The following is a 115,343-nucleotide window of genomic DNA, read 5'->3' as shown; positions in this document are numbered from 1 at the left end:
CCCATATAGAAAGCAATCGTGTCGATTCCGCTGGCCAACCCCTGCCAATCTAAACTTGGTTTTCCTTCTTTTGATTTATCGTGTGCTGTTACGACGGCAAAAGTTTCGCCGAATTCCCGATGAGTTACCGGAATACCTGCATAAAGTGGAGCAGCCATTCCAGAAGAAATACCCGGAATAATTTCAAAAATAATACCGTTCTTGGAAAGTGCATCTGCTTCCTCACCAACCCGACCAAATACGCCCGGGTCACCGCCCTTTAATCGCACAACTGTCTTTCCTTCCAAAGCTTTTGAAACAAGTAATTCATTTATTTTTTCCTGACGAAGAGTGTGTCGGTCTGGTAATTTCCCGCAGTAAATGAACTCACAATGAGCTGGAGTAAACTCAAGTAGTTTTGGATTTGCAAGTCGATCGTATAAAATAACCTCGGCATGCTTAATCGCTTCCAGCCCTTTTAGGGTCATTAATCCAATATCACCAGGGCCAGCCCCTACTAAAAACACTTTTCCAATCCTCATTGTGTGTACACCCTTCCCATTCAACAATATGTATAAAAGAAGGGGAACAGCAATTGATGTCCCCCATACTTCAAAATTATATCTATATTATCACACCTAATTGTTTTTCGCTTCATTTAGATTGATGACAACAAAATCCCCTTCAACCTCAACAAGATAGGTTTTTACATGACCTTTATCTGGAAGTTGAACCTGTCCATTTATTAAGGAAATTTTCCAATCATAAACAGGGCAATACACATATTCACCACTAACAAGCCCATCAGAAAGGGTTCCACCCTTAGGATGAGGACTGCGATTCTCTACTGCTTTAACTGCACCGCTTGTTAACCGGAATAAGACAATTTCTTCACCATTAATGTTTACGATTTGCCCAGCTCTTTCAGGAAGCTCCGAGTATACTGCTACATTTATTTTTTCCATTTTCATCAACCTCCCTTAGTTTATCACTGGAACATTTCGCATTTGATAATATTTGGCTTGAATTTCTTTGCTTTCAATTACCTCTTGCCACGGTTCAATATATTTTGTTAACGTTTTATCCATTCGCTCATTCAATGCTTTTCTAGTTTCTTCATTCGCCAATACTTCTTTTACATGATCCAGACCAACTCGTTCTAGCCAAGGTGCCGTCCGCTCTAAGTAGTTGGCAGTTTCACGGTAATACTGAAGATACGCTCCCGTCATTGCCATCACGTCTGTTTGGGTTTTCACTTTGCCTAATAGGTCCGCTGCACGAAGATCTGTTCCACCGTTTCCGCCAATATAAATTTCCCAGCCGCCATCTACACCTACAAAACCAATGTCTTTAATACCAGCTTCGGCACAATTTCTTGGGCAAGCAGACACGCCCATTTTAACTTTATGCGGTGTATCAAGTCGCTCAAATTTCTTTTCTAGCTCAATTCCTAGGCTCATTGAATCCTGAGTACCATAGCGGCAGAACTGCGCACCCACGCAGGTTTTTACAGTACGAAGTGTTTTTCCATAGGCGTATCCAGACGGCATCCCTAGTTCTTCCCACATTGCAGGAAGATCTTCTTTTTTAACACCGAATAGCCCAATTCGCTGTCCACCTGTTAATTTCACTAGTGGTACTTCATATTTTTCAACAACTTCACCAATTTTTTTCAAATCCTGTGCAGATGTTACTCCACCATACATTCTTGGCACAACGGTATAAGTACCATCTTTTTGAATATTGGCATGCATTTTTTCATTCACTAGTCGAGAATCACGATCATCTTTATATTGATCTTGATAAATCATCCCGAGGTAATAGTTTAATGCTGGACGGCATTTTGAACAGCCCTCTTCTTGTTTCCAGCCAAGAACGTACATGACTTCCTTAATATTCGTTAAGCCTTTTTCTTTTATTTCTGCTACTACTTCATCTCGGCTTAAGCTTGTACATGAACAGATACCAGTTTTCTTAGCAGTTGCATCATACTCATCACCAAGTGTATGAACTAATAGATCAGAAATGAGTGATTTACAGCGACCGCAGGAACGGCCTGCATTGGTACAGCTTCCAACTTCCTCAACCGTGGTTAAGCCCAATGATGTAATCGCATCGACAATCGTCCCTTTTGTAACACCATTACAGCCGCAAACCAAGTCATCAGCGGTCATCGAAGCAGCATCGCTCACTTCGGGTCCGCCACCACAACCTGTGTGCAACAACGAAATACTTGTCATCCCACTAATATCTTCTTGAGTACTCAGCATTTTATACAAGCGGGTACTGTCCTTTGTATCTCCATACAAAACGATACCGACAATTTGATTGTCTTTAATCAGAACCTTTTTATACACTCCATCATATTCATTATGAATTTTAATCGCTTTTGTGTGTGGGGAGTCTAATATTTCACCAGCAGAATAAAGATCGACATTAGACACTTTCAATTGGGTTCCAGTAACCGATCCCTCATACGGTTTTGTTTCAATGCCACGAATATGAGCTGCTAAAACTTTACCTTGTTCGTATAAAGGCGCCACTAAACCGTATACCGTTCCACGGTGCTCCGCACATTCTCCAACTGCATATATAGAAGGATCACTGGTCACCATATAGTCGTCCACGACAATTCCTCGGTTTACTGAAATTCCACTTACCTTTGCAACAACAGTATTCGGTTTTATTCCTACTGCCATTACAACAAGATCTGCTTGTATTTCAGTGCCATCACTAAAACGAAGCCCTTCCACTCGTTCTTCTCCAAAAATTTCTGTCGTTTGTTTTTCAAGTAAAAAATTCATTCCTTGCGATTCAAGTTCTCTTTTCAGCATGGAAGATGCAGTTGGATCAAGCTGTCTTTCCATCAAATCTGGCATTAAATGGACCACATCTACTTTCATGCCAAGATTTAATAAGCCACGAGCTGCCTCTAACCCCAGTAGGCCTCCCCCAATAACAACCGCTTTTTTATATTGTTTAGATACTTTGATCATTGTTTCACAATCTTGAATATCACGAAAACCCGTAACGCCTTCTTTATCAGCACCTGGGACTGGCAAAATAAATGAACTTGATCCTGTGGCAATAATTAATTCATCGTATTCTGTTACTCTACCTTTATCTGAAATAACCTGTTTTTTCCCGGTATCAATGCTGGTAATTGCTTCTCCCGTAAACAATTGTATATGATTATTTTCATACCATTCCCAAGAATTTAGAATGATTTCTGGAAAGCTTGTATCACCTTGTAGGACAGTTGATAACTGAATTCGATTATAGTTAGGGTGCGGTTCATTTCCAAAAACCGTCATTTCAAAATAGTCTGGAGCCAGCTTTAGGATCTCTTCAATTGTCCGTACACCCGCCATTCCATTGCCAATCATTACTAGTTTTTTCTTATTCATGATGTGTTCCCCCGATGCTTAATTTATAAAACCGTTATATACATTTCTACATATCAAGGATTCTTTTTCGGTGCGTTTACCTTATGACCACATTGTAATCTCGAATAGAAAAAATAATTGTGAAGTTCGTCACTTTTGAATATATGATTGTGTATTAGTTCACAAAGGTGACAAAAATCAGGACAACCTCATTTTCAAATAAACAGGGGCTGTTAAACATTTTTTATCATCTACTTCAAGCTATATTTAAAAATTTGACAGTGATCAAATTCAGGCTTACATTTTTTATGTTACAGTGATGATATTCATAAAAACAGGAGCTTAAAAATGAAAAAAATGATGATCCAACATGAATCAAAATACATCCAGTTCAGTTTTACATTATTGATCGCATTAATTGGGGGAACTATTTTTTCTGTTATCCATATGCCTGTCCCATGGCTGCTGGGACCAATGACCGCCGTTTTTATGATCCCAAAACTGGTAAAAATCCCACTTTACTGGCCAGTTTATATTCGAGATACAGGTCTTCTCATCTTTGGGTATTCCATCGGTCTATCTTTTACAAAAAATGCCCTAGTGCAAATTGTTTATCAGTTGCCCATGATGTTTATATTCACTTTTTTGATGTTATTGGTTTGTGCTTTAATGGCCTATTTCGTTTCCCGCTTGTCAGGGATAGACTACCCCACCATTTTGACTGGTAGTGTTCCTGGGGGATTATCACAGATGGTTATTTTTGCTGAGGAAACGGATGGCATTGATGTAACAACCGTAACTTTTCTACAAGTGATCCGATTATTAGTAATTATTTTCTTTATTCCTTTATTAGTATATAGTCCTTTATTTGGAGGGGACACCTTTGGTTCTTCTGCCGCCATTGTACAGCACGGGACAGTGAACTTGGATCATTTCTTTCCAGAAATTTATATATATAGCTTGGTTTCAATCCTGTTTGCGTTGATTGGAAAAAAAATAAAGTCACCAACTCCATTTTTACTCGGTCCAATTATAGCTACGATCGGACTAAATCTAACCGGATTTCATGGGCAGGCACTGCCCGCTTCACTCATTGATATATCACAGATAATGATTAGTGTTTATATTGGATTAATGATGAAGCCTGAAAAATTAAAACAAAAAGGACGTTTGCTTTGGCTTGCGTTAATGAGTGGGTTAGTTCTGGTCAGCAGTGGTCTTGTTTTAAGCAATGTCCTTCTGCATATATATGATATTTCTATGACTACTGGCTTTTTAAGTTTAGCACCAGGGGGAATGGATCAAATGGGGATCATTGCTCATGAAGTAAAGGCGAACCTCTCATTTGTTTCTGGATTTCAAATGTTCCGGCTCTTATTTATCTATTTTGCCATTCCACCCATGTTAAGATGGGTATTTCACAAACGGCTTAAGAGCAGGATTTAGAATCGCCTCGGCATTCTTTACATTAAGACTCTGTTAAAAGAGAATGTTGATTTCCGTTCCAGGCGCTTCGCTTTCCGCGGGGCGGGCCACATTGGGGCACCAAAAGGTGTTTCTATGTGTTTTTTTCACAAGGAAATGACAAAGAACCTTTATTTATTCATGGTCAAAAAATATAAGAACCAGACCGCGTGATTTTGTTCATCTGCTGCTGCATTTCGGAACACTTCTTTTATGTTGTGCTCCTTTGTTCCTCTGGCAATGTCCATATAAAAATCCACCGTTTCTTGCTCGTCGTTAAGGGCAAACTCCAAGGCCTCCCGATAGGTTGAAGGACATCCTTCTGTATGGTGAACATCTGGTTTCTGCCCCGTTAGTCTCGTATAGATACCAATAAATTCATGATAATGACGAATTTCATCTTTGCGAATTTCTAAAATTTGATTTCTGGTTTTTTCATTACGAGCCATGTGGGCAATTCTTTCATAGCATAATATCGCCGAGTATTCTCCATTGATTGCTTTCGCAACATCATTAACCAACTTTTGCGTTTGCCGATAATCTATTGCATTCATATATGAATAACCATCCATACTCAATCGTTTCCCCTCCCCTTCTTACATCACCATTATTTTATGAGGTAAATCCCAGTTCTGTGTCTTTTAGCTTCCTGAAACCATTTTGCGTTCCTACACGACATCTTTTTTATGGCAAGTGTTATTTTATTAGAAGTTCTGCTGAATCCCGTCTTGTTTTGATAGCTTTTGTCATGAGGCAGGAAAAACAGGTAGGGTATGATGAATAGTAACAATAAAGAGAATCCGATCTCGAAAAATCTAGTTGATAAACTATTAATCAAATAGAAAGGGTTGGTATAAATATGAAAAGTCCATATTTGAAAACATATACGATTCAAGAAGCTTCAAAGCTTATTAACGTTCCTACGGGGACGATCAAACGATGGGAAAAGGATTTAAGTGAATTTATAAACATTCCACGAACGAAACAGGGTGCTAGGTTTTTTTCTGAAAATGAGATTACCTTACTAAAAGAAATAAAGTTGCTCCGCGACACCAATACAAGTCTTGGAAAAATTGCTGAGATTTTCAAAATACAGTCTGGAACTGATTTAACTGTTCCAGTCGAAGAAAAAATAAAAATTGAAGAAGTCGAAACGTCTATCATTACCGTATCTTCCCCACCACAAGTTGCAGAAACAAAGGAATCACCTAATTTAGAAGACTTTTTCCGAATAATGGATGTCTATAAGGAAAATTTACTTGACGAGGTCAAAACAGAAATTCGCACTGGAATTCGTAAGGAAGTATTGGAGGAAGTGAAAAAGGAAATATCAAAAGGTTCTGTGCAAACAGTAAAAAGTCTCTCTCGATCCATCTATAAACTAGGCGAAAATTCAAAATCAGAAATCCAAGAGCTATCAAACATCATGACAGAATCCTCCGAGAATACATCTGAAACATTAGAATCTCTTTCTAAGAACCTTCTCCACGCCTCTGACCACACTTCTAAAACGGTCGAATCTCTTACAACACGTATTGCGAAAGTTTCTGAAAATACCTCGAAAACGTTAGAAACAATTTCTAATGGCTTTATGCAAGCTTCGGAACATGCATCAAAAACATTAGAAACGATATCTATTAGCTTTGTGCAAGCTACTGATGATACTAAATATGAAATTAGTCATTTAGTTGATTCACTAAACAAAGACCGCGAGCTATATATTGAAACACTTCAAGAAGAACGTAAACATTTTACCAAAGAAATCCGAAGTCGCGAGGCAACTTTCCAAAACCTAGTCACTACCTTTAGAAACACCGCCGTAGGAAAAGAACACCAGGAAAACAGAAAATGGTGGAAATTTTGGTAAGAGCACACCAAATTGAAATAAAGGAGGACCAAAATTGAATACAAGTGAAGTTGCGAAATTGTTGGGGGTTTCACCAAGTACCATTAAACGGTGGGTGAAACAGTTGGATTTGCCAATGGACCGAAATGAACGTGGCCACTATCAATTTAGCAATGAGGTTATCGAATATTTAAAAATTAATCAAGAAAACATCAACAATAGTCTTCAACCTAATGAGGTTGCGGCAGCTTCTGAAAAAAACATCAGATCAGGTATAATTTTACAACCTGGAAAGGATCCAAACCTTGAAAAACTCAGGACTAAAATAGTGGATCTAGAAAGAATTCTTGATGAGAAAGCAGACTCCGTTATCTCTTACCAACTTTTGCATCATCGTCGTGAAATTGAGGATCTTCAAAATTTAGTCACCACCCTAACCACTCAAGTACAAGAATTAACAATAGAACTTCAGAATCTTAAACAGACTCTTCCTAATGACCTCCCACTTGTTTTAGATCATCCACGAAAAATGACAAAAAGGAAAAATCTTATCAGCAGTATATTTGGTTTCTAAGAATCAGCACAACCTCTTGTTGCGCTGATTTTTTTATGTATTTTTTAAAAAATTTACCAATTTAATAGAAATTAATGTAAAATAAAGCCAATAGAATGGTAACCTTCAGGAAATCACTCAATCTTATTGTGACAGTTTCAAAATTTTCACCAAAGAGGGATGACGCATGGAATGTGAAAAAAATAAGCAACTATCTGTTCTATTTTTGATCAGTATTGTGTATTTTGTGTTGATTTATTTAACGAATGATTCCTTGACCACTAATGGGGAATTACAAAAACCTACAGATAATAAAAACCCCTACAACGTACATAGAGTCCCTAACAAGAAAATGGCTATTACCTTATTAAACAAGGAACATATTCAGACATTCTCAGAAAATAGGAAAATTCTTGACCCAAGCTTAATCGACATAAAAAATACGAACGCGGTAATTCCTCCGCTTAATAATATAACATTCGAAACAAATCCAGTCATTACCCAACAAAATAAGGTGGTTTACTTAACCTTCGATGACGGTCCAAAGAATTCGTCCAATGACCTTCTTTCAATTTTGAATCAATATCAAGTTAAAGCGACCTTCTTTATGCTGGATGGGAACATTAAAAGATATCCAGATGCTGTAATCCGGATGATTCAATCCGGTCATAGTGTTGGTTTGCATGGAGTAACCCACAACAGAAGCCAATTTTATCAATCCTCCCAAACGGTTATTTCTGAAATGGACCAAACTAGGAACTCGCTTTTAGCGATAACAGGTATCGACACTCATTTTATTAGGACCCCGTTTGGTAGTGCTCCCGATATGACTGATGAGTATAAAAAGGCGGTAATTGACCACGGTTATTTAATGTGGGATTGGAATGTTGACAGTAAGGACTGGTATTACCGTGATCACCGTTTTGTAGATGCTGTGAAGGAACAAGTCGAAAAACAACGAAATCAGATGGCACCAATCGTTATTTTATTACATGACCAGGAAGAAACGGTAGCACAGATACCTGCTTTGCTGGACTATTTAATTAGTCAACATTATATTTTCAAAGCAATAGATGCCTCTATGCAGCCGATTCAATTTTAGATTAATTTCAAATTTATTATAGTTACCAAAACCAAAAGGGCATGGTTCCGGTATGACCCGTTCCCCTGCCCTTATGATTAAGGATGAGATTGCTAGCTTAGTTGCGATGAAATGATCCCAATACCTCTGTCGTTTCCGTAATATTGACAAAAGCATGTGGATCGATTTCATTAATGAATGACTTCACTTCTGACAACTGATAACGTGTAATCACCGTCATTAAGATTTTCCGTTTCTCGCCTGTATAAGCTCCCTCGCCCTCCATCATTGTAATTCCGCGGTATAAATTGGTCAGGAGCTTTTCCTTCATTTCTTCACCTTTATTGGTCACAATCATCAAGGTTAGCTTAATATGTTTTGTATGAATCGCATCAATTACTTTACCTGACGCGTAAATGCCGAGCATAGTATTCAATGCAGCATCCCAATTAAAAACAAAACCTGAGATAATCACCACTACACCATTTATGGCAGATAAAAAGCCACCAATCGGAAAATCTGCCTTTTTGGCTAGTAACATAGCAATAATATCAAACCCGCCTGTACATGCCGATGCCCGAAACACAAGGCCAATCCCGATTCCTGCTATAACTCCTCCAAATAAAGAGGAAAGAATCGGTTCTGATGTGAGCGCGGTTACTGGAATAAAATATAAACTAGCTGATAGGAAGACCACTGATAAAATCGTATAGCCAATAAACTTCTTGCCTAATTTGTACATTCCAATAATTAATAATGGTAGATTTAATAAAAAATTCAGGATCCCCGTATTCATTGGAGTAACAATCCCTAATAAAATCGCTATCCCACTAATACCAGCACTTAAAATATGATGTGGGACTAAAAAAAGGTTGTACGCTGCTCCAATAATGATTGATCCAATAATAATGATGAGAATCCTATACATAACTTCACTCCTAATGAATCACTTTCCTCATTATAGTGGAGATAGAAACAAATAGAAAAATAAAAGTTATTTCTGAAATTTTCTATTATTATCCTTTTCTCGGAAGGCTGTTTTCGTCAACTTTGTTGCTATTTTCCAAAAGAGAGGTGAGGTTGATTTCCGCTCCAGGATGCTCGCTTTCCGCGGGGCGGGCGGTGAGCCTCCTCGGCGCTTAAGCGCCTGTGGGGTCTCACCTGTCCCGCTGCTCCCGCAGGAGTCTCGCAGCTCCAATCAACTTCTTTATCCATGGTTTTATTTCCAAAAACCTAAAAAAAAACAACAATCTTTTAGAAAAGAGCCTTTCGGAAGGCTTAATTATATATGATTTTTATTTTTGAAACGGCTTCTTCAGCACGTTTACGAGCTTCTTCTACAGATTCAGCAGCGTTCAAAGCAACAGCCATCCGACGGCCTACTTTTGTTTCTGGTTTTCCAAATACCCTAACTTGTGTATTTGGGACAGTAAAGCTTTCCTCGATACCTGTGATTTGGTACGATTTGCTTTCTTCATTCGCTTTTACGGTACGGCTAGCACCAGGTGTGATAAGCTGTATTTGTGGAATGGGAAATCCTAAAATCGCCCGAACATGAAGGGCAAATTCTGAAAGATCTTGTGTTACTAAGGTAACCATGCCTGTATCATGTGGGCGCGGCGAAACTTCACTGAAATAGACGCCATCAGGTGTTAGGAATAATTCCACACCAAAAAGACCGTATCCTCCAAGGGCGTCGGTAATCTTTTTCGCCACTTCTTGTGCATCAGTGATTTGTTTTTCAGTCATTTGATGTGGTTGCCAAGATTCGACATAATCGCCATCCTTTTGAATATGTCCAATTGGCGCACAATAGCTAGTTCCGGAAACAGATCTGACGGTTAATAAAGTTATTTCAGAGTCAAAATGGATAAACTCCTCAACAATCACTCGTGTTTTCTTTCCTCTTCCGCCTTCCATTGCTTCTTTCCAGGAATTTTCGACATCAGCAAATGTTCTGCAAACCGTTTGTCCTTTTCCAGACGAACTCATAACGGGCTTTATGACACATGGGGTACCAATTGTTTGAACAGCCGCTTTTAATTCATCAAGAGAGTTAGCAAATTCATATTTTGCAGTTGGCAAACCAAGTTTTTCACTTGCTAAGCGTCTGATTCCTTCCCGATCCATTGTTAAATTAGCAGCCGTCGCAGTGGGGACAACCCGATATCCTTCTTTTTCTAATTCAATCAAGGTTTCTGTTGCAATCGCTTCAATTTCTGGTACAACTAAATCCGGTTTCTCTTGTTCGATTACACGGCGAAGCTCACTTCCATCCAACATGTCGATGCAATAGGAACGATGTGCTACCTGCATTGCCGGAGCCTTTTCATAACGGTCCACTGCAATTGTCTCAACCCCCAAGCGTTGAGCCTCGATGATGACCTCTTTTCCTAATTCACCTGAACCAAGTAGCATGATTTTTTTTGAATAATTACCATAGGGTGCTCCAACCATAAATAGCCCTCCTAAATGTCTGTTATTTGAACATAATAACTTACATTTTGGAATGTTTCAAGAATGAAAATCCACTTAAACACGAATATTAAAAAGTTTTCCCACTATAATAATTCGTATTTCTAATAGACTAAATTAAACGGTTTGATTTTCCATTTTTAGGGCTGTGTTAAATTAGAATGTTTATTTCCACTCCATGTGCTCGCTTTCCGCGGGGCGGGCGGTGAGCCTCCTCGGCGCTAACGCCTGCGGGGTCTCACCTGTCCCGCTGCTCCCGCAGGAGTCGAGCACCTTCCGCTCCAATCACATTGTGCCAAAAATCAACAATGAGCTTTAACACAGCCATTTTTATAAAAAAAAACTGTTCCCACTTAAATTTGGAAACAGCACTTTTTCATTATGATTCGCTTTTTGGAGAAAGTTCAGGTTGCGCATGCAATTTGACCTTTGGCCTCGATCTTTTAATAAAGAAGGCTAAAACCAACGCGACTACGGCAATCACTGTTGAAAAAATAAAGGAATCATTTATTCCTTCAATAGTCGACTGCTTTATGACTTGACCATAAATCAAAGTAGTTCCAAGTCTACTTCCCACAGCTTGAGGAAGGTGGGCTAAATAGGCAATCCCTTGACCTAGTACGTTAAAACGAGCCAACACCAAAATACCAAAGATGACATAACCCGTTATATATAAGGACATATGATCACCTACTTATGAATCCAAACTGTAACGTTCATGCCAGGTACTAGTTCCAATCCTTTATAACTTTCGATCGAAATTCTTATTGGAATTACTTGTGTTACCTTTAAATAATTACCTGTGCTATTATTGCTTGGCAACAAAGAAAAAGTTCCGGCAGTAGTTAAACCAATATTTTCCACCTTTCCTTTTAAAGTATTGTTAGGATAAGCATCGACATAAATACATAAATATCTACATTTTGACCAATTTCGATACCATTTAAATCTGTTTCTTCTATATTTGCTGTCACCCATAAATTGCTTAGATCGAACATTTGTGCTAACGGTGTACCAGCTGCGACAAAAGAGTCTTTTACCGAACCTGATTGAACAACTGTGCCATTGTTTGGAACAGTTACACTAATTTCCTGTGAACCACCTGCACCAGAACCAGCAGACATAATTGCGCCAATTTGATCATCTTTCCCGAAAGAGCTCCCCACGGTTCCAGTCCAATCAGATAACTTTCCACTGGCAGGAGCTACAATCGAAACTTGCTGTCCCATATTTGAGCATTATCAGTTGATAAGTAATTGATCGTGCGGTTGTAGTAAGAATAACCGGCAAAACCCCCACCCACCAATATAATAAGCAAGACAATGTTTAATAAAATTAATCTTTTGAATTCATCCTTGATTTTCCCCTTTTAAAGTTAGCTTTGATAATACAAGTTGGTGCAAACGAAAAAGTTCATCTATTTCTTCCTTAGATAGTTGCAATGTTTGGTGCTTCTAATAAAGGAGGTGACTTTTTATAGCTAACAAATCGTATAACAACATTAATTTTTGTTAACACTTTATCTTATTTCTTTTCTTATTCACTAAAAGTATTGGATGTTTCTGCCCTGTATTAGTCATGAAGAAATTTGGAATGCTAATGCTTGCATCAACTAATAAACTTATGGGGTGAAAAGGATGAAAAAAGGATGGACTGTTTTAGCTTTAACTGTTGTAATTTCAGGGTTGTCGGCATGCGGTGCAAATAATGCAGCCGATAATCGTAACGATACAGGTTTACAAACGAGGAAGGTTCGGGTCAATAATGTAAATAACGTCAATAATGTAAATCGTATAAATACAGGATTGAACGTTTCTACTCGGGCATCCAGAAATGTTGAAAGATTGAATGAGGTCGATCGTGCACATGTTATTATTTCCAATAATAACGCTTATGTTGCGGTGAGACTCGCTAATAATGGTATTAACAACAACACTAATGTCCCTGGGACTGGCGCTGGTATAACTGGCACTGGGAATCGTACTGGAATAAATGGAACAACTGGGACTGGCATTTCAGGTTCGGGGACTCGACCCGGGACTGGGATTGGGAATGGTTGGGGCACAACAGGTACTGGTACCACTGGTGTCGGACCTAATAGAACCAACATATCAGGTACAAATACTAATACTAGCATTGTCCCCCCTACCGGAACAAGTACTGGAACAAATAATTTAGGATACAATAATACAGGTGGAACAACCACGATGAACCGAGATGATGTTAATCGTGCTGGTGTTTTAGACACCAATCGTAACAATACCACTATTAACGGAACAAATGGAACCACCTATAGCAAAGTTGATACAGCCCTTGAAAAAAGAATCGCTAATCAAGTTAGAGCAACCGATAAAAATATTAATAAAGTATATGTTTCTGTCAACAATGACTTCTACAATAGAATGAATACTTATTCGAATGACATTCGTAGTGGAAATAACCGCAATGGAGTATTAAGAGATTTTAACAACACCGTTCGTGGAATGTTCAATAGATAAGAATTTATTCTTGACCGGACCAATTTGGTCCGGTCTTAAAAAACCTTCTTCCATATTAGACATCACAAATTTCCACAGAATTTAATCAAAATTTTTACTTTGACTTTCAACTTCATTTTTAATTTTCCTAATTTCTTGAATATCCTTTAACAGAACCAGTCCTATCGAAGAATCGGAATCCAATATCGCCTACTGCCCTAACTTCACGGAGATGATTTAAATCCTCTTCTTGCAAATAGCCAATTTTTTTAAGCGTAGATGCTTGATGGGGATTTCCAATCCCAATAAAAGCTGTATCCACACTTTTACTTTCTTCTAAGACAGCTTTAATATCTTCCATAGACATTAAGCGCTCTTTTAATTCCTCGATTTCCACGATTGCTGGAGCATAGAGATAAGAGCAAGTACAGTGCATTTTTTTCGCTAATTCATAGGCCAATTGATTAGTATGGATTTCAACATGATGCCTCCCTATCCCTCCTTCTAAAGGAATTACTTTCATGTCTATTCTCCGTTCAAACGGGTATTCCCGAACTAACTCAGTTAGTGTAGTTCCCCAAGAAATGCCCAATCGCCTACATTTTTTGTATTTTTTGAAACTTAATATGCACTACTGTCCGACAGCACGTTTAATCATTTCGGGTGTTATACCAAATATTATATTTGAGAATCACGAATTCAAGTTTATAATATTGGATACAGTGAAATTTACTTTATTGTTTATTTTTTATATATCTAAATTCATTGAGCTAATAACTTATACATTTAACTGGTTTTGGATAGAATTTTTAGCAGAATGGAGGTTTATTATTGAAGCGTTTTTTTCTTTTATTAATATTTTCGTTTTTTGCCTATATATCATGGCCATTATTAAATGACCATTTAGCTCATTCCGATTACGCACTAGTAATAAATAATATCAAGGCAGAAATAGATGGTCTAAAAGGCAATGCTGAGTATTCAGCTGCCATCGATTCCTTTTACGAGGAGATTCATCAATTATTAGTTGGACTGGATCAAACAATTGAAAAACAACCAAAAGAAATAAAAGCTGCCCCGAAGCAGATCAAGAAACCTAATCTAACAACTCCGACTCAGCAACAGTTCTCTGTCAATAATATTGAACTGGGTGACTTAAAAGAAAAGGTTGAAAGCACTGTTGGAACTGAAAAGCGGTCGTCCTACAATGAATATGGGATAAAATGGTACGCTTATCATGAAAACTACCAACATTTTTTCATGGTGGCATATGACCAGAACAATAAAGTGGTTGGATTGTATACGAACCAAGATTTAATTGCTTCCACTAAAGGAATAAAACGAGGAAGTGCGAAGGAATTTGTTAGGCAACAACTTGGTAATCCTCTTACAAAAATTGAAAAAGGAAATATTTATTACCAATTTAAGGGCGATCAGGACAACGATCTCTTTTTAATTGATGGAAGTTATGTCACAATTTTTTATGATAAACATGAAAATAATACAGTAACCTCAATCCAAATGATCAGTGAAAAGCTTGAGAAAAATAAGCAAGATTTTTACGCAGAGGAAACTCCACAGTTAATTAAGGGCTTTGAGTACCAATTATTTGATTTAACCAATGCAGCACGGGTCAACCACGGACTGCAAATTCTTACCTGGAACGATCATGTGAAGGAAACAGCCAAGAAACATAGTATTGACATGGCAGAACACCATTATTTTGATCATAATAATCTTCAGGGACAATCACCGTTTGACCGAATGCACCAAGATCATGTCGTATTTTCAGTAGCGGGAGAAAATCTCGCTTATGGTCAATTTAGCAGTGTTTTTGCCCATGAAGGGCTAATGAACTCTCAGGGACATAGGGATAATATTTTAAGATCTGAATTTGAATTTTTAGGAGTTGGCGTGGCATTTAATACTGAATCGCAGCCCTATTATACGGAGAATTTCTATACAAACTAAAATGGCGTTTCACTCCACCATTTACCGGTAAAATACATTCAAAGCACCACGCCAACCTAATAAAGGCGGTGTGAGCAGAGATAGACTTCACCTATTCCATGCGAAAAGCGTATATTTTTCACTCAAATAGGAGATACTGATTCGCTTTTGCGGCGCTCCGCCCCTTTTCCATACAAAATGAAAAAAAGTACGCTGGTGAAAAAAAGGAAAAGCTGAGAGATTCATTCGTGAATCAACACAGCTTTTCCTTTTTTTATAACAGTTTTAATATATTTTTGATGGCATGTGAGACGCCATCTTCATCATTACTTTTTGTCACAATCGTGGCTTGATCCTTTATTTCTTGTGGGGCATTAGCCATAGCCACGGATTTTGTTGCAACCTCAAATTGCGACAAATCATTACCACCATCGCCAAATGCGTATATTTCCTCAAAATTAAGCCCGTTTATTGTCCCATATCTTAACAGTGCTCTACCTTTATGAGCTTCCTTTGAAGTAATTTCAACGTTATTTGGAAATGATGAGGCCATGGAGATATCTTCAAAATGAGCCAACGCTTGTTTTACTCCCTCTACTTTTTCCAACTCACTATGATCTACCAAAGCGATAAGCTTATAGATTTTAAGATTATCTATTTTGAAAAGCGCTTCATAATCATAGTTATTGAATAGTTTTTCGAGTTCTTCCTTACCTTTATGGTGCAAAGGAGGTAAAGTTGACGGATATCCCCCTTGGTTCGTATAAATAAGAATGCCTACTTCTAATTCTTTCAATATCGAGAAAATCGGGGTGTAGATCGAACGTTCAAGCGTCGCTTCAAATAAAAATTCACCCGTTTTGGAGACCAAAATCGACCCATTGACACAAACAATTGGACAATTCAATTCTTTAATTTGAGGAACTTTAATGACATCACTAAATGCTCGTCCTGTATTGATGATGACTTCTATTCCTTTTTCCTGGAGTTTGATGATTGTTTCTTTACTTTCGGAGGTAATTTCACTATTTGAATTTAGTAACGTCCCATCTAAATCAAGCGACACACATTTCACTTTTCCACACACCTTAAATGTTTATTGTAAAAATATAATTCTTATTCTATTTTATCAAGTCCCTATCCGTCAAAAGAAAATAGCACTACCCTAATAAATAGAAATAGTACTTAGTAGAATATTGTCCTTGTTATTGAATTCGGAAATATTCACCCTTCATATCATCCCACATTAATTCGGAAACCGGAACAATTTTGATATTTTTGTTGTTAAAATTATCCATCGATTTAAAAACGCCATTTGAACAAATCTTCCCAGTAATACCGACATGGCCGATAGCAATTCCTCTTCCACTCTTCTCAGAAATTTTTGCTAGTCTGTTCATTTGTTTTGCTACATAGGAAGAGGAAGAAATATCATCTAGGAATACATCACTTTTTAAAACAGGTACACCTAATTCCTTTGCAATTTCCGGAAACTTTGTTTTCGGACTCGTACCACTGTCTACTATGTACAGTCTGTGTTCTTTCGCTACTTCAACAATGGCTCTCACAATTTCTTCATCCTCAATTGCTAAAGAACCCATATGATTGTTCAAACCTCTTGCATAAGGTACACTTTCAATCGCCTCATTCACCCTTTGTTTCACCTGAGCTTTTGTTAGATCTATTGTAATAGGTTTAGGCCCAAGCCACGATCTTTTTCCCTTTTTGGGTTGCATCGGCAAATGAACCATTACTTCTATTCCATTTTTGTGTGCCCATTTAGCATGCTCTTTTGATTTTTCCGTAAATGGCATTACAGCAGCCGTAATCTGGATACCGCCCTCTAAAAAATCCTTAACACCGCCAACACCACCACCAAAATCATCGATAATAATCGAGGCTTTTCGATCCTGTGCTTTTCCAAAATTCATAGGAATTACTAAACAAAAAACAATAATTGAAATCAAAAAAAGAGATACTCTCCTCATAATAATCCCCCCGAATGGCTGTTTTAGTTAATTTAACCTAACAGGCTTTAGAGAATGCATTCCTAATTTTTATTCAATGAAATGATTAACAAAAGTTGATAGGATAAAACCAATTTCACAGAGCACTCTATATTTTGTACACACACCACAAGGAGGAAATACCATGGGAAATCAAATCGATGTTAATAAATTAAAACAAGCAGAAGCTGCTTCCTCTCTCGCAAAGGATTCGATCACTCAAGCAATTGAACAATCTGCAGCTAATACAACTCTTGCCTCAGAGGCATTAAAGCAGGCAGCAACCGAAATTGCCCAAGCCCAAACTTGTATTAGCCAAGTACAATCCGAGCTTCAAACACAACAATCTTCAAGCGAAATTTAGAAAAGCGGGTACGACTGTTTTAAAATTAAAAAATAAAAGCCACCTCGTATTTGTCCTAAATAAGAGGTGGCTCAATGTTTATTGGTAAAAAAGATTATTTATGAATATACGCTAATACTTCTGATCGTTTGGTTGCGTCATCAACGAATATTCCACGAACTGCAGAAGTGACTGTTTTGGCACCTGGTTTGTTCACGCCACGCATAGTCATACACATATGTTCTGCTTCTACCACAACCATTACACCGTGTGGCTCAAGTGTTTCCATTAACGTATCGGCAACTGTGGATGTAATTCTTTCCTGCAATTGTGGGCGACGTGACACCGCTTCAACAGCACGGGCCAGCTTACTTAGTCCAGCAACCCTCCCATTTCTTGGGATATAGGCAACATGAGCTACTCCATAAAAAGGAACCAAATGATGTTCGCACATGGAGTAGAATGGAATATCTTTTACTAATACCAGTTCTTCGTGGTTTTCACTAAAAATAGTATCAAAGTATTCCTTTGGGTCAATGGTTAATCCAGCAAAAACTTCTTCATACATTTTAGCTACTCGTTTTGGTGTATCTAGGAGGCCTTCCCTGTTCGGGTCCTCTCCAACTGCTTCAAGTATTAAACGTATCCCTTCTTCAATTTGGGCACGATTGATGTTTGACATAATGCTTCCCCCTACGAATAAAAAATTGTTAATATTTATTTTTAAGATTGAGTTGATCTGCTCAACCCATCACCGTGTTTTTTAAACACCGCGTTTGTTCCCCCAAATAAACGTATGCAATTGTGGGAGGACCTTTACACTTCTTAGTTCATCATCCAACATTACTTTGTTTATCAGCCATTCATACTTTTCTAAAAGCTGATTGACAAGCTGATGATTGTCATCCGTTGTGATATCGTTATTTCCAACCTGAAAGAAAAAGGGAACTTTCGGATAGCGAAGATGGATCTTCTTAGCATACTCGTAGTCTCGATCATCAAAAATAACAACTTTCAAGCTAAAATGATGAGAAGAATCCGCAGTTTTAAGTTTTTTAATTATTGAATCAAGGACATCTAAATCGGTGACCATGCTTGAACTTGGTGGTTTTGGGGAAATCGTTAGTTCATCGATCTCATAAAACCAGTCCTGCCATTTACTTCCCTGAGTTTCTAACCCAATGGCTATATTTTTTTCTCTTAAAAGAGAAATCAATTCGCTTAAATTTTTTAACAACGCAGGGTTCCCACCGGAAATCGTTACAAAAGAAAAACCATCGCCCCCGAGAGACTTTAGTTCAGTCCAAATTTCTTCTGCTTCCATTTGTTTAATCATTTCTTTTCCAGTTCCATCCCATGTAAAAGAGGAATCACACCACGAACAAGAATAATCACATCCGGCGGTTCGGACAAACATCGTTTTTTGCCCAATAACCATCCCTTCACCCTGAATGGTTGGTCCGAATATTTCCATTATTGGTAGCTTACTCAACTTCCATCCACTCCCGTCTTGCTTCAGCATAGCTTGTAGGAGTTTCAAAGAGACGAACAAACTCAACTCTTGCCCCAATATACAGCTTCTGTCTATCTTCCTTACTAAGAGCTTCTTTCATCTTTTCATAAATCCAAACCACCATATTTTCTGCAGTAGTATTCATTAGCGGTAAGGTTTCATTTAAATAGCGGTGGTCGAGATAAATTTCAATGTCACTTTTCCAAATATCCTTTAAATCCCCAAAGTCCATCATTAAGCCACGAACATCTGGGTAACCGCTAATCCCGAAGACAACTCTATAAGTGTGGCCGTGAAGATTCATACATTTCCCGTCATAGGCATGCAAATGATGAGCAGCATCAAACGTAAATTCTTTGCTGATCATAACACGTTTAGAGTGGTATTTTAATTGATCGTGACGGATATCTTCATCTATTTTTTGGAGCTTATCGACTATCCGAAAACCGTACATGTATTATCGCTCCTTCCGATCCTTCAAGTAATCCTCAAGGCCTCTTTGGCGTAGTTTACAGGCAGGACATTCCCCGCATCCATCCGCTATAATTCCGTTATAGCAGGTTAATGTTTTTTCCCGAACAAAGTCAAAAGCGCCAAGTTCATCGGCCATTTGCCACGTTTCGGCTTTATTTAACCACATTAAAGGAGTATGAATAACAAATTGATAATCCATAGATAAATTCAATGTCACATTTAGCGATTTAATAAATACATCTCGACAATCAGGATAACCACTAAAGTCTGTTTCACATACACCCGTTATGATGTGCTTAGCACCAATCTGTCTTGCTAGTACGCCAGCAAACGACATGAATAATAAATTGCGGCCTGGAACGAAGGTTGATGGCAACTCGCCATCTTCCCCTTCCTTCACCTCAATGTCATCCCTTGTCAAAGCATTTGGTGCTAGTTGATTTAAAAGTGCCATATCTAATATATGATGTTTAATACCTAACTCATTTGTAATATTTTTAGCACAGTCAATTTCACTTTTGTGTCTTTGATTATAATCGAATGTAACGGCTTCTATTTCTTTAAATTGTTTCATTGCCCAAAATAAACACGTCGTACTATCTTGGCCTCCACTAAAAACAACAACAGCCTTATCATTTTTCATTTTCATTGCTCCTTCATACAGACAAACTTTTGCGCCGCCCCGTACCTTTTCAAAAACAAAAAAAACAGAACCACTAAGAAAGCAGTCCTGTTTTCCTTAGTTTTTTTGAGAGGGTAGCTAGAACCTCTTTATATATTTATGACATTAATATCGTAACATAATTTGAAACCAATTCATTATATCATAATACATGTCAATTCAGCACTTAGTAAAGAAGATTTTTTTGTATTTGGCTTTCACTCGAAATTTCAATCCTAACATGAAGTAAAAAAGCCAAATATCCCCCAAAAACAAAATTTCGTCAATATACTTCCGCTTCAACGGCTAAATCTCGCCGATTTTTCGGCAAATAGCTTAATAAATTACGGGATAACCCCTTAATGTAAACGCTTTATATCTTGGCATGGTTTTTGCATTATTAATCAGTGAATAAAAAAAAGGGGTTGTTAGCATGATTAATCGTGAAAATCTAGGTAGTTCTGTTGTGGTAAGTCAGGAAACAAGATTGATGAAGGCGGCAGTAATAAATGAATTTCACCAACAGTTGGAAATTAAGGATGTCCCCGTACCTGAGTTAGCATATGGGGAAATTCTTGTAAAAATCAAAGCATGCGGAGTCTGCCATACTGACCTCCACGCTGCACATGGGGATTGGCCAGTGAAACCAAAGCTTCCTCTCATCCCTGGTCATGAGGGAGTTGGGATCGTTGAAGCAATAGCTGAAGGTGTAAGCTCTATTAAAGTTGGAGACCGTGTCGGTGTTCCATGGCTTTATTCAGCCTGTGGTGAGTGTGAATATTGTCTAACTGGCCGTGAAACGTTGTGCCCAGATCAAATAAATGCTGGATATTCCGTCGATGGAGGCTATGCAGAATATTGTAAAGCACCAGCTAACTATGTAGTGAAAATTCCAGATGGTCTTGATTTTCATGAAGTTTCACCAATTTTCTGTGCGGGTGTCACTACCTACAAGGCATTAAAGGTATCGGAGGCCAAGCCTGGGGATTGGGTGGCTATATATGGAATCGGCGGCTTAGGACATGTGGCTCTTCAATATGCAAAAGCAATGGGTTTCAACGTTATCGCTGTTGATATTCAAGATGATAAGCTAGAATTAGCCAAACAACTAGGGGCCGATATATCGGTCAACGGGTTAAGAGTGAACCCAATTGAGGAAATCAAAGCACAAGTAGGCGGAGTTCAAGCAGCAGTTAGTGTTGCTGTTACGAAAAAGGCATTTGAACAAGCATACGGCTCAGTAAAAAGAGGCGGTACACTAGTTGTAGTTGGCCTTCCAAATGCTGATTTGCCAATTCCAATTTTTGATACAGTTCTAAATGGTATCACAGTGAAAGGTTCTATTGTTGGTACTAGAAAAGATTTACAGGAAGCGATTGAGTTTGCCGCTCAAGGAAAAGTTCGTACAAATATCGAAGTCCAGCCACTAAATAATATTAATGAAGTCTTTGATCGTATGGAAAAAGGATACATTAACGGACGGGTTGTATTAACTTTGGAATAAAGATTTTTTCACTTTGATTTTTTTAGGAACATAAAACATCAACAAGGGTACGGAATCACCTACAATTCCGTACCCTTGTTTTATGGAAAAGTTCAGCATATGGATCTCAATTAACAACCTTTATAATTGTGTCCCGGGAAAAGGGTATTTATTATTCTAAGGTTTTTTGCTGAGGCTGGCCGATTTTGGACTGTACTCCGTCTAAAATTCTTAAAAACTGCATTCTTTCTTTTCGTTTAAGAGGTAACGGAGCTTTCTCATCGTGATCTGCAGTCTTTTTGCTGCTTCCTTTCGATTACCAAATGTTTCTTTTAATGTTTTTTGAATAAAAGCTTTGCCGACTTGAAGTTCAAGCTCCTTAATTTGCAAGAGAACTTCATCTAAATTAATTTCCTTTTTTTCTTCGAAAGCTGACAAAGTATGGTCTACCCAATGCTGTAAATATCCTTCAAAATCACGCTCTTGCATTTTTATTGTTGTAATTTGTTTCGGACTTTTCACCACTGAATTCGCTAACGAGCCAATATTCAGTAATGGAAGGTCTGCTGTTGTGATGATTCCATCAACTGAATCGGAAAGTGTTACGACTCTTGTCACGAAATTAGAAAGCTCGCGAATGTTTCCAGGCCAATTGTAATTTTGAAGCGCTCTTATCACATCATCCGAAAACTTAATCGTTGTGGTGGTATGCCGGTTTAATAGATGGTGTATCAATAACGGGAGATCCCCTTTTCGTTCTCTTAAAGATGGAATTTTCAAATGGACCACATTTAGCCGATAAAATAAATCTTCTCTGAATTTCTTATTCTGGACAGCCTCAAAAAGGTTTTCATTGGATGCGGCTACTAAACGCGTGTTAGTATGGAAAATACTTTCGCTCCCAACTCTCATAAACTCCCTTGTTTCAAGGACGCGTAGTAATTTTACTTGAATCGATGAAGATGCCTCGGCAATTTCATCAAGAAATAATGTCCCTTTACTGGCTATTTCAAATAATCCTTTCCGCATTTGTGTTGCCCCCGTAAAAGCTCCTTTTTCATGACCGAAAAGCTCACTTTCTAGCAGTGATTCCGAAATGGCCCCGCAATTCACACCGATAAAGGACTCATTGCTGCGCTGACTGGCCTCATGAATAAATCGTGCCAGTACTTCCTTTCCAGTGCCAGTCTCTCCCTCAATTAACACATTTACATTTTTTCGGGCGACTTTATAGGCTGTTTGAATTAACAGATCCATATCCTCATTTTGTCCGATGATTAGGCCAGTTTCATTCGCCAATTCATGAATGTGCTGCTGTGCTGAATTGGCTGTCGTAATAAGAAGGTTATCAATTTGTTTTTCCAACAAATCAATATCGTCAAACGGCTTCTCAATATAATCAATCGCTCCTAATTTCATGGCCTCTACAGCAGTAGAAATTGTACTATATCCAGTCATGATGACCGCTTTACATCCCGGTTGCTGTTTTTTTAAAACTTGAAGCAAGGATAACCCTTCCGCGTCAGGAAGCTTTAAATCGATCATCGCTGCTTGAAAAATCTGTTTCGTAAAATCGATGCTGAAAAATTCTTTGCCGCTGTTGACCACTTTAATATGATAGCCTTTTGAAGAAAAAAGATGGGACAGGAAGTTTCCCACTTCTTTTTCATCTTCAATAATCAATAGATTTGTCATGATTAAACCTCCAAATTCTTAAAAGATTATAGAGGAATTTTAAGCGTGAAGGTGCTGCCGTTATTCGGCTTGCTACATACCTCGATCGTACCTCCATGAACCTTTGCTATTCCAAAGCTTACAGATAACCCCAAACCTGTTCCCTTATCCTTTTCTTTTGTCGTATGAAATGGATGAAAGATTTCTGATAATCTACTTTCTTCAATTCCAATTCCATTATCCTGAACGGTTAGATAAACTTTATTTTCATGAAAGTACGTACGAATTTCGATTTTTTTGTTTGACTGGTCTGAAATTTCTAGGGCATCCCTGGCATTTAGGATTAAATTCACAATAATTTGTTCAATTTGCTGCTGACTTCCCTCAATTAAAGGCAAGTCCTCCTGAAATTCCAGATTTATAATAATCTCGTTCTTTTCAAGTTGATATTTTAATAAGTTCAAAACCTGGTTGATTGCCTCGTTTATTGAAAATGGTTCAAAGAGGTATTCATCCTGCCGAGAAAAGGTAAGCAAACTTTTTATAATCCCTTTGCAGCGATCCCCACAGTTTTTAATATCATTAAGGAGTAAATAGGAAGGATCCCTAACAGATCTACTCCTTAATAAAAGCTGGGAATTTCCAAGAATTGCTGTTAATGGGCTGTTTAGTTCATGGGCGATACCAGCCGCCATCTCTCCTATTGCAGCCAGTTTTCCGGAATGAAGTAGTTGCGCTTCCATTTTGCGTTTTTCCGTTACATCCTTAATATAAAGAATCACACCATATACTTGGTTTTGATTATTCTGAACAGGGTATGTGGACGTTTCGCAAATTGTCTGCTCATGAAAAATCATATCTCTGAAACCTGGTCTTTGGCTTTGGAACGTTTCTTTAATTAATAATCGGCACGGTTCCCCCAAAACGGGATAGACCTGAGCTTGTTCATTCATATTGAAAAATGTTTTAACCGTATCGTTATACTGAAGTACTTGTAAATTTTTATCAAAAACAATGATCATATCATCGACGGCCTTAAACGTATCTTCCCACTGTTGTTTCCCTTGTACTACCTCATGGTATAATTGTGTATTTTCGATGATTACTGCTAGATGATCACTCAGTTGTTCAAGGAATGATCGATCATCCCGACTCCACTCTGAAGAATCCTGTCTCCCGATGCTTAGCACTCCAATCCCTTTATTTTTTAAAAAAATAGGCAAGACTAAAACACTTTGAATGCCAACTGCACACAAATACTCTTTTTCATAAAAGACTTCATGTGGATCATTTATTTTCTTGAAAATCGTTTGTTTATTTTTTAACGCCGACCAATAAAGTGAATACTCGGTCGGAATAACGGAATCAATTTTAATTCGCGCACTGTTTTCTGGATAAACATTCGTGATAATCAAATCTTCATTCCGCAATAATAATAGGCTTAGTCGGTCACAGTGCGTTAGCTCTCTTAATTTATCGATTAGATTTTTTAATATCTCATTAAGAGACATATCCACTTTCATACTTTTCATAACATCATTAATAATTTCAAGCTGCATGTTTTTCTTTCTCAGTTGCTCTACTGTTGTTTTTAGCTCAGTATAATAACTTTTTTTCGATGACTTCACACCGGTTAGCAGCGCGATCATTTCATGTTTACTCTCTAACATTATCAACGCCCCTACAATGCATTTATTAAAAGTTTTTTTACATCCTCAAGGGTCACATCGCGGGGATTGGTAATCATACAGGCATCATCAAGTGCGAGCTGACTGGCCCAATCAATCATATCTACGGTCATTCCCACTTCACTTAACCGTTGTGGTGCACCTATATCTGCCGATAGCTCTCTAACAAATTCAATCGCTTCTTTCCCCGCATCCCGCTGAGTTAAGCCCCTTGTATCAATCCCTAAAAATTCGGCAATTTCTGCAAAACGATCTGGGGCAGCAATAAAATTAAAATCCATAACATGTGGGAGCAAAACGGAATTGATTTCCCCATGTGACATTGGAAGGATTCCACCGATGGCATGGGAAATGGCATGCACTGCTCCAAGAATTGCATTGGAAAAAGCAAGGCCGGCTTGCAAGCTTGCCATCGCCATAGCTTCTTTCGCTTCTTCATTTGTCTTGGATGCAACGGACGGACGTAAATATTTTGAGACAAGTGTAAGAGCATTTCTTGCCTGAACATCTGTAAGGGGAGTAGCAGCTGAGCTTACATAGGCTTCAACCGCATGGGTTAACACATCCATCCCTGTCGCTGCTGTTAAACTGCTACCTTTTGTAACAAGTGTATAAGGATCAACAATGGCGATATCCGGAACCAATGTTTTTGAAACGATGATCATTTTCTTCTGTCGCTCCGAATCAACGATGACCGAAAATTGAGATACTTCCGATCCCGATCCAGCTGTCGTCATTATCATAATCATCGGTGGAAGTGGCTTTTCAATTTTATCTACGCCTTCGTAATCACTTATTTTCCCGCCATTCACCGCAAGGATGGCGATCGCCTTGGCCGCATCCAAGGCACTGCCGCCACCTAAACCGATAATGGCATCACATTCATTTGCAAGGTAAGTACGACAACCTGCGTTAACATCCTTATCTTTTGGGTTTTCCGTAACTTCTATAAAAGTTGCAAATGACAATTTTGATTCTTTACAAATGGCGATCACTATTTCCAGCCACCCTGCATTCGCAACTCCGTAATCGCTTACAATTAAAACCTTTTTTGCCCCTAGTCGGAGACAAGCATCGCCAGCCTGTTTGATGGAATTTTTACCAAAAATAATCTCTGGTGTAACAAATTTGCTAATATGCATATTCTTCCCCTATTAAAGTTTTTGTTATATTTGTTAATTAACCGCAAGAACGTAAAATTCCTGTTTATTTTTCTAAACATTTAGTATTTTCTTAAAAATAAAGTACAAGCACCCGATTAGCGACTTTTACTTTCTAACTTGTTAAAAAAGATCGGCCTTTGTAAAATTTGGACATTCTGATTCATACTGTATATAATGAGTATATACAGTATGGACAATAAGGGGTAGTAAATGGATATCATCATTTTGAACACATCCGAAAAGCCGATCTATCAGCAAATTAAAGAACAAATCATCAAACATGTATTAATTGGGCAACTATCTGAAGGTGAGCAGCTGCCTTCCATTCGGAACCTTGCCAAAGAATTAAAAATTAGTGTCATTACAACAAAAAGGGCATATGAGGAATTGGAAAATGAAGGGTATATTGATACTGTCCTCGGAAAAGGTTCATTTGTTTCTATAGGAAAAAAGCAGATTTTAAGACAAAAACAATTGGATTCCATTCGAAATCAATTAAAACAAATTGTGCATGAGAGCAAAAAGTACGATATTACCACTCACCAATTGATCCAATTAATCGAGCAATTTTACGAGGAGGACTGAAAATGGATACGATTTTAGAAGTGAAAGATTTAAATAAAGTATTTAAGGATTTTGCCTTAAAGGATGTAAGTTTTTCGCTAAAAAGAGGTTTCATCATGGGTTTCATTGGCCCGAATGGATCGGGTAAAAGTACGATTATCCGGTGTATTATGGACCTTGTTCATATCAACAGTGGTGAGATTAAATTGTTTGGGACTAATTATCACAGCGATATGAAAGCGTTAAAGCAACGGATAGGTTTCGTGTACGATCAAGATGTTTTTTTTGAGGATTTAACGGTCGAGAAAAACAAGCGGGTTATCTCTTCATTCTACGACCAGTGGGATAACGATTTATTCTACAAATATATCCATGATTTCGAAGTGCCGCTTACGAAGCCTGTTAAATCTTTATCAAAAGGAACAAAAATGAAATTCGCCTTAGCTGTAGCCCTTTCCCATCATGCAGAACTGATTATAATGGATGAACCAACTAGCGGACTTGATCCGATTTTCAGAAAAGAGCTGTTGGATATTTTACGGGACGTTATTCAGGATGAAAATAAAGCCATTTTCTTCTCTACGCATATTACAACCGATCTCGAGCAAGTAGCTGATTATATTACATTTATCCTTAATGGGAAAATTCTGTTGAGCGAAGAAATGGAAAATCTGTTGGATGAATATGTACTGATTAAAGGACCTAAGGACCAAAAGGAGGCAGTCACTGTGTTTCAGCCACTATTGATAAAAGAAACATCACTTGGCTTTGAGGCATTTATGAAAAAGAACGAACTGGGGAATTTAGATTCTAATCTTGAATTATGTTATGTAAGACCGACATTGGAAGATATCATGTATTCCTTAGTAAAATCACGCAAAAACGAGGTATAGAATTAAATTTTTGTACCCAAATCTAAAAGAAAAGGAGAATTCAAACCATGCTCCATTTAATGATTAAAGATATTTTTACGCAAAAAAAAGTTGCTTACTTTGCCCCAATTTTTTTATTGCCGTATTTCCTGACGATTGGAAAAAACATTTCTGGCTACAGTCTTATTACGATTTTAATATATAGTTTGAGTATCGCTTTTATTGCCTATTTTATGGTGATGTATTCCAATTTCAATACAAATGAAAGTGAAAAATCGCAAAACCGGCTTTTGCTCAGTTTACCGTTAACGAGACGGGCTGTTATAAATGCTAAATATGTCATGATCAGTGCATGGTGGCTCATTTCATTTCTTTCATATGTTGTTTTATTTTTTGTGTTAAAAGTAATGTTTCATTTATATAGTAGCCAGACATTTGATTGGCGAATCATCGTCTTATCATTATGTTTTACTTATCTTTTGGCGACAACATTTTATCCTATTCATTTTAAATTTGGATATCGAGTTGCCAGTATAATAGGGATTGGAACGTTTTTTCTGGTGACAAATGGAATGGGAAAGCTTTTTTCACAAAACTCTCATATTACTCCAGCTATCTATGAACATCCGATGGTTTCAATTTCAAGCATTACTTCTGTTTTCGTACTTATCTCTTACTTCTTTTCGGTCCGAATTTTTGAAAAAATAGATCTTTAATTATATGGGAAATCTAAATTCCCATGATTTCCTTACCCGCTTTTTTTTTGGAAGTCATGTGTTGGGAGAAAAAGTAATGAAAATAAATTGGAAGAAAATATATTTATATATTATAGGGATTATTCTTGCTGTGTGTGGTGCAGCACAAGCTCTGGATAGGAACTATTTAGCGCTTTTCCCATTGTCCTGTTCAATAATTTTTTTCGTAAAAGGTTGGGGTATGAAAAATCTATGAAATAAGCCTAAAAGAGCGGGACAGCCTTTGCATCCCGCTCTTTCTCTATTAAACTAGTTGTGATTCCGCTTCTAGATTCATCGCTGGTCCGAAGAATTCATAATGAATTTGGCTGTCAGCAACCCCTATTTTTTTCAAGGTTAAGACGACAGCACGTAAGAATGGTACCGGCCCGCATACGTAATAGTCTGCACTTGCTGTTTCAGCATTCTCTTTTAACCATTCAGCATCAATATAGCCCTCTTTACTGAAGTGAAGTTCCTTTTTATCAACCTCTGAAGGGTTTTCAAACACATAAGATAATTGAAAGTTTGATAATCTTTCCATTAAAGCTTCTAATTCCTCTTTAAATGCTTGATGGTTTCCATTTCTTGAAGCATTGATAAATGTAATTTGGCGGTTTGGCTGATTCTCTGCCAAGCTGTTCACCATGCTCATAAATGGTGTAATCCCTACTCCGCCACTTAAAAATACGACTGGTGATTCTTCTCGATTTAATGTGAAATCCCCCGCTGGTGCTGTTACCTCGACAATGTCCCCTTGATTAATCTGATCGTGAAGATAGTTTGAGACCTTCCCCTTAGGAGTGTTCTCTTCTGCCTCTCTTTTCACCGAAATACGGAAATATTCTTTGCCAGGAGCAGCAGATAAACTATATTGGCGATTTACTAAATATTTTTCTCCAGGAATATTAAGTCTGATTGTGATATATTGGCCTGGCTCAAAATCAGGAACGCCAGAATTGTCTGCAGGAATTAAATAGAAAGAAGTGATGACATCACTTTCCTTCACTTTTTCAATTACTTTGAATTCTTTAAATTCACTCCATCCGCAAGCTTTTGAAGCAGCCTCTTCGTACATTTCTTTTTCAATATCAATAAAAACCTGAGCGATCACACCATAAGCTTCTGCCCATGCATTGATAATTTCGTCTGTAGCGGCATCTCCAAGAACCTCCCTGATCGCTCCAAGTAAATTCTCACCCACGATTGGATAATGCTCAGGTTTAATCACCAAGCTCCGGTGTTTGTGAGCAATTTGCTTCACAACCGGGATAATGGTCTCAAGTTTATCGATGTATGTAGCTGCTGCCAAAACCGTATTTGCCAGTGCAGTTTGCTGGCGGCCCCTTTTTTGATTTGCATGGTTAAAAATATTTAATAGCTCTGGGTGTTTTTCAAACATATTTTTATAAAACACTGTTGTAATTTCAGTTCCCTTCACTTCTAAAACAGGAACAGTTGATTTAATTGTTTCAATCGTTTTTTGAGAAAGCATTTTTAAAAATCCCCTTTGTTTGATAAGTAGTATTTTAAATACTTCTTTATGATAGAATGGTTTTTAAGAAAAAGCAATATTTAGAATACTTCTTTTTTTGAAATCCTCTATTTTATGCTAAACTTAAGTCAGTTAAAGATTGTGAGGGAAACGAAATGCATTTAACAACTTATACTGATTACTCGCTCCGAGTTTTAATTTATTTAGCGGCTAAGAAAAACAATGAACTTTCCAATATTAAGGAAATAGCCGAAATTTACGATATTTCGAAAAATCATCTTATGAAAATAATTTATAATATGGGGAAAATGGGCTATATTGAAACGATTAGAGGGAGAAATGGCGGCGTTCGCCTTGCAAAATTACCTTCAGAAATTAACATTGGTGAAATTATAAGAAAAACTGAAGAAGATTTTTATATAGTAGAATGTTTTGAACATCATAATAATAAATGTATCATGACACCGGTCTGCTCTTTAAAGCATATCCTTAATACAGCGCTTGAACAATTTCTTCAAGTCCTAGATCAATATACCCTCGATGACATTGTGAATCATAATCCAGTGATGAAGGGATTTTTCAGTTCAGATGGTCAAAGCCCTTTACCCAAAGAATAAATCCTCCAACCAATGATTAAAAATTTTAATAATAGTAAGATCCTCGTAGTCCTAGAAAATTGCTGGGACTATTTTTTTATATAATCCATTACCAAATCTCCCCCATAAAAGTGATTCTTGTTCTCAATATCCATATTTCATAAAAAACATACAAACGATGCTTGTAGAAGTGGAAAAAGCTTTATGATAAGAAAAGCACATGCAACCGTTTAGCGACGTATGGACTGGATCTCTCTGACTGAGATAAAGAAAACACGGAAAGCGAAGCGACCCGATGTTGACTTATCGTAGGGAGGAGAGTGAAGTACACTAGGCGCTGGGTGCATGTGCTAGACAGTTATCTAAGTTCAAAATTATATACTCTCTTTTTTTAAAAACTGAGTACCCACCATTGGCAAAGCTTTAAATATATCAACAATTTCATTTAACAAAGCCTTTTTTATAAGTAAGCAGAAGGGAATAACAAAAACTTCTCCTCTACTTTTCATTTAAAGTGCACATTCCTCGATCTCAAATCCAAGATCTTCAATCATGCTCCAATCAGAGGTTGGTTCTTGACCAGCGGTAGTCAAATAATCTCCAACGAAAATTGAATTTGCTGCATAAAGGCCCAACACTTGTAATGAACGAAGATTAACCTCACGCCCACCAGCCATTCGAATTTCTTTGGATGGATTTACAAATCTCATCATCGCTAATAACTTTAAACATTTGCGTGGATTTAATTCGGATTTTTCTTCTAAAGGCGTACCATCTATCGAATTTAGAAAATTACATGGGATTGAATCTGCTCCCAATTGGTGCAATGACATCGCGATTTGAACAGCTTCTTGATCGGATTCGCCCATCCCGAAAATCGCACCTGAACAAGGTGACATCCCGGAATCCTTGGCATTTTCTACTGTGTCAACCCGGTCTTCATATGAATGAGTTGAACAAATATTTTCGTAATTTTCTTTGCTTGTATTTAAGTTATGGTTATAGCGATTGACTCCCGCCTCCGCTAACTTCCCTGCATGTTCCTCGTTTAAAAAGCCTAAACAGCAACAAATTTTAAGATCTGTCGTCGCCTTAATTTCTTTTACTGCTTCAATGACGTGATCAATTTCTTTATCTGAAGGTCTTCGTCCAGAAGCAACAATACAATATGTACCTGCTTTACGACGCATAGATTCCTGGGCCCCTTCGATGATTTTTTCTTTAGTCAACCATGCGTATTTATCGATTGGTGCCTCCGATACAATCGATTGAGAGCAATAACCGCAGTCTTCAGGACATAAGCCTGACTTTGTATTAATAATCATATTTAGCTTCACTTTTTTTCCATAATAATGGTGGCGGATAAGGAAGGCTGCATTTATAATTTCCAACACCTCTTCATCAGGAGCCTGCACAATCGCAAGAGCTTCTTCTTTGGTAATTTGATATCCCCCAAGGATATTTTCAGCTAGTTTTTTCCAATCTTTTTTTGTAGTTACTTCCATAAATTTACCCCTCTTTTTGTAAACTTGATTTTGTTTTTGGTTTACATATAAAGAAAAAGTACCATAAACTTACAAGATTTACAATTATAAATTTTCAAAAAAACAAACTTTACCTTTTTATTGATTTTTTTACTCAAGTGATATTACGTATCGTCCCATTACAATTCGGTTAAATTAACTTAGAGCATATATTATTGCTCAATAAATCGTCGGGAGTGATGTATCATGGGTAGAAACAAACTTTTGGTACCAGGCGCAGGTAATGCTCTTGATCAAATGAAAGAAGAGATTTCCAATGAGTTTGGAGTTCAACTTGGTGCTGATACGACCGCACGAGCAAACGGTTCCGTCGGGGGCGAGATGACAAAACGTCTCATCGCCTACGGAGAGCAATCATTAAGAAATCAACAAGGTCAATGATGTTGATTTCGGAATATGGGACCCCAGTTATTTTGGGGTCTCTTTCTACTTCAGAATAATGAATTCAAACAGAAAAGGAGGATTTTAACCATGACCAATAAAAATGATAACCGCGAAAGTAAAAATAAATACCCTAACAACAAAAATCAAGATACGGAATTTAACAAAGACATTCATATTAGAAGTGAAATAACGAAGAAGGATTTGCAAAATAAATCTAAATAAAATATTTAAAAAAACAATCAAACGGTCCTAGAGCTAATCTTGGACCGTTTTTGTTTGACCACATTTTTAATGAAAATCTTCTCCCCTTCCCTTTTCTTCTGTTTTCGAAAATATTGATCATTTTTTAAGGCTGTGTTAATGCTCATTGTTGATTTTTTGCACAATGTTGATTGGAGCGGAAGGCGCGAGACTCCTGCGGGAGAAGCGTGTCGCGGGAGACCCCGGAGGCGCATAGCGCCGAGGAGGCTCCCGGACAGCCCGCGGAAAGCGAGCGCCTGGAGCGGAAATCAACATTCTATTTTTACACAGCCTTTAATAAAAATTTATATAGGTACAATCTCATATAACCATTACAATATAGAATATAGAGAGAATAAAGGAGACAATTTATGAGTTCAAAAACGGCAATCATCACCGGTACTTCCAGTGGATTTGGTTTATTATGTGCCATCGAACTAGCAAAGCACGGCTTCCAAGTGATTGCAACCATGAGAAACACTAGTAATGCTGGCCCGCTTTTAAGTTCAGCAAAAAAGCAAAATGTACTCGAAAACATCCATACCTACCCACTAGACGTCACTTCTACAGAATCAATAAATCATCTAACTACATACCTTTCACATTTTCATACAATCGATGTTCTCGTAAACAATGCGGGATTTGCGTTAGGAGGCTTCAGTGAGGAGTTGACCGTTGAGGACTATCGTAAGCAATTCGAAACCAATTTTTTCGGAGTCATTGCCATTACAAATGCAATCCTGCCGTTCATGAGAGCTCAAGGACAAGGAAGAATAATCAATATGAGTAGTATTAGCGGTAAAATAGGTTTTCCAGGATTATCTCCTTATGTCTCCTCCAAGCATGCACTTGAGGGTTACAGCGAGAGTTTAAGACTCGAACTAAAACCATTCGGTATAGATGTTGTCCTAATCGAGCCTGGTTCATATAAAACCAACATTTGGTCAAGTATTGATTCAACCAATCTGAACTCTGATTCCCCCTACTATTCCTATATGGGAGCCATCTTAAAAGAAATTGGAACTGGAATGACTGAACATGGTGATCCGCAAGATGTAGCTAACTTGGTTGCAGAAATCGCTACACTTCAGAAAACTCCTGACCTAAGGTATCCCATTGGGAAAGATGTTAAAAAGAATCTATTTCTGAAAAAAGTGTTAAAGTGGAAGTTGATTGAAGAGGCTATTCTGAAGAAACTGTTGAGATAGATTTTTCTACCTTTTTTAAAAAGAATATTCTAATGAAGGTCGCCAATAATAAACATAAAATATCCAAAGAAACTATTATTAAAGCAGCCCTGCTTAGGAGGTTTTTTCATGGATCGCAATCAATTGGAACAATTAGGTGATGAACTAAGAGAAATTGGACATCGAAGACGGGAACTTGCTGAGCAAATATTCCTAGAAGTCCAAGAAGGAGATAATCAATCTTCCAAAAATTTGTATCAAGAATTAAGCAATATTTCAGATCAAGCAATAAATATTATCACTCGTCAAAAGCAAATGTTTGATCATGAATTACAATAATTTTTTCTTAAGGTAATGTGCCTGATCATTATAGGATTAGGCACAATTTATTTTTCCTAGTCAAATTTAGCTTCGATTACAAACTAGTTATGATCAATAAAAACTACCTTTTTTGTTTGATCTTCTTAGCAATTTTAAAAGAATCCAATACAAATCCAGTTGGTTATGCTAAAATCAGTTAAATGTCATCACAGAAATCCAAAGATGTAATTTTTGACTGTGTTAAAGCTCAATGTTGATTTTCTGAACAATGTTGATTGGAGTGGAAGGCACGAAGACTCCTGCGGGAGCAGCGGGACAGGTGAGACCCCGCAGGCGCTTTAGCGCCGAGGAGGCTCACCGCCCGCCCCGCGGAAAGCGAAGCGCCTGGAACGGAAATCAACATTCTAGTTTTACAGAGCCTTTGATAAAAGATTTATGTTTTGGAATTTTCCACTCTTATTACGATTAAAATCCTCCAGGAAATGGATAAATAATTAAATAATGGGGAAAATAAATGATAAAGCAATTAACGTGTAATAAAAATCAGGGGGATTGTATTGAATGAATTTATATAACAACATGGAATTTGAAATAAAAAGCAGTTTTATTCCTAACCTTAGCAACTCCGACACCTTAAAAATTGTTGAAGTAACACCAGGAAGTGTCGTAGTACAAATGCACAATTCCAACTGCAGAGGAGTCTTTCCATTAGATAGCTTTCAATACTGGATTAAAAAGAGCTCTCTGATATACATTAATGATCAAGAAGAAAGAACTTCATAATGGTCGAAAGCACTGGTAGATTACCGGTGTTTTTTTGTTTAGATGTATCTTCACTACTTTTTTTCTCTCAATTCAGGATGTAAAATAAAAATGAAAGGAAGTGGCGCCATGGCGATCCTATTGCCTCATATTGAAGATTCTAATCTTACAAATTACATACCTCCTAAAGATGAATACCAACACTTTCTGGATGACGCTCATTATGCTGAAAAAGTAAGAGAATGGGGCCTAAGCGGTACTAAAGACGTAAAGAAAGAGTTCTGGTACAAAAACAGAACTCACCAACGCCTTGTCACTATAAAGGGCTATGAATCTTTTGGTGTAACCGCAGAATATAATACACTGGTCATCGAATTTCAGGATGGGAATTTATCCTGTATTCACCCTGCTCTTCTAAAGGAAATGCAATCTTCTAACTTTGGAAAGGAAATTAGAGTCCAGGATGATTCTAGTTCGCCCAAAAACAATATTACTGAAACCATTCAGGAAGATTTGAATTCCGGATCAGATTCAGACTTAAAGACTGAGACTACAGTGGTTGAACAAGTGTCCCCTCCTAAGTTGAAAGTAGTAAAACCAATTAAAGAGAAAAAAGAGAAAGCTGCCAAACTCGTGTTGCCTGAAGAAAAGGTCCATTTTACAGGCAGCGTTAAACAATTTGCCTTAAGCTGGAACCATTTTAATGAAGACAACGACGAAGTGGTTGTCCTGGAAAACGTACGGATCGAGACCGATGAGCCCGTTGAGGTAGGTCTTGCTTGGTGTGCCCATAGCAAAACCTTAAAGAAATTTGAACTCTCACAAGGTGATATTCTTGAATTTGATGGAAAAATCGTCAAGAAAAACCTACCAAAAGGAAAAGATGTCGAAGACGAAGCTTTCCTTTTAGAAGTTTCCGTTCCCTATAAAATAAACAACCCTTCAAAAATTGTGAAAAAGCAATAATAGCCCTTCAGAAAACCCCTTCAGTCATCCCTGCAGGGGTTTCTCTTTTAGGCAAATATTATTTTAATTCCCTATTGATTCTAATTGATCAGATAAATAGATTGTAATTCCCTTATTTCCTTGTTGGGCAATCCGATACATCGCTAGAGCCACAGTTTCGCCTCTTATTGCTTTACTTTTTCTAAGAGGACCAACAAATAGAAACGAAATCCCACTTAGGATGATTCCTGCTATCTTCTCACCAAACCTGAATTCCTGTCTAACTCCCATCAAAAGCGACGGTCGTAGCAATGAAACGGTTTCAAACGGTAGCTTAGCAACTTCTTGTTCTAGTTCCCCTTTTATTTTTGGGTAAAAGAGAGACGAATTAGGATTCGCATTCATCGAACTGACAAGTAAAAATTGTTTTGCACCCTTCTTGTAGGCCAGTTCAGCAATATCCAAAGGATATTCAACATCCACTCTATACATTGCTTCTTTGGTTTTTGCCTTCTTAATAGTCGTGCCTAAACAACTAAATACGTCGTCAACAGCAAAATAATCTTGATAATTTTCGAGTTGGTCAAAATCGATTACCACTTCTGTTAATTTAGGGTGATTCAGGAAAAGTGGTTTTCGGACAACTGCATAAACCTTGTCATATTCTTTTCCTTCTAATAGTAAATGAAGCAGTTCATTTCCGACTAAACCACTTGAACCTGCTATGAGTGCTGTTTTTTCATTCAAAAAAAACAATCCTTTCCATTGGCAATCTAAAATAATTTTATCGACTTACTGTTGAAACAATCCATTATTTTCGTTTATATTCATTTTTATAATAATAATCCCCCATGTCTTTTACAACATTTACCTTTTATAACAATTCGTTCAAACAATGTTTGTAAGTTTACTGGGAAAAGTACCCACTTAAATGTTAGAATGGTAAAAAATAGAGATTTCATTATTTTTAAATAATTATTCGGAATGGTGAACCATGGTATTTAAAGGTAGAATAATTGGGATATTACTCGTGATAGCAAATTCATTCATTTGGATTCTTCATCAATTTTATCAACATCATGAGCGTGGATGCTTCGTTTTCGAAATCAGCTTTTCCATACTCTCCCTTCCATTGTTTTGGTGGTTAGGTCGATGCTTTGATTACTACAAAATGACAACAAAGGAACTAAAAACAAGTAATGAACGATTCCAAACCATTTTTGAAAAAGCCGGAATAGGCATTTCTCTAATTGACGGGACAGGCAAACCGATTGTTGTCAATCCAAAGTTACAGGAATTTCTTGGCTATAGCGAAGAAGAACTTAAACATATGACCTTTAGTGAGTTTAGTAATCCAGAGGATTCAAAAGTGAATTTTGAACTTTTAACCCAATTAATTAACAGGGAGATTGATTCCTACCAATTAGAAAAACGTTATATTCGCAAGGATGGGATAACGGTCTGGGGCCACGTGACCTCATCTTTATTTCCAAACCAAGATGGGGATTTATCGTATGTGATTGGAATGGTTATCGATATAACAGACCGGAAAATTGCAGAAAAAAAATTATTAGAAGTAAATCAAAAGCTTGAATATCTTTCTAATATAGATGGACTAACAGGAATCGCCAACCGTCGCTATTTTGATAAACATCTTCTTCAAGAGTGGGAAAAAGCAAAGAGTTATGCTACACCGCTATCGTTAATTATGTTCGATATTGATTATTTCAAGAAATTTAATGATACATATGGGCATCTTGTTGGTGACGCTTGTCTGAAAAGCATCGCTGAAATATTGAATCAGATGATGGAAATGACCAAATGTTTTCCGGCAAGATATGGAGGAGAAGAGTTTGCTATTATTCTTCCTGGAACTACCATAAAAAAAGCAAATCAAATTGCAGAACAAGTAAGAACCACTGTAGAAGGATTGCTACTTCCTCATGCACTATCTGATGTTTTTCCCTACGTGACGATCAGTGTAGGCTTAGCATCACTCATTCCAAACTCTCAAACAAGTCCTGAATACTTGATCGCAAATGCTGATTCAGCCTTATATGATGCAAAAATGGCAGGGCGCAATCGGATTTGTTATAGACCTGTAAACAAAGAATTTCTAAATTTGAGTTCGCATTAATTACAAATAACTCCAAATATAATCCCAGATACCAATTAAATGGTCTGGGGTTTGTTTTATAGATTTTTTTGATAACCGCCAGCTATTTCCTCATCTCAACTATTACAAAAAGTCCCTTATAAAATTTTTGTACTTTTACAAAATGAAATCCCTGCCTGTTTATTAGTTCGACCGTATCACGATTTAAACAACAGCCATCACAAACTTTTTTCCAAACAGGAGTTAGCCAATTCTGTAACCTAGCTAAAAAGCTGTTGTCCATTTTGACATGCTCAAAAAGAAGGAAATCTCCCCCTTGTTTGCACACCCTTTTCATTTCTTTCAACGCTTTTTCGACATCTGGAATCGTACAAAACACAAGTGTAGCGACAACTGAATCAAAGGTCCCATCTTCAAATGGGAGGTTTTCAGCATCCGCCTTAATAATCTCCACTGGTACAACAGCCAACTCCTTTTTAGGAATAGATTGATTGATCATATGTTGATTAGGTTCTATGGCTGTCACACTATCAACCGAATCATATAAAGGAAAATTCAACCCTGTTCCAGATCCGATTTCCAGTACCCGTCCTCTTGCCTTTTTCAATAACTCCTGACGTATCCCCTTAAATTTTTTCCGTTCAAGCGGACCCATAAAAAAATCGTACCATTTTGCAAACGAACGACTCATTTCGTTCAACTCCAATCTCTTTCCATTTAACCATTTTCATTTTCTATTTGGGTATTAAATCACAAAATTATCATAAACTACTAACTTCTGTGATGTTTATTATTTTTTCGGAGGGATTATGTTTTGCCAACTCTAAAAATCAATGGAGTGGATCTTTATTATCAAGTTCAAGGTAATGGGATTCCCATTATATTTATTCATCCACCCCTACTTACAAGTGTTAACTTCAAATACCAGATCGAAGGTCTTTCAAAAAATTTTAAGACGATTGTTTTTGATATCCGAGGTCATGGGAATAGTGCTTTTTCAGAAAAACCATTTACCTATCCTTTAATTTCACATGATATTAAACAAATTTTGGACCATCTTAACATCGACAAAGCCCTACTTTGCGGCTATTCGACTGGAGGTTCCATTGTCCTTGATTTTCTGTTAACCTATCCAGGACGTGCTAGTGGGGGCGTCCTATTAGGAGCCATGTCTGAAGTGAATGATTGGTCATTAAAAAATAGGATTTCATTAGCAGCTATGTTAGCTAAAACGAAAGCACTGGATACTCTTGCAATTTCTATTTGCTTAGGTAATTCAAATAACAGGAAAATGTTTAAAGATTTATATCTCGATGCAAAAAAAGGCAACATAAAAAACATTGAACAATATTACAGATACAGCTTGATCTATAATTGTACAGCTCAATTAAAAAGAATTAAACATCCAGTTTTATCGATTTATGGAGAAAAAGATACAGGATTCCATCACTATGCCCACTTGATCAATGAAAACCTGCCGAATAATGAGTTGATTTTTATAAAAAAAGGGAAACACCAGCTACCTACAAAATCGGCAGTGGAAGTAAACAAACTCATTTATCAGTTTGCAGAAGATCACTAAAGGGATTAGGTATGATAATTGAACCTTTAGTTAATCAAAAAGACCATCAAATTAGTGTGCAATTTGATGGTCTTTTTGTATTACTTTGTTTGGAGTAGGACGGAAACCGTTTTAAATTTGTTTCAGGTCTCTTTACCCTTTACTCGATATAACCTTTTTCCTTCAGGTGCGAATAAGCTGCCTCTTTATTTTCTTCTTGAACTTGATACTCTAGTTTATCTTCGACGAATTTGGCACATCGTCCACCAAATGGCTTAAGTTCTGCTTTTATTTCTTTTATATCAACAGAACCTTTTATTGGATAATTCACCTTCATTTTCTAACACCTCCTATCGCAATTTTATGAAAGTAAACGCCTATATGCAGTGATAAAGAATACTTTCACGAAAAAAATAGGTGAAACTTTTCCAAAAGAAAACCGTAAATAGACTATCTAAATTCTAAAAGGAGCGATTTCATGGGCAACATCTTTCTATTTTCACTGATAGTAGGTTTAGCATTAGCATTTTTACTTATCCCTTTAAAAATTAATAAAAATGCTGGAAAGGCAAAACAGGGATTCTCAATTTTTACCGCCATTCTTTTAATCATTGCTGTCTTTAGCTTCTATTATACAAGCAATCTTGACAGGAACTTAACCTCGTTATGGCCTGCTCTCATCATCATTACTGCCCTGGGAGCAGCCGCTTCCACTGGCATAGAACGGAAAATCAAGGCTCTTTTATTCGCAGGAAGTCTATTGATGGGAATTTATTTTCTCACTGCGTTTCTCTTTAATGCAGATGATAAATACGATGTTGCAAAAATGAATGAAAAGGTGGAAATCCAAACTTTTGATGAAAAAGAAACACCTGCTAGTGTACCACCTCAATTTGCACGTAACAAAATGAGAAAAGCATTCGGCCAAGTCCCAAACACTAGCTATTATGAACTCGGAAATCTGCAAATTCAAAAGATTGATGGCAAATATGTGTATATAGCCCCGGTGGAATTTTCGGGATTTTTTAAATGGTGGAATGGAGAAAAGACTCCAGGTTACTTTACGATTAGTGCAACCGATTCCTCAGCTAATCCCAAATTTCTGAAAGAAGAAATGGTCTACACCCCTTCTTCCTTTTTTAACAAAAATATTGAACGTTTTATGCGCTTAAAATATCCAAACCATATCTTTTATGGAGATGTTCAACTAGAGATTGATGAAGCTGGAAAACCATTTTACATCCGCTCATTCGGAAAGTTTGTTTCTGCCCGCAACGGATTCAGTGTGAAAGGCATTGTTATGGTGGATCCAAAGAATGGTAAAGCAAAGTCTTATAACCTAGCCGATATTCCAAAATTTATTGACGGTGCCGTTTCACCTGAAGTGGTAAGTTTGCAAAATAGCTACTTCGGTAATTATGTTCATGGATTTTGGAATAGCAAATTTGGAAAATCCGATGTAAAACTCCCTTCCGACCAAGGAACAGAGGCCAATGTTAGCCCGATTTTTGATGAAAACGGAGAAATGTTTTATTTTACCGATTTCACGAGTCCAAAAGAAGGCGTCGATTCTATGTTGGGATACTCTCTAACGGATTCAAGAACCGGAAAAGCGACGTACTATACCGGCAACCAGCAGGAATCCTATATGGATTCACAGGGAGCATTGCAAATTATCGAAAAGAAATTTATCGAAAAAAAATGGTATGGAAAAATGCCGGTTCTCTATAATTTTTATGGGGAAGCTAGTTGGCTGTCACCTGTCCTTGATTCAAATGGCTTTTTGCAAAATTACTTCATTGTATCGGCAGCCAATCCGGAAATTTCCGTGTATGCCAATACACCAAATGAGGCTTTAAAACAATATAAAACTGCACTCCAAAGAGGAGGAAGTTCTGTAAAAGGAAGCTCCAAAGCTGATGAGAAAAAAACAACTGGTACGGTGGTGCGTGTTTATAAAGAAAAATCTGGCGAGTATACTAACGTCAACTTCTTACTAGATAACCACCAAAGCTATACGATTTCCTCTGAAAATAGTCCGAACGCCATCTACTTACAAGAAGGCGACAAAGTGAAGATAAATTACTTGGAAACAGGAGAAGATTTCTTACCAGCAAAGAAAATCGTCATAGAGGGTTTGGAATAAACACGGAAAGCGGCGGCGGCTTGGTCAACCCCGACAAGCGCTGAAGGTCCATCTATGAAGTCGCTCTTTGACTTTAACAAATGGAGCGAAGCGTCTCGAGGGGTTAGCCGCTGCAGCTAGACAAAACGAAAAGCGAAAGCGCGCCGGGTAAGCTTCAATTGATAATCGCTAAATATTGGTAGGGAAAATAATGCTAACAGGCTCACTAAAATAATATGCCGTTCTCTTTTAAGGTACCCGAATAGGAAAAAGTGGTTAAAAAAACAACCATAAATGCAGTTTTAGGAAGATTATGTTTATATGATTAGTATTGGTTTTCTTCATCTACCGGGTCCGGCTTGTTTAACCAGAAGTACCGAGGCAATTTATTATATATTCCGACATCCGTTCCGTTATTTTTACAAAAAGTGTTGTTTTGTTAGGCTAACCGGACAGGATTCCTTATTTGTTGATAAGTGAGCATTATTCATTTGTTTTCATGTAAATAAGATATACCATGTCCGCTAAAGTAGAAAAAAGGCGAATAAATCAAAAATAAAGTCACTTAAGTCCGCTAAATGCACTAACTTATTTAGGGAACTTCAAAAGAAGTTCCCAATTTTTATTAATTTTGATAAGGATGTATTGGTGTATCAAATCACATACCACATACCACATAGCAATAATCCCCAAAACTGGATTACCCTCTCCTTATTTCCATGATTGAATATCCAATTATTGATTTCTAGTAAATGAACTCGGATAGATGAGAACGCCTAGGATAATGTCAGTTAGCAAGGCTGCAGATAAGATCATAAATTCAATTAACAGGTGAAACCGGACTGCTTGGACTGGATCAGCCTCGGTGATGTTTTGTGCCAGTCATCATGCTTGGTAGTCGGACAAGGCCGATGGTTCTTTGACCTTCAATCGCTGGAATGAGGCTTGACGAATCGATTGTTTTAAGATGGGGGCAATAGACTGTTTCATGACAATACTAGCAATACTTCCTCTTTTCTCATTTCTAACTCCCCTTTTAAACAATTTAAGAAGAGGTTTGCAATCACCATCGTGTTTCCGATGATCATCCCGCTAATCGAGATGATGTATGGTGGGGTTGCCGGTACAATCTGTAATTCTAATAAAAATCATTGGGTAATGAAATCATTAAACGTAATGGTTAAGAAAATTTTCTAAAAAACATGTTGGCAAACCTTTGCCTTGTTTCGATGCACTTTTAGCTTCAACAATAACCATAATCATTAGCATTAACATCACTATAACTCGGTTATCCAAACCAAAAACCATCTTCAAAATATACCCAACAATAAATAGTTGTATGGTCGCACAAATACTGGTCATGATCAAATCGCGCCCGTGTCCTAGCTAGAATCCCTGTGATAACAAAAATGGAAGAATGACAAACGCAAAACTTAATAGAATCGCAAATAAGCTCATTTGTAGCCTCGTGTGAATCTAGTGAATCTAGGGAAGTTGTGACCCCATCTAGTAACAAAACAGATGGCTCATTAACTAGTGTTCTTGCCAGTGAAAATCTCTGTTTCTGCCCCCCAAATGCTCTTTAGCCTCAAGAGATAAAAGTTTCACTGAAAGACCAACATATTCCATGTATTATTGGGGTTTTCCAATGTCTTACCTTGCAATTCTGCATCTCCCTTAAACAGGTAGCGTTATTTTCTTTGTCAGAAAATCTAACAGGTTTGTTGAAATGATTTTTTATCCTCTTTATACTTAACCTAACAACAGCATAAAGGGTTCTTTTATTAAAAATAGAGAACGATAAATGCTTTCTAGGGTTCCGTTTAAAGTATTATACACTTTAAAGACTGGTCCAAGAGAGAGCGTACAGCAACTGCTGTATACACGGAGGGAAAAAAGCCCGGGAGAATTTTTTGATAAAATTCTTCCGGGCTTTTTTCTATCTGATCATAATATTTGAAAAGGGTGAAAATTATGGACAAACAACCCACCTTAGTCAAATCACTAAAACTACATCAGGTGGTCTTTATGGGGCTTGCATGGATGACACCGATGATCTTTTTTACGGTTTATGGTGTAGCACATCAAGCAGCAAGCGGAATGATGGCAGCCGCTTATGCCATTGCTTTTATCGCCATCTTCTTTACAGCCTATAGTTACAGCCACATGGTAAAGGCTTATCCGATTTCAGGGTCTGCTTATACATATACGAAAAAAGCAATCCACCCGAAAGCAGGCTTTCTGGTTGGATGGGCGCTTCTTTTGGATTATCTCTTCTCCCCTATTATTGCCATTCTAACATTTGGGATTTTCATGAATACGGAATTTCCTGCAGTTCCAATATTTGTATGGATAATTATTATGAATATCGTTCTCGCAATCGTCAATATCGTTGGCATAAAGTCAGTTGCCCAAGTAAGCGGTGTGTCTGTATTGTTTCAAATAGGTTTTATCCTTGTTTTTTGTATACTGATTGCAATAGATATTTTGACTGGTGACACGAGTGCAAATTCATTATTTTCTTTGACTCCTTTCTTCGGAGATAACGTTTCACTTGGCGCGGTATTTTCTGGAGCAGCACTAATATGTTTTTGTTTTCTCGGCTTTGATGCAGTGACAACGATGTCGGAAGAGACAATTGATGCTAAAAGGACGATTCCTAAAGCAATTTTTCTGATTGTTTTGATAGCTGCTACTATGTATATTGCGATTTCATATTTAACACAAATTGCCTATCCTAATTTCACTTTTACGAATCCAGATAATGCAGCTTACAGCCTCGTGCAACTCGTTGGTGACAACTTACTTAGCTCGATCTTTATCACGGTACTGATGTTCGCAACCTTTACACAAGGCGTTTCTTCCGTGACAAGTGTCAGCCGCTTCCTATATGCACTTGGGCGAGAAGGAATTATTTCGAAAAAACTGTTTACATCGCTTCATCCGAAATACAAAACACCTGTTGCCAACATTTTATTCATTGCTGTCATTTCAATGTCAGCCGTGTTTATTAATTTGGATACAGCCGTTATGTTTGTCAGCTTCGGCGCACTAACTGCTTTTACGTTTGTTAATCTTTCGGTAATTGCACATTACTATGTCAAATTAAAAAAACGCTCACCGATAGAAACGTTCTTATATTTGATCTTCCCTCTCATCGGTGCTGGATTTATCGGCTGGTTGCTTACCTTGCTTGACAAGCATACGCTGACAATCGGGATCATCTGGGTCGCAGCCGGCTTTATATACATTATTGCCAAAACTAAATGGTCTAAAGGAAGAACAAAAAAACTTGCGCTATCAGCCATTAAAACAATCCAATAAAAAACGTGTAAGATAATCTTACAAACTAGTTGTTTTCAATCTATTTTGACATTTATACTTAGAACAATACACCCACCAAGTAAATAAAGGTTTCCACATCTCGTTGGAAACAAAAAGCTGTCTAGGGTTCCGATTAAAGAGTAATCTTTAATGACTGGTCCGAGAGGGAGCGTACAGCAACAACTGTATACACGGAAGGATAAAAGCCTGGGAGATTTCCATCTCTCGTGCTTTTATCCTTTTTTCAATTAAAAGGAGGAAAATCTTATGAACACAATTTCAGCTTCTACTACTCTATCCAAAACTATACCTGCTGGTGGAAAATGGTCAAGCCGCATCAAAAGAGGTAAAAAATTAACCTTTACCGCATTGGAAGATGGTGCTAATGTTTCCCTACTTTTATATAACGCAAACGATACGGCAGAGCGCTATAACATGCCAGATACACTGAAAGCCCAGTATACTGCCCATCTAACAACAGGAAATGTTCTCATGAGTGATAACGGCAGAGTACTTGTCAGCTTGATTGAAGACACACTTGGCTGGCACGATACGATCTCAGGCTACGCAACACGTAGGCTTATTGATGAAAGGTACGGCAAGAGTACCTACCAAGAGCAGCGCAATGATTGGTACCGTAGCGGTGAAGAAAATTTCGCTGTTGAACTTTTCCGAAACGGATTAACCTCTCGCGACCTTGGGCCTGTCGTTAATTTATTTTCGAAAGTGTATTGCGATTCTGAGGGTGACATGCATTTTGTCTTCGGGAACGCCAAAAAGGGCGATACGATCACACTAAGAACCGAGATGGATGTCCTAATCCTTATATCCAATACACCAAACCCGCTGGATCCAAGCAGTACTTATCCATCAGTGCCTATTAAACTATCGATTACCGATGCAGAACCTATCCAGGAAGATGATATTTGTTTGAATCATCGTTCGGAAAATCGCCGTGCTTTTGAAAATACATGGGAAAACGAAATGCTCACTAAAGGAGGAACTCGATAATGGCTGTTCTAAATCATGTTGTTAGCGAACGAAAAATTGAAAATGCAATTTATAATCAAACCGTACTCGCCGGTGACGGCTGGACATACACACTTGAACCTGGTCAGGTGCTCCGAATTGTTGATTTAGGAGGAAATCAGGCAGCCGATACTCTGTTTTATGACGCCAATCAGCCTTCCAACCATTACAGTGCCGTAAACACAATTCAACGCCAAGGAAACGTTTATTTGTCAACCGGCTCCGTCCTGGTATCTGAATCTGGAAAAGAACTAGTCAAAATTGTCGCTGATACTTGCGGACGCCACGATACAATTGGCGGTGCTTGCTCCGCGCAAAGTAACACAGTGCGATATTCACACGATACGCTACCAATGCATAACTGTCGCGATACATTTATGCTGCAATTATCCAAGTACGACAGCCGCTTCACAAAACGAGATCTCGCTCCAAATGTCAATTTTTTCATGAACGTCCCGGTAACTCCAGACGGCGGTCTGACATTTGAAGACGGCGTGTCAGCACCTGGCTATTATGTAGAAATGCAGGCTGTAAATTGGACCATCGTGTTAATCAGTAATTGTCCACAACTAAACAACCCTTGTAATGCGTATAACCCTACGCCAATACAGCTATTAATCTGGAATAACTAACAAACAAAGGAGTGGTCATCATGTTTAGAAAAATATTAATCGCCAACCGCGGTGCCATCGCCGTGCGAATTGAAAGAACATTACAGCGGATCGGCATCAAATCAGTCGCTGTTTATACAAAAGCCGACCAAGACAGCCTCCACGTTGACCTTGCCGACGAAGCGATTTTGATTGGTGAAGGTGCAGCAAAAGATAGCTATTTAAATGCAGACCTTATTTTAAGGACTGCTCTTGATACCGGAGCAGATGCCATCCATCCTGGTTATGGATTTCTAAGCGAAAATGCGGCCTTTGCCCGTGCCTGCAGTGACCACGGCATCACCTTTATTGGTCCAACACCGGAACAGATGGAATTATTCGGATTAAAACACTCTGCGCGTGAGATTGCCGTAAAAGCAGGTGTCCCGCTGTTACCTGGCTCTCCTCTCATTACTGATTTAAGCATTGCCTTATCGGAAGCGGAACGGATTGGGTATCCAGTCATGCTAAAAAGTACAGCTGGAGGTGGTGGGATCGGTATGCGCGTCTGTGCGGATGAATTATCTCTTCGTGAGGCATTCGACTCCGTCTGCCGGCTTGCAGAAACCAACTTTAACAACGGTGGCGTCTTTTTAGAAAAATACATTAAAAAAGCACGGCACGTGGAAGTTCAGATTTTTGGGAACGAATATGGTGAAGTGGCGGCGCTTGGTGAGCGCGATTGTTCGATTCAACGTCGTAATCAAAAAGTGGTCGAAGAAAGTCCGGCTCCTTGCTTATCCCCTTCAGTCCGTGAAGAGATGCAGACTGCTGCGAAACGATTGGCGCTGGAGGTTGGGTATCGCAGTGCTGGTACAGTTGAATTTTTATATGATCCGGTGGCTGAACGTTTTTACTTTTTAGAAGTTAACACTCGTCTTCAAGTGGAGCATGGTGTGACGGAAGAAGTATTAAACATCGATCTAGTCGAGTGGATGGTTCGGGAAGCAGCCGGAAAACTTCGCTCCCTTGATAGCCTTTTTTCCACTCCAAAAGGTCACAGCATTCAAGCACGAATTTATGCGGAAGACTGCCTTAATGATTTCCGCCCAAGCGGTGGACAGCTGGATCAGGTTTATTTTTCCGAAAAAGCAAGAATTGAAACTTGGGTTCGCGATGGACTTACAGTTACCTCTCATTATGATCCGATGCTAGCCAAAATTATTGTTCATGCAGACAGCCGTGAGGCCGCGCTTGATCAATTAACAGCAGCACTCGAAAATACTCGTTTGTATGGTATTACAACGAATCTACAATATTTACAAGCTCTTTTGCATGAGGATGACTGTCGGTCCGGAAATGTGCACACGCAGATGCTAAAAGGATTTTCGCCAAATGAACGGGCGATTGAAGTGCTTGATGGCGGCATCCAGACAACCGTCCAAGACTATCCAGGACGCGTCGGACATTGGGATGTGGGCGTGCCTCCTTGTGGTCCGATGGATCCCTTCTCCTTCCGCATTGGTAACAAACTTCTTGGCAATAAGACTAGCGCTGCTGGTCTTGAATTAACCCTTCGCGGTGGCTCATATCTTTTTCGTGGAGATACAGTATTTTGCCTGACGGGTGCCGATATGAATGCCCAACTTGACAAAACGGATGTACCACTGTACAAAGTGATCACCGCAAAACGTGGTCAAATGTTAACATTCGGAGAAGCTGCCCAAGGGATGCGCACTTATTTCCTTGTAGCTGGAGGATTGGATATGCCGCTTCATCTCGGCAGTGCTTCTACCTTTACATTAGGCGGATTTGGTGGCCACGGCGGCCGAGCACTTCGAACAGGAGATGTTTTACAAGTAAATCCAAGCAATTCAACAACTTTAACAAAACGTGATGCGAAGAAACTTTCTTCACTGGTACTCCCGGTCAATAAGCGTCCTATATTAATGAAGGAATGGACAATCGGTGTAATACTTGGACCGCATTGTACAGCAGAATTTTTATTGCCAGACTATTTAATGCAACTGGTCGAAACAAGCTGGGAAGTGCATTTTAACAGCTCGCGAACTGGTGTCCGCTTAATTGGTCCTGCCCCACTTTGGACTCGTGAAGATGGCGGTGAAGCTGGATTGCATCCATCCAATATTCATGATAATGCTTATGCAATCGGTACACTTGATTTAACTGGTGATATGCCGATTTTACTTGGTCCGGATGGCCCGAGTCTTGGCGGTTTCGTTTGCCCGGTCACGACTGCTTCAGCTGAATTCTGGAAGATCGGCCAGCTCCATGCCGGTGACCGAATTCGTTTCCAGCTTCTAACCCTTGAAGAAGCAAATAAAATGCGTCAGGTACAGGAGCAATTTTTGGAGGCAATCGGAACTAATGGTCAAGAAATACCTGCCCTCCCTTCCTTACCAGCAGAATCAGTACAACTAGCACCCAACTATCCAATCCTTGTTCAACGTTCAGACAGTCGCTTCCCAATAACGATTCGAGCTGCGGGTGACGAACATGTGTTGATTGAATATGGTGAAATGGAGCTCGATCTCTTGCTTCGTTTTCAAGTGCATGCATTAATGGAAGCCATTAAAGACCATTCTGATATTCCGATTCTTGATTTAACACCAGGCATTCGGTCCTTACAAGTTCATATAGATTCAGCAAAAATGTCGATTTCATCCCTATGCACGATCATTGAAGCAATCGATCGGAGCCTCCCAGCGCTAGAAGAAATTGAAGTTCCATCGAGAATCGTTCGTCTCCCGCTATCTTGGGATGACCCGGCAACTCAACTTGCCATTGACCGTTATCAACAAAATGTGCGACCTGACGCACCTTGGTGCCCAAGCAATCTTGAATTTATCCGTCGTGTTAATGGTCTAAAAGATCTTGATGATGTAAAAAGAATTGTTTTTGACGCAAACTACCTTGTCCTTGGTCTCGGCGATGTATATCTCGGTGCACCTGTGGCGACCCCAATTGATCCGCGCCACCGTTTAGTGACAACAAAATATAATCCAGCCCGAACTTGGACACCAGAAAATGCTGTCGGTATTGGGGGTGCCTATATGTGCGTGTATGGCATGGAAGGTCCTGGAGGTTATCAATTTGTTGGTCGAACCGTTCAAGTTTGGAACCGTCTCCGAGAAACCGAAAGCTTTCAAGATGGTAAACCTTGGCTACTCCGTTTCTTTGACCAAATACAATTTTATCCGGTCTCTGCGGATGAATTGCTCAAGATGCGAGAAGATTTTCTGCGCGGCCGATTTGAAATTGATATTACCGAAACGACCTTTAAACTTGGTGACTATTTAGCCTTTTTGGATTCCATTAAGGATAGCGCAGATGACTTTCGAAAAACGCAGCAAGCTGCCTTTCATGCTGAACGTGAAAGCTGGCGCGAACTGGGCCTCGCAGAATATGTTTCGGAGCATGAAGTGACAGAAACAATAGAAGAAGTGTTACCAGAAGGGGTCGAAGCAGTTCGTTGTACAATGCCGGGGAGTGTTTGGAAAGTACTCGTTTCAGCTGGTGACGAAGTGAAGAAGGGCGAAACATTAATTATTGAAGAAAGCATGAAAATGGAGTTTCCGCAGGCCGCTCCATGCGATGGATTTATTGAGATGGTCTATGTATCCCCGGGTGATGAAGTCCATGCCGGGCAGTTGATTGTTTCGATTAAAAAAGAAAAAGCGAGGTGCATCGCATGAAAACAACGAACTTACCACTAAAGTTATCTATTAATGAGATTCAGGTAAAATATAAAGAAAAGGTACTGACACCAGAAGCACTTATACAAGAAATCGTTGCTCGTGCTGAAGAGGACAAAGATTTTAATATTTGGATTACCCCCCCCTCAATCGAGCACATTCAACCTTATTTGAATCAGTTGAAAAAGATGGATCCAGAGGAGAAACCGCTCTGGGGCATCCCCTTTGCCATTAAAGATAATATTGATCTAGCCGGGGTACCAACCACAGCGGGATGTGCTGAATTTGCCTACAATCCGGACGAACACGCTACCGTCGTTCATCGTCTTATTGAGGCAGGTGCGATACCCGTTGGTAAAACAAATCTCGATCAGTTCGCAACAGGACTTGTTGGAATGCGAAGCCCGTATGGCGAAACGAAGAACGCCCTTAATCCCGATTTGATTAGCGGTGGCTCAAGTTCTGGCTCTGCCGTTTCCGTTGCACGAGGATTAACAGCGTTTGCGCTCGGCACTGATACAGCAGGTTCCGGACGTGTTCCAGCTGCGCTAAATCGTCTCGTCGGTTATAAGCCAAGTCTCGGTGCATGGCCGGTTAAAGGTGTTGTTCCTGCCTGTGCTAGTTTAGATTGTGTGACTGTTTTTGCAAATGAGCTCACGGATGCGCTCCTAGTGGACCAAGTTGCACGCGGGTTTGAAGAAACAGATCCATGGTCAAGGTCGATACCACGTCGAACAAATACTCTTCCGGAAAAAATCTGTTTATTACAAGATCCACCTGAATTTTTCGGTCCATTCTCTTCTCAATATAAACTTGCCTGGGAAGCAGCAGTAGAACGCATTAAAGAACTCAATATCCCAATTGAGTATATAGATGGACGCTATTTATCTGAAGCGGCGGCCGTCCTCTATGATGGACCATGGGTTGCGGAACGCTGGGCCGATTTAGGCTCGTTCATTGAGGCAAACGAACAAACTGCTTTTCCTGTGACAGAAGCGGTATTACGATCAGGAGCAAAACCTGAATATGATGCAGTTTCAATCTTTAAAGCAATGCATACGTTACAAGCTTTTAAACAAAAAGCTCATCAACAGCTGAAAAATGCGGTTCTTGTTATGCCAACATCTGGTGGTACATGGACCCGTACAAAAGTCCGGGAAAACCCGATTCAAACAAACAGTGATATGGGATTATATACGAACCATTGTAACCTTCTTGATCTCAGTGCAGTAGCTATCCCAGCAGAGGATGCAGCCGAAAATCTCCCATTCGGGATTAGCTTGTTCTCAGGAAATGAGAATGAGCATTTAATTTCGGGTCTAGCAGAATCATTTTTACATGGTTGCCCTCCTCCTGTTAACATGGCAACCACTCTGGTCGCAGTATGCGGACTTCATATGCGTGGATATCCACTTGAAAAGCAAATGATCGAGTACGGTGCGGTGTTTATTCGAGAAGCCAAAACCGCTCCTATATACAATCTAGTGAAATTACCTTCCCAACCAGCTAAGCCTGGGTTAATACGGACGAATGCCACTGGCTCTTCGATTGAACTGGAACTATGGGAAATGCCACTTTCTGAGTTCGGACCCTTTGCAACACTCATTCCTTCCCCTCTAGGAATTGGAAAAATCGAATTGGAGGATGGCACAAAAGTTCCCGGGTTTGTCTGTGAGGCAGCAGCTGCAGAATCGGCTGAAGATATTTCTAGTTTAGGTGGCTGGCGATACCTATAAAGAAATAAAAGAGATAGATAATCTATGAAAATAGAGTGCACCCAATTATTAAGCTGGGGCACCCTATTTTTGTGTACGATTGAATAGGGTTAGCTTTTTTTGAGAGTAAGATGATATTTGTCAGTGTATCGATAAAATGAATTTTTTAATTGAATTTTCAAAAAAAATAAAAAATTCCACAATGATTGTGGAATTCTATCTGCTGCAGTCCGGTTTTTTGGACTAATGCCGTTTCAAAGTATATAGTTTTCCTGGTCAGCAGCTTTCTAGTTATTTTTGTTTAAAAGATTTTTTATGGAATTCCTCATGATATTTAAATAATGCTTCACCAGATGCTGGAATACTTTCATCCTTCCATAGGTCCATAACAATCGCCTGATACTCCATTTGTGATGCTCCTTCACACAATATTGTTTTACTAACCATCAATGCTTTAATAATGAAATAATATGCTTTTTAACTTTCATAAATTGGTTTACATCTACAAGTTCTCCATTCTTAAACAAATGAAGGTCCGCATTAATTTCCTCTTTTATTTTTCCAGGCCTTGCCTCCATGACATAGATCCGTTGCGATAGGAAAATTGATTCATCAATATCATGAGTGATAAATACAATCGTTGTTTTTTCTTTTTTCCAAATATCTAGAAGTAGCTGCTGCATCGATTGCTTGGTTTGCGCATCGAGGGCTCCAAACGGTTCATCCATTAACAATACTTCAGGACTATTCGCAAGTGACCGAGCGATTGCGACCCGTTGCTTCATACCACCTGATAACTCTTTTCCATATGAATTGGCAAACCGTTCCAGACCAACTAATACTAAATATTTATCGGATATTTCCTTGCACTCCTTGGCCTTTAATTTCTTAAGTTTAAGCCCGAATTCAATGTTTTCGCGGACTGTCAGCCACGGAAATAGGGTATAGGATTGGAAGACCATTCCCCGTTTGACACTGGGGCCAAGCACCGCTTCCCCTGCTACTTTTACACTTCCAGATGTAGCATCTTCTAAACCAGCCAAGATCCGTAAGATCGTAGATTTTCCGCATCCGGAGGGTCCAAGAATGGAGACAAATTCTTCATTTTTCACATAAAGTGATACGTCGTCTAAGGCTTGAAAGATCCCATTTTTGGATTTATACACCTTCGATAACCCATTTATCTCTATTTCAATTTGGGATTGTTCGATTTCAAATTGAGATTTTAGAACGTTCAACATTTAGTTTCCTCCTTCCACCCAAGGAAATATTTTTTTGTTGGCAACAGCAAAGCCTCTATCAATAATTAACCCAAGCAGTCCAATCACAATAATCCCAACAAATATCGACTCAGTATCTAAAAAGCGTTGGGCCTTCATAATTGTGTACCCAAGACCACTATTAGCAGCAACTAATTCTGAAACGACTAAATATGTCCAAGCCCATCCCATAATCATGCGCATTGTAGTCATCAATTTGGGTAGCATGGCCGGTATGATCACGCGATTGATGACCTGGCGACGATTAGCTCCAAGAGTGTAAGAGGCAGATAGGAGGTCCTTACTGATTCGATAAGTGTCATCGGTTACCATCAGAACAAGTTGGAAAAAGCAACCAATGAAAATGACTAAAATCTTGGCCGTTTCTCCGATCCCAGCCCAAACCATAATCAAGGGAATAAAGGCTGCTGCCGGCATGTATCTAATAAATTCAGAGATCGGTAATATAAATGATTCAGCGAATTTAAAGGTCCCAGCCAATATTCCAAGTGGAATTCCGATGGCACATGCCAGTAAAAAGCCCATAAACACTCGGTAGACACTGATACCAATTTGATTCCAAAAATCCAAACTTGCAAGTGATTGGAATAAAGAAAACAACACATCAATTGGAGTTGGAAGAAATACTTCGTCTACTAGCTTTAAAAAACTAAGGACATTCCAGGTAATCAGGAGTAACAAAAAGGCAATGGTTACACCAATAAAATACCATTTTTTAGGTATTTCTTCACGAATAGATATTAATACTCGCATCGTTTTATTTCTTTTTATCTGCACCATTCATTTCACCCTTTTCTATTTATTTTGTTTAATTTCATTTTCAATATAGGATGTGTCGACAAAATCCTTAAAGTCAGGAACGTCTTTGATATATTCGAGTCTCTTTAAAAATTCCGCATTTTTCTCGGCAGTGTAGTAAAAAGAGTCGTAGCTATTTCCCGTTTTAAAAGCAGCTAGATTTTCATCAGGTGTAAACACCCTAAATCCTTGCAGTCCTACCTCTAATTCTTCCTCTGAAATCCCTGCTTTTTTGGCTATAATTTTGACCGCTTCATCATGGTTATTTGCTAAATAATCAACGGCATCGAACCAAGCCGCAACTACTTTTTGGAGCTCATCCTTTTTCTCCTTTGAGGCTCCTTCACTAACCGCAAAAACGTCAGATATTAAGCCAGGGTATTCCGCAGATGTGACCAATTTATGGGTATTGCCCTTCTGAACGGATTTGCTTAAAAAAGGTTCCCATAATCCCGCTGCATCTAATTTTCCAGCAATTAAAGCATTTCCAGCATCGGGGACAGCCATATTTGTAAACTCAACGTCAGATTCCTGTAGACCTGCGTCTTCAAGGGCAGTTAGCATAAAGAAATGTTCAATCGTACCTATTTCCGTTCCGATTCTCTTCCCTTTTAAATCCTTTATGGACTTAATTTGATCCTCGGCAACTAATCCATCTCCACCTTCAGAATTATCGGTGATAAAAACAGTTTTCAAATTGATTCCTTTATCTAAAGGAGAGATTGTATCAAGAAGTGCTTGGCTGTTTCCATCGATTTGCCCCGCATTTAATGCCGACAGAGAATCCGCATAAACTGGAAACCAAACTAATTCCACATCTACATCATGTTTTTTAAAAAATCCCTTTTCCTCAACAAGATGCCATAAATACCAACTAGGTAAAGCACTAAACCCAATTTTGATTGTTTCTGTTTTTTTGTCCTCACTATTTGATACCTTGTCAGTTGATTTACCACATGCTGTCAGGAGTAATACTCCGACTAAAAGAATAGCCAATAACGTATGTTTCTTCTTCATCAAATCCACCTCAATCATATAATTTTTAGTAATTGTTGCTTTAACAAAAAAAGGATAAAAGACTAGGAGAGTAGTATCTCCCAGGCTTTTATCCTTCCGTGTATATAGAAAAGGTTTCTTGATCCATTTCTATACGCTCTCTCTCGGACCAGACTTATTAACTGGGTAAAATACCACTCCTTTTTCGGACCAGTCAATAACGGAACCCTAGACAGCTAGTTGCTCCCACCTAAACATATTGGGGAGCCTTTATTTTTATTGAATTAACCCTAATTTATTCATAGTGTAATATGAAAAAGAATCCTAAACAACTAGTTTGTAAGATAATCTGACATCATTTTTTCAGATAAAATAAAATATTTGTTTATACAAGAAATTGATTTAATCCAAATTCTTACTGACTACTGCAAGGCTAATATTGTTCCCAGCAACAAACGGAGAGCCTGAAAAAACATCACATTGCTTTCACTAATATTAAGCCGCGTGTGCATGACTTAATCTTTCGCTTCCTCAGGAAGTTGATATCTGGGTTTGGTGGAGTTTCTCCAAAGGTCATTATTTGTGGTTTTTCTGTCCCAAATACCGCTAAACAGTGAAAAAACACGATGAAAAAACTTTTCATCGTGTTTTGTTAAAGCTTTTATTTTAGTCCTCAGAATATTTCTGAAGTTCATTCACCGTAACAAATGTGTATCCATCCTCTGTTAAGGATTTTAAAATTCCTTCAATGGCTTTTAGCTCATCACCAGTTTGATCGTACATGGGATGTAGTAAAATAATCGAACCTGGTTTCACATTTTTTCTTACATAATTCACTTTTTTAGATACAGAAGAATAGAAGGTATCTGGCTCAAGATTCCAGGTAATCGTATCTAAATGATGACTCTTTAAATATAAAGGTAGAGCAACTAGTTTCTTACCATTAGGTGGACGAAAATCTATTTCTCCCTGATAACCTGTTTTAAGAATTTCTTTATTTGTTTTTTCAATTTCCCGCTTAATATATATGGGACTTTTAAATATCATTCGCTCATGATTATAAGTATGATTTCCAATTTGATGTCCTGATTCTACAATTTTTCGACCTAGCTTGGGATTTTGTTTTAACTCATTACCTATAAGAAAAAAGGTTGCCTTCGCGTTATATTTATCTAACACAGGCAATATCTTATCTACGTTTTTTGTTGGACCATCATCGAAGGTTAATGCAACAACCTTTTCATTAGTGTTAACGTGATTAGTAATTCCTCCAAATATTTGGTGTGTTCGTGAATTCATTAATTTATAGATTCCAAATAATAATAGGAGAAATAATGCGAGTATCAACAGTAAAATATGTATTCTTTTTTTCATCGATAATTCCTCATTTTTTTGTTATTTCACGCCTTGTTTCAAAATGTTTGTATTTAAACATAGCAATAATCCCAAGAATCGGGCCAATACTCAATAAGGTAAATACCCATTCCCAACCTATACTTTTTTGGACAATTGGTATTATGTTAATCGAAATGATCGTAATCAAAAAACCGACACACATTTGAAAAGTGAGAGCTGTTCCAAGGTATTCCTTTTCAGAGAACTCCGAAACGGCTACTGAAAATTGGGCCGAGTCCGAAATGACAGACATCCCCCAGAACACAGCGAATACAAGGGTTAACCAGAATGAATGACCATATGTGAACCCAATCAAAACAGCGCATAAACCACTGATAAACATTGAAATTAGCGTTAAATTAGACCTTCCCAATTTGTCCGCAACCAATCCACCTAATACGCAACCAATTCCCCCAGCTATACCAATTGAAATAAACGAAATAAGGGCAATCAACGATTGTTCCGCATCTGGTAAAGAAATTTTGAGACTGGCAGTTAAAAAAGCCGGTAGCCATGTCCACATTGCATAAAGCTCCCACATATGTCCAAAATATCCATAGTTGGCTAGCATTACAGGTTTATTGACCATCACTTTTTTTAATAGTTTAAAAGAAAAGGACGATACTGATACATCAGGAGCATCCTCTAAAATCCGATCCACAATCCATGCAGAAATAAGGGCCAAAATAGAAGTAATCAAAATGACCATCTTCCAATTAACAGCAGAAAAAAATAGGATGACAAAATGAGGCAATGAAGAACCTAAAGTTAGTGCTGCTATTAATATACCAACAGGTAAGCCCCTTTTTTGGGGAAACCATTGTGTTAAAATTTTAACAGCTGTTGGATACACCCCTGCAAGTGTTATCCCAGTTAGAATCCGCAGAAAAATACCTAAAATAGCATTGTCAGCCATGATGAGGACTCCATTTACTACCGCACCTATAGTAGCAGAAATGGCAAAAATCTTGCGTGGATTATGTTGGTCAGCTATTCCAAAATAGGAACTAACTAGTGCGCCCACAACAAAACCAATTGGAACTGCAGCAGATACCCACGCTTCGGTAAAAGCAGTTAGACTCCATATACCCTTTAACTCAGGTAAAATAACGGAAGCGCTAAACCACAAACTTAAAGCAAATAATTCAGAAACAGCAATCCAAAATAATGCTGTCCATTTTCCTGTTTTCAAAAAAACATCTTCCTTCTATGTGTAAGAGTCATAGTAATTCATTTATGTAATCAAGGGTCGGTAAGCTAATTTGTTATTTTTAAATAATATAAGATGCTCCTCCAAAAGAAAAGGTTTATCCTCTTAGCTTATTTCCATGACTGAATATCTAGTTGGTGATGCTTATTAAATAATCCAGGATAAATAAGGAAGCCCAGGATAATAGCTGTTAGCGAAGCAGCTGACAGAATCATAAATACAATCAGGAGTTGAAATCGAACTGCCTGTACAGGATCTGCTCCAGCGATGATTTGCCCGGTCATCATGCCGGGAAGTTGGACCAGACCGATAGTTTTTTGGCCTTCAATTGTCGGGATTAGGCTTGATCGAATGGATTGCTTTAAGATGGGATAAATGGATTGTTTGATACTCCCACCCAATGATAATACGAGTAGTACTTCCTCTTTTCTCATCTCTAACTCCCCTTTTATTCGATTTAAGAAGAGGTTAGCGATCACCATTGAGTTTCCGATTATCATACCGCTAATGGAGATGATGTAAGGTGGAGTTGCAGGTACAATTCGCAATCCTAATAAAAATCCTTGGGTAATAATCTCAACAATTGAAATGGTGAAGAAAATAATCCAAAAAATATGTGGCAAGCCTTTTCCGCGTTTTGCTGCACTTTTGGCTGCAACAACAATCATAACCAACAGCATTAATATCACAACGAGTGGATGGTCGAAACCAAAAACCATTTTTAAAATATATCCGACGATGAATAATTGTAAAGTAGCTCGGATACTCGTTATGATTAAATCACGGCCGAGTCCTAGTTTGAAGCTTAGTGTTAGAAATAGGGAAATCACAACAAAACCAAAACTTAATAAAATGGCAAATAAACTCATTTATATTCCCTCTTCATTTCTAAAAATTGTTTCGTTTGTTCATTTTTGGGGTTAGTGAAAAATTGCTTCGTTGCGGCGGCTTCTATTATTTTCCCATCGACAACGAGCCATGTTTGATCCCCAACTCGTTCTGCTTGTAATAAATCATGGGTCACCCAGAGGATGGTCGTATGGCGTTCCCTGTTGATTCGCATGATGAGTTCTTCCACCTCATATGATGCTGAGGAATCAAGTGAAGAGGTGATTTCATCTAAAAGCAAAATAGATGGCTCATTAACAAGGGTTCTGGCAAGTGATAATCTTTGCCTCTGTCCCCCAGAAAGGTCTTTAGCTTCACGAGTTAAAAGGTCCACCGAGAGACCCACATACTCCATGTATTGGTTAGGATTCTCTAAAACTCTTCCTTGCAATTGGGCTGGTAGGCTCAAATTATCTAACGCGGTCCCTTTTAACATTGGGGCATCCTGAAAGGCTATCCCAACTTGACACCTTAGATCTTGAATATTCCACCTGCGAACTTCCTTACCCTGAATACATATATCTCCTTCATCGGCAGTTTGCAATAAATTACACAAAGATAAAATGGTGCTTTTCCCTGATCCAGATGGACCAACAATCGTGACAATCTCCCCTTTTTTTACATCGGCACTTATTCCTTTTAAAACAGAGAACGTTTCATTGTCATTAATGAATGTTTTACTGACGTTTTTCAGTTCGATTTCTAAATACATAATCCGTGTTACTCACTCCTCATTATTATAAAAATGAAATTTTATGAAAACCTCAATATATGTAAATAATCCCTAATTCCTCACCTGAAGCAGGGGAGTTCAAATATATTCTACCAGTTTATACTAGTTGAGTTGTGGATTTTTCACCCATTTGAGGCCCGACTTCATCCCAAAAGGAATGGTATAAAAAACAAAAAGGTATGCTGTACCCAAATGTGATACAGTATACCTTCTTATTTTCATTTTTATTTATTTTGCATAAATAGAGAACAAATACTGCCTTATCTGCGGCTTGAACGACGGCTCGAACGACGGCCTGAACGGCGGCTTGAACGACGGCCTGAACGACGGCTCGAACGACGGCCTGAACGACGGCTTGAACGACGACTTGAACGACGGCTCGAACGGCGGCTTGAACGACGGCTCGAACGGCGGTTTGAACGACGGCTCGAACAGCGGCTTGAACGACGACCTGAGCGACGGCTCGAACGACGACTTGAACGACGGCTCGAACGGCGGCTTGAACGGCGGCTTGAACGACGGCTCGAACGACGGCCTGAACGGCGGCTCGAACGACGGCCTGAACGGCGGCTTGAACGGCGGCTTGAACGACGGCCTGAACGACGGCCTGAACGGCGGCTTGAACGGCGGCTTGAACGACGGCCTGAACGACGGCCTGAACGGCGGCTTGAACGGCGGCTTGAACGATGGCTTGAACGGCGGCTTGAACGATGGCTTGAACGGCGGCTTGAGCGGCGGCTTGAACGGCGGCTTGAACGGCGGCTTGAACGTCTAGAACTTAGAGGTCCAGCACTCATTGATTTTGGCTCCTGGATTAAAAACTCTCCCATTCCAGCCTTTTGTATTTCATCTACTGCATTTTGAATATCCTTATCAGTAACTATTTGCATAACCAATCTCCTTATTAATTAATTTTTTCATAAAAACTCTTTCTGTTTACCTTCTAGCCTATGTTTTTGATAATTGAATAGCGCATGTTCTTATTACAAATGGGCATTATGGTCACTACCTAAGGAGAGCAACTTCCAATAACCTTTGATTATGCCCTTCTATGACATAAATTCCTGTGATAAAAACAAGATCAATCAAAACGCCAGTCAATTTGAGTCAAAACGATGATTATTTGAAGAATCACCACAATTAACAGTATTTCAACTCACTTTATCCCCCCTAATGGTTACATTTTCAATATATGACGGTTACAAAACTTTGCTTGTACGATTGTCTTATTTTCCATTCACTCCCTAAATGAAAAAATAACTTATGACATAAGAAAGAGTCCAAAAAAAAATAACCTCAAGATCATTAAGATCTAGAGGTTATTTTTCCTATGGATAAAAGGAGCACAACGGAATTTCTGAAATATGTTTTCAATTATTTAATTGCGACCCAAATTTGATTGAGTGAATTAGGACTATCGAGATCAGGATCGAAATATGCTTCAATTGGTGCTATTTTTGCAGCAGGTTCAAATCCATTTACCTTGAACCAGCCTGAATATATTTGTTGCCATGCATTTATCATAGCAGATGGTATGGGGCCACGAACTTCAAATACGACCCATTTGGATGCTGGGAATACAATGCTTGCCAACCCAGATGGCACATCCCCATTGTGTTCTACTGCAATCCAATAGTCGACTACATTTTTAACAGGATTAAAATTGTCCGTAACACCCAATAAACCTGGGATTTCACCATTATGTAAAGGAAACAATTGATCAAATGTTCCATTTTTACTGGATTCAAGCCAATATTCTGGAACACCTGGAATTCCTGCATCACCTGCCCCGCATAAAAATTCTCGTTTTATCCCCACAACTTGAAAAGATTCTCTTTCAATAATGTTAAAATCCATCTGATTTCCACCTCTTCAAAAAAGATTAATATCCCCATTTTCCTCTCTGTTTATTATATATGAAGGCCAGCAATATATGGAAAGAACCCATGTCTATTTTCGAAGTTCTAACTTCACGTAGCCATCATTTTCCGATCTTTTTTCCTTATTAGATAAGTCATAGCAATAATAATACCAACTAATATCAATTGAACAATGCTCGTTTCCCATGTCGGGTATATTCCAAGGAAATCAAGAAACGGGAAAACATCCATTGTAGTCGTTGGTAGGACCTTCGATATTTGCAGAGCATGGATGCTAATCCCGAGTATTTTAAATGCCAAACAGTAAACCAAAATCGTCGCTACTTTAAAAAATAAACCAATGGGTATTTTTGCACTGAAATAAATAATGGCGAAGCCTACTAAAATGAGAATAAATATTGCCAGTACCACTCCCAAAACGAGGTCCTGCAAACTAATATATGGAGTTATTCCTGTATAAAAGATGATTGTTTCTGCACCTTCACGAAACACTGACAAAAAACTAACCATTGAAAAAGAGAAAAGACTGCCCTTTGCAAGTGCCATTTTCATTTGTTTGTCGATATATTTATTCCAATTTCCAATATTGGATTTATTATGAAGCCACGCCCCTACTGTTAACATCATCATTACAGCGATAACACCTGTAAATCCCTCAATATATTCACGACTTGATGCAGCAGTTATTTGTGAAAACAAGAAGTTAATGACAATAGCAAGCAAACCACTTGCTAAAATACCCGCGACGACACCTATCCAAATCCACTTTTGTTTATTAGACTGGCCCATTTTCTTTAAAAAGGCAATTAATGTCGCAACAACTAATAGTCCTTCTAATCCTTCCCTTAGAAGGATGAGTGATGCATCCCATAATGTATAATCTGTTTTGCTCATTAATGGTGCAAACCTAAAATTCATTTTCTGTACAATACCCTGGGCTTTTTCAGCATTTACAACTTTAGAGTTTAAGATACTAATTGCAGTTGGGATCTCCGTTTCAAAATCACTATACAGTTTACTGTCTCTTGTCTTAACATCTCCTTCCACGGTTGGCCAAATGGTCAGAGCTAGTTCTAAATGGGTACTAGCTTTTTTGTATTGATCCTTCGAAATCGCTTTTTCCGCTTTACTTAAAATTGTCGCCATGTCTGCTAAAGAGTAGTCGCCCACTACTTCTTTAGAGACCTTTCCACTCATAAAATTTTCCAACTCGCGACTTAAATCATCTAAACTGCTTAGAGCTTTTTGGGGGTTAGGAGGATCTTGTGTAATAGCAATCCGAATCAAAGCCATATCCTTTTCAATATTTCCGTATGTTACAATGCTTTCATCATGAACAGCTTTTTCAGACATGTTCCATTGAGTCAATATATCTTGATATTGAGCCATTACAACGGTTTGATCCTTTTCGTTTATCGCTTCTTTCATGTGATATATTAGTGGAACCAGCTGTGTTACTTTTTCTTTGCCTTTTCCCTTATCCGAAGGATTTTGTTCCTTTTCATATTGAACAACTGCACTTGATAATGAAGAAAGTGCCTCAGATAATGCTTGATTATCGACCTTTTGTTCAGTTAATAGGTCTTGAACTGCTTTTAATTTCTGGTCGACCTTTTTTGCGAGTTTACTATCTCTATTCTTAATAGATTGCCATTCTTTTGTAAACAAATCGATATTTTTTGAAACATGGACTGAATCACCATCTTTTGCTTTCATTAAGCTATCTCCAATTAATACAAAAAGCTCATCATGGTTTTCTTCACCTACCACGGGATTCGCAGATACAAAAAAGATAATAAAGCCTGTAAATACCATAAGTAGCTTCCATTTATTAGTAAAGTACAACATTGATTTCTCCCCTTTATAAAATGGAGAAACACTATTTAAATAGTGTTTCTCCTATATATCCACCCTGTTCCGTACCTGGTAAACATGCGAAGATAGCGCTCCCCCGATGTGTTGTATATTCATTTAATTTATCCATTTTGGCTAAACGATGTTGGATTGGAATAAATTGCTTACTAGGTGAACGCTGGAAACTGAGAAATAACAAGCCAGCGTCAAAGCTTCCAGTTTTCTTATCCATTCCATCAGAGTATGAATAGGCCCTTCGAAGGATTTTTTGTGAACCGTCTCCATGCGATAGACGTGTGTGTGAATTTTCTGGAATGTGATACTGACCCAACTCGTTCTTTTTATCTAAATCTAGTTGTTCAAATTCATTTTTTTGTCCAAGCGGAGCCCCATTACTTCGATAGCGACCGAATGTATTTTCTTGTTCTTTTAATGTAGATCGATCCCATACTTCAATAAACATTTGAATTCTACGAACCACTAAATATGTTCCATTAACCAGCCAATCCGGACCATCACCTGGCTGAACCCACACATGTTGATTCATTTCCTTCTTATTGGTCACAACGGGATTTACCGTTCCGTCTTTAAAACCAAATAAATTCCTTGGCGTTGTATTTTTAAAATCAGCCTGTTTGCTGCGTTGGAACCCTGTTTGAGCCCACCTCAGCTTCGCCGTCCCTCTTGCAATCCTGAGCAAGTTTCTAACGGCATGAAAGACTACTTGTAAATCATCTGCACAAGCTTGAATACAAAGGTCTCCCCCCGACCATTCATCTTCTAATGCATCAAGTGGAAATTTTGGGAGATCTACTAACTCTTTCGGTTGTTTATGCTTCAGTCCAAAGCGATCTTGATTTCCATTTGAAAATAGATTTGGTCCTACTCCAAATGTAATTGTAAGATTTGATGGTGATAAACCAGCAGCCTCCCCTGTATCCTTTGGTGGGAGAAACTCATTGCTTGAAAGTGGATCAACAGCTTTTCCATTTGACATTCTTTTAGCCGCCGTCGTCCAATCCTTAAAAAGGTTAACTAAATCCTCTTTTTTAGAAGTGGTTACATCTAATGCAATAAAGTACACATGATTTTGTGTCTTGGTCGTAATTCCAGATTGATTTTTTCCATAAAAAGTAACTATTTGTTGAATCTCATGGTTTTTCGTATTATTTTCTGAAATGGCAAGCAATCCTTCAAGACCAGATGCCCCAAGAAGAGCCCCCACACCACCGACTCCAGCAGTTTTTAGCATATCTCTCCGTGAAAACTTTTTCTCAATAACAACAGGTTGATCTGGGGTTTTTGGATTCAATTATAACTCCTCCGTTAAAATTCCTATTTGAGATAATGGTTCTGCAAGAGCATCAATTGCCTGGCTTAATTCTTTTACTTGAGACCCTGTTAATTCTGTATAAAGTTTATATCCGTCCCCATTTTTATGTAGATTTAATAGGAGATAAACATTGTCAAATCGTGTCTGAATCTCCTTAGAAAGCTCCGCATCTTTTTTGGTTAAAGCAGGTTTTAATAGTTGATAAATTTTTTCAGCACCTTGAACATTTGCAACAAAATCGTATAGATCCGTATGAGAATACCGATCCTCTTCACCCGTTACTTTTGATGTCGAAACTTCATTTAATAAGTCAACTGCTCCTGAGATTAATAGCTCTGGAGTTACTTCAACCGTATCAACCTTCGCTCGTAACAGATTTACATCTTTCATTAATTGAGTCGCATACTGTTCATACCCTATTGTTGTGTTATCAATCCATAGTCCTTTTTCTATCCTGTGGTATCCCCCCCATTCTTGCTCAGGAACATCCCCTTCACGAGCATCAATTTTTGGATCAAGATCTCCAAACACTTCTGCTATCGGTTCTGCCCTCTCATAATGCATCCTGGCGAGTGCATAAAGAGATTTTGCTTTTTCATTTTCCCCATTAATAACGGCTGTTGTGAATTCGTCTGTTGCCTTAACAAATTCTTCGATTTCTCCAATCGCGTACACTTTATACTCATCCGTTACACCTTTAAAAGATTCGGTTGAGTGGCTTTTTACTACTTTCACTTTTTCATTTGATGAGCTTTTGTCAGTATTGGCACAGCCCAATAGCAAACTACTAGATAATAAAATAATTCCCGATACTTTATACCATTCCATTTTTATTAATCCCCCTGAAAATTATTAGTGATAACTATTATCATTTATATAATAACAGCAAATGAGAATTATTTTCAATTAAATTTTCAAAAAAATCTAAATAAGCTCTCTCTTCTCCAATTTTCTTGTTTTTAGGTGATATAATTTCTTTTCTGTCACCTGAATACAAATCAATTAATAAGTGTCTGATGTTATGAATACAATGACTATCATACTTATTTTGGGATTTTCATTTTTATTAATGAAAGTAGGTATTATTTGATGAAGTCCAAAATACATCGATGTAATTGCCGGGAGACCTGGGCTGTTCAAAACAGAAAAACGTATATTACCGCTAAGACTGTTCTTCTTAATGGAAAATGGGATACTGAATTAAAACCAGAAAGGAAAGGTAATCCAAAGGGATTTGTTATATCAAATAACAGCGAAGAAATCATGATTAATCCTTCACTCGAATTATTGGAAAAATTTTCAAAAGTTACAAAACTAATTTATGACAAAAAACACGTCTATTTTAATGTTAGCCATGGGGAATTTTTATATTTTGCAGAGGACGGAACCTGTTATATTCTTAAACAGAGGGAACCTTGTTTGGATAATAATTTGTTTTAGCAACACAAAAAGGATATAGAACTTGAGATCCAAGTTCTATATCCTTATCACTGTTAGGGTTCTGAGAATTACATTGCCACTTCCCCATTATCATAGCTGAATTGCCAGTTGATTCCAAACTTATCTGTTAATTGGCCGTAACATTTGCTCCAAAATGTTTCTTGCAATTCCATGCCAACATTGCTATCAACTTTCATTTTATTAAATGAAGATTTAATCTCATCCATATTTTTACTAACTACTGTAAGACTTATGTTATTCCCAGCAACAAAAGGCATACCTGGAAAAACATCTGAAAACATAACATTGCTTCCGCTAATAGTAAGACGTGTGTGCATAACTAAATTTTTTGCTTCCTCCGGAAGTGGATATTCTGGATTAGGCGGTGCTTCTCCAAAAGTCATAATTTGCGGTTTTTCTGTTCCAAAAACCTCTGCGTAATATTCAGCTGCTTCACGACAATTCCCATTAAAATTCAGATAAACATCAACAGACATTAGTGTCACTCCTTTTTAGATAAAAATTATTGATACTTATCATTGTAACCTAATCATCTCAATAAATTTCAATACAATAATTTTTATGGTACTGGCACCATATCTTTTTGAAAGGCTGTGTTAAAGCTCAATGTTGATTTTATGCACAATGTTGATTGGAGCGGAAGGTGCGAGACTCCTGCGGGAGCAGCGGGACAGGTGAGACCCCACAGGTGCTTTAGCGCCGAGGAGGCTCACCGCCCGCCCCGCGGAAAGCGAGCATCCTGGAGCGGAAATCAACATTCTACTTTAACAGAGCATTTTGAAAAGAAAATTCCTTTGGGAAATCTGTCTTAATTAATGAATTATAGATTAAAATATAATGAAATGAAATCCAACAAACATGCTATCTTTGTCGTAATTAAGAAAAGGAAATAAAAAACTGCTTTATTTTTGTGCACCAAGGTGGAGATTTTGAACTTTTTCCACTACTATAAGATATACATACATACATGAATTTACACAAACTGAAAGAGGTTGTTGCTAGTGGAAATAAAAATTAAAAAAGCAAGTGATACTGTTTCCGATTATATTGAGTCTCTAATAAATCAAAATGAATACCTGCCCGGAGATAGGCTTCCAACTATTAAAGAGTGGGCAGAAAGACTAAATGTCAGTGTTGGAACAATTAGAGAAGCTACCCATATTCTAAAAACCAAAGGATTAATCGAGGTTCGGCAAGGTGAAGGAATATTTGTTAGAAAAGTCGACTTAAAAGAAATTGCACCAATGATGAATATTGCCTTAGTACAAATGGATGATCTCAAAGAATTAATGGACTTTCGAAACATTATTGAAATAGGAGCAGTACAATTAGCCGCGCAAAATCGTACATTAGAAGATCTTCAAGAAATGAAGCAAGTACTTGAAGAAATGAACACTGAAGATAAGGAAAAACGTGAAGAAACAGATTTTCTCTTTCATTGTGCGATAGCAAAAGCATCTCATAATTCTCTCTTACTCTTTCTTTTCCAAAGTTATAGTCCTGCGATAAAAAGTTTAATGCATCGATACTCTATTGATTTATTGGATCATAATTGGAATGATCATTATTTAATTTATCAGGGTATCGAACAACAGGATACACTTCTAGCGATCCATAACATGGAGAAACATTTAACTGAAGCAAAACAAAGAGCCTTCCCTTCTTAAATTATAGTCCGTTTTGCGGTCTCTTTTTGAAGGGCTATGCTCACCATTTCACATGACATTTTTATTGTAGATTTTTTGTCAAATTGCCTGTTATTAAAAGAAACCAAATAAATGATAAAATTGAAAGAGAGATTAAAGAGAGAATGGTTGACAACAAGTAATAAAAAACGCAGATTTTTAGAAGTACGCAGAAATTAAACATCATTAAACCACTGCTATTTAATTTTAACGAGGATGGGTGATTTAAATGACAAATGGTGATTTAAGGGTAAAATTGTACTCCTTCTTTTCCAATCATGAAGAGCAAATTTCATTGTTCTTGGCTGTGGAAAAAATGATTAATTCAATTGGACCTGCTTCCATCGAGATTAGGAAATCACAAATATCATTTGGAACCAAAACAAAATTCGCGTGGGTATGGTTGCCTCAGCCATCGTCAAAAAAGCGGCCAGAGAACAGCATTGTCCTTACTTTCGGTGTTGGGCGCTTTATTGAAAATAAACGCATTGTTGATTCAGTTGAGCCCTATCCAGGTCGCTGGACACATCACGTAATCATTCAAAACGAAGCAGATTTGAATAAAGAGGTATTTACGTGGTTATGTGAAGCTTATACTTTTTCCTTGATTAGAGGTAGAAATAGAAAATCAGCGTTTCAAATCCCTTTCCGAGCTTCATGATGGGATAAATAATCTCTACCTATAGCCTAATCCATTATACCTACCCCAATAAGCAGCCGTTTCGGCTGCTTATTTTATGTGCCTCAATATATTCAAATTTGAAAAAATCGGAATAATCAAGGAAATATATGCAATTGATCCTAGCACTTTTTCTATCCTAATAAACACCCTATATAGTTCATCCTATCAATATTCCCGGTTTATTCATTTATCACAAATGTTTTCATCAATTAAACTTGCTTGTTAAGGGGACAATAACAAAAAAGCTAATGAGGTGGCTTGTGATGAATAGTTTCGATCAGCGAGATTATATTACTGTTGAGGATGAAGATGGCATCGAAAAACAATTTGCCGTTGAAGCTTTATTTAATATGGAAAATAAGAACTATGCATTTTTAAGATCAGTTAATAATAAAAATGATCTATTTGTTATGGCAGTAGAAGATGACGAGGATGGACAAGTCCTAACAAAGATAAAAGATCAACAAAAAAGAGAAATGGTTCTTGATGCATACCAAATTGCAGTCCAGTGCAACCCTGCTGAGTAAATTTTTGGGAGTAGACACAGTGAAGGAAAACAACTTATTTGATGTAATCAGTGAGGGTCTTAAAAAACAAATTGAACATGAAATCAATGGGATTAAATTTACTAAAAATTTCCGGTCACCTACTGCTGAAGAATGGTATGTATTTTTGCCGAGTTTCAAAGATCCGGTAACAGGTGGTGCAGCTGGAAAAACAATTGTCCATTACAACCTTTACGATACAAAAAATTTCTTTATTAATACTACGATCATTTTTGATGATCCAGCATTGCATGAAGGCAAGTTATATCGACTTGTATATGCGGTTTCAGATGAAATTGTCAATCGTCTTGTTGGTTATGCGGATACGCTTTTATCTGTTCATTCAGGTCAAAACTCATATAACGCAGAATATAAACAATAGGAGATATAAAATGAATGATAAAGTAATCAAAGGGATTAAAGAATATGCGATCGCTTTCAATGAAACAAATGATTTGGATCCCTTGCTTCAGGAAATTAATAATAAAAAATCTGTTTTACTTGGTGAGTCCTCACATGGGACATCTGAATTATATAAAATTCGTACAGAACTTTCAAAAAGGCTGATCACCGAAAAAGAATGTACGTTTTTAGCAGTCGAAGGTGATTGGCCAGCCTGTCAAATTGTAAATCACTATATAAAAGGATTTGATAAGGTACATTCAAATGCCCGCGAAGTACTAAAATCCTTTAACCGTTGGCCAACTTGGATGTGGGCCAATGAAGAAATGATTGATTTTATTGAGTGGTTAAAGGAGTATAATCAACTTCAGTCTCAAAACAAGCAAGTTGGTTTTTATGGGATAGATGTTTATAGTTTATGGGAATCAATGGATGAAATCATCAAGTACCTCGAAAAAATACATTCCCTAAATGTTGAAACAGCGAAACAAGCATTTGCTTGTTTTGAACCATTTAATCGACAACCCGAAAAATATGGCGTGTCTGCGGCCTTTTATCATCCTTCCGACAGAATACCCCTTCCTCAAGGAATGTGAAGGGCGAAGCCCAATGAGTAGGGAGGGGATGAATGTCGGTTGGCGATAGCCAAAACTTTCTTCCTTGTGTTAAAATAAGAACAAACGTTCTTGTGAGGCGAGGTGAAATATATGCTAGTATACAAGGCTTACAAGTTCCGCATCTACCCAAATAAAAACAAATTGAACAGATTAACAAAACCATTGGATGTTCAAGATTTGTTTTCAATTTCTTTCTAGGTAAACAAAAAGAAAAAGATGCTTACTGGTATATCGTCGAAGAAATGAGACAAAACGGTCAGCTCACAGTGAATAACTGGAAAGGCAAATTCTTAAACAAATTTGAAACTGTTAAATCGCTACCTGAACTGAAGAAACAGTACTCATTTTTGAAAGAAGTCGATAGTATTGCTTTGCAAAAATCAGTAGAAAATTTAGCTGATTCCTATGATCGCTACTACAAAAAGCAAAATAAACAACCTCGCTTCAAGTCAAAAAAGAATCCAGTGCAATCTTATACAACAAAATATACAAACGGAAATATAGCTGTCATAGACAACCACATCAAGCTCCCCAAACTAGGGTACGTAAATTTTGCAAAAAGTCGTGAAGTCGAAGGTCGTATTATAAGTGCCACGATCAGAAGAAACCCCTCTGGTAAATATTATGTTTCTTTAGCTACTGAATCGGAAGTAAAAGTATTGCCTAAAACTAATTTAGCAATTGGTATTGATGTAGGACTGAAAGATTTCGCTATTCTTTCGGATGGAACGATTTACCCTAATCCGAAGTTTTTTCGTTCATTAGAAGAAAAATTAGTTCATGCGCAAAAAGTTATGAGCAGACGAACGATAGGTGGTGCGAACTGGTATAAAGCCAAAAGAAAAGTCGCATGTATTCATGAAAAAATTGTGAATGCAAGAAAAGATTATCTGGACAAGATTTCTTCCAAGATTGTCAAAAACCACGACATTATTGGGATGGAAGACTTGTCCGTATCGAACATGTTAAAGAACCACCATCTTGCTAAAGCAATCAGCGAAGTATCTTGGTCACAATTAAAAGTATGATCGAATACAAAGCGAAATGGTATGGCAGACAAGTAGTAACCGTTTCAAAAAACTTTGCTAGTAGCCAGCTTTGTTCTGGTTGTGGCTACAAAAACAAAGACGTTAAAAATCTCGGATTACGTGAATGGGAATGCCCTAAATGTCATACCCATCATAATCGGGATATTAACGCAGGAATCAATCTTAAAAACGAATCCCTAAGACTTCTAACCGCAGGGACTGCGGGGATCGCCTAATCAATAACTGGTGGATACACTGGTGTTCTTAGGAATCCCCTTCTTCAAACAACCCGGAAGGGTGTTAAGGAGGGGTAGTTCAATCCGAAGGGTGTCATGATGAGGTAGTCAAACTATTAACAGAAATTTGCTTAAATAAGGGAAAAGGGAAAAATGCAGAAGAAAATAGTTTTAACCTTTAAGTAAATGCACTTATTACAGCAAATGCAGAACATTATTACAGAACAATTGTTCTAAATGATACTGAATCATGGAATATTCGTGATCGTCACATGGTAGAAGTAATCAATAAAATTGATCAGTTTTATGAAAATAAGGCAAAAGGAATTATCTGGGAACACAATACTCACGTTGGGGATGCGAGGGCAACAGACATGGCCGATGAAGGAATGGTTAACGTAGGTCAAATATTAGGAGAACAGCAAGGGCAAGACCAACTTTTTATCATAGGATTTGGAACACATCGCGGAACTGTCATTGCTGCAGATCAGTGGGGTGTTGACTTTAAACAAATGATTACTCCCCCAGCCCAAACAGGAAGTTGGAAGGATTTGTTGTACAACTCAGGACCTCATGACAAATTCTTAATATTTAATGATGAAAATAAACATATATTCAATCATGTGATCGGTCATAGAGCAATTGGGGTTGTTTACAATCCAAAACACGAACAATACGGTAACTATGTTCCTTCCGTTATATCGCAGCGGTATGATGCCTTTATCTATATTAATCATTCGAATGCTCTTAAGCCAATACAGATGGAAAAAGTTTTCTTATAAAACATTAATAACGTTTATATTTCAGCTGCATTTCGATTATGTAACAATAACTGGTGGTTTAGCAGTGGATAAGAATACCCAATTAGAATGACATTCGGGCAAGGTCATGACCCATCCTGTCCATTGCCCTTGAAAGTAAAGAACATCATCCTCCTTCCCTTACATGATTTGCTCATTCCAGTACCCTCTACACTTGCTAGATTGGACCAAATACAGATTAAAAATAAGGGAAAATTATAGTTTACATAATAATTTTATCAGAAACTAATATAAATTCATTGTCAGATAACCTAACAAAAGAATAACATGATTCATAAAAATGGTTTAAAGTGAAATTAACAATATGAATGAAGGAGTGCTAAATATGGCTATTAAAGATAAAGTTCTTTTCTCAGGAAATGTTTATCGTATTTTTTACGATTATAAAAATGGACAATATGAAATCAAGAGTGAAAATAACCCAAGAAAAGTGTTATTAGTTAAAGAAAATGAAATTAGTAAGATTTAATATGGTCTCACGAATCCTATTATTTTTTCTGAACATAGTTTTAGACAAACATCAAAAAGGCAGCTGCTACTCAATGCACAAATAAGTATGCATTGAGTAGCAGCTGCCTTTTTCTATGATTTTCCTATAATAGACTAGTCTAAAATAACAATTTTGACGGTCTTTCTGCCCCAGGATAAAGCCTGTGCCTTTGTTGGCATTAATACATCGATTTTATGTCCAACAATTGCAGACCCTTTATCTCCTGCAATAGCCTCGCCATATCCTTCAACCCATACCCTTTTTCCTAATGGGATAACGGATGGGTCAACCGCAATCAATTTCATATTAGGATTCTCACGAATATTGTATCCCAATACCGTAATCGCTCCAGATTCTTCTGGACTGTATGCAGTGGCAGTGACGTACATTTCTTGGCCGGTACCCACTTGATCTGATGTGGTTGACGAATTGGCCACCGTAGCAGATGCTGCCCTTTTATTTGCCTCTTCTTGTTCAATGCGAATCTTGTCTTGAGCAGCTTTTAACTCGGCTTCGATGCCCGTTTTTTGCTGCTGGTCGACCTCCATTTGTTGTGAAATTTGACTATATTTATCTTGTAGTATAGTTAAACTCTCTTGCCTTTTTTGTAAGTTTTGATTAAGGTCTGCCTGTTGTTTTGCAACAAGCTTTTGTTCCTCTTCTAAACTTTGTTGTTGCTTATCAATTTCTTTTTTATTTTCTTCAATCAGCCTTAGATCGTCTTGCTGTGCTGTTAAAATATCCTTGTCTGCATTAAAAAGAGTGCTGACAGCGCTTGCACGTTCGATGAAGTCTCCGAAGCTTTTAGAATCCAATAAAACTTTAATAGCTAAATTAACATTACTATCATGCTGAAGAGCTACAAGCCTTTTCTTCATGACTTCTTTACGGGTGAAAATTTTATCCTCAAGCGTTACAATTTCCTCTTTTTTCTCTTCAATGAGTTGATTTAATAAATCAATTTTTTTCTGCGTGTTTGCCATGGCCTCTTTATTCTCTGTAATATATGTATTTAAAGAGTCCACTTCTTGTTTAATTTTTTCGATATCCTGATTAATAGAATCTTTTTCTTTAGTCTTTTGCTCAAGATCCTGCTGGATATTTTGTAAAGCTTCTGTGTTAGTTGTTTGGGCATAAACCGCAGCCGAACCTGAACTACACAACATCAATGTGGACATTATGAGAATCATACGCTTTTTAATCTGCATACACCTCTTCCCCTATGTATCTAGTTATACCAAAATAATGTTCCAGTCATGTTACAAAAGGATTAAAAATATGTCTCATTTTGTTATAATGGTTTACTTCTTGAAAGACTCATGTTCTAGCATAGGTTATTTCTAGTTTAAATGCTATTAATTTTCTACAAATTTTAGAATAAACTAATAATTCCCCGTCGTAATTTGTATGTTTCAGAAAAAATTTCTCTATCACTCATGCAAAATGGAGAGAAATGTAGAGAAGTTTATTAAGTTGTTTGCAGGAAAAACGCCCTTCATCCTCAAATAATAAAGAAGACGAAATAAATGATAAATGAATAAGTTGAAAGGTGGTTTTTGCCGTGGCGATGGATTTAACCCTACAACAAATCGTCGAAGGGATTCCTAATTCCTTATTAAATGCATCTGATAAAGATTTGGAAGGATTCCAAAGAATCATCGAAGAGACAATTAAATTAAGAGAATCACATCGGAATTTACAAAGGATGATCAAAGGTTTCTCTACTTCTACGATACAGCGCTCTTAAAAACTCTAAATAAACAAATGGGAAGGTGCGTACACCTTCCCAAATATAAGGGCTCCCCCACAAAGAATGGAAAATCATGCAATCAATGTTTAACCTTATTTATATATTGATCTTTTTAATGCCTCTAAATTTTTTTCCATAACGCCAATATAATCTAAACCATGTTCCTTTTCATCTTTGGTTAATCCTTCTAGTGGATTTAACACTTCGGTTTCAGCACCTATTTCATTTGCTAAAGTTTGTGCTACTTTTGAGGATGTTAGTCCTTCAAAGTAAATTACATGAATATTTTTTTCTTCTGTTAATTTAGCTAATTCCTCTAATTTACCGAGGGTTGGTTCTACTTCAGGTGAAAGCCCTGCAATAGGGATCTGTGTTAATCCATATTGTTTTGATAAATATTGAAATGCCGCATGTTGGGTAACAAACTCTTTTTGATCTGCTTTTTCAATTGTTTCTTTGTATAACTTATCGAGATCTACAAGCTTTGCTTTAAAAGTGGCTGCATTTTTAGCGTATTGTACTTTATTTTTAGGATCACTCTTCTCCAATGTCTTAGCAATATTGTCGACCTCTTGTTGCGCTAAAACCGGTGATAGCCATACATGAGGATCTTTACTCGTACCATTCCCCTTATGCTGATCACCTTCTATATGTCCATCTAAAAGTTGGATACCCTTTGAAGCTTCTAATACTTCTAATTTTGATGAATCCATACTTTTTAGCACTTTACTTACCCATGTTTCAAAATATCTACTGTTGTATACGAATACGTCAGCATCCTGAATTTTTGCCATATCTTTGACAGATGGTTCCCATTCATGGGGTTCCACTCCATTTGGTATAACAAGGTCAACATTTGCATTTTTACCGGCAACTTGTTTTGTAAAATAATAGATTGGATAAAAGGACGTAACGATTTGTAGTTTCTTTGATCCTTCTTTGCTAATCTCACCTTTCGTCTGACTTACATTCGTGCAACCGCTTAGTATCACTAAAAATATAATGGTTGTAACTATGAATTTTTTCACTTCTTTCACCTTCCTTTCATAAATTGGAACGATTCCGATTTACGAAATAAAAAAAACTAATTTAGAAACATTGCTACTTTTTTAAAGGTACAAATCGGAATTATTACGAATTAAATAATAATATGAGTATCCTATAAAGTCAATTCTTTTTAGAAATTAACATGCTAGATTAACAGTTAAAAGGTTATTCTACTGCAATCAAAGTACGACAAAAAGAATGTACCCGATTAACATTAATCCATAGGTTGTTGTATAGTTGGATTTAAAAGGGAAAAACTCACGGTCCCTCCAACCATGATTTTCCCTTTAAAAATATTATGAATCTCTTTTATTTCTCATATCAATACCCTCTATACACATATTGTTCCTTTGGTGCGGAGGTGTTTTTCATATCTTCTACTTGAAGGTACGGGATATTGGTTTTAAATGGCTGATAATAAATCGAAGATATTTTTCCTTTAACAATAATCCACTGGTCATTTTTTAATTTTATCCCATCAGGCAATTGGACAAGCATTCCAAAAACGCCTGAATCAGCAATACAATGGATGACGCCAAATCGGAAAACAAAAATCTGACTTTTGTTTTTTGTTTCTGGATCGTTAAAAGCAAAGCCCTTAAATTCTACTTCTTTCCCTAAAAAATCTCCAGGAAAGTTATAAATTGTCTCCATCCCTTTTAAATAGTTTTTATCATTTAATTCGATCGTGTTTAGATTGACATATTTTTTCTTTTCATTATTTATAAGACTATCGTAAGCTTCTTTGCCATAATAAACACTCGTATCTGGCCGCAAAAACTGTTGTTGCATAAAAGGATCACCTTTTCCTTCATCATAAATAGGGAAATGAAAACCTTTTGCCTTAACAATGTTCGAATCAAGAGTCGCAATAGGTAAAAACAAACCAGAAATAATCGGAAAGAAAAAGATAGGATAAACCACAAGTTTTTTATACCATTTGCCCTCTTTTGAGTGATGGTGATCGTGATGATCGCAATCAGATTTTTTGGGATCGTCCTTGATCATCATCACTAAATGGACAATCGCTAGTATTAATAAAGCATAGCCAGCCATCACTGAAAGGTATGAATATTGCATATTAATATATTTACTAATATCACCTGTAAGATGCAAACTAAAGAGTAAATATATAAAACCAATTAATGTTAGACCTCTAAACATAATAACCGCTCCTTAGAAGAACAATGAGTAAACAAAAACAACTACTATCACAACAGAAACAGTCATGAGAACAAGACGCTTTTTAAATGTAGCCAGCATCATCATCAAATTCTTCATATCAACCATTGGACCAAATACCAAAAAGGCTAATAATGATCCTGTTGCAAAAGTGGTTCTAAATGAGGAAGCGATAAATGCGTCTGCCTCTGAGCACAAAGAAAGAATAAATGCCAACGCCATCATTACCAAAGATGAAGAAACTGGTCCGTGACCAATAGAAACTAGTGTTGAAGTTTTAACATATGTTTGCACCGCCGAAGCTATTAAAGAACCGACAACTAAATATTTCCCCATTGAGAAAAACTCATCAACAGCATGTTCTAATGTCATCCAAATTTTCTTAAAAAATGAATATCTTATAGGTTCATGTGAATGACTATGATGGTCATGCTTTTCATTGTCTAGCTCTTTTAAAGGATTCCCTTTATAAAAATAGGCCAGAAAAATGCCAACTATTACGGAGACAATAATTGCTCCACCTGCTCTGTAAAGCGCCATTCTCCAGCTGCTTCCGAACGCAACATAAGTTGCAAATAAAACAACCGGATTAATAATAGGTGCTGTTAACATAAAAGAAATTCCGGCTGAAATTGGTACACCTTTCGATACAAGTCTCCGGACAATGGGAACTATTCCACATTCACATGAAGGAAAGAAAAAACCTAAAAAACTAGCAAAAAGTACTGCCAGTATCCTATTTTTCGGGATAATTTTAGCAATCATTTCTTCCGTTAGAAAAATCTGGATAACTCCAGAAATTAACACTCCCAATGTAACAAATGGTAAGGCTTCTATTAAAATCGAAATAAATATAGTATTCATCTGCAAGAATGATTTAGGCAACGCTAATCCAAACATATAGTTCCTCCTGTTTTACCTTAACTCATGCAGATTACTATACTCCGATGTAGAAGCTTCGTCTACACCCAAAAAATTCAAAGAAATCTATTAAAATTCTTTTTTATGGGTGCCCAATAACAAAAACCACAGTCTTATAGGAAAGACTGTGGATAAAATAATCTTGTATCTGATTTTTGTTTAAAAATTAAGACTTAGAAAAAACCTTGCCGATATCTGGCAAGGTTTCATACTGGATTTTGTTAAAACGCTTTACGGTAGATACCAGCTAGTTCAGTTACAAGTGGATATCTAGGATTTGCAGTAGTACATTGGTCCTCAAATGCACGTTCTGCTAACCAGTCTACTTTCTGGTCAAACTCTTTTTTGTCAACTCCGGCTGCTTCAAGAGTAGTCGGCATTCCAAATTCCTTTGTCATTTTAATAATGGCTTGGACTAGGCTTTCAACGCCTTCTTGAGTTGTGCTAGCTGGTAAGCCAAGCATTCTAGCAATTTCAGCATATCTTTCATGAGCGATAAATCTTTCATAATGTGGGAATCCAACAAATTTTGTTGGTTTCGAAGCATTATAGCGAATTACATGTGGCAACACGATCGTATTAGCACGTCCATGTGGAATATGGAATTCAGAGCCAAGCTTGTGTGCTAAGCTGTGATTGATACCCAAGAATGCATTCGTAAACGCCATTCCTGCGATTGTAGATGCATTATGCATTTTTTCACGAGCTAATTCATCACTTCCATTATGGTATGCTTTTGGAAGATATTCGAACACTAGTTGGATTGCTTTCATTGCTAATCCGTCAGTGTAGTCATTTGCGAACACTGAAACATAAGCTTCAATCGCATGGGTGAGTACATCCATCCCTGTATCAGCAGTGATTGCCTTCGGTACTGTCATAACAAATTGCGGGTCAATGATCGCTACATCTGGTGTTAACTCGTAATCAGCCAGCGGATACTTCATGCCTACTTTTTTGTCAGTGATAACAGAGAAAGATGTTACCTCTGACCCAGTTCCAGATGTAGTAGGGATCGCAACAAATTTTGTTTTTGTACCAGATTTCGGAAACTTTACAACTCTTTTTCGAATATCCAGGAACTTCTGTTTAATACCAAAGAAATCGACCTCTGGATGCTCATAGAATAAGTGCATTCCTTTCGCAGCATCCATTGCAGAGCCGCCGCCAAGTGCGATAATAACATCTGGCTGGAAGTTTATCATCTTTTCTACACCTTTTACAACAGTGTCGAGCGATGGATCCGGCTCTACTTCAGAGAAAATTTCTACAGCTACCTGGTTAGTACGTTGTTTCAGGTAATGAAGAATTGTATCGACATACCCTAATTTCACCATACCTGGATCCGTTACAATTATAGCCCTTGAGATACCTTCCATTTTCGCCAAATACTGTGTGCTGTGTTTATAGAAAAACAATTTTGGTGGAATTTTAAACCATTGCATATTCGTATTTCTCTTTGCCATCATTTTTGTATTAACCAAATGAACGGTTCCAACGTTTGTAGAAACAGAGTTTCCACCATAGGATCCACAACCAAGAGTTAGCGATGGAATGTATGCATTATAAATATCCCCGATTGCTCCTTGCGATGATGGAGCATTCAGAATAATACGGCCTGCTTGCATTCTATATCCAAACTGTTTTATTACTTCATCATCATTGCTATGAAGAACAGCTGAATGTCCTAAACCACCAAATGCTAGCATTTCTTCCGCTCTTGTCAACCCTTCCTCTAAACTGTTCACTTTATAACAAGCTAGAACTGGGCTTAACTTTTCACGTGATAGCGGATAATTTGCTCCAACTCCCTTTAATTCAGCAACTAATATCTTTACTGATTCAGGAACAATCACCCCAGCTAGACGGGCAATTTCAGGTGCAGGTCTTCCAACTATTTCGGCATTTACAGCACATGTGTTTTCATTAATAACAAGCTTTTCTACCATTTTCTTTTCTTCTTCAGTTAAAAAGTAACAATCGTTAGCAATCATTTCTTTTTTTACATCCGCATAGATCTCTTTATCAATGATTACCGCTTGCTCAGATGCACAAATCATTCCATTATCAAATGTTTTTGATAAAATTAAATCATTTACTGCTCGTCTGATGTTAGCAGATTTTTCAATATAACACGGTACGTTACCTGGTCCAACACCAAGTGCTGGTTTACCAGAGCTATACGCTGATTTAACCATACCAGAGCCACCAGTTGCTAAAATAAGTGAAATTTTTGGATGGTTCATTAATAGTTTGGTTGCTTCTAAAGATGGAGCTTCGATCCATTGAATGCAATGTTCGGGAGCGCCTGCAGCGATAGCGGCATCACGTACTACTCTTGCTGCCTCACTGCTACATCTTTGAGCAGATGGATGGAAAGCAAAAATAATAGGATTTCGCGTTTTCGCAGTAATAATTGATTTGAACATTGTGGTCGATGTAGGATTCGTGATTGGAGTAACTCCTGCAATGACCCCGATAGGTTCAGCTATTGTATAGGTACCTGCATGTTTATCTTCGTTGATATATCCAACTGTTTTGTTATCTTTAATACCGTTATATATGTATTCAGTTGCAAAAATATTTTTGATAATCTTGTCTTCGTATACGCCTCGACCTGTTTCTTCAACTGCGAGTTTTGCAAGAGGCATATGCTGATCTAATCCCGCAACTGCCATTTTTTCCACAATTACATCAACTTGCGCTTGATCCAGTTGTCTAAATTCCTTTAATGCTTTTAGTCCATTTTCGACAAGGCGATTAATAGTTTCTTCTACTGATTGAGTTTCTTTTAACGTTTTTTCTTTTACAGCCATGATGGTACCCCCCATATTTTGACGAAGTAATTCCCCAAAAACTTTCTGAGTATATCTTCTTGCTGTTGATGAAAACGGTTTCAATTTCACTCACAAACCAGCAAAATCATCACTCCTTTTTGATTTATGAATATAGAATAGCACGATAAAAATTATATAAATATATGAAATGTCACTATTATTGGAATAAAGTGATAAATATTTATTTTTATTGTAAACATAATAATTTGCATAATATATTTATCGTTTCTTGGTATATTCGAGAAAACAACTGACTTCTGTACCTAAATCTGCATCTCCCCTTATTACTAACACTCTCTTTTTATTTAAAATAATTCTATTTATTCACAATTACAATTTTTGGGTTTTAGCATATATTATCTTATCAATTAATTAGGAACGGTGTTTATATGAAAACTATAAGGATCATTCAAAATCAACCAATAATAGGGCAAGCGTGGTCCGGAAGACATGTTATCTTAGTTCATTGTTCGGTCAATAACCAATTTAATAATCTTTATAAAAGCTACCATGCACCTTTTGAACCCCCCAGACAAAATTGTGCAGAAACTATAGCACAGCTACTAAGTATCGGGTACCGTATCCATGCCATTACACCGATAACATCCAATCAAATTCAATATTTTTTGGTCCTTTAGTAGCCATAATACAAACGGGTTCCGTTATCTATCGCAAAATGTTACGTTTAAACCCAAACGGACATAGAAGACCTTATTTTGATAAAATTACCCATTTTTTAGATTTTCCGGACACAGTCCGCAAACATGAATAGAATGTTCCTCAAATGTTATTATAATGACAACAAAAAATGTAGGGGTAAACCAGTGATTGTACCTTAGCGAATCGATGTGCATTTTCTATTTCAAATTAAAGCACTTATGCATAAAACAACAAAAAAAATGACTAACAAATCAACATACATTTTGTTAGTCATTTTTAGTTACATTTTTTATGTGTTTGATATTGGAAACGGAACCCGTTAATATAATATGATTTCCTTTTCATTTGGTTTTGGTAAGCAGATCCCCTAATGCGGATTCAAGGTTAGGAAACAGAAAACTAAAACCGTTTTTCATTAAAACTTCTGGTACAACATATTGCCCTTCGAGGACAAGTGCGCTTTTTTTTCCAAGGGCCAATTTCATTAAAATTGAAGGAACCGGCAACCAATGGGGACTTTTTAAACATAAGCCAATCACCTTGCCAAAATCCTCCATCCTTTTTGGGGAAGGCGATGTCACATTGACAGGACCTTTTAGTCTATCATTTTCGACAGCAAAAGCGATGGCTCTCACAACATCAACCACATGCACCCAAGACACCCATTGTTTACCAGAACCAATTGTACCTCCGACAAACAATTTATAAGGCATTGTCATGAGTGGAAGCGCTCCACCCTCATTACCGAGTACTACACCAAATCTCAATAAGGCAACACGAACACCCACACTTTCTGCAATCGATGCTTTCTTTTCCCAATCATGGACAGTTCGAGCGAGAAAGTCATTGGCCATTTCTTTTGAATCTTCGGTGTACACATCCTCAACCGATGCAGGGTAAATGCCGATTGCACTTGCATTAATAAGGACAGATGGCTTTTCAGATAGTGCCGCAATTATTCTTAATAACTCATCAGTCGCCGTCATCCGACTTTCGTATATTTGCTTCTGGTGTTTCTTCGTCCAACGTCCATCATTGATCGAAACCCCTGCTAAATTAATAAAAACATCCGCACTGCCAATTTCATTTTCAGGATTGGCACCTTCCTCCAGCCACTTTACGTAAGTCACTCCCCTAGTATCTTTCTTTGGCCGCCTTGTTAAAATAACGATCTCATGCCCTTCACTGAGGAGGAAATCTACCAATTTCTGACCAATAAACCCCGAACCACCAGCGATAACGATTTTCATTTTTTCCTCCCCTTTCAACCAATTCTTTTCATATGAATCAGAACTAATCTTTTTCATCCACCACTGGCTGAAGTAAGGAATCATCTTCTATTTTAAAAAGTGGTACCGTCAGGAACACTCCAATTAGTAACAAAACACCTGATACGGAATAAACACCAAACAACGTCAGCGGAACTTTAAGAATCCCCGAAGCTGACATTCCTATCACCATCATTCCCATAAATAAAGGATTTAGGACACCATTGACACGACCTACAAATAGCACATCTGTATTTTTTAAGATCAAGGTGTTAATCCCAATATGGATGCATGGAAAAAATAAACCATTAAAAATTTGAAATAATATCGTTATGACCACGCTGGTAGACCATCCAATGCCAATCGTGGCAACCATACTTGCAAAAATACCAATACCCAGAAGCTTTTGTGGAGATATCTTTTTTGAAAAGGCCATAACCACACCGCCCCCAACTAGCATTCCGGCACCATTAGCCATCAGCAGCCATTGCAGAAAATCTTTCGTCTTCCCAAGGTTTTCAATCGTTACAAAAATCATGAGCGGTGAAATTAGCCCAATAGCTAAGCCGCAGACAGCAAAAATAGCCCCCATTGCTTTAAGTACTTTGTTCGAAAAAACATAACGAAAACCATCAACAAGTTCTTTTTTAAAGTTGCTTTCCTCTTCCAATTTTTCCTTTTCAAAATCACGTGGAAGTAACATCAACACGAAACCAGATAGCAGGAACATAGTGCCCATGACACCAATAGAAGTATAGATACCAAACTTTTGGTAAACAAATCCACCAATGACGGGACCGATAACCATAAAAATGGCCATCAAGGATTGGAACATGGCCATAACAGATTGTAATTGCTCTCCAGGTACATGCTGCTTTAACAGTCTCATCGCTGAAGGCATTGAGAATTGGGATAAAATTGCTGAAACAAGAGTAGCAAAAAAGATCGTCTGCCAAGATCCATAAACGAGAGTAATTAACACAACAAAGACAGATACTGCGGATAATATATCGCATGTTACCATTGTAAGTTTGGGCTTCCACCTGTCTGCAAAAGTACCACCAATAAATGAAAAGAGAAATATAGGTGCGAACTCAGCAACAGAAATTAATGAAACATAAACCGGATCATTATCAGTTATTTCTGTAACGTATAATAAAATGGCAAAATTTCTTACCCAAATACCTAGCTGCAGTAAGAAATTTGAAGTCATAATTGCTAGGACAATTCTGTTCGCGAATATACTTCCTGTGGGTTTTCCTTCTATTACAGATGATTCCTTATTATCATACATTTCCAAACAACCCTTCCTTTCTAAACAAAAATAAATAGTGTTATTTATAGGCTTTTTTCTAAAAGAATGTTGTTTTTAAAATAGGTTTTGTGGAAAGTAAACCGTTGATAAAGAAGTTGATTGGAGCGGAAGGTGCGAGACTCCTGTGGGAGCAGCGGGACAGGTGAGACCCCACAGGCGCTTAAGCGCCGAGGAGGCTCACCGCCCGCCCCGCGGAAAGCGAGCATCCTGGAGCGGAAATCAACCATACTTCTCTTTTCAAAAATAGCAACAAACTTTACGAAAACAGCCTTTTTATAAAATCTACCTGAATTACTCTTTTCAAAAAAATACAGGATTCCAATCTTATTTATTCGGCGGTTTCCGAGAATAACCTTTATTTTTCCCAACATTCTCTTTATGAGGATATACCAGGAAAGAAAATAATCATTTAGTCCTTTGAAGGTGAATTAGATGAAACAAATTATGGGACTCTTCATTGGCTTGGAGGTAAAAAAATGAAAATATTTGACTCCCACTTCCATATTATCGACCAGAAATTCCCATTGATTCCTAATCAAGGATTTGAACCAGATTATTTTAATTGTCAAGATTATTTACACAGCGTAAATTCTTTAGAAATTATCGGAGGAGCCATCATTTCAGGTTCATTTCAGGGCTTTGACCAATTGTATTTAGAGAATGCCTTACAAACTTTGGGAGATCTTTTTGTTGGGGTAACCCAATTACCTTACAATACACCAGATGATGAATTATTTAGGCTTAATAATCTCGGCGTGAGAGCACTCCGTTTCAATGTGAATCGAGGAGGTTCAGAGGATATCTCCCATATTGATTATTTTTCGAGACGGGTTTATGAATTAGTAAACTGGCATACGGAACTGTACATTCATTCTAACGCACTAGCGGAGATTTCTCCAATCATTACAAAGCTCCCCGCTGTTTCAATCGACCATCTTGGTTTATCGAAAAGCGGCTTTCCCATGCTTTTATCTTTAGTTGAAAAAGGAATTAGAGTTAAAGCGACTGGTTTTGGTAGAATTGATTTTGATCCCAGTGAAGCCATTCGAAAGATACATTCTGTAAACCCCGACGCACTTATGTTTGGTACAGATCTCCCCTCAACAAGAGCGAAAAGACCTTTTCAATTTTCCGATATAGACCTAATTTTCAACACACTTTCGGAGGAACAAGCCAGTAAGGTACTGTTTAAGAATGCACTAAATTGGTATAGAAAATCGTCTTAAATGGCCGATAACGTTAAAATATTTTCATTACTACATATTTAAATCCTAGATACTGATAATGTTGTTTTCTATACATTTCTCGAGGTGTATCTTCCCCATCGGCAACTAAAATCACGGTCTTGTCAAAAAACTGATTCATAACAAACTTTTGTAGCATACTCCCAATTCCCTTTTTTTGAAATGATGGTCGAACAAATAAGCTATCAATCTCTGCTGTGTTTTCCCGAATATAGACATCCAAAGTACCCGCAGGAATACCATTAAAGAAGGCAATTAGCTGCATTACTTTTTCGTTCTGAAAATTCCGGACGTTCATTCCTCGTTTTTGTGCTGCAAATTCAGAACCATTTTCAAGATCTTTCTCATAATGGAATTTTATGAAGGACTGGAAATTTTCATTTGAAACTGGTTGAATTTCGATTTCAAAATCATCGTCCACTGGTGGAAATTGATCTGGTTGGATTGCATACAATTCTAAATAGCTAAAACAGTAATACATATTAATAAAATATTCCTTTAGTTCCGATGTCAACTTTTCATTTGATGAAAAATAAAACTTTACGTGGTTTTGTCCATTAATAAAATGATAGGCTCTTAAATAAGCTGCAGCTTCCTTAAATTCAACCAAAGATGGCAATCTTTTAAACTGAATGAAATTATAATCATACATCTGTAACATCTCAGGGTCTTGAACTTGAATATAAAGATCATTTTCATAAACAACTCGCCCCGGCTGATTAATATCGTCAAAGGTTATATTGATTAATTTTTCCATTGTTTTACCTCAAAAAAAGTTTATTTTATCCTAAATTAATTTTTTCATCATGTTGTGCCAAGTGACACCACCATGCCCCGAGCTGGAAAGACCACTGTTTATGTATCCATATTTCTCATAAAAGCGAATTAGATTCTCTTTGCAGGTAAGTGTAACCGTTTCTCGTATGTTCGCTCTTGCCTCTTTTTCCAGATGTGCAAGTAATGATGATGCCACACCTTTTTTTTGAATATTTGGGGACACCGCTAGTCCTAAAATACTTTGATGACCGCCAGATGCTGGATTTGCCTTTATATTATCAAATAAGTCGTCTGTAATGAAGGGCGTTTCAATGACGGGACCATTGACTAAACCCACAATCACACCATCCTTTTCAGCTACAAAAAAACTATCTGGAATGATTTGAATCCGACTAGTAAACGCTTCTTTTGACGCTGCCTCTTCTTTTGTGAAGCAAAGATTCTCTATAACGACAAGCTCAGGTAAATCTTTCATTTCTACGTTACGTATTTTCAGCATTGTTTCCTCCCAAATTGGAAATATATTTTAAACCGTGTACACCTTATGTGAACATTATATTAGGCCAAAAACATCTTCTATTGAATTTACAATATAGTTGGCCTTAGTAAGATCTTGGTTTCCTGATCCCGGATTAGCGAAGCCTATTGTCTTCATCCCTGCCGCATTTCCTGCCTCTATGCCGTGTTCTGAATCCTCAAGCACGGTACAGTTGTTAGGGAGGACGTTCAATCTCCGAGCGGTTTCAAGGTATATATCCGGTGCTGGTTTTCCAATATTAACCTCATCTCCACTTACTTTGAATTCAAAATATGAATCAATACCTAACTTATTTAAGATCGCTTCAATCATTTCAATAGATGAAGATGAAGCAAGGGCAATTCTGTAATTTGATTCTTTTAATTGCTGTAGCAGTCCCGTAATACCTTTTATAGGCTGGATATAACTCGCTTCTATAAAATTCACTTTCCTTTTATCAGCAATTAATAAAAGCTGTTCAACCTTTAAAGGTAGCTGATCCTCATTAATGATGGACTCCCAAACGTCTCTTGCTCTCATGCCAACATACCTTTGCAGGCGGTAATGATCTAAATGAATCTTAAATTCTGTTGCAACCTCTATGTCGACCATATCATGAATTGGTTCGCTATTAATGATGACTCCATCCATATCAAAAATAAAAGCTTTTTCCATTCCTGCACCACCTCGTTTGGTAGATTCACTATTAATACATCCTTTTCACGATAAATAATTCGACAAATAGTCTTTAAGACCTCTTTAACCTAAATAGAATACCCGGATGTTTTGAAAACAGATATCAAACCCTTGTTACTGAGCCTTTTGTTTTATTAATTCCTGAAAAGCTGTGGTGACAAAGACTTATTTTTTCGGCTGTCATTGCAATTTGCAGGATTTTCTGAGATATTTTTCATGGAGAAGAAGGCAAAATCTAACATCATTTAATAAGGAGCTTGATTTATGGAAAAGTTGATTTTTAATCATATGGAAACGGTTCGTGGAATGACAGAACTATTATTTCAGAAAATTCCAGAAGATATAGCAAATGAGGTCCCAAATGGCTTTAACAATAACATCCGTTGGAACTTCGGCCACATCGTATTCGTTCAAGAAAAGTTAGTCATAGAACGATTGGGGGAAGAACCTAAAATACCAAAAGATTTTGTGGCCTTTTTTGGAGGTGGAACAAAACCAACTGATTGGATGGACACACCACCAACTATTTCAGAGATTTTAACCGCTATGACTGAACAAAGAACAAGAATAAAGGACATTTTGTCTGGGCGCTTAAATGAACCCCTGTTAAATCCATTTAAAACTAAAGCAGGTTTTACCTTTAATACAACAGGTGAAATTCTCTTGTTTAGTATTTACCATGAGGCCTTACACGTTGAAACGATTAAAAGGATGTATCAAATCCTGAAATAAGGAAAGTTTGAATAACCTAAATGAGATACAAACAAAGTCTTACCTTGGTGCGCTGGATTTACCGTTTCGGCTAAATTTGCGCTCCTTCACATACTCCATGTGCTTTGGAGTAACCAAGCATCAAATTAGCCCCAAATTGTCTACCACACGGCGCAGAGAAGTACATAATACCAGTCTTTCTAGATATCAATTATATAAACGATACTTAATGGATAAGACTAGAAGGTAAAATAGTATTATATCCCGAATTAAAGGGAGTAGTGAGTCATAGAGTACTCACAAAAAATCCAAGCACAGTAAATAAATCATTTTAACGAAGGAGCTAAGCACATGACCATGCGATTAAATCCCTATTTAATGATGAACGGAAATGCAAAGCAAGCAATCCAATTTTATGAAACTGCCTTAGATGCTAAAGTTATTTTCACCCAAGAATTTGGTGAAATGCCAGGAAACCCTAATGCGCCTTTACCAGATGAAGCAAAGGAACTTGTGTCTCACGCAATGATTAGAATTGGTGAGACAGACCTAATGTTCTCTGATAATTTTCCAGGTCAACAAAGCCAATCTGGTAATCAGGTGACCATTTGTATTACATCAGACGACATTGAAAAATCAAAACAAATTTATGAAGCCCTCCAGCAAGAAGGTGAAGTAAAAATGCCGATACAGGAAACGTTTTTCAGTCCAGCATACGCAATCGTTACAGACAAGTTCGGCATCACATTTCAAATTTTCACTGAAGGCAAACAATAGAAAAGGCAGAAATGGAAGCTCCTTTGGAACTTCCATTTTTTTATTCAATCACTCGAAATCACAGTTAAGTAGATATAATAAATCTTGCACAACTGTGAATAACCACAAATAGAACAAAAAAATTTTACAAACCGTTAAAAAATCTTATCACCTTTAAAGATTGAATTCTTAACCTCGACATAATCTATATGGCGTATAGCTTCTCACTTTCTTCCTCCCGTATATTATAGAGGATTGTAGATCTTAGCTTCATTTCCTTCAAAGTATCTTTTAAGAAACCTTTGTGCTCCACCAAAATTTTCTTACCTTCAACATTTTTCTTTTCCCCTTTTTGAAATTCTGAAGCTGAACCAAAGTATTCCTTATAGAGCCTACCATCCTTCTCGTTTGTTTCTCCAGGTGATTCTTCATGACCAGCAAATAACGACCCAATCATCAACATCGTTGGCCCAAATCTGATTGATTTTGCTATATCACCATGTGTTCGGATCCCTCCGTCTGCAATAATCGGCTTACTCGCAGCCTTTTCACACCAACGTAAAGCAGCTAGTTGCCAACCTCCCGTTCCAAATCCTGTTTTTATCTTTAGTGATACATACCTTCCCTGGTCCAATCCCTACTTTAGTGGCATCCGCACCTGCATACTCCAACTCCCTGACTGCTTCAGGAGTTCCAACGTTCCCCGCAATAACAAAACTGTTTGGTAAGTATTTCTTAATATGCTGAATCATCTTAATCACCGCATCGGAATGGCCATGTGCGATATCCATCGTAATATATTCCGGTACCAGCTGTTGATCTGATAATGTTTGAATAAATCCATACTCCTCATCCTTAACTCCAACACTAATCGAGGAGATTAATCCAACTGATTTCATATCCTTAATAAAGGATAATCGCTTCTCAGGTTCAAAACGATGCATGATATAAAAGTAATCATTTTCTGCTAAATAAATCGCTATAATAGTTTGCATATTTGCAGGTACCACAGGCAACTTAAATGTATGCCCACCTAATTCAACAGTTGTATCACACTCAGACCGACTTTTAACTACACTTTTTGCAGGAATTAAATGAATATCTTCATAATCAAACACATTTTCCATAATTACCCTCATCGACTACGGATAGTAAGTTAAACTGAATATCTTGTTCGCTCATTCCAAAGGTAGCTTTGTCTGTTTCAAGGGGGCTTTTTCATAGATTGATTTAATAATAATGAGCAAAGTGGTTATATGAGAAAACGAACACATAAAAAAGAAGCTGTCCAAAATGACAGCTTTAAATCATCAATTATTGTTCTGTTTGTTGACTGCCAAAATATCCTTTAAAGTTGAATGTATATTGTTTAGGCTTACTAAAATTACTCCTAGCATCACAAAAGTGACTACTTCATGAGTAATAAAAGAGATTATTCCTAGTATAAAAACATACAGGATATAAGACCAATTTTTCATACTTCCACCTCGTTTTTAGATGCTAAAGGTTGATTATTAATTTATGTTTTTCTATTATTTTTATTTAAAAAGTTATTAATGTATGACATAGTTTAACTTGTTTTATGTGGGTATCCGTCTGTTTTAAAGCTTCCGATAATGTTATTAAAGGCCTATTATTCTCTGCGACAACATCTTTATTATCCTTAACAATACACCACTTATTCTTTTCTTTAATTGCTTTAAGTTCTACTTTGGATGGTTTTGCTTTAAGTTCTACTTTAGATGGGTTTGGTTTTACTTCTTCTTTTATATAATTCCTGCTTAAATCATGAGCATACTGTAAATACTTTTTATCTTTAACGTCATCTTTAAAATACATTCTAATTAACGGTCTAGCTTGATTTATTTTAGCACAATGATATAAAGGGTATCGATATTAACTCTAAATATAAGCTTCTTATGTGTTGGAAGTATATATTAGACTCTTGTTTAGCAAAAAAATTACTACTATTAAACTCTATGTTTTGGTTACACAACAATGAGTTAAGAAGTTTATGACATCGGTGTATATATCGATTATTTCATATTTGAAAACTAATAGAGGAATTTTGCTTTTTTCGGGTCGGCACGGACCCCGAAGTTTGCACCCCGTTGGAAATTTTTAGAGAAACTCTTTTATGTACCGGGATGCTTCATCATAAAGGCCGCCTTGGTTTGCATATTTAATATAATTTTTTATGGTCGTCATCCATTCGAGAGTGGAGGGCTTGGTTGAATCGATAGCAGTTAGAATGTCTTCCATAGTAATAAGGCGTTCTTTATTGGTTTTCATAATTTCATAAAGAACATTTTCAGTGGCGACTTCAATGACATTTTCCAAGTCTGCCCCAGAGTAATACTCCGTTCTATCTGCTAATAATTCGAGATCAAATCCGGTTGCAATTGGTTTTCCGTATAGCTTTAATTCCATAATAATTTTTCGAGCTGCTTTATCAGGCGGTGGAACAAACACTAACTTATCAAATCTGCCTGGTCGTTTAAACGCAGGATCTACATCCCATGGCATATTTGTTGCGCCTATGACTAACAGTTTTTCGGTATTCGTGTTAATACTTTGTAGTTCAGTTAGCATCGAATCCACTAATGGACGCATTACTTCCGAACGAGATTTTGAACGACTATAGCCTAATGTGTCAATTTCATCAAAAAACAAGACAGAAGGCCTGTTGGCCCTAGCAGTGGTGAAAATATTATGCAAATTTCTTTCACTCACACCGATATAAGGGTCCAATATTTCCGAAATGTGGGCAGAATAAAAGTTAGCATTACACTCTCCTGCTGTCGCTTGTGCAATAAAAGTTTTGCCACATCCAGGGGGACCATAAAGTAAAATCCCGCCTCCCGTTTTTTTACGAAACTTTGAAAAGAGACCCGGTTCAACAAAAGGTTTGATAATTTTCATCTCGATCGTTTGCTTCAAATTATCAAGACCGCCCACATCTGCAAATGTGATTCTTTCAGGTAACCTATCCTCTAAATTGACAACATTGCTCTTCTTTTTACCATCAATTACTTTGAGGCTCGTTTTTCTAACCTCTTCCGCTTCTGTTTTTATATCTTCTGTTTTAACCATATTTTCAGGGTCTTTTCCATAGCTATCAGCTGTTTCAACCATTTTTTCGGGCCCTTGTGCAAATGCATTGCTTCTTCCATCTAATTGAATCACCTCAGTGGAAACCACTTTTTTTAGAGATTCTAAAACTAAATTTTTCATCTTATCATCTTGCTTTTTCAAAGCTTTAGAAAAAGCAAACAGGGCATCGGAAAGCTGGTCGTTGAGAATATATTCTTCGGCTAATAGATACCATGCTTCATAGTTAGCTTCATCTTTTTCTATCATTGCTAAAAAAATTGCCGTCTTATCCACTTAATTTCTTCCCTTCACAAGAAGATTGTAAAATAACGGAGCCAGCCAAGTATAAACACAAAAAACAAGATAAATCCCGGCAAAAATAACTAACGGAATATAAAGCTTAAGGAAGTTTAGTACCAGTGTGATGACGATAAAACCTACCCAAATGACAGCAGGTCCTCCGAGCTTTTTCATTATTCTTTCAGGAAAAAAGAGAGGGTGTGTTTTTTTATCATACTTATCAAGAATATAGAGTAAGTACTCGTTTGTTGGGTCGAGGAGAAAAGCTTGCCGATAATACTCCCTTGCTGCTTTATCTTCCTCTTTTAATTCATGAAACATGGCCAAGTTTAAGAGCTTTTGCATTTCAGTCGAGCCACTTTCCATTACCTTTTGAATATAATGTATCTGTTCTTGTTTGGCTGATTTTGCAAAATAATATTGTAGAACGTATTGGTTAACCCTCTCACTCGATGGATCCATCCGTAATGCAGCTTCTAAAAGAGCCAACGCTTTTTCTTCGAAACCAGCTTTTAACATCATGTATCCATAGGAAGAGTGGATCTCGCCGCTTTCAGGATTCACCTCAAGAGCCTTTAAATAAGCTTCTTCCGCTTCACTGTATTTTTTTTCATAATCATAGGTTGTCCCTATAAAATGATAACACGTCTCTTCGTCATACCCATTCATTAATGCTTGTTCACAAAATGCTCTTGCTTCAGACATATCTTCCTGAGAATAATAAAATATTGCCATATAATAAAAAGCAGTCGAGTCATTTGGATTCAGACTAAATAAATTTTCAATATGTTTTTTCGCATCTCCATATCTCTCAATAGAAAAAAGATGATCTATGGTCGTAATTTCTTTGTCCCTAAAAATAGACTCTTCTATCATTAGCGCCCCGCCCTTCTCTATATCACCAATGATAATAGTATCAATTCAACCCCAGCCCCAACGATAATCCAAAGAATAGTGGGTTTTAGGATAGGTAGCGTTTGCTCGACAGTCACCATGTGTTGCTGAAAAGGCTTTTTAAGAACCTTCCGATAAAGCAAATATAGCAGTACGCAGCCAATTTTATACCCATATCGAATGGTTCGGTTATCGATTTGAACAGTACCATTAGTTGCAAAATAAACGAAGGTAAATTTAATCGTTACTAATAATATTCCAAGCAATACTAATAAATAAATGATTTTTTTCGAAACCTTAAGCCATGTTGCATTCATGGTCCCCAACACTAGCAAGGGAATTACACCGCCAAAAAATGCAACAAAAAAGAAATTATTGATGTCATAGGATTTCGTTTGTTCCCATCCTTCTTTTAACGAGGGTTGATATAAATTATTAGTCCCTTCCATTATGAAGCTCCTTTCGCTGCTTATCTAATTGTGAAAAAAAACTGACCCTTTTATTTTAGCAAAAATCCTCCTTGTAAAGTTACTGATCATAGATAAAAATGGGAAAAATCCCTGACGTTTCACCAAAATTATTCGACATATTCGTCTGGTGACAGTGACAAGGTCTTGATTGAAGAAAGTGTGGAGAAGGGCCAAGGGGACCAAGGATCTTGCTATCTGCACATATGGATACCGTGGATGAAATCATTCCAAGTAAAGAAATCATAAAAGCAAAACAGCACCCATTCTTTTGAATGAGTGCTGTTTTTACTTACGCGACTTCAGATTCTGATTTTTTTACTAGAACGTCTTGCGGAATCTTCAATAGCTGAATCCATTTAGTAATAGATGCAACCATAATTACTACGCCGAGCGTCAGCATGATGATGGAAACAATACCGTTAATGACGTTATAACCTGGGTTTGCTGAGTTTAAGTAAACATTCTTAATCATCCAGTATCCTGCAACGTTTACTGTAACATATAGGTAAGATAGTGGGACAAGACATGTTAACATGTACCAGCGCTTATCGGCAATTTTGAGAATAACGGTTGCACCGATAATTAATCCGATAGAAGCCATTAATTGATTAGATACACCGAACAACGCCCAAACGGAACTAATATCACCGGAGTATAACAGATATCCCCAGATAAAGCAGGCAATGGCACTGGCAATAATATTAGCAGGCAGAGAGTCCGTCCGTTTTAAAGGTTTAATAAAGTCTCCAAGGAAATCTTGGATCAGATATCGTGAAACCCGTGTTCCCGAATCTATGGCTGTTAAAATAAAGACAGCCTCAAATAGAATTACAAATTGGAAGAAAAATGCTGCAAGTTTTTCAAAGAATGGAATTTCAGTGAAGATGTATGTCATTCCAACAGCTAGTGTAACAGCGCCACCTGTTCTTCCTTCAAGGTCTATTCCTATCTCTTTGCTAAGATCATCAAGATGGACAGTATGCATACCCAGAGTGGCAAATTTCTCCGGAGTAGAGTTTATCGCAAAATAATCTGCAGGCTGCAAGGATACGGCGGCTATTAAGGCCATGACCCCAACTAAGCACTCCACAAGCATCGATCCAAATGCTACCCCTTTAATGTCATGCCACCGATTGATCATCTTCGGTGTTGTACCAGAACCTACAAAGGCATGGAAACCTGAAATGGCTCCACAAGCAATCGTAATCGAGATAAACGGCCAAAGCGGACCAGCAACGATCGGACCCCCGCCATTAACGAATTGTGAAAATACCTTTGGAAACTGAATTTCCGGATTTACATAAAATACCCCAATAATCAGGGCTATAAATACGCCAATTTTCATAAAAGTACTTAAGTAATCACGAGGTGCTAATAATAACCAAACTGGTAAGGCAGCTGCGAAAAAAGCGTAAATTGGAAGAATAAGTGCTAAAGTGCTTTTTTCTAGTGTTAATACGTCACCAAGCCATGTTCCTTCGATATTTGGACCAAGAAAAATAGCTAACATAATAAGAGCGAAACCAACAATTGTTGCCAATTTTAAGTTGCCGGTCTTTTTGTGGTACAAACCAACCCCCATTGCGATTGGGATTGTGATACCAACTGCGAAAGTTCCCCATGGGTTTCTTTCAAGTGCGCCCAATACAACCAATGAAAGACCTGCCATTGTGATTGTGATAATAAATAACATTGCTAAGCCTGTACAGAATCCAGCAACAGGACCAAGTTCTTCTTTTGCAACTTCTGATAAAGATTTTCCATCTCTACGCATCGAAGCAAACAAAACAACCATATCGTGGACAGCGCCACCGAGTACAGCACCAATCAAGAGCCAAATTAAGCCTGGCAAATAACCGAACTGTGCCGCCAAAATGGGACCAACTAATGGACCCGCTGCAGCAATGGCTGCAAAATGATGACCAAACGTAACCCATTTATTCGTAGGTACATAGTTTTGCCCATCTTCCAGTTTATGAGCTGGAGTCAGCTTTGTTTCATTAAGCTTCAATACTTTTGCCGCCATGAACGTACCATACAAACGGTAACCAATTAAGAGAACACATATGGCACCTATTACGATTGTAGCTGCATGCATTAATTCATTCCTCCTCTACCATTTCAGTTTGAACAAGTTTATCATACAAAATGAAAACGTTTTTTTTCATTTTTCATGATAAAATGCAAAAATGGAGTGGTGAGTTGCATGATTCATCAGCTGAAATACACCATCGACGAATAAAGAACATCTATCAAAAGCAGAAGTCTAATATGATATTAAAATAAAATAAAAATTGAATTATCTATCTATAACCCTATATACTGCTTTAATTCTTTCACATAAGTTCTGCTAACTGGTACTTTGGATCCATCCTTCATGTGAAGGTTATATGTAGAGTTGAACCAAGGTTCAATTTCTGCGATATGATCCATATTCACAACGAAACTCCGGTGTACTCGAAGGAATTGATCCATTGTTAACTTTTTCTCCAATACGACGAGTGTTTCGTTCACTTTAAACTCATGATCCATTGTTTTAATCGTACACTTACCCTCACACGATTCTAAATAAACAATGTCAGGATGGGATAATAAAATTATTCTTTCATCAACAAGGATCGCCATTTTCCCATTATACTCCGTTTTCATAGAGGATCGGATGGGAACATCCTGATTGCCAATGTGTTGGATTTTCCTAATTTTTGTTAAAGTTTTTTGAATACGATCTTCGTCAAAAGGTTTTTGAATATAATCGACAGCATTTAATTGAAAAGCCTGGAGGGCATATTCATCATAGGCTGTTGCAAATACGATCGCTGGAGCGGGGTTAAGGGATTCTATTTGCTTTGCTAAACTCAAACCACTGTCATCACCTAGTTCTATATCCAAAAAAACAAGATCAGGTTGATGCTCTGAAATACCTAACACAGCTTCTTCGATACAATCACTCTCTCCAATAATTTCTACCTGTTTACTTCTAATGAGTAAATATTTTAATTCATCTCTTGCTAAAGGTTCATCATCCACAATATAGGCTCTCAGCATTTTTTATCACCCCTCCTTTATTGTCGAATGGAATGGAAATGGTCATGCTTGTTCCAAGATTCACTTCACTTTTAATCGTAAAACTTGCATGACCATTGTAAATTCCTTTAAGCCGCTCATTTATATTAAATACAGCCATGCCATTTCCTTTTTGGGAAGTCACAACTTGTTTACCAAGCACTTCAATTTTGTCTTCAGGAATTCCCTTACCATTATCTGCAATAATGATGGATATTTGATCGTCTTTCAAAAAAATCCGAATGGTAATTTTCCCTTTTGATTTACTTCCAGGGAAACCATAATGAATTGAATTTTCAACTAAAGGCTGAAGGGTAAAGGGTGGGATTAGGACCTTTTCAAGACCTGGTTCAATTAAAAAATCAATAATGAATTTGTTTGGAAATCGAGTTTGTTCCAAGGATAAATAAGCTTTAACATTTTCTAATTCTTTCTCCAAAGGGATCAGCATCTGTCTAGCTCCTTGAAGATTGCCACGAATAAAAGAACTCAGCTCGATTAGTAGTTTACGAGCCTTATCAGAATCTGTCCGGCACAGTGCTGATATAGTGTTAATACTATTAAATAAAAAGTGGGGATGAATCTGTGCTTGCAAAGCCATGATTTCTGCTTCCTTTAATAGCTTGGTCTGCCGTTCTGCCTCGGCAAGCTCTAATTGTGCAGAAAATAGATTTGCCAGACCCTCTGCTAATTCGCGCTGAACCTTATTAAGCTTACCTTGCTGAGTGTAGTACATTTTCAATGTACCAACAATTTTGTCCTTTACCTTTAGTGGCAGAACAATCGCCCCCTGTAATGGACAATGACTGTGCATACAGAATATCTCTTCCTTCGTTGTAGCCACCGATATTTTTCCGCTTTCAAGTGCACTTATGGTCAATCCAGTCACGGGTTTACCCTTAGGTATATGGTGATCGCTTCCTGCGCCAACATGTGCGAGAACCTGATGATCATCCGTTACAGCAACAGCATCTGCATCTGTCAGCCTCAACATTATTTTTGAAATGGCATTACATGAATAAATGTTTAACCCTTGGCGGAAGTACGGTAGCGTTTGGTCAGCAATTCTAAAAGCTAGGTTGGTTGAATTTGCACGAGTGCGTTCTTCATCACGCATGATTGATTGAATAATAAACATGAATATCAATGTTCCAAGCCCATTGACAGCAATCATTGGAAACCCAATCAACTGAACTAAACTCCATGCTTGTTCAAACGGTTTAGCTGTCACGAGAATGATCAGCATCTGAATGGCTTCCAAAACGATTCCTACCGTAACAGCATATGTAGACGTAATTCTTTTCCCCTGTTGTTTTCTTTTCCTCCCTAAGTAACCAGCAATTATTCCGGCAATGATGGTTGAAATGGCACAAGAAAAAGCGGTAAATCCTCCGAGAGTATAACGGTGGATACCTGCAATTAGCCCGGCACCGATCCCAACCATTGGCCCCCCAAGTAACCCTCCAATGACGACCCCCATTACTCTTGTGTTTGCTAATGCACTCCCGGAATCAATTTCATTATGCCACTCGGCTTGGCTAATGGTATGATCAGAGACTTCTATTCCGGTATAATTACTAATCAACCCGAAAAGACCAAAAAGTAAAATGAGGAAAATTTTCTCATTTGTTTTGTGCTCTCTTTGAACAACTTGTTGAAATGATTTCATTTGGGAAAGTAAATAAGCAACAATTACAATGATTCCTACTTTTTCGAGCATAAATGGAACTAAATTTATCATGTTTACTCTCCCTTTGTTGTCAGCATTAAAAATACTTGTTCTCTTGTTCTACAGCCTTTATGGTCAAATTAAAATTTCCTACCTTCACTAATCGCTCCAATTATTTAAAATATACTTTATTATACAACAATGGTGATAAAGCATTTGTATTTTCACAAAATCTATCATTTTTGAAAATTAAATACCGTTGTGACCAAGTACTTTAAACTGGACATTTTATAGGGAGTTTCGTTTTTGAATTGGCTTGATTTTAAGTAGGAAAGAATAGTGAACCTTTACCATTGTATAAAAAAACAGAGCAATTCACACCGAATCGCTCTGTTTTTATGCACTTTTATACCTACGGTAAGGTCAACATTGAAGAAATTGAGGTAAGCACAATTTATTTATTATTTTTCTAATAATTAGGCAAAATGTGAATGAATCGTATTTTCTACAGTCTTTAACATATCCTTACGAGCTGCATCATCTACGTATGGAACACTACCAAACAACAAATGTTCTACCGGTTCAATTCCCGTAAAATTAAAGATTCCAGTATCAGACGTAACCTTTAGTCCTGCAGTCATACCGATCTGATCATAAATTTCTTTGGGCGTCCCGTGTGTATTGATAATAAGACCTTTTTTACCTTTTAGGAGTTTAATAATGCCTTCTTCACCAGAAGCATAAGCAAATCCGTATGAAAAAACACGATCAACATATCCTTTAATAATAGCAGGAAGACCAGTCCACCAAATAGGATAAATAAAGGTAATTACATCAGCTTCAGCAATATATTCTTGTTCCTTCTTAATGTCCTCAGGCACTTGTCCGTCTCTCATTGCAGCAGTGTCCTCTGCCTTAAGAACAGGTTGAAAATTTATTTCGTATAAATCTCGTACTGTAACTTGATGGCCTTTGCTCTTTAATGCATTCACAGTTGTTTCTAGAATGGCATGATTAAAGCTCCCAGCGTGTGGATGTGAAAATACTATAAGATGTTTCATGACATTACCTCCGTTTTTTAAAAATTACTTATATATAATTCCCATAACATTAGCTTACTAATCACCTTTAGAAGTATAGGGACGGTTCCTTTTGGAAGCGCAAGAACTGTCGCTTGCTTATGAATTCTCTATTCCGCTTCGGCAACAACCGAAAAACGTTCGTTTACATGCTGTGGGGTTTCAATCTCATCAAGAACAGCAATCGCATAATCGGCATAGCTGATATAGCTTTCGCCTTTTGCATTTAGGATCAGTTGGTCTTTTCCTTTTTTGTAAGAACCAGTCCGCAGCCCGCCTGGATTGAAAAAACCTGCAGGGCTGATGTATGTCCATAAAATTCCACTTGTGCTTTGAAGCTCTTCAAGATTTTTGCCCATGTTTGACGCAGTTGGAAAATAGGCTTCAGGAAAGTCTGGGGTTTCTAATACGCGAAGTGTTTTTTCTTCATCTACAAAAAGGCTTCCAGCTCCTCCTACAACAACCAATTTTGTCTGGGGAGCACCTTTAAGTGCTTCAATTAAGACCTTGCCAGCTTCAATGTGCTGATGCTCTTGTCCTGGGGCAGCATTAAATGCATTTACGACCGCATCAAAAGTATTGATATCTTCTGCTTTTAAAGCAAAAATGTCTTTTTCCAAGACTGCAACGTTTTGACCTTGAATTTTGTTTGCATCTCTAACAATGGCTGTAACTTCATGTCCTCTTCCAACAGCTTCTTTAAGAATAAGGCTACCTGCTTTTCCGCTTGCACCAATGATGGCAATTTTCATTTTTCTATTCCTCCAAATTAATTGTTATGATTTTAGTTGTAATCTATTTTATTACCTGTAATAATAATAATTACATGTAACGTGTTTGTCAACACATTACTCGAAATATTTTTTTATTTCATTCGGTATTTTTAAGGTATAATAAACTCGTAACTGGTAATCAAATTAATTACAGGGTCATTACATGAAGGAAATTTTCGGCAGGAATAAGGAAGGTGATTTAAAATGTCCATCAGTAGCCGGTTTGCCGTAGGTATTCATATACTATCTCTGATTGAGATCAATAAAGGCGGAGTAAACTCATCAGAGTATATAGCTGGAAGTGTAAACACAAATCCAGCGGTTATTAGGAAAATAATGGGGATGCTTAAAAATGCAGGGTTAGTAAACGTCCGTCCTGGCATTGCAGGAGCACAACTAGCGAAAGATTTATCTGAAATTACATTACTTGACGTATATAAAGCGGTTGATGTTGTCCACGAGCAAGAGTTGTTTAGCGTCCATGATAAACCAAATCCAGCTTGTCCTGTGGGCCGGAACATTCAAGATACAATTGTTCCACTCCTTTCAATTGCTCAACTAGCACTAGAAAAGTCTTTGGGGAATGTAACCATTGAGGATGTTGTAAAGGATATTGTAGAAAAAGAGAAATTAAACGTCAAAGAATTTAGTGAAGAGGGATAGCCATGCTGCTATCTCTTTTAATTTTCAGGTTCCATTTTTTAATGAACCTTCTTTAAGAAAACTACCTAAGTGCCCCTTACGAACTTGTTTTGATTACATATACTATAAGAAATTCTTCATCAAGGAGTGAACAAATGTCTTCTTACTTAATATCAAATGTAAGAGTAGTCTTGGCTCACACGGTACAAGCAATACGATTTTCCAAGAGTGCCTTAGGCCTTTTCCAAAAATTGTCCTCATTCCCTTTACCACCCAATCCAATTAAAGAAATATACTTCCAAGATACAATTGATAGTCTCACGGAGGCTTACCTTGACATTAAAGCTTTACTTTTCGATATTGAATATCCAATCGACCCTAGCTATCCTAGTACCCCTTTAGTTCCCCCAATCCAAGATAACCAAATACTTATAAAACTAACCAACGATAGAGCAGCAAAAGTACTAGATAGTACTAACCATGCCATAACCTACATTGACCAAGCTATATTGCTAAGTGGTGATAATGATCCACTCCGTGGCAAGCTCGATTTCATTAGATTTGATTTAGTAGCAGCACGAGACGCACTAGTTGCAGGTTATAACGCTCCAAATTTTTTAGTGGATTAGAACAAATTCTAAGTAAGACTTAAGTCGTAGAAGAAATTAGGTCTCTACAAAACTAGAAAAATATGTAATATTTAGGAAGGACAACAAATAAAAGTGGTGTTCGTGAAAAAAGTTCAATAAACAAAATTATTATTCTTTAGCCTTTTAAGGTGAAAGCGGCTCGTTCGGAGGTGATAAGGACCAGGCACTATATTTCAGAGATGTAAATTTTGTTAAATTTCCAAAATTTACTAATGGCTACCCTTTTATTTATGATATGCTTTTTCACGATCTTATTCGTTTTCAGGGAGGGAATGTTAAATGTCAATTTTCACCAAATGGGCTTTTAAAAACAAAGCCGCAGTATCATTAATGACTATATTAATATTAGTCATTGGTGTAGTCAGTTACTTCCGATTACCAATGGAGTTCTTACCTTCAGCCGATAATCCGCAAGTAACGATTATTACGATGGGTCAAGGTACAGACTCCAAATCAATGGAAACCGATGTGACGACACCAATAGAAAGAGCGGTTACTGGAGTCAAAGGTAAGAAATCACTCTATTCCTCAACTGGAGATGGCTTTTCAAAAGTAGACCTATTCTTTGAATCAGGTTCTGATATGAAGCAAGCAAAACAAGATGTCCAAGAGGCATTATCCAATGTGGCATTTCCATCATACATATCAAAGCCAATTGTTTCTCAACTAAATACCTCGATGATTCCAATATCAAATATCGCTGTAACTTTTGAAAACGGGCTGACAACTAATAATATGGAGTTTGTAAAAAACAAAATTGAACCCCTATACAAAGACATTAAAGGTGTAGCCAGAGTCGATACTTACGGAATTGCAGATACAGTCATTTCTGTTAAAATCGATAACGCCAAATTAGCAGAAAAACAGGTATCCCTTCAATCTGTTATGGGCGTTCTTCAAGGACAAAACACCACCGTGGCCATCGGAGAAAAGATTATAGATGGAAAAACAAGTAATATTAAGGTAATTGGTGACTTATCAAGCATTGACAAACTAAAAAGCTTACCAGTTGCACCAAATGTAACTCTAGAGGACATATCATCAATTGAAGGGGCAAAACAGTCCAATTTTATTAATCGTTTTAACGGAAACGAAGCCTTGAGCATTAGCATTACGAAGGACAGTCATTCAAATGCAGTGACGATTAGTAAAGAAATCGAAAAAGTCACTAAGGATATTAACAAAAAGTATGATAATCAGGAATCAACCATTTACGTTGCCTCTGCTGATATGGTTAAGACCTCAGTACAAACGATGATGAAAGAGGTCCTTCTTGGTGCATTATTTGCAACGATTGTAATTATGATCTTTTTACGTAACATCCGAACAACTTTTATAACAATTGTTTCCATTCCATTGTCACTTTGCATTACCTTATTCCTGTTATCCTTGTCTGGAGTGACCTTAAATATTTTAACACTCGGTGGTGTCGCTGTAGCAGTCGGGCGTCTGGTCGATGACAGTATCGTCGTCATTGAAAATATATACCGCAGAATGCAAACAGAAAAATTCTCTGCCAAAATGGTCATTGATGCAACGAAACAAGTGGGTACAGCGATAACGGCCTCTACCATATCAACTGTTGCCGTTTTCTTACCAATGAGCTTATTAAATGGAGGACTTCAAGAATTCCTGTTACCATTTGCCCTTACCGTTACTTATTCCTTGCTGGCTTCCCTCCTCGTCGCATTAACTGTTGTTCCTTTAATGAGTTCGGGATTATTGAAAAACACTAAGCTTCCTGACCATAAGCCTGCGGAGCGTTTTCCAAAGCTAGTCACTTGGTCTCTTAACCATAAATGGTTGGTATTCTCTATTTCTTTATTGCTTTTTATCGGATCCATCGGTGCTTATTTTGTCATACCAAAAGGTGCAGTTGACAATTCTTCTGCTGACTATGTGGTAGCCACGTTAAGTTATCCAAATGAAACACCAATCGAAACGGTAAAGGAAAAAACAATCGAACTTGAAAAATCAGTCCGTCAAATGGACGAAGTAAAATATGTTTTTTCCCAAGCAGGCTCTTCAGCTGATTTTGCTCAGTTTGGCCAAATCAGTTCTCCAACTGAGGCAACCTTCAGTATTTTATTAAAAGATAAAAATGACACGGATAAAATAATGAAAGAAATAGAAAAGAAAAAGAATTTGTATTCCGATGCAGTATTAAAAGTAGCCACTGCTTCATTTATGATGGGCGGTTCAGGTACAAATGTGACAATTGATGTCATAGGAGAAAATACTGGTAATCTTGAAAAAGTGGCGAAAAACATTAAAGAAAAGGTAAAAGATATTGATGGTGTTAAGAAGGTAGCAACTAATCAAGATGAAAAGAAAACCGTCTATTCTCTAACCGTTGATCCCACTAAAGGAAATACAGAGCAAATTGCTCAACAGCTTGGTGTCATGTTAAATACAACACCGCTTGGAACCATTAATCTTAATGAAAAACAAACAAAAGTCGTTTTAGAACCACTACTTAATACGGAAACACCTGAGGATTTGAAAAATATTCCGATTATGACCGAAAGTGGTATGGTGCCATTATCTGAAGTAGCATCAATTCAAAAGAATGAGAGCTCAACCAATCAATTCCATAAAGATGGCCAAACGTATCTGCAAGTTACAGCAACAGTAGATCCTGCTAAGCTGTCAGAAATTTCAACTAAGATTAACTTGGAAATCTTCGGTGATAAAAAAGATAATAAAGGTTTGGACCTTCCGAAAGATGTTGACGTCCTAGTAGGTGGAGCCAGTACTCAGCAAACTGATGACTTTACTGATCTTTTCCTAACGATGCTTGTATCAATTGGAATTGTATTTTTAATAATGGTCATCACATTTAAATCAATAAAAGCGCCGATCGCCATTTTGTGCTCCCTCCCACTTGCTGCCATTGGGGCCATTTTAGGGATCCTTATCAGCAGGATTTCTGTCGATATAACTGCGCTTCTTGGTGCTTTAATGCTAATTGGAATTGTAGTCACAAATGCGATTGTTCTGCTCGATCGTGTTAGACGAAACGAAGAAAACATGAGTATCCGTGAAGCACTCGTTGAAGCAACGGCTACAAGAATGAGACCAATCTTGATGACGGCAGTCGCAACAATTTGCGCTATGCTTCCCCTCTTGTTTAAAGAAACACAGACAGGAAGCCTTGTCTCACAAAGTTTAGCTATTGTCGTAATTGGAGGACTTGCTCTCGCCACACTCTTGACCTTAATCGTCATTCCTTGTATCTATGAATTGTTGTATTTCAAAAAATCAAGAAAACAAAGAATGGTCCAAACAACGGAAAATGATCTTCAAATGTAAAAAGGCTTCAGGCCCCTTAAAATTTAAAAGGGCCTGAAGTTTTTTTCTGATCATTTTGAATTACAATTCGGATTAAAGATTTGTTGTCTTAATATTTATTCGCAAAATTAGGACGTGACACTAGGGGACGGTTCGAGACCGGTGAAAAACTAGATAACGCTTCTTCTTTACGGTTGTATTCCCTTGACTGCACTGCCATTCATCGGAATCTTTGTTGTAGGTATATTCACTTTCATCAAGCCTGAAATACAACTGAACTAACCGGTATGTAAGCACTCGCGTTTATTTCTTCTATATCATCCGACTCTTGGGCCTTCATCATTCAAAGAGCATATACTTTTTTGATTGATGAGCTTAGGGTCTTCAAGTATTTCTCTTGCATTTTGAATGATTTCATCCGTTTTTTGCTCTTTATCGGAGGCCTGCTTTTCTACTTAATCCAAGACGGACTCTAAATAGTTTTTCATAACTGCTTTCGCTTCATGATGGTCTGGAATTTCCTGATAGTCTGGTACCTCAGGTACATTTTCTACCGGTTACTCTGCTTCTTCTTCGAATGCTTTAATAATCTTTCTTGCTAAATGTTTCATTAATCGTTCGGGGGTTTCCTTTTTTGTGTTTGCTTCTATATGGGTTGCGTCCACACTTACACTCTGCCCATCAAGGATCCATTTCTCTACACATTGTCTTACAATTTCTGTGATGATATCATCGAGTGAGGATTCTCCAAGACGTTGCGTCCGGAATTTGGTAGGAAAAGTAGCTTGCACATCATTTCTGGTTCTTTTGCAGACATCCAAAATGTTTACGTAACTGTTTTTCCAGTAATTCATTAATAAAGCTGAAATCCACTTCTGTTAAAATCTTCTTTAGTATATGGTTTTTTGGAATTTTATCCTATAATATGGAGTGAAAACTTGTTTGCTTTGGCTCAAGTCGAAGCATACAGCCCCCCCCTTAATGGTTGGTATTTGGTCGTACCTTTTATACCATTTTCGGGGGTTTTTTTGTGGTTAAATCCAGTAATATCTGGGCTTTGAACCCTTTTAATATTTTTTAGAACACTGAATGGTGTCCCTTATTTATTGTGATTATTAATGAGACTTTTTCACTGATCTCGAACCCCCCATATATGTCCAAAAAGCAAAATAGTTTAATAACTCTTGTTGATTAAATAATTAATAGAGATAATGATGATGTGTGAAAGGTTTATCAATAAAATAGGATCCAAACGGAATTATTCTCATCGAGGGCAGGCGAAAAGATGAAAAAACAATTTCTTGTTTATATTGTTATTGCCATTACTTTTCTAATGTTATATGCAAACTCTATTTTGCTAAAGGATTATAATATTAATTTGTTTCAATATTTATATTACTCCCAAGACTTTACCGATGAAGAAAAAGAATGGATCAAAGAAAATAGCCCTATTATATATGGGGCTGATGAGAGCTCACCTCCCCTTCGTTTTGTTGACAGTGATACGTATCAATTTAAAGGTGTTGTGATCGATTACTTAAACTCATTATCATTGCAGTTGGGAGAAGAAATTAAATTCGTCCCATATGTTTGGTCAGAGGCGTTACAAAAACTAGAGAATAATGAAACGGATCTAGCAGACCTTTTTATCAGTAAAGAGCGGTCAGAGAAATTTATCTTTTCCATTCCAATTTATAAACTAAAAGGCTCATTACTCTACCCAAATTCAGGAAAACCAATCAAACAATTAAGTGACTTGAACGGTAAAAGAGTTACACTTTCTAAAGGAGATTATGCAGAGGACTACCTGAGAGAAAATCAAGTGGATGTAAAATTTGTTTATGTACATAACGTTTCTGAAGGCATTGAAGCAGTTTATAACGGTAAAGCTGATGTTTTAGTTGGAGATGAGCCAGTCTTAGCTTATTATTTAGACTTATTCCAACACTCCAACAGTCTGCTGCTGGCTGACTTTGCCTTATATGAAGAAAATGTTGTTTTAGCAACGAGTAAAAAAAACACCGAATTGATTCATATTGTAAACAAAGGAATCTTGCAGGTTGAAAAGGGAAATGCGGTTAAAAAGATTCAAGAAAAATGGACTGGTATTACCACTCCCGTCAGTTCAAAAAAAGGACTTCATCGCCCTTCCTTTATACTGACCGTCTCTGTCACCTTATTTTTTTTAGTCATAAGTGCTTTAAATACGATTATTAGAAGCTTAAAACATGACGTCATCAAACGGAGCGAGGAATTATACCAGAGTAAAATGGATTTGGAATATGTTTTTGAAAGTATTCCCGAAATGATGCTAATTGTTGACGAAAAATATAAAATAATTCGGGCAAATAATCTATTGTTAAAATTTATCAATTTGCCCATAAAACAATTAATGGGTAAAACTCTTTATGAATTGAACGAGTTTAGCTTTTTTAAACCGACAAAAGGAATTTTTGATGATGTTTTAGAAACAGGAAATTCGGCGGAAATGGATTTAGAGTATCTTGAACGTATCTACCATGTTGCCTGTTACCCGATGAAATACAGTCTTGAGGAAAAGAAAAATGTGATTATTTCCATGAAAGACTCTACTTTTCAAAGATTAAATGAACAACAATTGCTTCAGGTAAATAAAATGGCAGCTATTGGTGAATTAGCTGCAGGGGTTGCTCATGAAATCCGCAATCCCTTAGGAATTATTCGTTCCTATGTTTATTTAATAAAAGATCAAAATGGAGTAAATTTCAACGATAGTCAGTATCAGAAAGCAATTTCTTCAATTGAAAAATCAGTTGATCGTGCAAAAAAAATCATTGATAACTTACTGAATTTCTCCCGAATTTCCAATGATGTTGACGAAAAAATCCCATTAAAGGGATTTCTTAAAGAACTACTGGACTTAGAAGAAGAAAAGATGAAAAAAAACAATATTGAGTGCCTTATTGATTGTCCAAGTGATTTATCAATTGTTACCAAGAAAGAGAGTCTCAAACATATATTAATGAATTTGATTATTAATGCAATCGATGCCATGGAACAAGGAGGGAAATTGACTATCTCTTGTAATCAGACTGAATACTTTTTGAGTATTCAAGTTCATGATACAGGAATAGGGATTTCTGAAGAAGTGATTGATTCAATCTTTAATCCTTTTTTTACAACCAAACCGCCTAATCAAGGGACTGGCTTGGGTCTGTATATCACATATAATGAAGTTCAAAAGCTTGGCGGGAGAATTACTGTTAAGTCCACACCTAATCTAGGAACCACTTTTGAAATAAAAATATAATTAAGGAAGGATCTATTTATGAAATACTCTAACTTTAAAATCTTAATTGTTGATGATGAGGAAGAATATTTAGAAGTTCTTTCCTTAATACTTCATTCAAAAGGCTATAAGATTGAAACGGCATTTTCAGGAAAAGAAGCATTAGAATTATTAATGAAGAAACACTTTGATTTGGTATTGTCTGATTTAATTATGGATAAAATGACCGGGATGGAATTATTAAAGAAAATTAAATCATTAAATATACCCGTAGATTTTATCATGGTAACGGGCTACGGTTCTATCAACAATGCAGTAGAGGCTATTAAGAACGGAGCTTTCAGTTACTTTATAAAAGGAGCAGATCCTCAAGAACTGGTTGATGAGATTACAAAATTGGCTACTATTAAAAGTGTCCCTAAAATAAACGAAATGGATTTTAACCAGCCGCTATTAACAACAAGAAACACGGGAGTGCAAAATGTTCTTTCCATCTTAAACAAAGTATCAGGCACAGATATATCCATCCTATTGACAGGAGAATCGGGTGTAGGAAAAGAAGTCTATGCCAAATACATCCATGATTACAGTCAGCGAAAAACAAATCCATTTGTGCCAGTTAACTGTGCAGCCCTTTCAAGTAGTCTCTTAGAATCAGAGTTATTTGGCCATGAAAAAGGGGCATATACCGGGGCTGGTGAAAGAAGGATTGGTCGCTTTGAAGAAGCCAACAAAGGTACTCTTTTTCTAGATGAAATCGGGGAAATTAATAATGATATTCAAGTTAAATTATTAAGAGTATTAGAAGGAAGGACGATTGAGCGTGTCGGAAGCAATGGTGAAATTCCAGTCGACATTCGTTTAATTACTGCAACAAACAAAAATTTAGCCACCGGAATCCAAACAGGAGATTTCCGTAAAGACCTGTTTTATAGAATTAATGCCATTAGTGTGGAAATTCCCCCACTTCGTTTTCGTAATGAAGATATTCTTCCCTTCTTTGATTATTTTGTTAATAAATTTCAACAAAAGTATCAAAAATCAATTAATGGCGTAGAAGATTCTATTAAACAATTTCTGAAAAATTATAAATTTCCTGGTAACATTAGAGAATTGAGAAATATAGTTGAGCGACTTGTGATTTTATCCGATAACGGTCTTTTAAGAGGTGAAGACTTGCCGGAAACCTTTATGAGTGAGGTTGAATCAGCCATTGCTATTGATAAATCGCCTGGAAGTCAATCGTTGAAGGAATTACGGAAGGAAGTAGAGAAAAATTACATCACTTTAGTATTAGAAACCTACAACTCTGATTTATTCAAAACTGCCGAACATTTGGATATCACTAAACGTCAGCTTTTTAATAAAATTAAAGAATTTGGTATTAAATATTAAACTTTTGAATGAAGACAAAAAAATATGGATGTAAAAATGAAATAAATTTCTTTCAATGAAGGAAATTTATTTCATTTTTTTATTTTTTATACATTTTCCTTTTAATGGGTCGCCCCTTCCCCTTTGCTACCAACCTTGGTATTCCTCAATTCCACCTCGGAATCTAGTCATTTTTGCTTCATTTTTTAAAGTTGGCATGATTCTTGCATCTTACATAAATGAATAAATAAAAAGGGAGGAATTATCAATGGAGGAAATGATCAAGTCTGGTAGCTATGTGCAAATTTACAAAATTGAATTAAAACCAGAAGAAAGGACCGGGAAATTACCTGATGATACGAAACAAGTTCCGTTAGAGCTTTGGGTTAAGGGCTTTTTACAAAAAGACGCCAAAATGAATGATCAAGTTGCAATTAAAACCATTACGGGACGGATTGAGGAAGGCACTTTAGTAGCAGTAAATCCTGCCTTTAACTTTGGCTTCGGTGAAACTTATGTACCTGAACTTCTTCAAGTGGGAATCCAAGTCAGAAAAATTGTGAAAGGAGAATAAAAGATGGAACGTGATAACAGTTATAAAGCGGTAATGGCGCGTGATAATGACATTATGAAGCAAGCATTGGGTATGGATTACAAGAAATATGAATCTGGTGGCATTGCTTTTGATTATGATGGGTTAATGGATGATGTCGGCTTCAGTTTGGAAGAAATTATTGAAATTCAAAGAGCTACTGGCGTTGGTAATACTCCGTTAATTGAATTAAAAAATCTAACAGAATTAGCAAGGGAAATTTCGCCAGAAGGTAAGGGTGCAAGAATTTTTGTAAAAGATGAACAGTGCAACCCTTCCGGAAGTTTTAAGGACAGAAGAGCTTCTGTTTCTACTTATATTGCAAAAAAGCATGGCTATAAAGGGATTGCAGCTGCAACAAGCGGAAATTACGGAGCAGCCGTTGCTTCTCAAGCAGCTATGCATAATCTGCCCTGTATTATTGTCCAAGAATGCTATGACTCAAGAAAAATCGGTCAGCCTGAAATTTTAGAAAAACAAAGAAAATGTGAATCTTATGGAGCTGAAGTTGTTCAATTAACCGTAGGACCTGAACTATTTTACACCTATTTACGGATTTTGGAGGATACGGGATATTTTAATGCTTCTTTATATTCCAATTATGGGATTGCTGGTGTTGAAACTTTAGGTTATGAAATTATTCAACAATGTCGTGAAATGATTGGACGAGAGCCTGACGTGATTATTGCTACGAATGCAGGCGGCGGTAATCTTACCGGAACGGCTCGGGGTGTGAGAAAGGCTGGGGCAGAAAATACGCTAATCTATGGTGCTAGCGTAGATTTAGCCGGTTTATCAATGGCATCTGACCGTGATTTTAACAAAAAATCCTTTACCACTGGTCATACTGGTTTTGGTATGCCTTATGCTACCGATCCAGACCATTCAGATGTACCAAGAAGTGCGGCAAGACCTTTGAAGTATATGGATGATTATCTGTTAATAAAACAAGGCGAAGTATTTTATATAACTGAAACCTTAGCTCAACTAGAAGGCATGGAAAGAGGTCCAGCTGGTAATACTTCTTTAACTGCTGCATTTGCTTTAGCACAAACACTGGATAAAGACAAAATTATCGTGGTCCAGGAAACAGAATACACCGGCGCGGGAAAATCCCCTCAACCCCAGTTAAGCTTCGCTCAACAAAATGGGATTGAAGTTAAATTTGGTGATTCTGAAGAAGATATCCCTGGGAAAAGCATTATTTTACCTGACCATCCGTCTAGAATCAAAGTACGTCATGCTGATTTAGATAAAATGAAAAAATCATATATCAGAAAAGCTGCGCAGCATGTTAACGCTACTTCAGCTTCCGAGGCAGATATTGAATATTTAATGTCAGAAACGAGAAAAGATCGTGAATTCGTGGTGAGCACACTCAAGGAAAACAATATTGAAATAAAAATTTAATGATAAGGATTGATTTTGATGACTACTAATCAAACATCAAATAACAATACATTAAAAAAATCTATTGGACTGATTGAGGCTACCTTATTAGTTGTAGGGATTGTAATTGGTAGTGGTATCTTTTATAAACCAACAGCGGTAATGAACGCATTGCCAGGTCCCGGAATGTCACTTTTGGTTTGGGTGATTGGTGGAGTTTTAACCTTAGCTGGAGCTCTTACTATGGCTGAAATAGGATCAGCAATTCCGAAAACAGGCGGATTGTATGCTTACTTGAAGGAATTATTCGGAGACCGTTGGGCGTTCTTGTTCGGATGGGTTCAAGTCTTAGTTTATTATCCAGGGTTATCAGCTGCATTAGCTGTAATCTTGGCTACCCAAACTACCAGTTTTATTTCGATGACTGCCATGCAGCAAAAATTATTGGCCGCTTTCTACATGATCTTTATAATGTTTATTAATATTCTTTCGACCAAATTTGCTACAAAATTCTCTTCAGTCTTTACAATCGGAAAATTACTTCCAATCATCGCCATTATTATTGCAGGAATTATCATGGGAGAACAGCATACCTTCTCTCCTTTCCTGCCTGAAGCAAGCGCAAATATTAATATGGGTTCTGGATTTAGCGCTGCTTTACTTGGAGTATTATTTGGCTACGAAGGCTGGATTGCTGTTTCCAATCTTTCAGGGGAGTTAAAGAATCCTCGAAAAGATTATCCTAAAGCAATTTTCTTTGGAATCATGATTATCACGATCGCCTATATCGGCGTGAACATCGGAATCTATAATACTATGAGCATGGAAGGAATCATGAATTCTGAAAAAATCGCTTCCGATACGGCAGTTGTATTATTCGGTTCTATCGGGGAAAAAATAATTGCAGCTGGAATTCTAGTTTCAATCATCGGTTGTTTATCCGGTTTCCTAATGTCTTCTGGCCGGATTCCTTATGCAATGGCTGAAGAAAATATGATTCCTTTCAAGAATTTCTTTGGCAAAGTAGATAAACGTAGCAATACACCTATTAATTCTATCGTGTTTATCACAATACTAGCCATACTATATATCTTCTCAGGAACTTACGATACCTTAACCAATTTATCCGTTTTTGTAACTTGGTTGTTCTTAATTATTGGTATGGCTGGTATCTTCGTTATGAGAACGAAAAGACCTGATTTAATGGAAAATAGTAAGTACCGTGTTCCTTTATATCCTATTACACCAATCATCGGGATAGGTGGTGCCTTATATGTTGTAGCAAGTACACTAATCAGCGGTGCAACAATGGCCATCTTCGGAGTTGGCGTAACCCTTTTAGGTATACCAATCTTTGAATATCTCAAACGGAGAAGTGTGTAGGAGTTCAGGGACGGTTCTTAAAGGGTTCAATCGGAGGTTTTGCGCGAAAAAAGGCACGACTAGTGATAAATTGCTAGCTGTGCCTTTTTTCTATCTGTAGGAAGAGATCTGTGCTTTCTTCATTCGAAAATTTCGCGAGAATTGCCCAATAAATTTCCCCTTAGATTAATAGTTCATTATGTTATGAAGTGCTTTTGCATTTGAGCAAAACTTCCGAATCCGCTCTTTAAGAACCGTCCCTCGCTTCAGAATGAAAAGGACACGTTATCACATGATCATCAACTATCCCAACTGCTTGTAAATAGGAATAAATAATCACAGGTCCAACAAATTTAAACCCACGTTTTTTCATGTCTTTACTGATTATCTCTGATAAATCATTGCGCGTGGGCATTTGCCCCACAGAGTCCCAATGATTTATTTTCCGCTCGTGGTCAGTGAAATGCCATACATAAGTTGCAAGACTTCCAAACTCTTCCTGTACTTTCTGGGTTGCAATTGCGTTAGACCGTACTGCATTTATTTTTAAGCGATGACGTACTACTTCACCTGTTATAGCAATTTGCTCCAGTTCCGCATCCGTCAATACTGCACATGTGCTTATATCAAACTGGTGAAAGGCTTTACGATAGCCTTCTCTTTTTTTTAAGATGGTAAGCCAAGATAGCCCTGCTTGTGCACCTTCAAGATTCAACATTTCAAACAAATATGTGTCATCATGATTCGGTACGCACCATTCTTTATCGTGATAATCTTTCATAACTGGATCTGATTGTGCCCAGGAACAAACATTTAATGAATTTGCCATTTTATTAATCACCTTTTATTATTAATATTTTTAATCACCTGTTGATTTAGAAAAACTTGGGTCATACTATTATTATATCAATAAGATTTATCTAACTGCAATTTTTGCAGAACGTTCGTTCTAAACTTTCGCTATAGATGGTTTAAGTGTTTACATAATATAATTATCGTAAAGGAGTGTCCGACATGGATACAAAAAGAAAAGTAGTCCTATTTATTGCAGCAAGCTTAGACGGTTACATTGCTAGAGAAAACGGGAGTCTTGACTGGCTCGACGTAATTGAAGGCAAAGGAGACAACGGCTTTACGGAATTTTATCAAACCATTGACACAATGATTATGGGAAATGCCACATATGACCACTTAATGACATTAGTAAATAAATTTCCGCATTCCGATAAAACCTGTTTTGTTTTTTCTCGTTCTGAAAAAAGACAGGCTCCACACGTCGAGTTTGTAAATAATCATGTAATTGATTTCACCAAAAACTTAAAAATGCAAGCTGGTTCAAACATTTGGCTTGTTGGTGGTGGGGATTTATTAGACACATTCATAAAAGAGAAATTAGTCGACGAAATAATTCTAACCCTGTCCCCCATCGTACTTGGCTCAGGCATCCCACTATTCAAACAAAATAACCCAGAATTAAAATTAGTGCTAAAGGAACAAAAGCAATTTGGACAATTCGTCCAACTACATTATTTGGCTAAATAGCTGAAAAAGTTCAAAGGATTTTTACAATACCAGCAATGATTGACGGGAACCCGAGGTATTGCTAAACTTATTCTGACATAATATTTAAAGATTGAGAGATTTGACTCTTATTTCTTTAAAAACATATTTTCAAAGGAGTAGTACATAATGAAGAGAATCGTAACACTTAGCACTCGCAAATTAGTTGATACCGTAAAACACGGTGGATGTGGCGCATGCCAGACATCTTGCCAGTCAGCCTGCAAAACTTCTTGCGGAGTAGCAAATCAGAAATGTGAAAACACATTGAATCACTAAGAAACAAGAAATTCACCGCCCAACTGTGATCAGATGGGCGGCAATTTTTTGTTGAGAAGGAGCTTGATTATTAATTATGATACATCAATATAAATTAAACGGTTACAACATCGTGCTCGACACATACAGTGGAGGCGTGCATGTTGTCGATGACCTCGCCTATGAAATCATCGCGTATTACGAGAATACTCCTGTGGAAAAAATCGTGACAGTGATGATGGAAAAATACCAAAATGATTCCAGCATTTCCGAGAAGGAAATTCGAGAAACCATCGCAGCAGTTGAGGAGCTTAAAAATGATGGGCAGCTCTTTACTGAAGATGAGTTTAAAAATCTATCAATTGATTTAAAAAAGCGCCAGACTCATCTAAAAGCACTCTGCTTTAATGTTGCCCATACCTGTAACTTATCATGTGAATACTGCTTTGCCAGCCAAGGAAAATACAATGGCGACAGAGCCATCATGACCTTCGAAGTTGGAAAAAGAGCAATCGATTACCTATTGGAAAACTCCGGCCATCACCGAAACCTCGATATCGACTTCTTCGGTGGAGAACCACTTATGGCCTGGAACGTTGTCAAGCAAATTGTCGCATACGCAAGAAGCAAAGAAACAGAGTACAAAAAGACTTTCCGCTTCACCTTCACAACAAATGGCATGCTCCTTAACGATGAGGTCACCGAATTCTTAAATAAGGAAATGTACAATGTCGTATTAAGTCTTGATGGTAGAAAAGAGGTCCATGACCGCCTTCGCAAAACGGTTAATGGTAAGGGGAGCTACGACCATATCGTTCCAAAGTTCCAGGAATTCGTCGAAAAGCGTGGGGACAAAGAATATTATGTACGTGGAACCTATACCCATAACAATGTTGACTTCACTAATGACATTTTTCACATTGCTGACCTTGGTTTCGATAAACTCTCGATGGAGCCGGTTATCTGTGACCCTCGGGAACCATATGCGCTCACTGAGAAAGACCTCCCTGAGATTTATAATCAGTATGAGATACTCGCAAACGAAATGATCAAACGCGAGGAAAACGGCAATGGCTTTACCTTCTACCATTACATGCTTGACCTTTCTGAAGGCCCTTGCATTCAAAAAAGACTAAACGGTTGCGGCTCAGGAACCGAATATCTTGCTGTCACACCATGGGGCGAGCTCTTCCCATGCCATCAGTTTGTCGGGGATCAAGAATACAGCATGGGAAACATTTGGGATGGAATCACCAAACCAGAGACACAATGTCAATTTAAAGAGAACAACTGCTACTCGAAACCAGAATGCCAGGATTGCTGGGCAAAGCTCTACTGCAGTGGGGGCTGCCCTGCCAACGCGCTCCATGCAACCGGCTCCCTCAACGGGACTTACGACTTTAGTTGTGACATCTTCCGTAAGAGAATTGAATGTTCGATGATGGTAAAAGTTGCAGAATCAATTAGAGCAATGGAAAAGGAAGAACAACCAGACATAATATAACAATATGCTAATATGGCCTAAGTGAGAAAGTCAGCAATACTTTTCAAGCTCAGCCACTTAT

At 37.5% G+C, this 115,343-nt stretch carries 106 protein-coding genes, 7 pseudogenes and 4 riboswitches (1 of these 117 running past the window's edge); of the genes and pseudogenes, 51 read left to right on the top strand and 62 right to left on the bottom strand.

The features are described 5' to 3' along the window. From cobA to nirB, 3 genes are all read right to left on the bottom strand, one after another. Positions 1 to 521, bottom strand: partial view of a uroporphyrinogen-III C-methyltransferase gene (gene cobA / locus B1NLA3E_RS10750; RefSeq protein WP_015593870.1) — the 5' portion only. The gene continues 940 nt to the left of window position 1, outside the view; only the first 521 of its 1,461 coding nucleotides appear in the window; its start codon is at positions 519 to 521; its stop codon lies off the left edge, out of view. A gap of 96 nt (positions 522 to 617) precedes the next feature. After that, positions 618 to 950, bottom strand: coding sequence for a nitrite reductase small subunit NirD (nirD, locus tag B1NLA3E_RS10745; protein WP_015593869.1), 333 nt, complete (start codon positions 948 to 950; stop codon positions 618 to 620). Positions 951 to 959: 9 nt separating this feature from the next. Continuing rightward, the gene (gene nirB, locus B1NLA3E_RS10740; RefSeq protein ID WP_015593868.1) at positions 960 to 3,386 is read right to left on the bottom strand and encodes a nitrite reductase large subunit NirB; all 2,427 of its coding nucleotides are present in this window, start codon (positions 3,384 to 3,386) and stop codon (positions 960 to 962) included. Between the two features lie 327 nt (positions 3,387 to 3,713). Between nirB and B1NLA3E_RS10735 the strand changes: the two genes are divergently transcribed. Further along, positions 3,714 to 4,811, top strand: a complete 1,098-nt coding sequence (locus tag B1NLA3E_RS10735) for an AbrB family transcriptional regulator (protein ID WP_015593867.1) — start codon at positions 3,714 to 3,716, stop codon at positions 4,809 to 4,811. 149 nt (positions 4,812 to 4,960) lie between these two features. On the opposite strand, the gene B1NLA3E_RS10730 is transcribed toward B1NLA3E_RS10735, so the two are convergent. Continuing rightward, positions 4,961 to 5,401, bottom strand: coding sequence for a ferritin-like domain-containing protein (locus B1NLA3E_RS10730; protein WP_015593866.1), 441 nt, complete (start codon positions 5,399 to 5,401; stop codon positions 4,961 to 4,963). 287 nt (positions 5,402 to 5,688) lie between these two features. Between B1NLA3E_RS10730 and B1NLA3E_RS10725 the strand changes: the two genes are divergently transcribed. The 3 genes from B1NLA3E_RS10725 to B1NLA3E_RS10715 all read left to right on the top strand — a co-directional run bounded on the left by B1NLA3E_RS10725 (position 5,689) and on the right by B1NLA3E_RS10715 (position 8,330). Continuing rightward, positions 5,689 to 6,696, top strand: coding sequence for a MerR family transcriptional regulator (locus tag B1NLA3E_RS10725; RefSeq protein ID WP_015593865.1), 1,008 nt, complete (start codon positions 5,689 to 5,691; stop codon positions 6,694 to 6,696). A 34-nt stretch (positions 6,697 to 6,730) separates the two neighbouring features. After that, positions 6,731 to 7,249 (top strand): MerR family transcriptional regulator, encoded by a 519-nt coding sequence (locus B1NLA3E_RS10720; protein ID WP_015593864.1) that lies wholly within the window; start codon positions 6,731 to 6,733, stop codon positions 7,247 to 7,249. Positions 7,250 to 7,415: 166 nt separating this feature from the next. After that, the gene (locus tag B1NLA3E_RS10715; protein WP_015593863.1) at positions 7,416 to 8,330 is read left to right on the top strand and encodes a polysaccharide deacetylase family protein; all 915 of its coding nucleotides are present in this window, start codon (positions 7,416 to 7,418) and stop codon (positions 8,328 to 8,330) included. Positions 8,331 to 8,427: 97 nt separating this feature from the next. On the opposite strand, the gene B1NLA3E_RS10710 is transcribed toward B1NLA3E_RS10715, so the two are convergent. From B1NLA3E_RS10710 to B1NLA3E_RS10695, 4 genes and pseudogenes are all read right to left on the bottom strand, one after another. Next, entirely contained in the window at positions 8,428 to 9,237 is an 810-nt protein-coding gene (locus B1NLA3E_RS10710) for a YitT family protein (protein WP_015593862.1), read from the bottom strand. A 350-nt stretch (positions 9,238 to 9,587) separates the two neighbouring features. Next, positions 9,588 to 10,766 carry a formate-dependent phosphoribosylglycinamide formyltransferase gene (gene purT / locus B1NLA3E_RS10705; protein WP_015593861.1) on the bottom strand — a complete coding sequence of 393 codons (1,179 nt, stop codon included), beginning with the start codon at positions 10,764 to 10,766 and terminating at the stop codon, positions 9,588 to 9,590. Between the two features lie 397 nt (positions 10,767 to 11,163). After that, complete coding sequence (locus B1NLA3E_RS10700; RefSeq protein ID WP_015593860.1) at positions 11,164 to 11,466, bottom strand: EmrB/QacA subfamily drug resistance transporter; 303 nt, start codon at positions 11,464 to 11,466, stop codon at positions 11,164 to 11,166. An 8-nt stretch (positions 11,467 to 11,474) separates the two neighbouring features. After that, positions 11,475 to 12,144 (bottom strand): annotated as a pseudogene (locus B1NLA3E_RS10695) (HlyD family secretion protein). A gap of 277 nt (positions 12,145 to 12,421) precedes the next feature. On the opposite strand from B1NLA3E_RS10695, the gene B1NLA3E_RS23280 reads away from it, so the two are divergent. Then, positions 12,422 to 13,282, top strand: a complete 861-nt coding sequence (locus B1NLA3E_RS23280) for a YhcN/YlaJ family sporulation lipoprotein (protein ID WP_015593858.1) — start codon at positions 12,422 to 12,424, stop codon at positions 13,280 to 13,282. 127 nt (positions 13,283 to 13,409) lie between these two features. Here B1NLA3E_RS23280 and B1NLA3E_RS10685 read toward each other — a convergent pair whose 3' ends face one another. Then, positions 13,410 to 13,853 (bottom strand): sugar-binding domain-containing protein, encoded by a 444-nt coding sequence (locus B1NLA3E_RS10685; RefSeq protein ID WP_236619629.1) that lies wholly within the window; start codon positions 13,851 to 13,853, stop codon positions 13,410 to 13,412. A gap of 239 nt (positions 13,854 to 14,092) precedes the next feature. On the opposite strand from B1NLA3E_RS10685, the gene B1NLA3E_RS10680 reads away from it, so the two are divergent. After that, a complete protein-coding gene (locus tag B1NLA3E_RS10680) occupies positions 14,093 to 15,232 on the top strand; it encodes a CAP domain-containing protein (protein ID WP_015593856.1) in 1,140 nt (379 codons plus the stop codon). A gap of 253 nt (positions 15,233 to 15,485) precedes the next feature. Here the strand turns inward: B1NLA3E_RS10680 and B1NLA3E_RS10675 are convergent, their stop codons facing one another. After that, entirely contained in the window at positions 15,486 to 16,286 is an 801-nt protein-coding gene (locus tag B1NLA3E_RS10675) for a Cof-type HAD-IIB family hydrolase (RefSeq protein ID WP_041580458.1), read from the bottom strand. 130 nt (positions 16,287 to 16,416) lie between these two features. Next, the gene (locus tag B1NLA3E_RS10670) at positions 16,417 to 17,199 is read right to left on the bottom strand and encodes a divergent polysaccharide deacetylase family protein (protein ID WP_041580457.1); all 783 of its coding nucleotides are present in this window, start codon (positions 17,197 to 17,199) and stop codon (positions 16,417 to 16,419) included. A gap of 163 nt (positions 17,200 to 17,362) precedes the next feature. On the opposite strand from B1NLA3E_RS10670, the gene B1NLA3E_RS10665 reads away from it, so the two are divergent. Next, on the top strand, positions 17,363 to 17,581 hold the full coding sequence (locus B1NLA3E_RS10665; RefSeq protein WP_015593853.1) for a hypothetical protein: 219 nt from the start codon (positions 17,363 to 17,365) through the stop codon (positions 17,579 to 17,581). A 94-nt stretch (positions 17,582 to 17,675) separates the two neighbouring features. On the opposite strand, the gene folE is transcribed toward B1NLA3E_RS10665, so the two are convergent. The 4 genes from folE to queC form a co-directional block, all read right to left on the bottom strand. Further along, positions 17,676 to 18,242 (bottom strand): GTP cyclohydrolase I FolE, encoded by a 567-nt coding sequence (gene folE / locus B1NLA3E_RS10660; RefSeq protein ID WP_015593852.1) that lies wholly within the window; start codon positions 18,240 to 18,242, stop codon positions 17,676 to 17,678. A gap of 81 nt (positions 18,243 to 18,323) precedes the next feature. Then, positions 18,324 to 19,052: a 7-carboxy-7-deazaguanine synthase QueE gene (gene queE, locus B1NLA3E_RS10655; RefSeq protein ID WP_015593851.1), complete on the bottom strand. Its 729-nt coding sequence runs from the start codon at positions 19,050 to 19,052 to the stop codon at positions 18,324 to 18,326. Beyond that, positions 19,045 to 19,527, bottom strand: coding sequence for a 6-carboxytetrahydropterin synthase QueD (gene queD, locus B1NLA3E_RS10650; protein WP_015593850.1), 483 nt, complete (start codon positions 19,525 to 19,527; stop codon positions 19,045 to 19,047). The genes queE and queD overlap by 8 nt, the downstream gene beginning before the upstream one ends. A gap of 3 nt (positions 19,528 to 19,530) precedes the next feature. Beyond that, the gene (gene queC / locus B1NLA3E_RS10645) at positions 19,531 to 20,190 is read right to left on the bottom strand and encodes a 7-cyano-7-deazaguanine synthase QueC (RefSeq protein ID WP_015593849.1); all 660 of its coding nucleotides are present in this window, start codon (positions 20,188 to 20,190) and stop codon (positions 19,531 to 19,533) included. A gap of 90 nt (positions 20,191 to 20,280) precedes the next feature. Then, a riboswitch (PreQ1 riboswitch) is annotated at positions 20,281 to 20,323 on the bottom strand. 375 nt (positions 20,324 to 20,698) lie between these two features. Here queC and adhP point away from each other — a divergent pair. Further along, positions 20,699 to 21,712: an alcohol dehydrogenase AdhP gene (gene adhP, locus B1NLA3E_RS10640; protein WP_015593848.1), complete on the top strand. Its 1,014-nt coding sequence runs from the start codon at positions 20,699 to 20,701 to the stop codon at positions 21,710 to 21,712. A gap of 210 nt (positions 21,713 to 21,922) precedes the next feature. On the opposite strand, the gene B1NLA3E_RS10635 is transcribed toward adhP, so the two are convergent. From B1NLA3E_RS10635 to B1NLA3E_RS10625, 3 genes are read right to left on the bottom strand one after another with little or no spacing between them, the layout of a single operon-like run. Beyond that, positions 21,923 to 23,386 (bottom strand): sigma-54-dependent transcriptional regulator, encoded by a 1,464-nt coding sequence (locus tag B1NLA3E_RS10635; RefSeq protein WP_015593847.1) that lies wholly within the window; start codon positions 23,384 to 23,386, stop codon positions 21,923 to 21,925. A 26-nt stretch (positions 23,387 to 23,412) separates the two neighbouring features. After that, positions 23,413 to 25,035 (bottom strand): sensor histidine kinase, encoded by a 1,623-nt coding sequence (locus B1NLA3E_RS10630; protein WP_015593846.1) that lies wholly within the window; start codon positions 25,033 to 25,035, stop codon positions 23,413 to 23,415. An 11-nt stretch (positions 25,036 to 25,046) separates the two neighbouring features. After that, positions 25,047 to 26,195 carry an iron-containing alcohol dehydrogenase gene (locus B1NLA3E_RS10625; protein ID WP_015593845.1) on the bottom strand — a complete coding sequence of 383 codons (1,149 nt, stop codon included), beginning with the start codon at positions 26,193 to 26,195 and terminating at the stop codon, positions 25,047 to 25,049. A gap of 231 nt (positions 26,196 to 26,426) precedes the next feature. Here B1NLA3E_RS10625 and B1NLA3E_RS10620 point away from each other — a divergent pair, with 231 nt between their 5' ends. The 4 genes from B1NLA3E_RS10620 (at position 26,427) to B1NLA3E_RS25290 (ending at position 28,603) form a co-directional block, all read left to right on the top strand. Continuing rightward, positions 26,427 to 26,801, top strand: coding sequence for a GntR family transcriptional regulator (locus B1NLA3E_RS10620; RefSeq protein WP_015593844.1), 375 nt, complete (start codon positions 26,427 to 26,429; stop codon positions 26,799 to 26,801). A 2-nt stretch (positions 26,802 to 26,803) separates the two neighbouring features. Beyond that, positions 26,804 to 27,673, top strand: a complete 870-nt coding sequence (locus tag B1NLA3E_RS10615; protein ID WP_015593843.1) for an ABC transporter ATP-binding protein — start codon at positions 26,804 to 26,806, stop codon at positions 27,671 to 27,673. Positions 27,674 to 27,720: 47 nt separating this feature from the next. Continuing rightward, positions 27,721 to 28,368 (top strand): ABC-2 transporter permease, encoded by a 648-nt coding sequence (locus B1NLA3E_RS10610; RefSeq protein ID WP_015593842.1) that lies wholly within the window; start codon positions 27,721 to 27,723, stop codon positions 28,366 to 28,368. Positions 28,369 to 28,429: 61 nt separating this feature from the next. After that, positions 28,430 to 28,603: a hypothetical protein gene (locus B1NLA3E_RS25290; protein WP_187292205.1), complete on the top strand. Its 174-nt coding sequence runs from the start codon at positions 28,430 to 28,432 to the stop codon at positions 28,601 to 28,603. Positions 28,604 to 28,651: 48 nt separating this feature from the next. Here the strand turns inward: B1NLA3E_RS25290 and hmpA are convergent, their stop codons facing one another. Then, positions 28,652 to 29,881, bottom strand: coding sequence for an NO-inducible flavohemoprotein (hmpA, locus tag B1NLA3E_RS10605; RefSeq protein WP_015593841.1), 1,230 nt, complete (start codon positions 29,879 to 29,881; stop codon positions 28,652 to 28,654). Positions 29,882 to 30,036: 155 nt separating this feature from the next. Here hmpA and B1NLA3E_RS10600 point away from each other — a divergent pair, with 155 nt between their 5' ends. Further along, on the top strand, positions 30,037 to 30,498 hold the full coding sequence (locus tag B1NLA3E_RS10600; protein ID WP_015593840.1) for an RrF2 family transcriptional regulator: 462 nt from the start codon (positions 30,037 to 30,039) through the stop codon (positions 30,496 to 30,498). Positions 30,499 to 30,986: 488 nt separating this feature from the next. Here B1NLA3E_RS10600 and bioB read toward each other — a convergent pair whose 3' ends face one another. Continuing rightward, on the bottom strand, positions 30,987 to 31,982 hold the full coding sequence (gene bioB, locus B1NLA3E_RS10595) for a biotin synthase BioB (protein ID WP_015593839.1): 996 nt from the start codon (positions 31,980 to 31,982) through the stop codon (positions 30,987 to 30,989). Positions 31,983 to 32,207: 225 nt separating this feature from the next. Between bioB and B1NLA3E_RS10590 the strand changes: the two genes are divergently transcribed. The 5 genes from B1NLA3E_RS10590 (at position 32,208) to B1NLA3E_RS10570 (ending at position 35,881) form a co-directional block, all read left to right on the top strand. Continuing rightward, entirely contained in the window at positions 32,208 to 32,402 is a 195-nt protein-coding gene (locus B1NLA3E_RS10590) for an alpha/beta-type small acid-soluble spore protein (RefSeq protein WP_015593838.1), read from the top strand. 90 nt (positions 32,403 to 32,492) lie between these two features. Beyond that, positions 32,493 to 32,627 (top strand): hypothetical protein, encoded by a 135-nt coding sequence (locus B1NLA3E_RS25820; protein WP_268870663.1) that lies wholly within the window; start codon positions 32,493 to 32,495, stop codon positions 32,625 to 32,627. Between the two features lie 389 nt (positions 32,628 to 33,016). Further along, on the top strand, positions 33,017 to 33,853 hold the full coding sequence (locus B1NLA3E_RS10585) for an SDR family oxidoreductase (protein ID WP_015593836.1): 837 nt from the start codon (positions 33,017 to 33,019) through the stop codon (positions 33,851 to 33,853). 108 nt (positions 33,854 to 33,961) lie between these two features. Further along, positions 33,962 to 34,171, top strand: a complete 210-nt coding sequence (locus B1NLA3E_RS10580) for a hypothetical protein (RefSeq protein WP_015593835.1) — start codon at positions 33,962 to 33,964, stop codon at positions 34,169 to 34,171. Positions 34,172 to 35,026: 855 nt separating this feature from the next. After that, positions 35,027 to 35,881 (top strand): hypothetical protein, encoded by an 855-nt coding sequence (locus B1NLA3E_RS10570; RefSeq protein WP_015593834.1) that lies wholly within the window; start codon positions 35,027 to 35,029, stop codon positions 35,879 to 35,881. Between the two features lie 63 nt (positions 35,882 to 35,944). Here the strand turns inward: B1NLA3E_RS10570 and B1NLA3E_RS10565 are convergent, their stop codons facing one another. Next, positions 35,945 to 36,607, bottom strand: a complete 663-nt coding sequence (locus B1NLA3E_RS10565; protein WP_041580455.1) for an oxidoreductase — start codon at positions 36,605 to 36,607, stop codon at positions 35,945 to 35,947. Positions 36,608 to 36,854: 247 nt separating this feature from the next. Between B1NLA3E_RS10565 and B1NLA3E_RS10560 the strand changes: the two genes are divergently transcribed. Further along, on the top strand, positions 36,855 to 37,997 hold the full coding sequence (locus B1NLA3E_RS10560; protein ID WP_015593832.1) for a GGDEF domain-containing protein: 1,143 nt from the start codon (positions 36,855 to 36,857) through the stop codon (positions 37,995 to 37,997). A gap of 82 nt (positions 37,998 to 38,079) precedes the next feature. Here the strand turns inward: B1NLA3E_RS10560 and B1NLA3E_RS10555 are convergent, their stop codons facing one another. Next, positions 38,080 to 38,667: a class I SAM-dependent methyltransferase gene (locus B1NLA3E_RS10555; RefSeq protein ID WP_015593831.1), complete on the bottom strand. Its 588-nt coding sequence runs from the start codon at positions 38,665 to 38,667 to the stop codon at positions 38,080 to 38,082. A gap of 123 nt (positions 38,668 to 38,790) precedes the next feature. On the opposite strand from B1NLA3E_RS10555, the gene B1NLA3E_RS10550 reads away from it, so the two are divergent. Further along, entirely contained in the window at positions 38,791 to 39,558 is a 768-nt protein-coding gene (locus tag B1NLA3E_RS10550; RefSeq protein WP_015593830.1) for an alpha/beta fold hydrolase, read from the top strand. Positions 39,559 to 39,697: 139 nt separating this feature from the next. Here the strand turns inward: B1NLA3E_RS10550 and B1NLA3E_RS25285 are convergent, their stop codons facing one another. Further along, positions 39,698 to 39,874 (bottom strand): hypothetical protein, encoded by a 177-nt coding sequence (locus B1NLA3E_RS25285; RefSeq protein WP_187292171.1) that lies wholly within the window; start codon positions 39,872 to 39,874, stop codon positions 39,698 to 39,700. Between the two features lie 141 nt (positions 39,875 to 40,015). On the opposite strand from B1NLA3E_RS25285, the gene B1NLA3E_RS10545 reads away from it, so the two are divergent. Then, positions 40,016 to 41,683, top strand: a complete 1,668-nt coding sequence (locus tag B1NLA3E_RS10545) for a YrzE family protein (protein WP_015593829.1) — start codon at positions 40,016 to 40,018, stop codon at positions 41,681 to 41,683. A gap of 835 nt (positions 41,684 to 42,518) precedes the next feature. On the opposite strand, the gene B1NLA3E_RS25815 is transcribed toward B1NLA3E_RS10545, so the two are convergent. From B1NLA3E_RS25815 to B1NLA3E_RS25805, 3 genes and pseudogenes are all read right to left on the bottom strand, one after another. After that, positions 42,519 to 42,593 (bottom strand): hypothetical protein, encoded by a 75-nt coding sequence (locus B1NLA3E_RS25815; protein ID WP_268870673.1) that lies wholly within the window; start codon positions 42,591 to 42,593, stop codon positions 42,519 to 42,521. Positions 42,594 to 42,648: 55 nt separating this feature from the next. After that, on the bottom strand, positions 42,649 to 42,732 hold the full coding sequence (locus tag B1NLA3E_RS25810) for a hypothetical protein (RefSeq protein WP_268870672.1): 84 nt from the start codon (positions 42,730 to 42,732) through the stop codon (positions 42,649 to 42,651). 97 nt (positions 42,733 to 42,829) lie between these two features. Continuing rightward, positions 42,830 to 43,036, bottom strand: a pseudogene (locus tag B1NLA3E_RS25805) (ABC transporter permease); the annotation flags it as partial. 426 nt (positions 43,037 to 43,462) lie between these two features. Further along, positions 43,463 to 43,571, top strand: a riboswitch (guanidine-I (ykkC/yxkD leader). A gap of 65 nt (positions 43,572 to 43,636) precedes the next feature. Here B1NLA3E_RS25805 and B1NLA3E_RS10535 point away from each other — a divergent pair. From B1NLA3E_RS10535 to atzF, 5 genes are all read left to right on the top strand, one after another. Then, positions 43,637 to 44,986: an amino acid permease gene (locus B1NLA3E_RS10535; RefSeq protein ID WP_041580454.1), complete on the top strand. Its 1,350-nt coding sequence runs from the start codon at positions 43,637 to 43,639 to the stop codon at positions 44,984 to 44,986. A gap of 110 nt (positions 44,987 to 45,096) precedes the next feature. Further along, positions 45,097 to 45,202, top strand: a riboswitch (guanidine-I (ykkC/yxkD leader). Positions 45,203 to 45,253: 51 nt separating this feature from the next. Beyond that, the gene (locus tag B1NLA3E_RS10530; protein ID WP_015593826.1) at positions 45,254 to 45,997 is read left to right on the top strand and encodes an urea amidolyase associated protein UAAP1; all 744 of its coding nucleotides are present in this window, start codon (positions 45,254 to 45,256) and stop codon (positions 45,995 to 45,997) included. Then, on the top strand, positions 45,997 to 46,647 hold the full coding sequence (locus B1NLA3E_RS10525) for an urea amidolyase associated protein UAAP2 (protein WP_015593825.1): 651 nt from the start codon (positions 45,997 to 45,999) through the stop codon (positions 46,645 to 46,647). The genes B1NLA3E_RS10530 and B1NLA3E_RS10525 overlap by 1 nt, the downstream gene beginning before the upstream one ends. A 20-nt stretch (positions 46,648 to 46,667) precedes the next feature. Beyond that, a complete protein-coding gene (gene uca / locus B1NLA3E_RS10520) occupies positions 46,668 to 50,321 on the top strand; it encodes an urea carboxylase (protein ID WP_015593824.1) in 3,654 nt (1,217 codons plus the stop codon). Further along, positions 50,318 to 52,057 (top strand): allophanate hydrolase, encoded by a 1,740-nt coding sequence (gene atzF, locus B1NLA3E_RS10515; protein WP_015593823.1) that lies wholly within the window; start codon positions 50,318 to 50,320, stop codon positions 52,055 to 52,057. The genes uca and atzF overlap by 4 nt, the downstream gene beginning before the upstream one ends. Before the next feature lie 425 nt (positions 52,058 to 52,482). On the opposite strand, the gene B1NLA3E_RS10510 is transcribed toward atzF, so the two are convergent. From B1NLA3E_RS10510 to B1NLA3E_RS10480, 8 genes and pseudogenes are all read right to left on the bottom strand, one after another. After that, a complete protein-coding gene (locus B1NLA3E_RS10510) occupies positions 52,483 to 53,277 on the bottom strand; it encodes an ABC transporter ATP-binding protein (RefSeq protein WP_015593822.1) in 795 nt (264 codons plus the stop codon). Beyond that, positions 53,278 to 54,096 (bottom strand): ABC transporter permease, encoded by an 819-nt coding sequence (locus tag B1NLA3E_RS10505; RefSeq protein ID WP_015593821.1) that lies wholly within the window; start codon positions 54,094 to 54,096, stop codon positions 53,278 to 53,280. 15 nt (positions 54,097 to 54,111) lie between these two features. After that, the gene (locus tag B1NLA3E_RS10500) at positions 54,112 to 55,131 is read right to left on the bottom strand and encodes an ABC transporter substrate-binding protein (RefSeq protein WP_015593820.1); all 1,020 of its coding nucleotides are present in this window, start codon (positions 55,129 to 55,131) and stop codon (positions 54,112 to 54,114) included. Between the two features lie 75 nt (positions 55,132 to 55,206). Further along, positions 55,207 to 55,353: riboswitch (guanidine-I (ykkC/yxkD leader) on the bottom strand. A gap of 168 nt (positions 55,354 to 55,521) precedes the next feature. Further along, a pseudogene (locus B1NLA3E_RS25625) lies at positions 55,522 to 55,714 on the bottom strand (VOC family protein); the annotation flags it as partial. Between the two features lie 62 nt (positions 55,715 to 55,776). Beyond that, a complete protein-coding gene (locus B1NLA3E_RS10495; RefSeq protein ID WP_015593819.1) occupies positions 55,777 to 56,484 on the bottom strand; it encodes a polysaccharide deacetylase family protein in 708 nt (235 codons plus the stop codon). A gap of 10 nt (positions 56,485 to 56,494) precedes the next feature. Beyond that, entirely contained in the window at positions 56,495 to 57,697 is a 1,203-nt protein-coding gene (locus B1NLA3E_RS10490; protein WP_015593818.1) for an MFS transporter, read from the bottom strand. Between the two features lie 128 nt (positions 57,698 to 57,825). Then, positions 57,826 to 58,584 (bottom strand): ABC transporter permease, encoded by a 759-nt coding sequence (locus tag B1NLA3E_RS10485; RefSeq protein ID WP_015593817.1) that lies wholly within the window; start codon positions 58,582 to 58,584, stop codon positions 57,826 to 57,828. Beyond that, positions 58,581 to 59,315: an ABC transporter ATP-binding protein gene (locus B1NLA3E_RS10480; RefSeq protein WP_015593816.1), complete on the bottom strand. Its 735-nt coding sequence runs from the start codon at positions 59,313 to 59,315 to the stop codon at positions 58,581 to 58,583. The genes B1NLA3E_RS10485 and B1NLA3E_RS10480 overlap by 4 nt, the downstream gene beginning before the upstream one ends. A 292-nt stretch (positions 59,316 to 59,607) precedes the next feature. Between B1NLA3E_RS10480 and B1NLA3E_RS25280 the strand changes: the two genes are divergently transcribed. Then, positions 59,608 to 60,111: a hypothetical protein gene (locus B1NLA3E_RS25280; protein WP_015593815.1), complete on the top strand. Its 504-nt coding sequence runs from the start codon at positions 59,608 to 59,610 to the stop codon at positions 60,109 to 60,111. A gap of 37 nt (positions 60,112 to 60,148) precedes the next feature. Here the strand turns inward: B1NLA3E_RS25280 and B1NLA3E_RS26010 are convergent. The 5 genes and pseudogenes from B1NLA3E_RS26010 to efeO form a co-directional block, all read right to left on the bottom strand. Next, a pseudogene (locus B1NLA3E_RS26010) lies at positions 60,149 to 60,226 on the bottom strand (CotG/ExsB N-terminal domain-containing protein); the annotation flags it as partial. A 484-nt stretch (positions 60,227 to 60,710) separates the two neighbouring features. Further along, positions 60,711 to 61,193, bottom strand: coding sequence for a GyrI-like domain-containing protein (locus B1NLA3E_RS10470; protein WP_015593814.1), 483 nt, complete (start codon positions 61,191 to 61,193; stop codon positions 60,711 to 60,713). Between the two features lie 113 nt (positions 61,194 to 61,306). After that, on the bottom strand, positions 61,307 to 63,064 hold the full coding sequence (locus B1NLA3E_RS10465; RefSeq protein WP_015593813.1) for an FTR1 family iron permease: 1,758 nt from the start codon (positions 63,062 to 63,064) through the stop codon (positions 61,307 to 61,309). Between the two features lie 31 nt (positions 63,065 to 63,095). Beyond that, on the bottom strand, positions 63,096 to 64,382 hold the full coding sequence (gene efeB, locus B1NLA3E_RS10460; protein WP_015593812.1) for an iron uptake transporter deferrochelatase/peroxidase subunit: 1,287 nt from the start codon (positions 64,380 to 64,382) through the stop codon (positions 63,096 to 63,098). Then, the gene (efeO, locus tag B1NLA3E_RS10455) at positions 64,383 to 65,231 is read right to left on the bottom strand and encodes an iron uptake system protein EfeO (RefSeq protein WP_015593811.1); all 849 of its coding nucleotides are present in this window, start codon (positions 65,229 to 65,231) and stop codon (positions 64,383 to 64,385) included. A gap of 261 nt (positions 65,232 to 65,492) precedes the next feature. Between efeO and B1NLA3E_RS10450 the strand changes: the two genes are divergently transcribed. Next, positions 65,493 to 65,843, top strand: a complete 351-nt coding sequence (locus B1NLA3E_RS10450; protein ID WP_015593810.1) for a hypothetical protein — start codon at positions 65,493 to 65,495, stop codon at positions 65,841 to 65,843. Positions 65,844 to 65,911: 68 nt separating this feature from the next. On the opposite strand, the gene B1NLA3E_RS10445 is transcribed toward B1NLA3E_RS10450, so the two are convergent. Further along, positions 65,912 to 66,340 (bottom strand): VOC family protein, encoded by a 429-nt coding sequence (locus B1NLA3E_RS10445; protein WP_015593809.1) that lies wholly within the window; start codon positions 66,338 to 66,340, stop codon positions 65,912 to 65,914. Between the two features lie 525 nt (positions 66,341 to 66,865). On the opposite strand from B1NLA3E_RS10445, the gene B1NLA3E_RS10440 reads away from it, so the two are divergent. The 8 genes and pseudogenes from B1NLA3E_RS10440 (at position 66,866) to B1NLA3E_RS25275 (ending at position 72,349) form a co-directional block, all read left to right on the top strand. Then, positions 66,866 to 67,531, top strand: coding sequence for a FadR/GntR family transcriptional regulator (locus B1NLA3E_RS10440; protein ID WP_015593808.1), 666 nt, complete (start codon positions 66,866 to 66,868; stop codon positions 67,529 to 67,531). Between the two features lie 247 nt (positions 67,532 to 67,778). Further along, positions 67,779 to 68,210 (top strand): DUF5655 domain-containing protein, encoded by a 432-nt coding sequence (locus B1NLA3E_RS10435; protein WP_015593807.1) that lies wholly within the window; start codon positions 67,779 to 67,781, stop codon positions 68,208 to 68,210. Between the two features lie 284 nt (positions 68,211 to 68,494). Then, entirely contained in the window at positions 68,495 to 68,758 is a 264-nt protein-coding gene (locus B1NLA3E_RS10430; RefSeq protein ID WP_041580453.1) for a DUF1292 domain-containing protein, read from the top strand. 19 nt (positions 68,759 to 68,777) lie between these two features. Beyond that, on the top strand, positions 68,778 to 69,158 hold the full coding sequence (locus B1NLA3E_RS10425) for a hypothetical protein (protein WP_015593805.1): 381 nt from the start codon (positions 68,778 to 68,780) through the stop codon (positions 69,156 to 69,158). Positions 69,159 to 69,168: 10 nt separating this feature from the next. Next, positions 69,169 to 69,774 (top strand): erythromycin esterase family protein, encoded by a 606-nt coding sequence (locus B1NLA3E_RS10420; RefSeq protein WP_015593804.1) that lies wholly within the window; start codon positions 69,169 to 69,171, stop codon positions 69,772 to 69,774. Positions 69,775 to 69,885: 111 nt separating this feature from the next. Further along, positions 69,886 to 71,059, top strand: a pseudogene (gene tnpB, locus B1NLA3E_RS10415) (IS200/IS605 family element RNA-guided endonuclease TnpB). Positions 71,060 to 71,253: 194 nt separating this feature from the next. Beyond that, positions 71,254 to 71,841, top strand: a complete 588-nt coding sequence (locus B1NLA3E_RS10410) for an erythromycin esterase family protein (protein WP_268870671.1) — start codon at positions 71,254 to 71,256, stop codon at positions 71,839 to 71,841. A 364-nt stretch (positions 71,842 to 72,205) separates the two neighbouring features. Further along, complete coding sequence (locus B1NLA3E_RS25275) at positions 72,206 to 72,349, top strand: hypothetical protein (protein WP_187292204.1); 144 nt, start codon at positions 72,206 to 72,208, stop codon at positions 72,347 to 72,349. Between the two features lie 134 nt (positions 72,350 to 72,483). Here the strand turns inward: B1NLA3E_RS25275 and B1NLA3E_RS10405 are convergent, their stop codons facing one another. Continuing rightward, on the bottom strand, positions 72,484 to 73,578 hold the full coding sequence (locus B1NLA3E_RS10405) for a PcsB-like coiled-coil domain-containing protein (RefSeq protein ID WP_015593800.1): 1,095 nt from the start codon (positions 73,576 to 73,578) through the stop codon (positions 72,484 to 72,486). A 353-nt stretch (positions 73,579 to 73,931) separates the two neighbouring features. On the opposite strand from B1NLA3E_RS10405, the gene B1NLA3E_RS10400 reads away from it, so the two are divergent. Beyond that, positions 73,932 to 74,117 carry a hypothetical protein gene (locus B1NLA3E_RS10400; protein WP_041580452.1) on the top strand — a complete coding sequence of 62 codons (186 nt, stop codon included), beginning with the start codon at positions 73,932 to 73,934 and terminating at the stop codon, positions 74,115 to 74,117. Between the two features lie 95 nt (positions 74,118 to 74,212). Here B1NLA3E_RS10400 and B1NLA3E_RS10395 read toward each other — a convergent pair whose 3' ends face one another. From B1NLA3E_RS10395 to B1NLA3E_RS10370, 6 genes are all read right to left on the bottom strand, one after another. Then, positions 74,213 to 75,148, bottom strand: coding sequence for a metal ABC transporter substrate-binding protein (locus B1NLA3E_RS10395; protein ID WP_015593799.1), 936 nt, complete (start codon positions 75,146 to 75,148; stop codon positions 74,213 to 74,215). 340 nt (positions 75,149 to 75,488) lie between these two features. Next, positions 75,489 to 76,331 carry a TIGR03943 family putative permease subunit gene (locus B1NLA3E_RS10390; RefSeq protein ID WP_015593798.1) on the bottom strand — a complete coding sequence of 281 codons (843 nt, stop codon included), beginning with the start codon at positions 76,329 to 76,331 and terminating at the stop codon, positions 75,489 to 75,491. Between the two features lie 12 nt (positions 76,332 to 76,343). After that, a complete protein-coding gene (locus B1NLA3E_RS10385) occupies positions 76,344 to 77,249 on the bottom strand; it encodes a permease (protein ID WP_015593797.1) in 906 nt (301 codons plus the stop codon). Between the two features lie 242 nt (positions 77,250 to 77,491). Next, positions 77,492 to 80,086, bottom strand: coding sequence for a bifunctional acetaldehyde-CoA/alcohol dehydrogenase (gene adhE, locus B1NLA3E_RS10380; RefSeq protein WP_015593796.1), 2,595 nt, complete (start codon positions 80,084 to 80,086; stop codon positions 77,492 to 77,494). A 1,022-nt stretch (positions 80,087 to 81,108) separates the two neighbouring features. Continuing rightward, positions 81,109 to 82,017 (bottom strand): TIGR01777 family oxidoreductase, encoded by a 909-nt coding sequence (locus B1NLA3E_RS10375; RefSeq protein WP_041581022.1) that lies wholly within the window; start codon positions 82,015 to 82,017, stop codon positions 81,109 to 81,111. A 43-nt stretch (positions 82,018 to 82,060) separates the two neighbouring features. Continuing rightward, a complete protein-coding gene (locus B1NLA3E_RS10370; protein WP_083935184.1) occupies positions 82,061 to 83,329 on the bottom strand; it encodes an MFS transporter in 1,269 nt (422 codons plus the stop codon). Between the two features lie 497 nt (positions 83,330 to 83,826). Between B1NLA3E_RS10370 and B1NLA3E_RS10360 the strand changes: the two genes are divergently transcribed. After that, the gene (locus B1NLA3E_RS10360; protein WP_015593793.1) at positions 83,827 to 84,576 is read left to right on the top strand and encodes an amidohydrolase family protein; all 750 of its coding nucleotides are present in this window, start codon (positions 83,827 to 83,829) and stop codon (positions 84,574 to 84,576) included. A gap of 13 nt (positions 84,577 to 84,589) precedes the next feature. Here the strand turns inward: B1NLA3E_RS10360 and B1NLA3E_RS10355 are convergent, their stop codons facing one another. The 3 genes from B1NLA3E_RS10355 to B1NLA3E_RS10345 are packed head-to-tail and all read right to left on the bottom strand — an operon-like array spanning position 84,590 to position 86,563. Then, positions 84,590 to 85,351, bottom strand: coding sequence for a GNAT family N-acetyltransferase (locus tag B1NLA3E_RS10355; RefSeq protein WP_015593792.1), 762 nt, complete (start codon positions 85,349 to 85,351; stop codon positions 84,590 to 84,592). Between the two features lie 30 nt (positions 85,352 to 85,381). Further along, complete coding sequence (locus B1NLA3E_RS10350) at positions 85,382 to 85,870, bottom strand: GNAT family N-acetyltransferase (protein WP_015593791.1); 489 nt, start codon at positions 85,868 to 85,870, stop codon at positions 85,382 to 85,384. Between the two features lie 54 nt (positions 85,871 to 85,924). Next, positions 85,925 to 86,563, bottom strand: a complete 639-nt coding sequence (locus tag B1NLA3E_RS10345; protein WP_015593790.1) for an HAD family hydrolase — start codon at positions 86,561 to 86,563, stop codon at positions 85,925 to 85,927. 285 nt (positions 86,564 to 86,848) lie between these two features. Between B1NLA3E_RS10345 and B1NLA3E_RS10340 the strand changes: the two genes are divergently transcribed. Both B1NLA3E_RS10340 and B1NLA3E_RS10335 read left to right on the top strand, forming a co-directional pair. Then, positions 86,849 to 87,316 carry a DinB family protein gene (locus tag B1NLA3E_RS10340; RefSeq protein ID WP_015593789.1) on the top strand — a complete coding sequence of 156 codons (468 nt, stop codon included), beginning with the start codon at positions 86,849 to 86,851 and terminating at the stop codon, positions 87,314 to 87,316. A gap of 330 nt (positions 87,317 to 87,646) precedes the next feature. Then, positions 87,647 to 88,072 carry a VOC family protein gene (locus B1NLA3E_RS10335; RefSeq protein ID WP_015593788.1) on the top strand — a complete coding sequence of 142 codons (426 nt, stop codon included), beginning with the start codon at positions 87,647 to 87,649 and terminating at the stop codon, positions 88,070 to 88,072. Between the two features lie 134 nt (positions 88,073 to 88,206). On the opposite strand, the pseudogene guaC reads toward B1NLA3E_RS10335, so the two are convergent. From guaC to B1NLA3E_RS10285, 10 genes and pseudogenes are all read right to left on the bottom strand, one after another. After that, positions 88,207 to 89,178: pseudogene (guaC, locus tag B1NLA3E_RS10330) on the bottom strand (GMP reductase). Between the two features lie 415 nt (positions 89,179 to 89,593). Then, the gene (locus tag B1NLA3E_RS10325) at positions 89,594 to 89,890 is read right to left on the bottom strand and encodes a hypothetical protein (protein WP_015593785.1); all 297 of its coding nucleotides are present in this window, start codon (positions 89,888 to 89,890) and stop codon (positions 89,594 to 89,596) included. 282 nt (positions 89,891 to 90,172) lie between these two features. Then, entirely contained in the window at positions 90,173 to 91,438 is a 1,266-nt protein-coding gene (locus B1NLA3E_RS10320) for an ATP-binding protein (RefSeq protein WP_015593784.1), read from the bottom strand. Next, on the bottom strand, positions 91,439 to 92,320 hold the full coding sequence (locus B1NLA3E_RS10315; RefSeq protein ID WP_015593783.1) for a tetratricopeptide repeat protein: 882 nt from the start codon (positions 92,318 to 92,320) through the stop codon (positions 91,439 to 91,441). 17 nt (positions 92,321 to 92,337) lie between these two features. Further along, entirely contained in the window at positions 92,338 to 92,787 is a 450-nt protein-coding gene (locus B1NLA3E_RS10310) for a hypothetical protein (protein WP_015593782.1), read from the bottom strand. A 310-nt stretch (positions 92,788 to 93,097) separates the two neighbouring features. Then, positions 93,098 to 94,906 carry a carbon starvation CstA family protein gene (locus B1NLA3E_RS10305; RefSeq protein WP_015593781.1) on the bottom strand — a complete coding sequence of 603 codons (1,809 nt, stop codon included), beginning with the start codon at positions 94,904 to 94,906 and terminating at the stop codon, positions 93,098 to 93,100. 209 nt (positions 94,907 to 95,115) lie between these two features. Further along, complete coding sequence (locus B1NLA3E_RS10300; protein ID WP_015593780.1) at positions 95,116 to 95,853, bottom strand: LytR/AlgR family response regulator transcription factor; 738 nt, start codon at positions 95,851 to 95,853, stop codon at positions 95,116 to 95,118. Next, entirely contained in the window at positions 95,828 to 97,612 is a 1,785-nt protein-coding gene (locus tag B1NLA3E_RS10295) for a sensor histidine kinase (RefSeq protein ID WP_015593779.1), read from the bottom strand. Before B1NLA3E_RS10295 ends, B1NLA3E_RS10300 begins: the two co-directional genes overlap by 26 nt. Before the next feature lie 404 nt (positions 97,613 to 98,016). Beyond that, complete coding sequence (locus tag B1NLA3E_RS10290) at positions 98,017 to 98,601, bottom strand: NAD(P)H-dependent oxidoreductase (protein ID WP_015593778.1); 585 nt, start codon at positions 98,599 to 98,601, stop codon at positions 98,017 to 98,019. A gap of 128 nt (positions 98,602 to 98,729) precedes the next feature. Next, complete coding sequence (locus B1NLA3E_RS10285; RefSeq protein ID WP_015593777.1) at positions 98,730 to 99,371, bottom strand: NAD(P)-dependent oxidoreductase; 642 nt, start codon at positions 99,369 to 99,371, stop codon at positions 98,730 to 98,732. Positions 99,372 to 99,596: 225 nt separating this feature from the next. On the opposite strand from B1NLA3E_RS10285, the gene B1NLA3E_RS10280 reads away from it, so the two are divergent. The 3 genes from B1NLA3E_RS10280 (at position 99,597) to B1NLA3E_RS10270 (ending at position 103,996) form a co-directional block, all read left to right on the top strand. Continuing rightward, positions 99,597 to 100,055, top strand: coding sequence for an Rrf2 family transcriptional regulator (locus B1NLA3E_RS10280; protein ID WP_015593776.1), 459 nt, complete (start codon positions 99,597 to 99,599; stop codon positions 100,053 to 100,055). A 134-nt stretch (positions 100,056 to 100,189) separates the two neighbouring features. Then, positions 100,190 to 100,663 carry a hypothetical protein gene (locus tag B1NLA3E_RS10275; protein WP_015593775.1) on the top strand — a complete coding sequence of 158 codons (474 nt, stop codon included), beginning with the start codon at positions 100,190 to 100,192 and terminating at the stop codon, positions 100,661 to 100,663. Positions 100,664 to 100,963: 300 nt separating this feature from the next. After that, positions 100,964 to 103,996, top strand: coding sequence for an efflux RND transporter permease subunit (locus tag B1NLA3E_RS10270; protein WP_015593774.1), 3,033 nt, complete (start codon positions 100,964 to 100,966; stop codon positions 103,994 to 103,996). A gap of 132 nt (positions 103,997 to 104,128) precedes the next feature. On the opposite strand, the pseudogene B1NLA3E_RS25620 reads toward B1NLA3E_RS10270, so the two are convergent. Beyond that, positions 104,129 to 104,887 (bottom strand): annotated as a pseudogene (locus tag B1NLA3E_RS25620) (IS5/IS1182 family transposase); the annotation flags it as partial. A 373-nt stretch (positions 104,888 to 105,260) separates the two neighbouring features. On the opposite strand from B1NLA3E_RS25620, the gene B1NLA3E_RS10260 reads away from it, so the two are divergent. From B1NLA3E_RS10260 to B1NLA3E_RS10240, 5 genes are all read left to right on the top strand, one after another. Further along, the gene (locus B1NLA3E_RS10260; RefSeq protein ID WP_015593772.1) at positions 105,261 to 107,264 is read left to right on the top strand and encodes an ATP-binding protein; all 2,004 of its coding nucleotides are present in this window, start codon (positions 105,261 to 105,263) and stop codon (positions 107,262 to 107,264) included. Positions 107,265 to 107,282: 18 nt separating this feature from the next. Continuing rightward, positions 107,283 to 108,638 carry a sigma-54-dependent transcriptional regulator gene (locus tag B1NLA3E_RS10255; RefSeq protein WP_015593771.1) on the top strand — a complete coding sequence of 452 codons (1,356 nt, stop codon included), beginning with the start codon at positions 107,283 to 107,285 and terminating at the stop codon, positions 108,636 to 108,638. Positions 108,639 to 108,885: 247 nt separating this feature from the next. Next, entirely contained in the window at positions 108,886 to 109,191 is a 306-nt protein-coding gene (gene ortA, locus B1NLA3E_RS10250) for a 2-amino-4-oxopentanoate thiolase subunit OrtA (protein ID WP_015593770.1), read from the top strand. 3 nt (positions 109,192 to 109,194) lie between these two features. After that, a complete protein-coding gene (gene ortB, locus B1NLA3E_RS10245; RefSeq protein ID WP_015593769.1) occupies positions 109,195 to 110,619 on the top strand; it encodes a 2-amino-4-oxopentanoate thiolase subunit OrtB in 1,425 nt (474 codons plus the stop codon). Positions 110,620 to 110,637: 18 nt separating this feature from the next. After that, a complete protein-coding gene (locus tag B1NLA3E_RS10240; RefSeq protein WP_015593768.1) occupies positions 110,638 to 111,981 on the top strand; it encodes an APC family permease in 1,344 nt (447 codons plus the stop codon). Positions 111,982 to 112,207: 226 nt separating this feature from the next. On the opposite strand, the gene B1NLA3E_RS10235 is transcribed toward B1NLA3E_RS10240, so the two are convergent. Beyond that, positions 112,208 to 112,789, bottom strand: coding sequence for a DNA-3-methyladenine glycosylase I (locus tag B1NLA3E_RS10235; protein ID WP_041580450.1), 582 nt, complete (start codon positions 112,787 to 112,789; stop codon positions 112,208 to 112,210). A 185-nt stretch (positions 112,790 to 112,974) separates the two neighbouring features. Between B1NLA3E_RS10235 and B1NLA3E_RS10230 the strand changes: the two genes are divergently transcribed. The 3 genes from B1NLA3E_RS10230 (at position 112,975) to scfB (ending at position 115,282) form a co-directional block, all read left to right on the top strand. Next, entirely contained in the window at positions 112,975 to 113,502 is a 528-nt protein-coding gene (locus B1NLA3E_RS10230) for a dihydrofolate reductase family protein (RefSeq protein WP_015593766.1), read from the top strand. A gap of 147 nt (positions 113,503 to 113,649) precedes the next feature. Next, positions 113,650 to 113,799: a six-cysteine ranthipeptide SCIFF gene (scfA, locus tag B1NLA3E_RS23880; RefSeq protein WP_015593765.1), complete on the top strand. Its 150-nt coding sequence runs from the start codon at positions 113,650 to 113,652 to the stop codon at positions 113,797 to 113,799. A 76-nt stretch (positions 113,800 to 113,875) separates the two neighbouring features. Continuing rightward, positions 113,876 to 115,282 (top strand): thioether cross-link-forming SCIFF peptide maturase, encoded by a 1,407-nt coding sequence (scfB, locus tag B1NLA3E_RS10225; RefSeq protein ID WP_015593764.1) that lies wholly within the window; start codon positions 113,876 to 113,878, stop codon positions 115,280 to 115,282. Positions 115,283 to 115,343 lie beyond the last annotated feature (61 nt).

It is taken from the genome of Bacillus sp. 1NLA3E (assembly GCF_000242895.2).
Taxonomy (GTDB): domain Bacteria; phylum Bacillota; class Bacilli; order Bacillales; family Cytobacillaceae; genus Bacillus_BU.
This window is presented reverse-complemented; position numbering and strand designations above follow the sequence as displayed.

What these genes read in the sequence shown, in the direction of transcription:
- nirD (WP_015593869.1), bottom strand. Translation starts at nt 950, where the DNA reads ATGAAAATGGAAAAAATAAATGTAGCAGTATACTCGGAGCTTCCTGAA.
- nirB (WP_015593868.1), bottom strand. Translation starts at nt 3,386, where the DNA reads ATGAATAAGAAAAAACTAGTAATGATTGGCAATGGAATGGCGGGTGTA.
- B1NLA3E_RS10735 (WP_015593867.1), top strand. Translation starts at nt 3,714, where the DNA reads ATGAAAAAAATGATGATCCAACATGAATCAAAATACATCCAGTTCAGT.
- B1NLA3E_RS10730 (WP_015593866.1), bottom strand. Translation starts at nt 5,401, where the DNA reads ATGGATGGTTATTCATATATGAATGCAATAGATTATCGGCAAACGCAA.
- B1NLA3E_RS10725 (WP_015593865.1), top strand. Translation starts at nt 5,689, where the DNA reads ATGAAAAGTCCATATTTGAAAACATATACGATTCAAGAAGCTTCAAAG.
- B1NLA3E_RS10715 (WP_015593863.1), top strand. Translation starts at nt 7,416, where the DNA reads ATGGAATGTGAAAAAAATAAGCAACTATCTGTTCTATTTTTGATCAGT.
- B1NLA3E_RS10710 (WP_015593862.1), bottom strand. Translation starts at nt 9,237, where the DNA reads ATGTATAGGATTCTCATCATTATTATTGGATCAATCATTATTGGAGCA.
- purT (WP_015593861.1), bottom strand. Translation starts at nt 10,766, where the DNA reads ATGGTTGGAGCACCCTATGGTAATTATTCAAAAAAAATCATGCTACTT.
- B1NLA3E_RS10700 (WP_015593860.1), bottom strand. Translation starts at nt 11,466, where the DNA reads ATGTCCTTATATATAACGGGTTATGTCATCTTTGGTATTTTGGTGTTG.
- B1NLA3E_RS23280 (WP_015593858.1), top strand. Translation starts at nt 12,422, where the DNA reads ATGAAAAAAGGATGGACTGTTTTAGCTTTAACTGTTGTAATTTCAGGG.
- B1NLA3E_RS10670 (WP_041580457.1), bottom strand. Translation starts at nt 17,199, where the DNA reads ATGAGGAGAGTATCTCTTTTTTTGATTTCAATTATTGTTTTTTGTTTA.
- B1NLA3E_RS10665 (WP_015593853.1), top strand. Translation starts at nt 17,363, where the DNA reads ATGGGAAATCAAATCGATGTTAATAAATTAAAACAAGCAGAAGCTGCT.
- folE (WP_015593852.1), bottom strand. Translation starts at nt 18,242, where the DNA reads ATGTCAAACATCAATCGTGCCCAAATTGAAGAAGGGATACGTTTAATA.
- queD (WP_015593850.1), bottom strand. Translation starts at nt 19,527, where the DNA reads ATGTACGGTTTTCGGATAGTCGATAAGCTCCAAAAAATAGATGAAGAT.
- queC (WP_015593849.1), bottom strand. Translation starts at nt 20,190, where the DNA reads ATGAAAAATGATAAGGCTGTTGTTGTTTTTAGTGGAGGCCAAGATAGT.
- adhP (WP_015593848.1), top strand. Translation starts at nt 20,699, where the DNA reads ATGAAGGCGGCAGTAATAAATGAATTTCACCAACAGTTGGAAATTAAG.
- B1NLA3E_RS10635 (WP_015593847.1), bottom strand. Translation starts at nt 23,386, where the DNA reads ATGACAAATCTATTGATTATTGAAGATGAAAAAGAAGTGGGAAACTTC.
- B1NLA3E_RS10630 (WP_015593846.1), bottom strand. Translation starts at nt 25,035, where the DNA reads ATGTTAGAGAGTAAACATGAAATGATCGCGCTGCTAACCGGTGTGAAG.
- B1NLA3E_RS10625 (WP_015593845.1), bottom strand. Translation starts at nt 26,195, where the DNA reads ATGCATATTAGCAAATTTGTTACACCAGAGATTATTTTTGGTAAAAAT.
- B1NLA3E_RS10620 (WP_015593844.1), top strand. Translation starts at nt 26,427, where the DNA reads ATGGATATCATCATTTTGAACACATCCGAAAAGCCGATCTATCAGCAA.
- B1NLA3E_RS10615 (WP_015593843.1), top strand. Translation starts at nt 26,804, where the DNA reads ATGGATACGATTTTAGAAGTGAAAGATTTAAATAAAGTATTTAAGGAT.
- B1NLA3E_RS10610 (WP_015593842.1), top strand. Translation starts at nt 27,721, where the DNA reads ATGCTCCATTTAATGATTAAAGATATTTTTACGCAAAAAAAAGTTGCT.
- hmpA (WP_015593841.1), bottom strand. Translation starts at nt 29,881, where the DNA reads ATGCTTTCTCAAAAAACGATTGAAACAATTAAATCAACTGTTCCTGTT.
- B1NLA3E_RS10600 (WP_015593840.1), top strand. Translation starts at nt 30,037, where the DNA reads ATGCATTTAACAACTTATACTGATTACTCGCTCCGAGTTTTAATTTAT.
- bioB (WP_015593839.1), bottom strand. Translation starts at nt 31,982, where the DNA reads ATGGAAGTAACTACAAAAAAAGATTGGAAAAAACTAGCTGAAAATATC.
- B1NLA3E_RS10590 (WP_015593838.1), top strand. Translation starts at nt 32,208, where the DNA reads ATGGGTAGAAACAAACTTTTGGTACCAGGCGCAGGTAATGCTCTTGAT.
- B1NLA3E_RS25820 (WP_268870663.1), top strand. Translation starts at nt 32,493, where the DNA reads ATGACCAATAAAAATGATAACCGCGAAAGTAAAAATAAATACCCTAAC.
- B1NLA3E_RS10585 (WP_015593836.1), top strand. Translation starts at nt 33,017, where the DNA reads ATGAGTTCAAAAACGGCAATCATCACCGGTACTTCCAGTGGATTTGGT.
- B1NLA3E_RS10580 (WP_015593835.1), top strand. Translation starts at nt 33,962, where the DNA reads ATGGATCGCAATCAATTGGAACAATTAGGTGATGAACTAAGAGAAATT.
- B1NLA3E_RS10570 (WP_015593834.1), top strand. Translation starts at nt 35,027, where the DNA reads ATGAAAGGAAGTGGCGCCATGGCGATCCTATTGCCTCATATTGAAGAT.
- B1NLA3E_RS10560 (WP_015593832.1), top strand. Translation starts at nt 36,855, where the DNA reads ATGGTATTTAAAGGTAGAATAATTGGGATATTACTCGTGATAGCAAAT.
- B1NLA3E_RS10555 (WP_015593831.1), bottom strand. Translation starts at nt 38,667, where the DNA reads ATGAGTCGTTCGTTTGCAAAATGGTACGATTTTTTTATGGGTCCGCTT.
- B1NLA3E_RS25285 (WP_187292171.1), bottom strand. Translation starts at nt 39,874, where the DNA reads ATGAAGGTGAATTATCCAATAAAAGGTTCTGTTGATATAAAAGAAATA.
- B1NLA3E_RS10545 (WP_015593829.1), top strand. Translation starts at nt 40,016, where the DNA reads ATGGGCAACATCTTTCTATTTTCACTGATAGTAGGTTTAGCATTAGCA.
- B1NLA3E_RS25810 (WP_268870672.1), bottom strand. Translation starts at nt 42,732, where the DNA reads ATGGTGATTGCAAACCTCTTCTTAAATTGTTTAAAAGGGGAGTTAGAA.
- B1NLA3E_RS10535 (WP_041580454.1), top strand. Translation starts at nt 43,637, where the DNA reads ATGGACAAACAACCCACCTTAGTCAAATCACTAAAACTACATCAGGTG.
- B1NLA3E_RS10530 (WP_015593826.1), top strand. Translation starts at nt 45,254, where the DNA reads ATGAACACAATTTCAGCTTCTACTACTCTATCCAAAACTATACCTGCT.
- B1NLA3E_RS10525 (WP_015593825.1), top strand. Translation starts at nt 45,997, where the DNA reads ATGGCTGTTCTAAATCATGTTGTTAGCGAACGAAAAATTGAAAATGCA.
- uca (WP_015593824.1), top strand. Translation starts at nt 46,668, where the DNA reads ATGTTTAGAAAAATATTAATCGCCAACCGCGGTGCCATCGCCGTGCGA.
- atzF (WP_015593823.1), top strand. Translation starts at nt 50,318, where the DNA reads ATGAAAACAACGAACTTACCACTAAAGTTATCTATTAATGAGATTCAG.
- B1NLA3E_RS10510 (WP_015593822.1), bottom strand. Translation starts at nt 53,277, where the DNA reads ATGTTGAACGTTCTAAAATCTCAATTTGAAATCGAACAATCCCAAATT.
- B1NLA3E_RS10505 (WP_015593821.1), bottom strand. Translation starts at nt 54,096, where the DNA reads ATGGTGCAGATAAAAAGAAATAAAACGATGCGAGTATTAATATCTATT.
- B1NLA3E_RS10500 (WP_015593820.1), bottom strand. Translation starts at nt 55,131, where the DNA reads ATGAAGAAGAAACATACGTTATTGGCTATTCTTTTAGTCGGAGTATTA.
- B1NLA3E_RS10495 (WP_015593819.1), bottom strand. Translation starts at nt 56,484, where the DNA reads ATGAAAAAAAGAATACATATTTTACTGTTGATACTCGCATTATTTCTC.
- B1NLA3E_RS10485 (WP_015593817.1), bottom strand. Translation starts at nt 58,584, where the DNA reads ATGAGTTTATTTGCCATTTTATTAAGTTTTGGTTTTGTTGTGATTTCC.
- B1NLA3E_RS10480 (WP_015593816.1), bottom strand. Translation starts at nt 59,315, where the DNA reads ATGTATTTAGAAATCGAACTGAAAAACGTCAGTAAAACATTCATTAAT.
- B1NLA3E_RS10470 (WP_015593814.1), bottom strand. Translation starts at nt 61,193, where the DNA reads ATGGATTTTAACATTATTGAAAGAGAATCTTTTCAAGTTGTGGGGATA.
- B1NLA3E_RS10465 (WP_015593813.1), bottom strand. Translation starts at nt 63,064, where the DNA reads ATGTTGTACTTTACTAATAAATGGAAGCTACTTATGGTATTTACAGGC.
- efeO (WP_015593811.1), bottom strand. Translation starts at nt 65,231, where the DNA reads ATGGAATGGTATAAAGTATCGGGAATTATTTTATTATCTAGTAGTTTG.
- B1NLA3E_RS10450 (WP_015593810.1), top strand. Translation starts at nt 65,493, where the DNA reads ATGAAGTCCAAAATACATCGATGTAATTGCCGGGAGACCTGGGCTGTT.
- B1NLA3E_RS10445 (WP_015593809.1), bottom strand. Translation starts at nt 66,340, where the DNA reads ATGTCTGTTGATGTTTATCTGAATTTTAATGGGAATTGTCGTGAAGCA.
- B1NLA3E_RS10435 (WP_015593807.1), top strand. Translation starts at nt 67,779, where the DNA reads ATGACAAATGGTGATTTAAGGGTAAAATTGTACTCCTTCTTTTCCAAT.
- B1NLA3E_RS10430 (WP_041580453.1), top strand. Translation starts at nt 68,495, where the DNA reads ATGAATAGTTTCGATCAGCGAGATTATATTACTGTTGAGGATGAAGAT.
- B1NLA3E_RS10420 (WP_015593804.1), top strand. Translation starts at nt 69,169, where the DNA reads ATGAATGATAAAGTAATCAAAGGGATTAAAGAATATGCGATCGCTTTC.
- B1NLA3E_RS25275 (WP_187292204.1), top strand. Translation starts at nt 72,206, where the DNA reads ATGGCTATTAAAGATAAAGTTCTTTTCTCAGGAAATGTTTATCGTATT.
- B1NLA3E_RS10405 (WP_015593800.1), bottom strand. Translation starts at nt 73,578, where the DNA reads ATGCAGATTAAAAAGCGTATGATTCTCATAATGTCCACATTGATGTTG.
- B1NLA3E_RS10390 (WP_015593798.1), bottom strand. Translation starts at nt 76,331, where the DNA reads ATGTTTAGAGGTCTAACATTAATTGGTTTTATATATTTACTCTTTAGT.
- B1NLA3E_RS10385 (WP_015593797.1), bottom strand. Translation starts at nt 77,249, where the DNA reads ATGTTTGGATTAGCGTTGCCTAAATCATTCTTGCAGATGAATACTATA.
- adhE (WP_015593796.1), bottom strand. Translation starts at nt 80,086, where the DNA reads ATGGCTGTAAAAGAAAAAACGTTAAAAGAAACTCAATCAGTAGAAGAA.
- B1NLA3E_RS10375 (WP_041581022.1), bottom strand. Translation starts at nt 82,017, where the DNA reads ATGAAAATCGTTATCGCTGGTGGTTCGGGGTTTATTGGTCAGAAATTG.
- B1NLA3E_RS10370 (WP_083935184.1), bottom strand. Translation starts at nt 83,329, where the DNA reads ATGTATGATAATAAGGAATCATCTGTAATAGAAGGAAAACCCACAGGA.
- B1NLA3E_RS10360 (WP_015593793.1), top strand. Translation starts at nt 83,827, where the DNA reads ATGAAAATATTTGACTCCCACTTCCATATTATCGACCAGAAATTCCCA.
- B1NLA3E_RS10355 (WP_015593792.1), bottom strand. Translation starts at nt 85,351, where the DNA reads ATGGAAAAATTAATCAATATAACCTTTGACGATATTAATCAGCCGGGG.
- B1NLA3E_RS10350 (WP_015593791.1), bottom strand. Translation starts at nt 85,870, where the DNA reads ATGCTGAAAATACGTAACGTAGAAATGAAAGATTTACCTGAGCTTGTC.
- B1NLA3E_RS10345 (WP_015593790.1), bottom strand. Translation starts at nt 86,563, where the DNA reads ATGGAAAAAGCTTTTATTTTTGATATGGATGGAGTCATCATTAATAGC.
- B1NLA3E_RS10340 (WP_015593789.1), top strand. Translation starts at nt 86,849, where the DNA reads ATGGAAAAGTTGATTTTTAATCATATGGAAACGGTTCGTGGAATGACA.
- B1NLA3E_RS10335 (WP_015593788.1), top strand. Translation starts at nt 87,647, where the DNA reads ATGACCATGCGATTAAATCCCTATTTAATGATGAACGGAAATGCAAAG.
- B1NLA3E_RS10325 (WP_015593785.1), bottom strand. Translation starts at nt 89,890, where the DNA reads ATGTATTTTAAAGATGACGTTAAAGATAAAAAGTATTTACAGTATGCT.
- B1NLA3E_RS10315 (WP_015593783.1), bottom strand. Translation starts at nt 92,320, where the DNA reads ATGATAGAAGAGTCTATTTTTAGGGACAAAGAAATTACGACCATAGAT.
- B1NLA3E_RS10310 (WP_015593782.1), bottom strand. Translation starts at nt 92,787, where the DNA reads ATGGAAGGGACTAATAATTTATATCAACCCTCGTTAAAAGAAGGATGG.
- B1NLA3E_RS10305 (WP_015593781.1), bottom strand. Translation starts at nt 94,906, where the DNA reads ATGCATGCAGCTACAATCGTAATAGGTGCCATATGTGTTCTCTTAATT.
- B1NLA3E_RS10300 (WP_015593780.1), bottom strand. Translation starts at nt 95,853, where the DNA reads ATGCTGAGAGCCTATATTGTGGATGATGAACCTTTAGCAAGAGATGAA.
- B1NLA3E_RS10295 (WP_015593779.1), bottom strand. Translation starts at nt 97,612, where the DNA reads ATGATAAATTTAGTTCCATTTATGCTCGAAAAAGTAGGAATCATTGTA.
- B1NLA3E_RS10290 (WP_015593778.1), bottom strand. Translation starts at nt 98,601, where the DNA reads ATGAAACATCTTATAGTATTTTCACATCCACACGCTGGGAGCTTTAAT.
- B1NLA3E_RS10285 (WP_015593777.1), bottom strand. Translation starts at nt 99,371, where the DNA reads ATGAAAATTGCCATCATTGGTGCAAGCGGAAAAGCAGGTAGCCTTATT.
- B1NLA3E_RS10280 (WP_015593776.1), top strand. Translation starts at nt 99,597, where the DNA reads ATGTCCATCAGTAGCCGGTTTGCCGTAGGTATTCATATACTATCTCTG.
- B1NLA3E_RS10275 (WP_015593775.1), top strand. Translation starts at nt 100,190, where the DNA reads ATGTCTTCTTACTTAATATCAAATGTAAGAGTAGTCTTGGCTCACACG.
- B1NLA3E_RS10270 (WP_015593774.1), top strand. Translation starts at nt 100,964, where the DNA reads ATGTCAATTTTCACCAAATGGGCTTTTAAAAACAAAGCCGCAGTATCA.
- B1NLA3E_RS10260 (WP_015593772.1), top strand. Translation starts at nt 105,261, where the DNA reads ATGAAAAAACAATTTCTTGTTTATATTGTTATTGCCATTACTTTTCTA.
- B1NLA3E_RS10255 (WP_015593771.1), top strand. Translation starts at nt 107,283, where the DNA reads ATGAAATACTCTAACTTTAAAATCTTAATTGTTGATGATGAGGAAGAA.
- ortA (WP_015593770.1), top strand. Translation starts at nt 108,886, where the DNA reads ATGGAGGAAATGATCAAGTCTGGTAGCTATGTGCAAATTTACAAAATT.
- ortB (WP_015593769.1), top strand. Translation starts at nt 109,195, where the DNA reads ATGGAACGTGATAACAGTTATAAAGCGGTAATGGCGCGTGATAATGAC.
- B1NLA3E_RS10240 (WP_015593768.1), top strand. Translation starts at nt 110,638, where the DNA reads ATGACTACTAATCAAACATCAAATAACAATACATTAAAAAAATCTATT.
- B1NLA3E_RS10235 (WP_041580450.1), bottom strand. Translation starts at nt 112,789, where the DNA reads ATGGCAAATTCATTAAATGTTTGTTCCTGGGCACAATCAGATCCAGTT.
- B1NLA3E_RS10230 (WP_015593766.1), top strand. Translation starts at nt 112,975, where the DNA reads ATGGATACAAAAAGAAAAGTAGTCCTATTTATTGCAGCAAGCTTAGAC.
- scfA (WP_015593765.1), top strand. Translation starts at nt 113,650, where the DNA reads ATGAAGAGAATCGTAACACTTAGCACTCGCAAATTAGTTGATACCGTA.
- scfB (WP_015593764.1), top strand. Translation starts at nt 113,876, where the DNA reads ATGATACATCAATATAAATTAAACGGTTACAACATCGTGCTCGACACA.